This window comes from Microtetraspora sp. NBRC 16547 (assembly GCF_030268965.1).
Classification (GTDB): Bacteria; Actinomycetota; Actinomycetes; order Streptosporangiales; family Streptosporangiaceae; genus Microtetraspora.
Map to the genome: position 1 here is coordinate 370,810 of NZ_BSSE01000001.1, position 114,680 is coordinate 485,489.

General features: G+C 69.5%; 110 protein-coding genes and 1 tRNA gene (2 of these 111 only partly in view). 25 read left to right on the forward strand and 86 right to left on the reverse strand.

Annotated elements, in window-relative coordinates; genetic code table 11:
- The 3 genes in view from QSK17_RS01595 to QSK17_RS01605 are tightly spaced (at most 41 nt apart) and all read right to left on the reverse strand, a layout consistent with a single transcriptional unit that may run on beyond the window.
- Nucleotides 1-188, reverse strand: partial view of a sulfotransferase family protein gene (locus QSK17_RS01595; protein WP_285702530.1) — the start only. The gene continues 853 nt to the left of window position 1, outside the view; the window shows 188 of its 1,041 coding nt (coding positions 1-188); its start codon is at nt 186-188; its stop codon lies beyond the left edge, outside the window.
- 41 nt (nt 189-229) lie between these two features.
- Nucleotides 230-1,276 carry a sulfotransferase family protein gene (locus QSK17_RS01600; protein WP_285702531.1) on the reverse strand — a complete coding sequence of 349 codons (1,047 nt, stop codon included), beginning with the start codon at nt 1,274-1,276 and terminating at the stop codon, nt 230-232.
- On the reverse strand, nt 1,269-2,165 hold the full coding sequence (locus QSK17_RS01605; protein ID WP_285702532.1) for a CDP-alcohol phosphatidyltransferase family protein: 897 nt from the start codon (nt 2,163-2,165) through the stop codon (nt 1,269-1,271). Before QSK17_RS01605 ends, QSK17_RS01600 begins: the two co-directional genes overlap by 8 nt.
- A gap of 155 nt (nt 2,166-2,320) precedes the next feature.
- Here QSK17_RS01605 and QSK17_RS01610 point away from each other — a divergent pair, with 155 nt between their 5' ends.
- On the forward strand, nt 2,321-3,874 hold the full coding sequence (locus QSK17_RS01610; RefSeq protein WP_285702533.1) for a stealth family protein: 1,554 nt from the start codon (nt 2,321-2,323) through the stop codon (nt 3,872-3,874).
- On the opposite strand, the gene QSK17_RS01615 is transcribed toward QSK17_RS01610, so the two are convergent.
- The 6 genes from QSK17_RS01615 to QSK17_RS01640 all read right to left on the reverse strand — a co-directional run bounded on the left by QSK17_RS01615 (nt 3,841) and on the right by QSK17_RS01640 (nt 17,334).
- Nucleotides 3,841-5,361: a glycosyltransferase family 39 protein gene (locus QSK17_RS01615; RefSeq protein ID WP_285702534.1), complete on the reverse strand. Its 1,521-nt coding sequence runs from the start codon at nt 5,359-5,361 to the stop codon at nt 3,841-3,843. The genes QSK17_RS01610 and QSK17_RS01615 overlap by 34 nt on opposite strands.
- Nucleotides 5,362-5,446: 85 nt before the next feature.
- A complete protein-coding gene (locus tag QSK17_RS01620) occupies nt 5,447-8,641 on the reverse strand; it encodes a bifunctional glycosyltransferase/CDP-glycerol:glycerophosphate glycerophosphotransferase (protein ID WP_285702535.1) in 3,195 nt (1,064 codons plus the stop codon).
- Between the two features lie 67 nt (nt 8,642-8,708).
- Nucleotides 8,709-12,173 carry a bifunctional glycosyltransferase/CDP-glycerol:glycerophosphate glycerophosphotransferase gene (locus QSK17_RS01625; protein ID WP_285702536.1) on the reverse strand — a complete coding sequence of 1,155 codons (3,465 nt, stop codon included), beginning with the start codon at nt 12,171-12,173 and terminating at the stop codon, nt 8,709-8,711.
- Nucleotides 12,174-12,263: 90 nt separating this feature from the next.
- Nucleotides 12,264-13,820 (reverse strand): glycosyltransferase, encoded by a 1,557-nt coding sequence (locus tag QSK17_RS01630; protein WP_285702537.1) that lies wholly within the window; start codon nt 13,818-13,820, stop codon nt 12,264-12,266.
- Nucleotides 13,790-15,466: a glycosyltransferase gene (locus tag QSK17_RS01635; RefSeq protein WP_285702538.1), complete on the reverse strand. Its 1,677-nt coding sequence runs from the start codon at nt 15,464-15,466 to the stop codon at nt 13,790-13,792. The genes QSK17_RS01630 and QSK17_RS01635 overlap by 31 nt, the downstream gene beginning before the upstream one ends.
- On the reverse strand, nt 15,463-17,334 hold the full coding sequence (locus QSK17_RS01640; RefSeq protein WP_285702539.1) for a glycosyltransferase family protein: 1,872 nt from the start codon (nt 17,332-17,334) through the stop codon (nt 15,463-15,465). Before QSK17_RS01640 ends, QSK17_RS01635 begins: the two co-directional genes overlap by 4 nt.
- An 816-nt stretch (nt 17,335-18,150) precedes the next feature.
- Between QSK17_RS01640 and QSK17_RS01645 the strand changes: the two genes are divergently transcribed.
- Complete coding sequence (locus tag QSK17_RS01645; protein WP_285702540.1) at nt 18,151-18,927, forward strand: polysaccharide deacetylase family protein; 777 nt, start codon at nt 18,151-18,153, stop codon at nt 18,925-18,927.
- On the opposite strand, the gene QSK17_RS01650 is transcribed toward QSK17_RS01645, so the two are convergent.
- The 3 genes from QSK17_RS01650 to QSK17_RS01660 form a co-directional block, all read right to left on the reverse strand.
- The gene (locus QSK17_RS01650) at nt 18,878-20,083 is read right to left on the reverse strand and encodes an acyltransferase family protein (protein ID WP_285702541.1); all 1,206 of its coding nucleotides are present in this window, start codon (nt 20,081-20,083) and stop codon (nt 18,878-18,880) included. The genes QSK17_RS01645 and QSK17_RS01650 overlap by 50 nt on opposite strands.
- 164 nt (nt 20,084-20,247) lie before the next feature.
- The gene (gene guaA, locus QSK17_RS01655) at nt 20,248-21,810 is read right to left on the reverse strand and encodes a glutamine-hydrolyzing GMP synthase (RefSeq protein WP_502889114.1); all 1,563 of its coding nucleotides are present in this window, start codon (nt 21,808-21,810) and stop codon (nt 20,248-20,250) included.
- 108 nt (nt 21,811-21,918) lie between these two features.
- Nucleotides 21,919-22,977 (reverse strand): alkene reductase, encoded by a 1,059-nt coding sequence (locus QSK17_RS01660; protein WP_285702543.1) that lies wholly within the window; start codon nt 22,975-22,977, stop codon nt 21,919-21,921.
- 106 nt (nt 22,978-23,083) lie between these two features.
- On the opposite strand from QSK17_RS01660, the gene QSK17_RS01665 reads away from it, so the two are divergent.
- Entirely contained in the window at nt 23,084-23,575 is a 492-nt protein-coding gene (locus QSK17_RS01665) for a MarR family winged helix-turn-helix transcriptional regulator (protein WP_285702544.1), read from the forward strand.
- A 207-nt stretch (nt 23,576-23,782) separates the two neighbouring features.
- On the forward strand, nt 23,783-24,277 hold the full coding sequence (locus QSK17_RS01670) for a hypothetical protein (protein WP_285702545.1): 495 nt from the start codon (nt 23,783-23,785) through the stop codon (nt 24,275-24,277).
- 149 nt (nt 24,278-24,426) lie between these two features.
- Here the strand turns inward: QSK17_RS01670 and QSK17_RS01675 are convergent, their stop codons facing one another.
- Nucleotides 24,427-26,121, reverse strand: coding sequence for a GMC oxidoreductase (locus QSK17_RS01675; protein WP_502889115.1), 1,695 nt, complete (start codon nt 26,119-26,121; stop codon nt 24,427-24,429).
- 16 nt (nt 26,122-26,137) lie between these two features.
- Nucleotides 26,138-27,673 carry a succinic semialdehyde dehydrogenase gene (locus QSK17_RS01680; RefSeq protein ID WP_285702546.1) on the reverse strand — a complete coding sequence of 512 codons (1,536 nt, stop codon included), beginning with the start codon at nt 27,671-27,673 and terminating at the stop codon, nt 26,138-26,140.
- A 285-nt stretch (nt 27,674-27,958) separates the two neighbouring features.
- On the opposite strand from QSK17_RS01680, the gene QSK17_RS01685 reads away from it, so the two are divergent.
- The 3 genes from QSK17_RS01685 to QSK17_RS01695 all read left to right on the forward strand — a co-directional run bounded on the left by QSK17_RS01685 (nt 27,959) and on the right by QSK17_RS01695 (nt 34,646).
- Nucleotides 27,959-30,085, forward strand: coding sequence for a serine/threonine protein kinase (locus tag QSK17_RS01685; RefSeq protein WP_285702547.1), 2,127 nt, complete (start codon nt 27,959-27,961; stop codon nt 30,083-30,085).
- Nucleotides 30,086-30,391: 306 nt separating this feature from the next.
- Nucleotides 30,392-32,578, forward strand: coding sequence for a serine/threonine protein kinase (locus QSK17_RS01690; RefSeq protein WP_285702548.1), 2,187 nt, complete (start codon nt 30,392-30,394; stop codon nt 32,576-32,578).
- 58 nt (nt 32,579-32,636) lie between these two features.
- Nucleotides 32,637-34,646 carry a beta-propeller domain-containing protein gene (locus QSK17_RS01695; protein ID WP_285702549.1) on the forward strand — a complete coding sequence of 670 codons (2,010 nt, stop codon included), beginning with the start codon at nt 32,637-32,639 and terminating at the stop codon, nt 34,644-34,646.
- An 86-nt stretch (nt 34,647-34,732) separates the two neighbouring features.
- Here the strand turns inward: QSK17_RS01695 and QSK17_RS01700 are convergent, their stop codons facing one another.
- The gene (locus tag QSK17_RS01700; RefSeq protein WP_285702550.1) at nt 34,733-36,484 is read right to left on the reverse strand and encodes a glycerol-3-phosphate dehydrogenase/oxidase; all 1,752 of its coding nucleotides are present in this window, start codon (nt 36,482-36,484) and stop codon (nt 34,733-34,735) included.
- A gap of 279 nt (nt 36,485-36,763) precedes the next feature.
- Between QSK17_RS01700 and QSK17_RS01705 the strand changes: the two genes are divergently transcribed.
- Together QSK17_RS01705 and nagA are read left to right on the forward strand one after the other, a co-directional pair.
- On the forward strand, nt 36,764-37,645 hold the full coding sequence (locus tag QSK17_RS01705) for an SIS domain-containing protein (RefSeq protein WP_285702551.1): 882 nt from the start codon (nt 36,764-36,766) through the stop codon (nt 37,643-37,645).
- An 85-nt stretch (nt 37,646-37,730) separates the two neighbouring features.
- Nucleotides 37,731-38,873 carry an N-acetylglucosamine-6-phosphate deacetylase gene (nagA, locus tag QSK17_RS01710; protein WP_285702552.1) on the forward strand — a complete coding sequence of 381 codons (1,143 nt, stop codon included), beginning with the start codon at nt 37,731-37,733 and terminating at the stop codon, nt 38,871-38,873.
- An 85-nt stretch (nt 38,874-38,958) separates the two neighbouring features.
- Here nagA and QSK17_RS01715 read toward each other — a convergent pair whose 3' ends face one another.
- Together QSK17_RS01715 and guaB are read right to left on the reverse strand one after the other, a co-directional pair.
- Entirely contained in the window at nt 38,959-40,077 is a 1,119-nt protein-coding gene (locus QSK17_RS01715; protein WP_285702553.1) for a GuaB3 family IMP dehydrogenase-related protein, read from the reverse strand.
- A 94-nt stretch (nt 40,078-40,171) separates the two neighbouring features.
- On the reverse strand, nt 40,172-41,653 hold the full coding sequence (guaB, locus tag QSK17_RS01720) for an IMP dehydrogenase (RefSeq protein ID WP_285702554.1): 1,482 nt from the start codon (nt 41,651-41,653) through the stop codon (nt 40,172-40,174).
- Nucleotides 41,654-42,063: 410 nt separating this feature from the next.
- Here guaB and QSK17_RS01725 point away from each other — a divergent pair, with 410 nt between their 5' ends.
- On the forward strand, nt 42,064-43,056 hold the full coding sequence (locus tag QSK17_RS01725; protein WP_285702555.1) for a helix-turn-helix transcriptional regulator: 993 nt from the start codon (nt 42,064-42,066) through the stop codon (nt 43,054-43,056).
- Nucleotides 43,057-43,275: 219 nt separating this feature from the next.
- Nucleotides 43,276-43,653: a DUF5319 domain-containing protein gene (locus QSK17_RS01730; RefSeq protein ID WP_285702735.1), complete on the forward strand. Its 378-nt coding sequence runs from the start codon at nt 43,276-43,278 to the stop codon at nt 43,651-43,653.
- Here the strand turns inward: QSK17_RS01730 and QSK17_RS01735 are convergent.
- The 4 genes from QSK17_RS01735 to groES form a co-directional block, all read right to left on the reverse strand.
- Nucleotides 43,614-43,772 carry a hypothetical protein gene (locus QSK17_RS01735; protein ID WP_285702556.1) on the reverse strand — a complete coding sequence of 53 codons (159 nt, stop codon included), beginning with the start codon at nt 43,770-43,772 and terminating at the stop codon, nt 43,614-43,616. The genes QSK17_RS01730 and QSK17_RS01735 overlap by 40 nt on opposite strands.
- A gap of 64 nt (nt 43,773-43,836) precedes the next feature.
- A complete protein-coding gene (locus tag QSK17_RS01740; protein ID WP_285702736.1) occupies nt 43,837-44,463 on the reverse strand; it encodes a sigma-70 family RNA polymerase sigma factor in 627 nt (208 codons plus the stop codon).
- A gap of 395 nt (nt 44,464-44,858) precedes the next feature.
- Nucleotides 44,859-46,484, reverse strand: a complete 1,626-nt coding sequence (groL, locus tag QSK17_RS01745) for a chaperonin GroEL (protein ID WP_285702557.1) — start codon at nt 46,482-46,484, stop codon at nt 44,859-44,861.
- Nucleotides 46,485-46,554: 70 nt separating this feature from the next.
- On the reverse strand, nt 46,555-46,866 hold the full coding sequence (gene groES / locus QSK17_RS01750; protein WP_067129946.1) for a co-chaperone GroES: 312 nt from the start codon (nt 46,864-46,866) through the stop codon (nt 46,555-46,557).
- Between the two features lie 306 nt (nt 46,867-47,172).
- Between groES and QSK17_RS01755 the strand changes: the two genes are divergently transcribed.
- Nucleotides 47,173-48,441, forward strand: a complete 1,269-nt coding sequence (locus tag QSK17_RS01755; protein WP_285702558.1) for a class I SAM-dependent methyltransferase — start codon at nt 47,173-47,175, stop codon at nt 48,439-48,441.
- 43 nt (nt 48,442-48,484) lie between these two features.
- On the opposite strand, the gene QSK17_RS01760 is transcribed toward QSK17_RS01755, so the two are convergent.
- Nucleotides 48,485-49,636 (reverse strand): RNA-guided endonuclease InsQ/TnpB family protein, encoded by a 1,152-nt coding sequence (locus QSK17_RS01760; protein ID WP_285702559.1) that lies wholly within the window; start codon nt 49,634-49,636, stop codon nt 48,485-48,487.
- Between the two features lie 67 nt (nt 49,637-49,703).
- Here QSK17_RS01760 and QSK17_RS36020 point away from each other — a divergent pair, with 67 nt between their 5' ends.
- Nucleotides 49,704-49,928, forward strand: a complete 225-nt coding sequence (locus QSK17_RS36020) for a transposase (RefSeq protein ID WP_352231753.1) — start codon at nt 49,704-49,706, stop codon at nt 49,926-49,928.
- A 176-nt stretch (nt 49,929-50,104) separates the two neighbouring features.
- On the forward strand, nt 50,105-50,911 hold the full coding sequence (locus QSK17_RS01765) for a hypothetical protein (protein ID WP_285702560.1): 807 nt from the start codon (nt 50,105-50,107) through the stop codon (nt 50,909-50,911).
- Here QSK17_RS01765 and tsaD read toward each other — a convergent pair.
- From tsaD to QSK17_RS01815, 10 genes are all read right to left on the reverse strand, one after another.
- Entirely contained in the window at nt 50,855-51,892 is a 1,038-nt protein-coding gene (gene tsaD / locus QSK17_RS01770) for a tRNA (adenosine(37)-N6)-threonylcarbamoyltransferase complex transferase subunit TsaD (RefSeq protein ID WP_285702561.1), read from the reverse strand. The genes QSK17_RS01765 and tsaD overlap by 57 nt on opposite strands.
- Entirely contained in the window at nt 51,879-52,349 is a 471-nt protein-coding gene (rimI, locus tag QSK17_RS01775; protein ID WP_502889116.1) for a ribosomal protein S18-alanine N-acetyltransferase, read from the reverse strand. The genes tsaD and rimI overlap by 14 nt, the downstream gene beginning before the upstream one ends.
- A complete protein-coding gene (tsaB, locus tag QSK17_RS01780) occupies nt 52,346-53,071 on the reverse strand; it encodes a tRNA (adenosine(37)-N6)-threonylcarbamoyltransferase complex dimerization subunit type 1 TsaB (protein ID WP_285702562.1) in 726 nt (241 codons plus the stop codon). The genes rimI and tsaB overlap by 4 nt, the downstream gene beginning before the upstream one ends.
- A 60-nt stretch (nt 53,072-53,131) precedes the next feature.
- Nucleotides 53,132-53,695: a class F sortase gene (locus tag QSK17_RS01785; protein ID WP_285702563.1), complete on the reverse strand. Its 564-nt coding sequence runs from the start codon at nt 53,693-53,695 to the stop codon at nt 53,132-53,134.
- Nucleotides 53,696-53,697: 2 nt separating this feature from the next.
- Entirely contained in the window at nt 53,698-54,336 is a 639-nt protein-coding gene (locus QSK17_RS01790; protein WP_285702564.1) for a hypothetical protein, read from the reverse strand.
- 279 nt (nt 54,337-54,615) lie between these two features.
- The gene (tsaE, locus tag QSK17_RS01795) at nt 54,616-55,125 is read right to left on the reverse strand and encodes a tRNA (adenosine(37)-N6)-threonylcarbamoyltransferase complex ATPase subunit type 1 TsaE (protein ID WP_502889117.1); all 510 of its coding nucleotides are present in this window, start codon (nt 55,123-55,125) and stop codon (nt 54,616-54,618) included.
- 37 nt (nt 55,126-55,162) lie between these two features.
- The gene (locus QSK17_RS01800; RefSeq protein WP_285702566.1) at nt 55,163-56,215 is read right to left on the reverse strand and encodes an alpha/beta fold hydrolase; all 1,053 of its coding nucleotides are present in this window, start codon (nt 56,213-56,215) and stop codon (nt 55,163-55,165) included.
- A gap of 40 nt (nt 56,216-56,255) precedes the next feature.
- Nucleotides 56,256-57,425, reverse strand: coding sequence for an alanine racemase (gene alr / locus QSK17_RS01805; protein ID WP_285702567.1), 1,170 nt, complete (start codon nt 57,423-57,425; stop codon nt 56,256-56,258).
- A 52-nt stretch (nt 57,426-57,477) separates the two neighbouring features.
- A complete protein-coding gene (locus tag QSK17_RS01810) occupies nt 57,478-58,989 on the reverse strand; it encodes an NAD(P)H-hydrate dehydratase (RefSeq protein ID WP_285702568.1) in 1,512 nt (503 codons plus the stop codon).
- A 91-nt stretch (nt 58,990-59,080) separates the two neighbouring features.
- Nucleotides 59,081-59,431, reverse strand: coding sequence for a holo-ACP synthase (locus QSK17_RS01815; RefSeq protein WP_285702569.1), 351 nt, complete (start codon nt 59,429-59,431; stop codon nt 59,081-59,083).
- 154 nt (nt 59,432-59,585) lie between these two features.
- On the opposite strand from QSK17_RS01815, the gene coaA reads away from it, so the two are divergent.
- The 6 genes from coaA to QSK17_RS01845 all read left to right on the forward strand — a co-directional run bounded on the left by coaA (nt 59,586) and on the right by QSK17_RS01845 (nt 65,153).
- On the forward strand, nt 59,586-60,509 hold the full coding sequence (coaA, locus tag QSK17_RS01820) for a type I pantothenate kinase (protein WP_285702570.1): 924 nt from the start codon (nt 59,586-59,588) through the stop codon (nt 60,507-60,509).
- Between the two features lie 8 nt (nt 60,510-60,517).
- Nucleotides 60,518-61,510 carry a DUF389 domain-containing protein gene (locus QSK17_RS01825; protein ID WP_285702571.1) on the forward strand — a complete coding sequence of 331 codons (993 nt, stop codon included), beginning with the start codon at nt 60,518-60,520 and terminating at the stop codon, nt 61,508-61,510.
- Nucleotides 61,511-61,591: 81 nt separating this feature from the next.
- A complete protein-coding gene (locus QSK17_RS01830; RefSeq protein WP_285702572.1) occupies nt 61,592-62,494 on the forward strand; it encodes an ABC transporter ATP-binding protein in 903 nt (300 codons plus the stop codon).
- On the forward strand, nt 62,491-63,357 hold the full coding sequence (locus tag QSK17_RS01835; RefSeq protein ID WP_285702573.1) for an ABC transporter permease: 867 nt from the start codon (nt 62,491-62,493) through the stop codon (nt 63,355-63,357). The genes QSK17_RS01830 and QSK17_RS01835 overlap by 4 nt, the downstream gene beginning before the upstream one ends.
- The gene (locus QSK17_RS01840; RefSeq protein ID WP_285702574.1) at nt 63,354-64,307 is read left to right on the forward strand and encodes an ABC transporter ATP-binding protein; all 954 of its coding nucleotides are present in this window, start codon (nt 63,354-63,356) and stop codon (nt 64,305-64,307) included. The genes QSK17_RS01835 and QSK17_RS01840 overlap by 4 nt, the downstream gene beginning before the upstream one ends.
- Nucleotides 64,308-64,436: 129 nt before the next feature.
- Nucleotides 64,437-65,153, forward strand: coding sequence for an ABC transporter permease subunit (locus tag QSK17_RS01845; protein WP_285702575.1), 717 nt, complete (start codon nt 64,437-64,439; stop codon nt 65,151-65,153).
- Nucleotides 65,154-65,257: 104 nt separating this feature from the next.
- Here QSK17_RS01845 and glmM read toward each other — a convergent pair whose 3' ends face one another.
- Genes glmM through rplM form a run of 3 tightly spaced genes read right to left on the reverse strand, consistent with a single transcriptional unit; the run spans nt 65,258 to nt 67,616 of the window.
- Entirely contained in the window at nt 65,258-66,616 is a 1,359-nt protein-coding gene (gene glmM, locus QSK17_RS01850) for a phosphoglucosamine mutase (RefSeq protein ID WP_285702576.1), read from the reverse strand.
- Nucleotide 66,617: 1 nt separating this feature from the next.
- Entirely contained in the window at nt 66,618-67,142 is a 525-nt protein-coding gene (gene rpsI, locus QSK17_RS01855; RefSeq protein WP_285702577.1) for a 30S ribosomal protein S9, read from the reverse strand.
- A 30-nt stretch (nt 67,143-67,172) separates the two neighbouring features.
- Nucleotides 67,173-67,616, reverse strand: coding sequence for a 50S ribosomal protein L13 (gene rplM / locus QSK17_RS01860; RefSeq protein WP_285702578.1), 444 nt, complete (start codon nt 67,614-67,616; stop codon nt 67,173-67,175).
- A 272-nt stretch (nt 67,617-67,888) separates the two neighbouring features.
- Here rplM and QSK17_RS01865 point away from each other — a divergent pair, with 272 nt between their 5' ends.
- The 3 genes from QSK17_RS01865 to QSK17_RS01875 all read left to right on the forward strand — a co-directional run bounded on the left by QSK17_RS01865 (nt 67,889) and on the right by QSK17_RS01875 (nt 73,244).
- Entirely contained in the window at nt 67,889-68,686 is a 798-nt protein-coding gene (locus QSK17_RS01865) for a CAP domain-containing protein (protein WP_285702579.1), read from the forward strand.
- A 39-nt stretch (nt 68,687-68,725) separates the two neighbouring features.
- The gene (locus tag QSK17_RS01870) at nt 68,726-70,237 is read left to right on the forward strand and encodes a hypothetical protein (protein ID WP_285702580.1); all 1,512 of its coding nucleotides are present in this window, start codon (nt 68,726-68,728) and stop codon (nt 70,235-70,237) included.
- A gap of 109 nt (nt 70,238-70,346) precedes the next feature.
- Complete coding sequence (locus QSK17_RS01875; protein WP_285702581.1) at nt 70,347-73,244, forward strand: hypothetical protein; 2,898 nt, start codon at nt 70,347-70,349, stop codon at nt 73,242-73,244.
- Here the strand turns inward: QSK17_RS01875 and truA are convergent.
- From truA to QSK17_RS02120, 49 genes are all read right to left on the reverse strand, one after another.
- The gene (gene truA, locus QSK17_RS01880; RefSeq protein ID WP_285702582.1) at nt 73,234-74,139 is read right to left on the reverse strand and encodes a tRNA pseudouridine(38-40) synthase TruA; all 906 of its coding nucleotides are present in this window, start codon (nt 74,137-74,139) and stop codon (nt 73,234-73,236) included. The two genes, QSK17_RS01875 and truA, sit on opposite strands and share 11 nt — an antisense overlap.
- 125 nt (nt 74,140-74,264) lie before the next feature.
- Complete coding sequence (rplQ, locus tag QSK17_RS01885) at nt 74,265-74,777, reverse strand: 50S ribosomal protein L17 (RefSeq protein WP_285702583.1); 513 nt, start codon at nt 74,775-74,777, stop codon at nt 74,265-74,267.
- Nucleotides 74,778-74,964: 187 nt separating this feature from the next.
- Complete coding sequence (locus QSK17_RS01890) at nt 74,965-75,981, reverse strand: DNA-directed RNA polymerase subunit alpha (RefSeq protein ID WP_061253237.1); 1,017 nt, start codon at nt 75,979-75,981, stop codon at nt 74,965-74,967.
- A gap of 198 nt (nt 75,982-76,179) precedes the next feature.
- On the reverse strand, nt 76,180-76,806 hold the full coding sequence (gene rpsD, locus QSK17_RS01895; RefSeq protein WP_285702584.1) for a 30S ribosomal protein S4: 627 nt from the start codon (nt 76,804-76,806) through the stop codon (nt 76,180-76,182).
- Between the two features lie 20 nt (nt 76,807-76,826).
- Nucleotides 76,827-77,231, reverse strand: coding sequence for a 30S ribosomal protein S11 (gene rpsK, locus QSK17_RS01900; RefSeq protein WP_020542285.1), 405 nt, complete (start codon nt 77,229-77,231; stop codon nt 76,827-76,829).
- A gap of 34 nt (nt 77,232-77,265) precedes the next feature.
- Nucleotides 77,266-77,646, reverse strand: coding sequence for a 30S ribosomal protein S13 (rpsM, locus tag QSK17_RS01905; RefSeq protein WP_285702585.1), 381 nt, complete (start codon nt 77,644-77,646; stop codon nt 77,266-77,268).
- A gap of 385 nt (nt 77,647-78,031) precedes the next feature.
- Nucleotides 78,032-78,145 (reverse strand): 50S ribosomal protein L36, encoded by a 114-nt coding sequence (gene rpmJ / locus QSK17_RS01910; protein WP_003956441.1) that lies wholly within the window; start codon nt 78,143-78,145, stop codon nt 78,032-78,034.
- Nucleotides 78,146-78,192: 47 nt separating this feature from the next.
- Nucleotides 78,193-78,414: a translation initiation factor IF-1 gene (gene infA / locus QSK17_RS01915; protein WP_012887858.1), complete on the reverse strand. Its 222-nt coding sequence runs from the start codon at nt 78,412-78,414 to the stop codon at nt 78,193-78,195.
- 424 nt (nt 78,415-78,838) lie between these two features.
- Nucleotides 78,839-79,270, reverse strand: coding sequence for a DUF1707 SHOCT-like domain-containing protein (locus QSK17_RS01920; RefSeq protein WP_285702586.1), 432 nt, complete (start codon nt 79,268-79,270; stop codon nt 78,839-78,841).
- 73 nt (nt 79,271-79,343) lie between these two features.
- Entirely contained in the window at nt 79,344-80,171 is an 828-nt protein-coding gene (gene map / locus QSK17_RS01925; protein ID WP_285702587.1) for a type I methionyl aminopeptidase, read from the reverse strand.
- A gap of 115 nt (nt 80,172-80,286) precedes the next feature.
- Nucleotides 80,287-80,940, reverse strand: a complete 654-nt coding sequence (locus tag QSK17_RS01930) for an adenylate kinase (RefSeq protein ID WP_285702588.1) — start codon at nt 80,938-80,940, stop codon at nt 80,287-80,289.
- Nucleotides 80,940-82,247 (reverse strand): preprotein translocase subunit SecY, encoded by a 1,308-nt coding sequence (secY, locus tag QSK17_RS01935; RefSeq protein WP_285702589.1) that lies wholly within the window; start codon nt 82,245-82,247, stop codon nt 80,940-80,942. The genes QSK17_RS01930 and secY overlap by 1 nt, the downstream gene beginning before the upstream one ends.
- A gap of 168 nt (nt 82,248-82,415) precedes the next feature.
- Complete coding sequence (gene rplO / locus QSK17_RS01940) at nt 82,416-82,871, reverse strand: 50S ribosomal protein L15 (RefSeq protein ID WP_285702590.1); 456 nt, start codon at nt 82,869-82,871, stop codon at nt 82,416-82,418.
- Nucleotides 82,872-82,873: 2 nt separating this feature from the next.
- Complete coding sequence (rpmD, locus tag QSK17_RS01945) at nt 82,874-83,056, reverse strand: 50S ribosomal protein L30 (protein ID WP_020542293.1); 183 nt, start codon at nt 83,054-83,056, stop codon at nt 82,874-82,876.
- Nucleotides 83,057-83,059: 3 nt separating this feature from the next.
- Nucleotides 83,060-83,692 (reverse strand): 30S ribosomal protein S5, encoded by a 633-nt coding sequence (gene rpsE, locus QSK17_RS01950; RefSeq protein ID WP_285702591.1) that lies wholly within the window; start codon nt 83,690-83,692, stop codon nt 83,060-83,062.
- A gap of 70 nt (nt 83,693-83,762) precedes the next feature.
- Entirely contained in the window at nt 83,763-84,140 is a 378-nt protein-coding gene (rplR, locus tag QSK17_RS01955) for a 50S ribosomal protein L18 (RefSeq protein WP_285702592.1), read from the reverse strand.
- A gap of 2 nt (nt 84,141-84,142) precedes the next feature.
- Nucleotides 84,143-84,685, reverse strand: coding sequence for a 50S ribosomal protein L6 (rplF, locus tag QSK17_RS01960; RefSeq protein ID WP_067130042.1), 543 nt, complete (start codon nt 84,683-84,685; stop codon nt 84,143-84,145).
- 18 nt (nt 84,686-84,703) lie between these two features.
- Nucleotides 84,704-85,102 carry a 30S ribosomal protein S8 gene (gene rpsH, locus QSK17_RS01965; protein WP_066933619.1) on the reverse strand — a complete coding sequence of 133 codons (399 nt, stop codon included), beginning with the start codon at nt 85,100-85,102 and terminating at the stop codon, nt 84,704-84,706.
- Nucleotides 85,103-85,262: 160 nt separating this feature from the next.
- Nucleotides 85,263-85,448 (reverse strand): type Z 30S ribosomal protein S14, encoded by a 186-nt coding sequence (locus tag QSK17_RS01970; RefSeq protein ID WP_061253226.1) that lies wholly within the window; start codon nt 85,446-85,448, stop codon nt 85,263-85,265.
- A gap of 2 nt (nt 85,449-85,450) precedes the next feature.
- Nucleotides 85,451-86,020: a 50S ribosomal protein L5 gene (gene rplE, locus QSK17_RS01975; RefSeq protein WP_066933621.1), complete on the reverse strand. Its 570-nt coding sequence runs from the start codon at nt 86,018-86,020 to the stop codon at nt 85,451-85,453.
- Nucleotides 86,020-86,310: a 50S ribosomal protein L24 gene (gene rplX / locus QSK17_RS01980; RefSeq protein ID WP_285702740.1), complete on the reverse strand. Its 291-nt coding sequence runs from the start codon at nt 86,308-86,310 to the stop codon at nt 86,020-86,022. The genes rplE and rplX overlap by 1 nt, the downstream gene beginning before the upstream one ends.
- A 9-nt stretch (nt 86,311-86,319) precedes the next feature.
- Nucleotides 86,320-86,688, reverse strand: a complete 369-nt coding sequence (rplN, locus tag QSK17_RS01985; protein ID WP_055482781.1) for a 50S ribosomal protein L14 — start codon at nt 86,686-86,688, stop codon at nt 86,320-86,322.
- A gap of 344 nt (nt 86,689-87,032) precedes the next feature.
- A complete protein-coding gene (gene rpsQ, locus QSK17_RS01990; protein WP_285702593.1) occupies nt 87,033-87,317 on the reverse strand; it encodes a 30S ribosomal protein S17 in 285 nt (94 codons plus the stop codon).
- Entirely contained in the window at nt 87,310-87,546 is a 237-nt protein-coding gene (gene rpmC / locus QSK17_RS01995) for a 50S ribosomal protein L29 (protein ID WP_285702594.1), read from the reverse strand. Before rpmC ends, rpsQ begins: the two co-directional genes overlap by 8 nt.
- The gene (gene rplP / locus QSK17_RS02000; RefSeq protein WP_067130055.1) at nt 87,546-87,965 is read right to left on the reverse strand and encodes a 50S ribosomal protein L16; all 420 of its coding nucleotides are present in this window, start codon (nt 87,963-87,965) and stop codon (nt 87,546-87,548) included. Before rplP ends, rpmC begins: the two co-directional genes overlap by 1 nt.
- Nucleotides 87,966-87,967: 2 nt before the next feature.
- Entirely contained in the window at nt 87,968-88,816 is an 849-nt protein-coding gene (rpsC, locus tag QSK17_RS02005) for a 30S ribosomal protein S3 (protein WP_285702595.1), read from the reverse strand.
- A complete protein-coding gene (gene rplV / locus QSK17_RS02010) occupies nt 88,816-89,169 on the reverse strand; it encodes a 50S ribosomal protein L22 (RefSeq protein ID WP_285702596.1) in 354 nt (117 codons plus the stop codon). The genes rpsC and rplV overlap by 1 nt, the downstream gene beginning before the upstream one ends.
- A gap of 32 nt (nt 89,170-89,201) precedes the next feature.
- A complete protein-coding gene (rpsS, locus tag QSK17_RS02015) occupies nt 89,202-89,480 on the reverse strand; it encodes a 30S ribosomal protein S19 (RefSeq protein ID WP_030451498.1) in 279 nt (92 codons plus the stop codon).
- Nucleotides 89,481-89,491: 11 nt separating this feature from the next.
- On the reverse strand, nt 89,492-90,328 hold the full coding sequence (gene rplB / locus QSK17_RS02020) for a 50S ribosomal protein L2 (RefSeq protein ID WP_067174801.1): 837 nt from the start codon (nt 90,326-90,328) through the stop codon (nt 89,492-89,494).
- A 142-nt stretch (nt 90,329-90,470) separates the two neighbouring features.
- Complete coding sequence (rplW, locus tag QSK17_RS02025; RefSeq protein WP_285702597.1) at nt 90,471-90,773, reverse strand: 50S ribosomal protein L23; 303 nt, start codon at nt 90,771-90,773, stop codon at nt 90,471-90,473.
- Nucleotides 90,773-91,420 carry a 50S ribosomal protein L4 gene (rplD, locus tag QSK17_RS02030; RefSeq protein ID WP_285702598.1) on the reverse strand — a complete coding sequence of 216 codons (648 nt, stop codon included), beginning with the start codon at nt 91,418-91,420 and terminating at the stop codon, nt 90,773-90,775. The genes rplW and rplD overlap by 1 nt, the downstream gene beginning before the upstream one ends.
- The gene (rplC, locus tag QSK17_RS02035) at nt 91,417-92,070 is read right to left on the reverse strand and encodes a 50S ribosomal protein L3 (protein ID WP_285702599.1); all 654 of its coding nucleotides are present in this window, start codon (nt 92,068-92,070) and stop codon (nt 91,417-91,419) included. The genes rplD and rplC overlap by 4 nt, the downstream gene beginning before the upstream one ends.
- Nucleotides 92,071-92,084: 14 nt before the next feature.
- Nucleotides 92,085-92,393 (reverse strand): 30S ribosomal protein S10, encoded by a 309-nt coding sequence (gene rpsJ / locus QSK17_RS02040; RefSeq protein ID WP_012887830.1) that lies wholly within the window; start codon nt 92,391-92,393, stop codon nt 92,085-92,087.
- 251 nt (nt 92,394-92,644) lie between these two features.
- A complete protein-coding gene (gene tuf, locus QSK17_RS02045) occupies nt 92,645-93,838 on the reverse strand; it encodes an elongation factor Tu (protein WP_285702600.1) in 1,194 nt (397 codons plus the stop codon).
- A gap of 108 nt (nt 93,839-93,946) precedes the next feature.
- Complete coding sequence (gene fusA, locus QSK17_RS02050) at nt 93,947-95,995, reverse strand: elongation factor G (RefSeq protein WP_502889120.1); 2,049 nt, start codon at nt 95,993-95,995, stop codon at nt 93,947-93,949.
- A gap of 84 nt (nt 95,996-96,079) precedes the next feature.
- On the reverse strand, nt 96,080-96,550 hold the full coding sequence (rpsG, locus tag QSK17_RS02055; protein ID WP_061253214.1) for a 30S ribosomal protein S7: 471 nt from the start codon (nt 96,548-96,550) through the stop codon (nt 96,080-96,082).
- A 1-nt stretch (nt 96,551) separates the two neighbouring features.
- Entirely contained in the window at nt 96,552-96,926 is a 375-nt protein-coding gene (rpsL, locus tag QSK17_RS02060; RefSeq protein ID WP_061253213.1) for a 30S ribosomal protein S12, read from the reverse strand.
- 543 nt (nt 96,927-97,469) lie between these two features.
- Entirely contained in the window at nt 97,470-101,345 is a 3,876-nt protein-coding gene (locus QSK17_RS02065; protein ID WP_285702602.1) for a DNA-directed RNA polymerase subunit beta', read from the reverse strand.
- A 23-nt stretch (nt 101,346-101,368) separates the two neighbouring features.
- A complete protein-coding gene (gene rpoB, locus QSK17_RS02070) occupies nt 101,369-104,833 on the reverse strand; it encodes a DNA-directed RNA polymerase subunit beta (protein ID WP_285702603.1) in 3,465 nt (1,154 codons plus the stop codon).
- A gap of 422 nt (nt 104,834-105,255) precedes the next feature.
- Nucleotides 105,256-105,762 (reverse strand): Rv1363c family protein, encoded by a 507-nt coding sequence (locus QSK17_RS02075; RefSeq protein ID WP_285702604.1) that lies wholly within the window; start codon nt 105,760-105,762, stop codon nt 105,256-105,258.
- A complete protein-coding gene (locus QSK17_RS02080; protein WP_285702605.1) occupies nt 105,759-106,259 on the reverse strand; it encodes an Rv1363c family protein in 501 nt (166 codons plus the stop codon). The genes QSK17_RS02075 and QSK17_RS02080 overlap by 4 nt, the downstream gene beginning before the upstream one ends.
- A gap of 141 nt (nt 106,260-106,400) precedes the next feature.
- On the reverse strand, nt 106,401-106,790 hold the full coding sequence (rplL, locus tag QSK17_RS02085) for a 50S ribosomal protein L7/L12 (protein WP_285702606.1): 390 nt from the start codon (nt 106,788-106,790) through the stop codon (nt 106,401-106,403).
- A gap of 81 nt (nt 106,791-106,871) precedes the next feature.
- Entirely contained in the window at nt 106,872-107,396 is a 525-nt protein-coding gene (gene rplJ, locus QSK17_RS02090; protein ID WP_285702607.1) for a 50S ribosomal protein L10, read from the reverse strand.
- A gap of 224 nt (nt 107,397-107,620) precedes the next feature.
- Nucleotides 107,621-108,442 carry an SCO4651 family lipoprotein gene (locus tag QSK17_RS02095; protein ID WP_285702608.1) on the reverse strand — a complete coding sequence of 274 codons (822 nt, stop codon included), beginning with the start codon at nt 108,440-108,442 and terminating at the stop codon, nt 107,621-107,623.
- 148 nt (nt 108,443-108,590) lie between these two features.
- A complete protein-coding gene (rplA, locus tag QSK17_RS02100; protein ID WP_285702609.1) occupies nt 108,591-109,304 on the reverse strand; it encodes a 50S ribosomal protein L1 in 714 nt (237 codons plus the stop codon).
- 74 nt (nt 109,305-109,378) lie between these two features.
- Nucleotides 109,379-109,810, reverse strand: a complete 432-nt coding sequence (gene rplK / locus QSK17_RS02105) for a 50S ribosomal protein L11 (RefSeq protein WP_285702610.1) — start codon at nt 109,808-109,810, stop codon at nt 109,379-109,381.
- 140 nt (nt 109,811-109,950) lie between these two features.
- Nucleotides 109,951-110,721, reverse strand: coding sequence for a transcription termination/antitermination protein NusG (gene nusG, locus QSK17_RS02110; RefSeq protein WP_285702611.1), 771 nt, complete (start codon nt 110,719-110,721; stop codon nt 109,951-109,953).
- A gap of 52 nt (nt 110,722-110,773) precedes the next feature.
- Nucleotides 110,774-111,031 (reverse strand): preprotein translocase subunit SecE, encoded by a 258-nt coding sequence (gene secE, locus QSK17_RS02115; protein WP_285702612.1) that lies wholly within the window; start codon nt 111,029-111,031, stop codon nt 110,774-110,776.
- Between the two features lie 76 nt (nt 111,032-111,107).
- A tRNA-Trp gene (locus QSK17_RS02120) sits at nt 111,108-111,180 on the reverse strand.
- Between the two features lie 198 nt (nt 111,181-111,378).
- Here QSK17_RS02120 and QSK17_RS02125 point away from each other — a divergent pair.
- On the forward strand, nt 111,379-112,584 hold the full coding sequence (locus QSK17_RS02125) for a pyridoxal phosphate-dependent aminotransferase (protein ID WP_285702613.1): 1,206 nt from the start codon (nt 111,379-111,381) through the stop codon (nt 112,582-112,584).
- A 149-nt stretch (nt 112,585-112,733) separates the two neighbouring features.
- Here QSK17_RS02125 and QSK17_RS02130 read toward each other — a convergent pair whose 3' ends face one another.
- Nucleotides 112,734-113,708, reverse strand: coding sequence for a PASTA domain-containing protein (locus tag QSK17_RS02130; protein ID WP_285702614.1), 975 nt, complete (start codon nt 113,706-113,708; stop codon nt 112,734-112,736).
- Nucleotides 113,705-114,205, reverse strand: coding sequence for a SigE family RNA polymerase sigma factor (locus QSK17_RS02135; protein ID WP_285702615.1), 501 nt, complete (start codon nt 114,203-114,205; stop codon nt 113,705-113,707). Before QSK17_RS02135 ends, QSK17_RS02130 begins: the two co-directional genes overlap by 4 nt.
- Before the next feature lie 67 nt (nt 114,206-114,272).
- On the opposite strand from QSK17_RS02135, the gene QSK17_RS02140 reads away from it, so the two are divergent.
- On the forward strand, nt 114,273-114,680 hold the beginning of the coding sequence (locus tag QSK17_RS02140; RefSeq protein WP_285702616.1) for an adenosine deaminase. Its footprint extends 618 nt past the window's final position; only the first 408 of its 1,026 coding nucleotides appear in the window; its start codon is at nt 114,273-114,275; its stop codon lies off the right edge, out of view.

The following is a 114,680-nucleotide window of genomic DNA, read 5'->3' on the forward strand; positions in this document are numbered from 1 at the left end:
TCCGCGAGCCTGCGGCGGTTCTCCGCCTGCCGCATGTCTCCGTACGACTTGCGCGAGAAGTAGGCCGGGACCAGGAACCGTGTCTCCGGCGGAACCGCGATGCGCGGGTGGGAATGCAGCATGAGCTGCAGCATCGTCGTGCCCGAGCGCGGGCAGCCGACGACGAAGATCGGCCTGTCCGACTGCATGGAAATCAATCCCCCTGTGTTGGAAACTCAGCGTGCGGCGACTAACGTGCGCCGACGCGGTGCGGCGGCCGATGGCTTGTCCGCTCCGGAAGTCCCGCGAGCGCGCGCTGTCCCTCGGTCAGCAGCGCCGCCACCGGGCCGGGCTCACGTAGCCGGTCGATCCGCTCGGTGATGCCCTTCCGCCAGTTCCTCCAGCGAAAGCGCGACTCCACCTTCCGGTAGGCCGCCAGGTGCTCCCGGGCCGGCTGCGGCGCTCCGCTGAGCGTGTAGCCCTGGTCGAGCAGGCGCTCCCCCAGCACCGACTCGCACAGCCCGATCTCCCACGGCTCCAGCCGCTCGGCCCAGGTGCCCGACCGTTCCGTGGTCACCTCCGAGCGGGTGTTGACATGCCAGGTCTTGCGATCCGGCACGACGTCCGCGACCCGGTACGGCTCTCGCATCGCGGGGTGGTACTCCTCGCCGATGAAGGCGCACAGCCGGGTCAGCGCGTGCTCCGGATCGGCGGTCAGCTCCTCGTACCGCAGCTCGTGGTAGCTGTCGGGTGCGAACTTCCGCGCCGCCCGCCGCCCGAGGTCGATCGCCTCGGCCCAGCGGTGCGCCGCGTGGTAGACGTCCTCGCCGAACCACGGCATCTCCTTGAGCGAGGCCACGCAGTCCCGGCCGTCCCTGATCAGGTGGATGATCTGGGCGTCGGGGAACATGGCCAGGATCTCGTCGAGATGGCGGATGTACGGCGGCCGCTTGTCGCCCCAGCGGGGCTTGTCGAACCGCTCGGCGAACATTTGGTAGACAAGGCCGACGACCGAGCCGAGGCTGCCCGGCCCCTCAATGGCCCGTGTGATGTACGTGTCGCGGTCGACGCCCAGGTCTTCGAACTGGGTGCGGTTCCCGTCGACGATCCACTCGGCGAGCTTGCGCCTGTTGGCGGCCTGCCGCATGTCGCCGTACTTGTGGCGCCTGTTGTAGGCGTGGACGACGATGCGGGTCTCCGGCGGCACGGCCAGCCGCGGATGGGCGTGCAACATCAGTTGGAGGAGGGTGGTACCCGAGCGCGGGCACCCTACAACGAAGATCGGCCGTTCAGACAAGAACCTTCTCCCTTTCCCTTACCGACACAGCGCGGGGCACCTCTCTGCTCGCCAGCCAGGCTCGGTAGATGAGGATGCACTCGAACGCCAGCAGCAACGCGCCGACCAGCGCGGACGTCCACAGCCAGGCCACGGCGCCGAGGACCGGACCGATCACGAAGACCGCGGCGTGGAACTCGATGCCGCTGATCAGGTGCGAGCGGACGCGATGCGCCACGAGGAACCTGCGGACGCGGTCGTACCAGGGGAACTGCGCGCGGAAACCTCTCTGCAGGTCGACCAGCTCCCGGCCGTCCTCGTCGCCGGTCCGCTCGAAGTCGCGCCGCACCTGCTCGGTGCTGCTTCCGGGGGCGGCGCCGAGCAGCTCGTCCATGAAGACGCACTCGGCGCCCGCGCTCTCTCTGGCGGCCGCCCGCGTGCTGTCCCGGACCCGCTTGAGCTGCGGGCCGTTGATGTAGCGGAACAGGTCGAGAACGACCACCGCGGCGCCGGCCAGTACGTAGACAATGTCACCGGTCCGCGCGTACAGGGCGGACGCGATGCCGAACGAGCAGCAGAGGACTCTGATGCGGTCGCCTACGTAGTCCAGCCAGAGCCCGAACGGTGTCCCGGTGCCCTTCAGCCGAGCGATCTTGCCGTCCATGCAGTCGACGGTGAAGCTCACGAAGAACAGAACCGCACCCGCGATCAGCAACTCCTGCGCGAAGCAGACGGCCGAGGTGAGGCCGAGCACCATGGACAGGCGGGTCAGCCCGTTCGGCGTGATCGAGGTGTGATTGGCCACCAGCAGCGCGAGCCGGCAGGCGATCGGATCGACCAGGAAGACGGTCCACCACGAGTCCCTGGGCTTACGCACTGCCAGCACATCGTCCAGCGTGAAGCGTCCCATGCACGCAAGCATGACTACGGGGAGTAGCCAGGCACATGCGACTCGGTGCTAGGGAGGTCAACTCGTTGCCAGTTCTTGACTCTCCCACCGACCTCGTCAAAGCGTCCGGCGAGCGCGAGTGACATCGGTTACAGTCCTGTATCCGGGGGGAGATCATGCCGGTTGGAACGCTGTATCAACGGCTACGAAAGCGCCTGGTCGCCGGGGGAACCACACCGGACACCGCGCTGATCAGGGAGGACGCGAGCCCGCTACAGGCTCAGCGGGAGACCTTCGGGCTGGTGTGCTCGGCGCTCGCGGGCGCCGGCGTGCCGTACTTCTGCGTGCGCCCGCCGCGGGGAAGGCCGCCCGCGGTGGCGGTCCCCGAGACCCACCGGTCAGAGGCGCTGTCAGCTCTGGCCCGCTGCGGCCGGCCGCTCCTCGCCGGGCGGCAGCCGTACGGCAGGCGGGGCGAGCGGTCGGCGGAGGTGGGCGAGATGCGCCCGCTCCGCCGCGCCGGGACGCTGGAGAACGCCCGGGTCGTGCGGCTCGCGCTCTACTTCACCAGCCCGTCGCACACCCTCACGCTGGGCGCCGAGTACGGCTGCGACCTGGAGTTCTGGTCGCCCGAGGGCGACACGCTGGTGGCGCCGCGTCCCAATCGGTCGTGCGACGTCGTGCCCCTGCACGGGGAGACGGTCCAGGGCGGCGAGGAGCTGTTCAACAACCTCGTCTCGCCGTCACGGAGCATCGGCGGCTATCCCACGCGGCCGGAGTTCACCCGCCGTCTGGTCGACGACATCGACTTCCCGATCGACGCGGTCTACACGTGGGTGGACGGTTCCGATCCGGCCTGGCGCGCCCGCAGGGACCTGGCGCTGACCGGCGGGCTCAGCGAGCTCGCCACGACCGACGCCCGTTTCGTCAGCAGGGACGAGCTGCGCTACTCGCTGCGCTCGCTCCTGACGTACGCGCCCTGGGTGAACCGGGTGTGGGTGGTCACCGACGGGCAGCGGCCTCCCTGGCTGAACACCTCGGACCCGCTCATCTCGGTCGTGGACCACAAGGAGATCTTCAGCGACCCGTCCGTGCTGCCGGTGTTCAACTCGCACGCGATCGAGACGCAGCTGCACCACATCGACGGGCTGTCCGAGCAGTTCCTTTACCTGAACGACGACTTCTTCCTTGGGCGGCCGCTGCCGGCGCACACGTTCTTCGAGGGGAACGGGATGCCGCACTTCTTCCCGAGCATCGTGCACGTGCCGTTCGGCTCTCCGGCGGACGAGGAATCCCCGGTCCACGCGGCCGGCATGAACAACCGGCGGATCCTGGAAGACCTGTCCGGACGGACGCTCACCCAGAAGATGAAGCACGTCCCCTACGCCCTGCGCCGCTCCCTCATGTACGAGGTCGAGGAACGCTTCGCCGAGGACTTCACGGCGACGGCGCGCGGCGCGTTCCGCAAGTCCAGTGATATCTCGGTCGTGTCGTCACTCATTCATTACTACGGCTACCTGACCGGGCGGGCGGCGCCCGGCATGATCGAGTACACCTACGTCGATCTGGCGCTGGAGGAGACCCCGGCCAAGCTGCGCCGCATGCTGGCCAAGCGCAAGCACGACGCCTTCTGCCTCAACGACACCGCGCCGACCACCGAGGAGCAGGACGCGCTGCTGATGCGCTTCCTGGAGGCGTACTACCCGACGCCGAACTCGTTCGAGCTGTCCTGATTCCGGAAGCGGGCCACCGCGAGTCCGCCGGAGACCCAGTGTCCGGTGCATTCGAAGGACGCGGGGAACAGGTCGTCCCCCCAGCCGGTGGCCTGCATCTTCGTGGCGTAGCCGACCACCCATAGCGTCCCTACGCCGTCCAGGCGCGCGGCCTGGGCGCGGCGGCCCACATCCTGTCCGGAGAAGCTGCCGTCATGCTCGGGTGACCTGCGCAGCAGCACGTCGTCCAGGCGGTCGAAGATCCCGGGATAGACGAGGGTGTATTTGCGCGCCAGGCCGGGGGCGAAGGCGACCGCGTCGCCGGGCCGCGCCGCGCTTTTCAGCACCGCCATGAGGGGGTCGGGGTTGTCCTGCCGCCCGTCCGGCCCCCGGGTCGTGAGGTGACCGGGGACCGCCAGCGCGATCCCGGCCGCGAGCAGCGGCACCGCGAACCGGCGCGGCAGCGCGGCGAGCCCGGCTCCGGCCAGCAGGGCGGCGGCGGGGACGCAGCACAGCACATAGCGGAAGACGAAGAGCGGGTGGACCGCCCACGACACGGCCAGCAGCGTGAGCGGGGCCACCAGCAGCCAGGGCAGCGCCAGCCGGGCGATCGCGCCGCACCGGGTGAGCCCGTACAGCGCGAGCAGGAGGACCAGCGGCGCGATCCCCGGCCATGCCGAGTCCGTGACGCCCACGTCACCGAAGATCCCGATGGCGAGCAGCCGCAGGTCCTCCGGGGCGGGAGGCCGGATCCAGCCGACCTGTGCGCTCTGCTCCGAGGAGAACCACGCCAGCGGCAGGACGGCCGCCAGCGCCAGTGCCGCCGCCCCGAGCCAGCGCCCGATCACTCCCCGCGCGTCCGGCAGCGCGGACCGGCGGCGTCCCCGCCACGCCTCCGCGAGGACGTACACGCCGTGCCCGCCGGCGACCAGGAAGGCGAACAGGTTCAGGTAGGCCAGCCCGGCCAGGGCCGTGCCGTACAGGAGGAAGCAGCGCCAGGAGGGCGCGCGGACCGCGCGCACGAGCAGCAGGGTCACCCCGACGGTCCCGGCCATCGTGATCCCGTACGGCCGGCCTTCCTGGACGTAGCGGGAGAAGATCGGCATCACCGCCAGAAGCAGCCCGCCGTACAGGCCGGCGCGGGGGTTGCCCAGGGAGCGGCCGAGGACGGCGAGCCCGCTCGCGGCCAGCACGCCGCCGAGGACCGAGGGCAGGCGCAGGGCGACATCGCCGGTGCCGAAGAGCCCGACCACGACGTGCATGAGCGCGTAGTAGGCGCTGTGGACCGCGTCCACCCTGGCCAGCAGGTCCAGCATCTCGGACGGCGTACGGGTGACCGCGCTGATGGTGGCCGCCTCGTCCCGCCAGATCGGCGGGCCGTCCAGGCGCCACAGCCCCACGGCCAGGGCCACCAGGCCGGGCAGGCCGGGGAGCAGGCGGCCGGCGCCGCCGCGGAGGCGCGGAAGCGGGAGGGGGCGCGCGAGCGCGCCGGTCGGTGACAGGCTCATCACGACTCCTTAAGCAGGAAGACCCGGAACCTCGGCCGGCGGGGAGCCGTCGTTCGGCCCCCGGCCTTGGGACCGTGGGAGGACATCAGGACAGCATCCGGTCGACGACGCGTTCCGAGGCGTGTCCGTCGTCGTAGGGGCAGAACCGCACCGCGAAGTCCCGGTAGGCCGCCGCCGCGAGGCCGTGGCGACCTCCGCGCTGCCCGTGCTGCCCGTGCTGCCCGTACTGCGCGTACTGCGCGTACTGCGCGTACTGCGCGTACTCCGCAGGTTCCACGGGCTCTGCGGGCTGCACGTGCCGCAGCGCCTCGCCGACCACGTCGGCGACCTCGTCCGACGTGCGGACGATCGGGCCGGGGGCCTCCTGCTCGAAGTCGAGGTAGAAACCCCGGACCTGGTCGCGGTATCGCTCCAGGTCGTAGGCGAAGAAGACCATCGGCCTTCCGGTGCAGGCGAAATCGAACATCGCCGACGAGTAGTCGGTGACGAGCACGTCCGTGGCGGCCAGCAGGTCCGCCATGTCGGGAAATCTGGAGACATCGACAGCGCGCCCGCCGAGCGCTTCTCCGGCGGCCTCCGGGCTCGCCGGGCCTCCGAGCGGTCCCCTGCCGGCATCCAGGAGCGGCGTGGGCATCGCCATCCGCCCGGCCATCAGGTAGTGGGACCGGACCAGCAGGACGCTGTCCTCGCCGAGCGCCTCGGCGACCCGCCCGGCGTCCAGCGTCAGGCGGGCGCGCCCCCGGCGCGCGTGCTCGTCGTCGCGCCAGGTCGGCGCGTAGAGGACCACGCGCGTGCCGTCGGGGATACCGAGGTCCCGGCGCACCCGGCGGCCGTGGCTCGGCCGCAGCAGCACGTCGTTGCGCGGGTAACCCGACTCCAGGACCTCGCCCTCGTACCCGAAGGCCTGGCGCAGGATCGGCGTGGAGAACGGGTTCGGCGACACGAGCAGGTCCCACATCGCGGCGTAGCGGTCGAGCCCCTCGTAGATGTCGCGGCTGGCCAGCGGCTTTCCCTTGACGTCGCGGCCCAGGCGCTTGAGCGGGGTGCCGTGCCAGGTCTGCACGAACATCTGGTCCGGCCGGGCGGCGTACCAGGACGGCTGCGTCCGCCGGTTGGCGACGACGAAGCGGCTGGTCCCGAGCGCCTCCTCGTGCTCGCGGGAGCCGTACAGGACCGTACGGACCCCCTCGGGGACGGCGAACTGACCGTCCCTGGTGACCCAGATCAGGTCCAGGCCGAGGTCGCGCCGCTGGAACTCCTCCGAGATCGCCCGGGGGTTGCAGGAGTACTGGCCGCCGCCGTAGCTGTCGAACAGCACCACGTCCCTGATCCGGGCGCGATGGTGGCGCCGCGTGCCGCGGAGCCTCCGCAGGGCGTACCTGCCGCGCTCGTCCGGGCGCAGCGCCGGCCGGACCAGCAGTCTCAGCTCCCCGCCGAGACCGGGCAGGAAGGAGATCCGGTGCACCGGCGTCGTATGCGGCTCCGGCGGCGCGGCGAGCAGCTCCGGGCCGAGCACGAGCGGCTCGTCGCCGAGGAGGACGCGCCATCGCCCGCTGCGCACGGGAAGGCCGTCCGCGGTTGCTCCGATCGTCGCGGCGAAGCGCCGGCCCGACCACGCGACGTGCCACGCGTGCCGCTCGCCCGAGCCCCAGTCCGCGAGCAGGAGGGCGGCCGGGTTCGTACGGCCGTCGCCCTCCCCGGTCAGGACCAGCTCGTGCGCGTCCGTCCACCGGACGCTGGTGATCATGGGACCGTCAGCGCCGCCGGACGCGGAACCGGCCGAGCCGGTGGTGAGGACGAGGCCGCCCTCCCGGGTGAGGGACACCTGGAGGTGCCCCACCCGGAAGGCGCGCTCCCCCGCGTCCTGGTGCACGGCCGCGCGCTCGGCGCGCGTGACGCCGCGCGTGGACACGCGGGCGTGCAGCGTCCACGACCCCTCGGTGATCCAGGCCGGATCGACCTCGGCGACGAACCCGGACCTGTCGTGGGAGACGGCGGACTGGCGGGAGTCGGCGGTCACGTCGGGCCGCTCGGCGCGGTGCGCCTTGAGCGGGACCCGCCGGTCGTCGGATCCGAGCCAGACCTCGGTTTCGCAGAGACCGCTGTCCACGCGGGAGAGGTACGCGTGCCCGGTGATCCGCAGGAGCCCGCCGGTCGGGCGTACGTCGTCGACCATGGCGTGGACCCGCAGCTCCCGCCCGGCCTCGTAGATCTCGTCGGGGACGCGGGGATCGCCGCGGAAGGGGTAGTCGAAGTACCAGCGCGGGTCGCGCAGGCCGCGCCGTACGACGCCGTGATCGTCGATCTCCGTGCGCGCGAACCGCTGGACGACCGCCAGCTCCTTGGCCATGCCGCCGCGTACGAGGTGGATCTGGAGCCGCTGGATCGCGGGCAGCTCGTCGGCCACGGCGGGGTGAAGCGCGTCGATGGACGTCCGCGCGCTCTCGAACAGCCTCCTCGCGACCCCCGCCCGCGCCGTGGCGAGCATGTCGAGGAGGAGCGGGAACTCCGTCTCGGCGATGTGCTGGTCGTGCCGCCGCCGCAGCTTGCGCGCGCGTGTGGCCAGGAACGCCGACACCGTCGCGGCCGACGCGAGCGACCGGGCGACGCGCTCGGGGTCACCCCGGCGGTCGCGCGCCGAACCCGGCCGCGAGCGCCACAGGTAGACGACGTCGCTGAGCACGTCGGTCGCGGCCGACAGGACGTGCGCGAGGATCGCTACCGGCGCGTCCTGGTACAGCCCCACGGGGAAGGTGAAGCCGTGCGCGTCCCAGAACGACCGGCGGAACACCTTGTTCGTGACGTGCCGGTCCCGGAGCAGGTCGCGGTTGGCCCTGACGTGGGTGCGCGGCACGGTCGTGCGGAACCCGGGGGCGACGACGCGCGACTTGACCGTCCCGTCCCGCCGCACCCGGGTCACCGCTCCGCAGGCCAGGTCGGATCCGGTCTCGTCGAGCGTCTCCACCATGGTCCGGTACGCGTCCGCGGGGACCATGTCGTCGCCGTCCGCGAACGCGAGGTAGGCGCCGGCGGCGCGGGCGATCCCGGCGTCGCGGGCCGGCCCGGCTCCCCTCTTCGGCCCGCTGATCAGCGTGAACCTGGGGTCGGCGGCGGCGACCGCCCTGGCGATGGACGGCCCGCCGTCCGTGGATCCGTCGTCCACGAGGATGTACTCGACGTCCGTGAGCGTCTGCGCGCGCAGCGAGGCGAGGCACTGCTCGAAGTGCTCCTCCACGTCGTGGAACGGAACGATCACCGAGAGTCTGGGAGCCGTACGCACGCGGCCAGAATGCCCGTGACCATCCGGCGGGGCCGCGCAGACGTCGTCCGCCTTACCGTGGCTTGGGTCATCCTTGACCTGACTGTGCGGGCTCCTGTGCTCGTTCTTGTTCCTGCTCCTGTGCCCGCTCCGCCGTCGCCCCGAAGATCTGGTCGACCACCCGGCGGGCGGCCAGGCCGTCGTCCAGCGGGCAGAACTTCGCCACGAAGTCGTGGTACAGCCCGGCGTACTTCGCGGAGACCTCGCCGACGTGCTCGATCGCCTCGACGACCTCGTCCGTGGTGGTCAGCAGCGGGCCGGGCACCTCCGCCTCGTAGTCGAAGGGGAACCGGTCCGCCCACTCCTCGACGTCGTACGCGAAGAACAGCATGGGACGGCCGGTCGACGCGAAGTCGAACATGGCCGAGGAGTAGTCCGTGACGAGGACGTCCGCGAGCGGATAGAGCTCCCGCACGTCGGGATGGGCGGACACGTCGTAGGCGAAGTCGCCGACGGGGTCCCCGGGGGCGACCACCGGAGCCTGGGCGGCGAGCGAGGGATGCCTGCGCACGAGCACGACGTGGTCGTCCCCCAGGGCCGCCCGCATCCGTTCCAGGTCGAGTCGCGGCTTCTCCCGAGCGGTTCGCCGGGCCGGGGCGTAAAGGATCACCTTCCGTCCCTCGGGCAGGCCGAGCCTGCGGGCGGCCTCGGCGGCGGCCACGTCCCGGCCGGGGCTCCTGAGGAAGTCGCCGCGCGGCAGGCCGGTCTCCAGGATCTCCCCGCCGAAGCCGAGGGCGGCCCGCAGCAGGGGCGTACAGCTCGGGCCGGGCGAGAGCAGGTGGCTCCACCGGCCCGCCTCGTGCTCGCCGCGGACGGGGACGCAGCCGTGCCGGGTCTGCAGCACCGTCTGACCGGGACGCCGTTCGAACCACGAGGGCAGGTGGTCGTCCACGACGATGTACCGGCAGCGCGCCAGCGCCTCGTAGTACTCCCGCCCGGCCGTCCGGACCGGCTCGACACCGGCGGGCAGCGCGACCTGTCCGTCCCGGACGTTCCAGAGGAACCCGAGGTCCGCGCCCCGGTCCCTGAGCTCCTCGTAGACGGCCCGAGGGCTGCCGGAGAACCGCCTCCCGCCGTGGCTGCTGAAGAACACCTCGGGGCGCAGCGGGCGGTCCCGCATCGCGGGATACACCTCCTGGCGCAGGGTGCGCTGCGCCTTCTTGCCCCGCTCGCTCGCCGCCAGGTCGGCGCCCACCGTCAGCACCGCGCGTCCTGTGCCGTCGGCGGCGAGCTCGAACCTGCGCCGCGCGGTCTCCAGCACCATCGGGAAGTCCGGTTCGAACTCCACCGGTAGGTCGCGCCCTCCTGCTCGTACGGCCAGGCCGTACCGGCCCTTGGGCAGGGGCAGCGGGCCGGCCGGGGTGTCCACGCCCTCGGGCGCGAGCAGGCCGCCGAACCGGGTGCCCGCCCCGTCCATCGGGACCAGCCGCTCGACGGACCGGTCCGAAGAGGTGATCACGAGGGTTCGCGCCCCGTCGTACGGCTCGGCGAACTCGCCCTCGACCAGGAGTTCGCCCCCGGCCAGCCACTCGGCGTACTCGGCGAAGGCGGCGGCGGCCTGGTCCCTGAGCACGAGCTCGCCGGAAGGTTCGCGCAGCACGACGATCTCCCGGTCGGCGCAGCCGAACCGCTGCGGGGCCAGACCGTCGGCGACGGTCACCGGCGTCACCGCCCCGCCCGCCCGGTCCATCGTGGCCCGCCACTCCACGGGCTGGTCCAGCAGCCCGGCCTCGGGGCCGTCGAAGCGGAGCCGGCGCGCCGGGCGAAGGTCGGCCAGGTCCACCTCGACCTCGAAGGTCCGGCCGTCCGTGGTGACGGGCCGGGCCAGCGGGACCCCGCCGGGCTCGCGCGTCAGGCGCAGCACCGGCTGCGGGCCCAGCTCCCCCACCACCTCGCCGTGCAGGAGGAGGCGACCGTCGCGTACGGCCTGGCCGGTCACGCGGGCCACCTCGGTCTCCACCCGCAGGGCGAGCACGCCCCCCTCGGTCAGCGACGGCGTGACGTATCCGCGAGATCCCAGGCTCCGGGCCCCCGCCTGCTCGACGAAGGCGGCGTCGGGGTCGGCCAGCGGCCCGCGCCGCATGAGGCCACGGTGGATCAGATGCAGCTCGATCCGCCACCGCGTGCCGCCGTCGCTCGCGTCGCCGAGACGCCGGGGGTCGATGACGAGCCGGAACCCGCCCCAGTCGCGCCGCCCGCGCGGCCTGCCCTGCTTCGTGGAGACGGCCGTACGGATGACGGTGGCGGGGACGCGGACCCGGCGGCCGGTCCGCTCCTGGACGAGGGTCGCGAAGACCTGCTGGTGGAAGCGCCTGGTCGGCCGGAGGTGGCGGAGCGTCGCCCGCCCCTCGACGGCCAGCCTGCCGTCCTCCCACCGGACCTGGTCGATCCTGGTCACCGGCGACAGCTCGCCGCGCAGCCGCGAGATCTCGGCCGGGATGTCACGCCGGTTCAGGAGCGGAGTGTCGAGGTAGTGGCCGCGCAGCCGCCGCACCACCTGATCGCCGGGCCGTACCCGCTTCTCCCAGGCCATGACCTCCAGCAGGTCGGCGAGCCGCCGTTCGCCGACCAGGTGCCACTTGAGCCGCCGGGCGGTGGGCAGTCCGGCGACGACGGACGGCGCGACGCCCTCCAGGTACGCCCCGGCGAGATCGAGGAACCGGTCCCGGAAGGTGTCCGGCGCCGTGTCCATGATGTCCAGGAAGTTGACCAGGTCGTGGTCGAGCACCACGTGGTCCCAGGCGGGGATGTGCTCCTCAAGGCCGTGCTCCGCCAGGAAGCGGCGGACCGACGCCACCGCGCTGAACCGGTCCTCGACGCCCTTGACGTGGGTCTTCTCCTGGGTGATCGAGGGCCGGTCGCCGTCACGCTCGCGCCACAGGTAGACCGGCGCGGGCAGCACGTCCACCGAGCGGGCCAGGAAGTGGCCGGTCAGCGCCACCGAGGTGTCCTCGTACAGCACGCCCTCGGGGAAGCCGAAGCCGTGCGCGTCCCAGAACGAGCGGCGCCACAGCTTGTTGGTGACCAGCCGGTCCTTCAGGAGCGCGGGCCGCGCGCTGACGTGGGTCGCGGACGCGGGCTCGGCGAAGACCTCCCGGTGCATCGCGGACGGCCGGGCCCCGCGCGCGTTGAACCGCCGGACGTTTCCGGTGGCCAGGTCGGAGCCGGTCCTCCGGAGCCCGGCCAGCAGGTACTCCACGGCGTGGAGCGGCAGCAGGTCGTCGCCATCCAAGAAGCAGACGAACTCGCCGGTCGCGTGCCGCAGTCCGGTGTTGCGCGCCGCGCCCAGCCCCGCGTTGGCCTGCCGTACCAGCCGGAACCGGGGGTCGCGCTCGGCGAAGCGCCGGGCGACGCCGAGGCCGCCGTCGGTCGAGCCGTCGTCCACCATGACGGCCTCCAGGTCGTGCCACGTCTGCGCGGCGACCGACTCCAGGCAGGCCGCGAGGTACTGTTCCACGTCGTAGATCGGGATGATGACGCTCACGCGAGGCACGGGCGGATCCTTCGAGGTCGTCGGGAATCGCCGGACGATGACCGGAAATATCGGGATAGGTGTCGGCGGGTGGCTGCCTTCGGCGGCCGCTCAGCCGATGCGCGCCCTCCTGCGCACGACGCTGCCGAGCCGCCGCAAGACGGTCCCCCGGCCGGTCGTCACCGAGAGCCGCACGGCGGCCGTCGCGTTCTCCGCCACCGTCAGCGGGAGCGCCGTCTCGGAGCCGAACCGGTCGCGGGCGATCAGGCGCAGGACGCTGTCTCCCGGCGGCAGGTCGTCGCCCACGAAGTCGCACGACCAGGCGAAGCGCCCGGGCTTGGCCCTGGTGACCCGGATCCGCCGCCGCAGGACCGTGTCGCCGAGCTGGAGCAGCAGGTCGGGCCGCTCCTCTCCGGGTACGGCGAGCAGGCCCGGGGCGTTGACGTGCCCGTCCACCCTGATCAGTGCGCCTTCCCCCGCCACCCCGATCCTGGAGATCACCGCGGAGAGCGGCCGGACCATGAGCAGGTCGCCGAACCGGTCCAGCTCCGGGACGTCGAGGTAGACGCGCCCGGAAAGGACGCGCAGCGCGGCGGACGACACCGGCCTCCTGATCAGTTCCGGGTCGCCGCGGTAGGCGCCGACCGCGCGCAGCCCGCCACCGAGGCTGGTCACGAACTCGGCCACCACCTCGGGCGCGATCTCCTTGAGCAGGACCGACATCCGGTGGGCGAACCCGGCCAGCTCCTCGTCACCGAGCGCGGAGGCCGCCCTCCGCGTGTAATGGAGCTGCATGTAGCCCGTCCAGCGCACGACGGCCCGGCGCACGGCGGGCGGCTGATCGGCCAGACCGCCGACGAGCCGCTCGATGACCGCGAGATGCTGCTCGATCCGTTCGGGACGGCCCCGCGAGTCCATGCTCGAGGAACCGTCGTCCCTGCTGCGGTAGCGGTAACAGAGCCGATCGGTCAGGACCAGGCGCCGTGCCCCGAGCAGCAGCGAGAGCGTGAACAGCACGTCCTCGAACGCCGTTCCCTCGGAGAACCTCGCCCCCTTGGCGGTCACCAGCTCCCGGCGGAAGATCTTGTTGCACGCGGACGGGTTCCCGACGATGTCCGGGGCCTCGGCCACCGAGCCGACGACCCGCTCGCCGGCGACCAGCTCGCGCCGCCACGCCGGGCTCGGCCCGGGCGGCATGCCCCGCATGTCGCCGATCACCACGTCCGCGTCGTGCCGTACGGCCAAGGCGAGCAACGCGTCCAGGCCGCCTTCGGCGTACAGGTCGTCGGAGTCGAGGAAGGCGAGGTAGCGGCCGGAGGCCAGTGCCATCCCGCGGTTGCGCGCCGCGCCGAGCCCCGCGTTCTCCTGCCGGACGAGGCGGACGGAGGGACGGCTCCCTGCGTACGCCTCGGCGATCGCGCCCGAGCCGTCGGCCGACCCGTCGTCGACGATGACGACCTCGATCCGGCCGCGGCATTCCTGGGCGTCGAGTGAGGCGAGGGCGTCCGGCAGCCATCTGGCGGTGTCGTGTACCGGCACGATGACACTGATCTCGGGAACACCGACCGCGGGGAGGCCTACCTCGCGGGCACCGATCCGGGAGTCGCTCATCGGGGAGGCGGTGATCTCGGGGGCGGTCACGACCGCCCCCGCCCCGACGCGGCCCACGGCATCCGAAGCTCGACCGGGCGGGCGACCCGGCGCATCACCGGCCGCGCCACGCGTCGCATCAGGATCCGCGTGACGCGGCGGCTCGCGTGCCGCCATCTCCTGCGCGTCGCCTGGCCGCGCGTCGCCTGCCTGCGCCACCGGTTCGCGCGGTCCTGCAGCACCAGCGACCTCGCCCGGCACTTCTCCAGCTCGGCCTGGAGCCGCTCGGGGCTGACCGTCGTGGCGGACTCGGACCGCACGATGCCCCACTTCTCGCCGACGTCCCAGAGCGTGCCGAACACTTCATGGATCACGTCGTCGAGGTCCTCGCCGGGCTCGGCCACCAGGCGCGCCCGGCTCAGCGCCGCCGTGCGCTCCAGCCGCGCGTGAACGACCTCGTCCCGCTCGTCGAGGGCGAGCGAGAGCACGCCCAGGGTGTTCCTGTCGGCGAACGCGACCAGGCGGCCCAGCGCAGCCTGCCCGGGCACCCACCCCGCCGGGCAGTGAAACCGGAACGGGGTCGGGAAGCAGGACTCGGGCAGGTCCTCGGTGAGCGTGACCCTGGGATCTCCCTCGTACCCCGCGCCGATCAGCCGCAGATCCAGGTCGGAGTCGTCGAGCGGCGCGCGGCGGCCGTCGCCGAGCCGACTCCACGGCCCGGTTATCCGTACGGACACGTCGGGGGTCCAGCTCGCCAGCAGGCCGTCGACCGTCGCCCTGACCTCTTCGAGGGACGCGTCCCGCGCGTCCACGACGGCCTCGACGTACGGCACTCGGTAGCCGCGGCCGGGACTCCTGCGCAGCCAGCGGAAGCTCGGCACGCGCTCGCCGAGGTAGGGCCAGTTGTGCCGCTTCACCTCCGGCTCGCGGCGCATGACGGTGGAGCCGCCGAGATGCCAGGCGCGCGCGGCGCGGTCCGGGACGAAGACGGCGCCTGCCTGGGCGAGCCGGTAGCCCAGCTCGGTGTCCTCACCCAGCGGCAGCGACTCGTCCATGCCGCCGACCGCCCGGAGCAGCTCGGCCGGGAGCGACGAGGTGGCGCCGACGTGGACCGAGAAGGCGTCCACCCCGGCGGTCCGCAGATCGGAGGTCCGGCTCCAGCGTTTCTCCGTCCACTGCGGCGTGCTGTCCTCCTCGTGGACCAGCTTGGCCACCGCCCCCGCCTCGGCGGCGACCAGGACCTCGCTGGCCGACAGCTCGGACGGGTCGGTCTCGACGGACCTCGGGTGGCCGAGCACCACGAGGTATCCGGCGAGATGGTGCCAGCGCATGTGCGCCTCGATGTGCTCGTGGAAGAGCACCAGGTCGTCGTCGAGCCAGTGGACAACGTCGCCCTCGGCCGCGGCCGCGCCCAGGTTGCAGGCGTACGCCTTGCCCCAGCGCCCCGCCTCCGGGCGGATCAGCCGGGTGCGCTCGGGCCGGATCACGGGGAGCCAGGCCATCGGCCGCTCGCCGTCGTCCACGACGATCACTTCGAGCAGGTGGCGGGGGTAGGTCTGGGCGGCCAGGCTGGCCAGTGTCAGGGGAAGGGTCTCGCCGGAGCCGCTGGTCGGGATCACCACGCTCACCGAGAGGCGGGGCGTCCACTCGCCCAGCTCGGGAACGTCCTCGATGACTCCGTGGTCGTTGGCCGGGATGCGCGGCTGCCGGGTCGGGGATGTCACGGTTCCTGCCTCCAGTAGCCCACATGGGGCGTCGAAGCGCTTTCCATCAGGTGGTTGAAATGGAGCCCGCGCCACTGCTCCTGGTACGACTTCAGAAACGCCTGGACGGGGTGTCTCCAGGTGTGCGCCCGGGAGTGGCGCCGGCGCAGTACATAGTTGAGGCCGTGGGTCCGGTAGATCCGCCCTCCGGCGGCCTCCACCGACTCCAGGAGCTGCCCGTCCTCCGTGGTCGCGATGGGGCGGAAGCCGCCGACGGTCTCGAACATCTCGCGGGTGACCAGGATGGTCCCGCCCGCGACCAGCGACGTGAACCGTTCGGTGCCGAGACGGCGGCGGACGGTGGTGTTGATCGGCTCCAGGTAGACGAACTCCGCGGCGGCTCCGACCAGCTCGGCTCCCGAGTACAACTGGGCGAGCAGGAGATCGGCGAGATGGTCCGGGCCGTACCAGTCGTCGTCGTCCACCTTGGCGAGGAAGGACCCGGAGGCGACGGCGGCCATGCGGTTCAGCAGCTCTCCGAACGGCACCCCGGCCGCCGCCTCGACGAGGGTGATCCGCAGCGACGAGTCGGCGATGGCCCCCTGGACGCCCGCCTCCCTGGCGGAGAACCCGTGCAGCCCCAGGATGACCTCGGCGCGTACCCCGCGCTGCCGTTCCATCTGCTCCAGGGCGAAGGGGACCATGTCCTTGCGGCGAGTGCACAGCAGGACGGAGACGGGCGGCTCGTGGGGCAGGGACAGGCCGGCGGAGACGGCGATGTTCCGCCAGCGGGGGATCGCGCCGTGCGTCCTCAGCGCGGCCCGGCGCAGGCGCACACTGATCTCCTCGCGCCGCAGCTCGGACGTCAGCTCGTCCTCGCCCACGGTCGCGAGTACGTCGGAGAGCTCCGCGCCGAGGGCCGGGTCACCGATCCCGTCGCCTCCCATGATCACGGGGATGCCGGCGGCGGCGAGCCCCGCCACGATCCTCGCCCGGACCAGGCCGGCCGCCTCCACGCCCTGGACCGCCACGCCGACGACGTCGCGGAGCCGGGCGACGTCGACGTCCGTCAGCTCGCCGGAAGCGGGCAGCCGGACGAGTTCGTCGAGCCCGCTGGTGATCGAGAAGCCGCCCGCCCGGCCGGCCAGCGTTGCGACCGGTCCCCTGGCGTTCTGCCGGAAGCCGATGGGGTTGACGACGGTCTCGTCCACCGGCGGGAGCAGGTCGGGGTGGGCGGGACCGTCCAGCGCGGACGTCAGCGGCGTCCGGTCCGCCACCGGAATACGCCCGTCGGGCCACGGCCGAGCCGGGTGTTCGGTGACGCGAAGCACGAGATCACAGCCCGGCGCGTCCCGCCGGTCGGCCACCGGCCCTCCGACGCCGGTCAGGACCACGTTCGGGTCGCCGGGCCGCCAGCCGAAGGCGCCCTCGCCCGCCAGTCCGACCACCGGCTGCGCCATGTGCCGCCGCCCCCCGAGCATGCCGTACAGGATGTGGGCGAGGACCTCACCTCCGGGAACCGGCCCGGAGAACGCCGCCTCGATGTGCCAGCCGCGCCTCCGCCGCACGATCCGCAGGTCGGCCAGGAGGTGCCAGGCGGCGCTCTGCCCCGCGACAGGGAGCGGCTGGGCGGCCCACGGCGGCGCCTCCGCGATGAGGACGCACACCCGCGTGGCGTCCGGGACCAGCGCGCCGAACGGCATCGCCCGGCGCAGGTCCGCCGGAGTCCTGGCCGCGATGACGGCGCGCTCGACAGCCTCCTGGGGCGGAGACTCGCCGGGGTCGGCGCCGTCCAGGACGGTCCAGGGACCGTCGAAGTCCTCGCACACGCGGCCGAGCAGGGCCGGGTGGGATCCGAACCCGACACAGCCTCCCCAGGTCGCGCTCACCCGGCTCTCCAGAGCGGGGTGACGCCGTTCCGCGCCCTCAGGCGGGTGGGGGCGAGCTCGACCACCGTGCACCGTCGATTCAGGACCACGGGTGTCCACCACCTCCAGGAGTGCCGCTTTTCGTCGTCGTGACACCCGAGCCAGCATCGCGAAGCGAACTCCGGGATCGACTGTTTACCTCCCAACCTTGGGGCAACATTTACCGCTGCTGGAGGTGGCGAATAACCGAGTGATTACGCGCGCCTCCCGGCGGGCGCGGGAAATACCCGGATATTCGCGAGTGAGAAACGGCGCGTCACGGCCTAATGCGGCGGGCGGCACGGATGAATGCGAGGCGCCGCACCTACGGCGAATGCGATCAGGATGTGCGGCGTTCAGGCGGCGGCGTTCAGGGGGCGGCGAAAACGGGCACACGGCGGCGTTTCCGCCCACGGCGACAAAGCTGGACGCGACCGCGACAGCGGGACCGGGCGATGCGACGGCGGGGCCGGGCGTCCCGGGTTCCGCGGGTCGCCGGGCCTTGCCCGGGAGCGCCGGTAGGGCCGTAAGCATCACCGAGGATGTCGTCGATGGGCGCTGTCGACGGATGCTGTCGACGGATACAGCCATGCTCGCGGCATAGCTGCCTAATGGTCGCGTTCCGGCCGGCCCGCGATGGAATCTCACCACTCGGATTCGCCCTGGATCAGGGGGAGATTTCGCATGTGAACCGGGGTTGTACGGGGTTCCCGTCCTTCGCGCGCTTGGTGCCCTTCAAGGGAATTCTCAGCTGGACACGTTACGATGCCGCCTTACAAACCCCCGAGGAGCACCACCATGGCATCGCATCGATTTGGCATCCCTCTTGCCGCCATATGTGCGCTGACGCTGTCCGCGTCCCTCGCCTCCCCCGCCCAGGCCCAGGTTCAGACCCAGAGCCGGGCACAGGCGCAGGCGCAGGCGCAGCGGGCCGCGGATCCGTACTGCGTGACGCACAAATGCATCGCGCTCACCTTCGACGACGGTCCGGCCGAGTACACGAACGACCTGTTGAAGGTACTCAAGAAATACAAGGCGAAGGCGACGTTCTTCCTGATCGGCAATCGGGTGAAGAAGCACCCCAAGCTGACCAAGAACATCGCCAAGGACGGCCACGAGCTGGGCAACCACACCTGGGACCACAAGTATCTGACTGACCTCGAGTACAAGGCCATTTACGACGAGGTGAAGAAGACCCAGGACATCATCAAGAAGACGACCGGCAAGGCGCCGGTTCTCTTCCGCGCCCCCGGCGGACTGATCAACGAGGGCGCGCGCACGATCATCGCGAAGTTCGGCATGATCCAGATCCCGGGCACGGTATCCACGCAGGACTACATCAAGGACTACCGCGACGTCGAGTTCTTGACCGGGCGGGCGCTCGACATCGCGAACCAGGACGAGGTCGTGCTGATGCACGAGACCGTCAAGCAGACCATCGAGTCCATGTCCGCGGTGCTGGAGGACCTGACCAGCCAGGGCTACTCGTTCGTGACGGTCTCCAAGCTGCTCGAAGGCCAGGAGCTCACCCCGGGAGGGAGCTACCCTGAACAGCTTCCGCTGAGCGGCGACTGATCCTTCTGCCGAGGCGCTGCGTCGGGGACTCCACGAAACGGTGCGTCAGCCAGCTCAGGCCGAGCACCGCCCCGACGTAGCCCACGGCCAGCGCCACCTGCTCTCCGATCCGTAGCCGGGTCAGGTCGTGCACGGCGGCGTTGAGCCACCGCAGCAGCGGATGGTGCAGGAGATAGACCGGGTAGCTGACCAGGCCCAGCCAGGTCAGCGCCCGCGGCAGGGAGCGGCCGCGCAGCGCCATCCCCGCCGCGAACGTCGCGCCGGCGAGTGCCATCGTGGTGATCCACACGTCCGGCTGGACCCACCACCAGCCCGCCTGGATCGACCACACCGGGGCGACCGCCACCAGCACCGTCGCTGTGATCACCGGCGCGAGGCCGCCCGACCCGTTCTCCCAGCGATGGAGCGCCGTCCCGGTGAACATGACGGCAAGGATCGCCAGACCGAACCACGGAACGTAGCTGCCGAAGACCAGCAGGACAAGCGCCATCGCCCCCAGCGCGTACGCCGCGGTGGTTCGGAACCGGCCCGAGATCAGGCAGACCAGGCCCACGACGAAGGCGACGCCCGAGACGAGTGCGGGCCAGGGACCGGGCAGCAGCGGCGCGGACAGCATGAGGCCGGCGCCGACGGCCACGAGACCGAACGCGACGGCCACGACACCGCTGCGCCGGTGCGCTCCGCGCACGAAGAGCGCGGTGACGATCAGGTAGAACACCATCTCGTACGACAGGGTCCACATGGGGTCGGCCAGGCCGCCGGTGTGGACGACGTCGAGCAGCATCGAGACGTGCGCCGCCACCGCCGAGGCATGGCGCGGCACCTGCTCGCGGACCGGCACCCAGATCGCGGCCACCAGGACCAGCGCGATCACCAGCAGGTAGAGCGGGTACAGCCGGAACAGCCTGCTGATCCAGAAGGCGCGCACGTCGCCCCTGCGCTCCAGCGACGCCGGGATGATGTATCCGCTGACGAGGAAGAACACCAGCACGCCGTACATGCCGAGGTTGAACCAGTACGGCCGGAGAGCGGGCAGCAGCCACGGCAGCATGTGCTCCGCCACCACCGCCATCGCGCCGAGACCGCGCAGGGCGTCCAACCACGCCATGCGGTTGGAGACGGCCTGCGGGACGACGAGAGACGGGGTGACGGTCACCCGCGCCAAAATACCGCCCGAATCGCCGCGAAATAGCCCGATTTCTACTTCGAGGACGAATCCGGACTACTGCCGCAACAGGTCAATATCCTGCGGTCGGGGAGATCTGCGCGACAGCGCGCCCACCGTGAGTTTCACATTGCGCCCGCACGGTGAGCCCGGGATCACTCCCACTCGATGGTGCCGGGCGGCTTGCTGGTGACGTCGACGACGACGCGGTTGATCTCGCGGACCTCGTTGGTGATGCGGGTGGAGATCCGCCCGAGCACGTCGTACGGCACGCGTGCCCAGTCGGCGGTCATCGCGTCCTCGGAGGTGACCGGCCGGAGGACGACCGGGTGGCCGTAGGTGCGGCCGTCGCCCTGGACGCCGACCGACCGGACGTCGGCGAGCAGCACCACCGGGCACTGCCAGATCTCGCGGTCGAGACCGGCGCGGGACATCTCCTCGCGGGCGATCGCGTCGGCCTCGCGCAGGATGTCGAGCCGCTCGCGGGTGACCTCGCCGATGATCCGGATGCCAAGGCCGGGGCCGGGGAACGGCTGCCGCCACACCATCGCGGCGGGCAGGCCGAGCTCCTCGCCGGCCCGCCTGACCTCGTCCTTGAACAGGGTGCGCAACGGCTCGACCAGGTCGAACCGCAGGTCGTCGGGCAGGCCGCCGACGTTGTGGTGGGACTTGATGTTGGCCGTGCCCGTGCCGCCGCCGGACTCGACGACGTCGGGGTAGAGCGTGCCCTGGACGAGGAAGTCGACCGGGCCGTCGGCGAGGATCGCGCGCTGCTCGTCCTCGAAGACCCGGATGAACTCGCGGCCGATGATCTTGCGCTTCTCCTCGGGGTCGACGACCCCGGACAGCGCCTTGAGGAACCGCTCCTCGGCGTCCACGACGCGAAGCTTCACGCCGGTCGCGGCGACGAAGTCACGCTCGACCTGCTCGGCCTCCCCCTTGCGCAGCAGGCCGTGGTCGACGAACACGCAGGTCAGCCGGTCGCCGATGGCCCGCTGGACGATCGCGGCGGCGACCGCGGAGTCCACCCCGCCGGACAGCGCGCAGATGGCCCGGCCGTCGCCGACCTGCTCACGGACGGCGGCGATGGCGTCGTCGACGATGTTGAGCATGGTCCACGAGGGGCGGCAGCCCGCCGCGTCCAGGAAGTGCTGAAGGACGACCTGGCCGTGCTGGGAGTGGAGCACCTCGGGGTGGAACTGCACGCCGTAGAAACCGCGCTCGGCGTGCTCGAAGCCCGCGACCGGGGTGTCGGCGGTCGAGGCGGTCACCATGAACCCCTCGGGCGCGGCCACGACCGAGTCGCCGTGCGACATCCAGACCTGCTGGACCGGCGGGAGGCCGGCGAAGAGCGCGCCCTCCTTGAGGACGTTGAGCTCGGTGCCGCCGAACTCGGCCGAGCCGGTCTTGGCGACCTCGCCGCCCAGCGCCCGCGCCATCGCCTGGAAGCCGTAGCAGATGCCGAAGGTCGGCACCCCGGTCTCGAACAGCCCGTCCGGGACCGCCGGGGCGCCCTCGGCGTACACCGACGAGGGGCCGCCGGACAGGATGATCGCCTTCGGCTTCTTGGCCATCATCTCCGAGACCGGCATCGTGCACGGCACGATCTCGGAGTAGACATGGCACTCACGCACCCGCCGTGCGATCAGCTGCGCGTACTGCGCGCCGAAGTCGACGACAAGCACCGTGTCGAACTCAGACACCGGAAGGACCCCCAAAGGCTGCGAGCGGTATGCCCAGTCTATCGGCGGCCTTCCGGAGCACCGCCCATCCGCCGTTCGCCGCCAGCGGAGGATCGTCCCTGCTGGATACGGGTGTCCAGCGTTCTACGCGGGGTGTACGGCCAGGGCCGGGTAGTCGGTGTAACCCCGGTGGTCGCCGCCGAAGGCCGTGGTGAAGTCGGGCTCGTTGAGCGGTGCGCCGAGCCGGAGGCGGAGCGGGAGGTCGGGGTTGGCCAGGAACGCCGAGCCGATCGCGACCAGGTCGGCGCCCCACTCCAGCCAGCGGGCGGCGGTGGCGGCGGGGTCACCGGCCCCCGGGTCGTTGACGATGAGGGTGTTCGGCCACAGCTCGCGGATCCGCCGGGTGAGGTCGTCGCCGCCGGTCGCCATCACGTGCAGGTAGGCCAGATCCAGCTCGGCGAGCGCGGAGACCAGCGCCGGGTACACCTCGTTCGCGTCCTCCTCGACCAGGTCCTGGGCACCGTTGGCGGGCGAGAGCCGGATGCCGACCCGGGACGCGCCGATCGCCTCCACGGCCGCCTGGGCGGTCTCCACGGCGAGCCGGATCCGGCCGTCCACGGACTTGCCGAAACGGTCGTCGCGCAGGTTGGCGTTCTGGGACAGGAACTGGTGGATGAGATAGCCGTTGGCACCGTGCAGCTCGACCCCGTCGAACCCGGCGTCCACGGCCCTGCGCGCGGCGTCCGCGAAGTCCTGGACGGTCGCCTCCACCTCGGCGGTGGACAGCTCCACGGGGAGCGGATAGTCCTGCATGCCGTTGGGCGTGAAGATCTGCCCGGCGGGCCGTACGGCGGAGGGGGCGACGGGCAGCGCGCCGGTGTTGTCGGGGTGGCCGACCCGGCCGGCGTGCATGAGCTGGGCGAAGATCCGGCCGCCCGCCGCGTGGACGGCGCCGGTCACCTCGCGCCATCCGGCCACCTGTTCGTCGGTGTGCAGTCCAGGGGTGTTCACGTACCCCTTGCCGGCCTGGCTCGGCTGGACACCCTCGGTGATGATCAGCCCAGCCGAGGCGCGCTGGGCGTAGTAGAGCGCGTTCAGGGAGGAGGGGATCCCGTCCACGTCGGAGCGTGAGCGCGTCATGGGCGCCATGGCGAGACGGTTCGGCAGCGGCAGGCCGGCGAGTTCGTACGACGAGAACAGCATGGGCGGCATTCCTTTCTTGGCTGACCAACTTGTGCAACCAAGAAATACTTCTACATCTTGGCCGACCAATATGCAAGATGTAGGCTGATCACCAGAGGAGGCCGACATGGCGGAGCCGGTGATTGACGACGCGACCACGTGGTCTGAGTCACACGACGAGGATCTCGACGGGCTGAGCTGCCGGATGGCCAAGGCGGCGCTGGGCCATCGGGTCCTGCTCGCCGGCCTCCTGGCCGAGATCGATCTCTACCCCGGCCAGGATCGGGCGCTGATCGCCCTCTGGGAACACGGCCCGCAGTCGCAGAACAAGCTGGCCACACTGCTCGGCATCGACGTCTCCACGATGACGAGAAGCCTGCAGCGTCTGGAACGGAGCGGGTTCGTGAGCCGAATGCCGTGCCCCTCCAACCGGCGCATCAGCATAGTGAGCACGACGCCGAAGGGCGACGCCCTGCGGCCCGACGTCTACCGCGTCATGGCGGAGGTCCACCGGCGCATGGTCCAGGGGCTGACGCCGGAGCAGGTCGCGACGCTGTGCTCGCTGCTCGACGTGGTCCGGGACAACCTTTGCGGCGAGCTCGGCTCCTGCGTCCAGTGACCCCGGAGTCGCGGAGCGGCGTCACGGGGAGAACGGCCTGTTTTGAGTTCAGATCATGTGGCGGGCGCGAGGCTGCGGACCGCCCCGTCAAATGCCCCAAAGGGCATGCCCCAGTCCGCCCGGCCGTTGTTGATCCCCCACACGGGGGAGCCGGTTTGGCGCCCCTGGGGGAGGTTCCGGGCCCGGGGCCGCGTCAGGCTCAGCAACATGACCTCGATGGAGTCCCCCAAGGCCGTGTGGTTCGGGATCGCTGCACTGGCTCCCTACATCCTGATGAAGACCTACTGGGCGTTCGGCGGGAACGCCGGCCGGCCAGCCGGTGATCTCGGCGACGGGATGCGCGCCAATGGCGCGCCCGAGGCGCTGGTGTGGATGGAGCAGCACGGGATCGACTTCACCGTGCTCGGCGCCCTCGGCGGGGTGCTGCTGCTGACGGCGCTGGCCCGGCCCTGGGGCGAGCGGCTGCCGCGCTGGGCGCTGCTCGTCCCGGGCTGGGCGGGCGCGCTGTTCCTCACGCCCTACGGTTTCGCCACCTTGATCGCCTCGGCCGTCGGCTTCACGGTCGGCGATGCCGAAGGCTGGTCTCCTTGGGTCGGCTACGTGGGCGGACTCGCCTTCGCCGGCCTCGGCCTCTCACTCGCCCTCTGCACCCGCTCCTACCAGCGCCGTACCCGCCCCACGGCTGTCCTCGCCCACTCCTGAGCATCCTCGCTCCGTCCATCCACGGAGGAAGTTCCGCGAGCCACCATCCGGCATGTTCGTGAAAGCTGGCACTGGCGCGCCGTCGCGTGAGTGCTGGGGTTGAGTTGACCCAGGAGGCGCAGCACGACCGAGCCGGCTTGCCGCTCGGCTTAGGTGATGTCCACGATGGGCAGGCGCAGCGCTCCCGGGGCGGCGACGGGGACGACCGGCCCGCGCGGCGCGACGGGCGCGATCCGCGCGTAGCCCGCCCCCAGCGCGGGACGCTGGTCGGCGTCGCCCTTGTTGGGCCAGAACGCCATGGCCCGCTCGGCCTGGGCTGTGATCGTGAGCGAGGGGTTGACGCCCGGATTGGCGGAGATCGTCGACCCGTCCACCACATGCAGGCCCTCGTATCCGTAGAGCCGGTGATAGGGGTCGATCACGCCGGTCTCCGGCGAGTCCCCGATCGCGCAGCCGCCGAGGAAGTGCGCGGTCGCGGGGATGTCGAACAGGTCCAACCAGGACCCTCCGGGCATGCCGCCGATCTCCTCGGCCGCGATCCGGGCCGCCTCGTGCCCGGCCGGGATCCACGTCGGGTTCGGCTCGCCGTGGCCGGGCCCGGCGCGCAGCCTGTTCCGCCTCATCGAGAGCGTGATCGAGTTGTCCTTCGCCTGCATCACCAGGGCGATGACCGCCCGCTCCGACCACCTGCGGCTGTTGACCAGGCGCGGCACGAGGTACGGCCGGCGCAGCACCTGGCCGAGGAACCTCAGCCAGCGGGGCGCTCCGCCGCCGTCGATCAGGAGCGTGCGCAGCAGGGCCATCGCGTTCGAGCCGTCGCCGTACCGGACCGGCTCGATGTGCGTGTGCGGGTCGGGGTGGAACGAGGACGTGATCGCCACTCCGTGATTGAGCTTGTCGCCCTTGACGGACAGCCGTTCGAAGCCGAGCAGCGCCTCGGAGTTCGTCCTGGTCAGCATGCCCAGCCGGGGTGAGATCCGGGGCAGCGGGCCCTTCCTGAGCCGGTGCAGCAGCCGCTGCGTGCCGTACGTCCCGGCGGCGAAGACGACCTGGCGCGCCGTGAGCGTGCGCCGCCCGCCCAGCGAGCCGGCCCGCTTGACGGAGACCGCGTAGCCGCCCGCCACCGGACGGACGTCGGTGACCGTGGTCTCGGCGTGGACCTCCGCGCCCGCCTTCTCGGCCAGGTAGAGATAGTTCTTGATCAGCATGTTCTTGGCGCCGTGGCGGCAGCCGGTCATGCACTCGCCGCACTCCGTGCAGCCGCTGCGGCGCGGCCCGGCGCCGCCGAAGTACGGATCGTCCACCTCCACGCCGGGCGTGCCGAAGAACACCCCCACCGGGGCGAGACGGAAGGTGTCGCCGACGCCCATCCGCCCGGCCACGGTCCGCATCACCTCGTCGGCCGGGGTGACGGTCGGGTTCCGCACCACGCCGAGCATCCGCCCGGCCTGGTCGTAGTACGGCGCGAGCTCGGCCTTCCAGTCGGTGATGTGACTCCACTGCGGGTCCTGGAAGAACGGGCCGAGCGGCTCGTACAGCGTGTTCGCGTAGACGAGCGAGCCCCCGCCCACGCCGGCCCCGGCGAGGACCATCACGCCGTTCTTTCCGCCGAGCACGTGGATGCGCTGGATGCCCTTCAGGCCGAGGGCGGGCGCCCACAGGAAGTCCCGCGCCCGCCACGAGGTCTTCGGCAGCGTGCTCTCGTCGAACCGGCGGCCCGCCTCCAGGACCGCGACCGCGTATCCCTTCTCGGTCAGCCGGAGCGCGGAGACGCTGCCGCCGAACCCTGAGCCGATGACGACGACGTCGTAGTCCATCAGTTCCCCGTTCCCTCCCGACCGCATGAGCGTGGGCCCTCCGTCACTTCAGGTGGAGCTTGCGCATCGTCTTCAACAGCCCGGCCAGGGTGTCGGCGTACTTGTCGTACGCCATGCCGAACACGGGGTCGAACCCGAGCCAGGATGCCTGGCTGGCGACGGTCTGCACCTCGGTGTATCTCAGCAGGCCCTCGGCCCCGTGCCTGCGGCCGAGGCCCGATGACTTCATGCCACCCATCGGGGCGTCGTAGGAGGCGAACGTGGCGGCGTACCCCTCGTTGATGTTGACCGTGCCCGCCTTGATCCGGGAGGCGAGGGCGCGGCCCCGGGCGAGGTCACGCGTCCAGACGGAGGCGTTGAGGCCGAACACCGTGTCGTTGGCCTTGGCCACGACCTCGTCCTCGGTGTGGAATCGGTAGAGCGCCACGACCGGGCCGAACGTCTCGTTCCTGCACAGGTCCATCTCGTCGGTGACGCCCGAGAGGACGGTCGGCTCGTAGAACAGCGGTCCGATGTCGGGCCGCGCCTTGCCGCCCGTGAGCACCGACGCGCCCTTCTCGACGGCGTCGGCGACGTGCGCCGTCACGGCGTCGAGCTGGCGCTGGAAGGTGAGCGAGCCCATCTGGACCGACCACTCGAGGCCGGAGCCGATCTTCATGTTCCTGGTCGCCCGGACGAACCGGTCGGTGAACGCGTCGTAGATCGAGTCGTGCACGTAGAGCCGCTCGATCGAGATGCAGAGCTGCCCGGCGTTGGTGAAGCAGGCCCGGAGCGCGCCGTGCGCGGCCCGATCGAGGTCGGCGTCCTCCAGCACGATCATCGGGTTCTTGCCGCCGAGTTCGAGGGAGCAGCCGATGAGCCGCTTGGCGGCCTCCTCGGCGATCTTCCGGCCGCTGCGGGTCGATCCGGTGAAGGCGACGTAGTCGGCGCCGTCGATCAGGGGGTCGCCGATCTCCGCGGGGTCGCCCGTGACGACCTGCCAGATCTCCCGGGGCATCCCGAGCTCCACGAGGAGGTCGATCGTCCACAGCGTCGAGAGCGCGGTCTGGGTGTCGGGCTTGTGCACCACGGCGTTGCCCGCGATCAGCGCCGGGACCGCGTCGGTGACCCCCATGGAGAGCGGGTAGTTCCAGGGGCTGATCAGCGCGACCGTGCCCTTCGGGTGCCGCAGCTCGACCGCCTGGGTGGCGATCGGGAAGATCCCCTTGCGCCGCTTGGGGGCGAGCAGCTTCGGCGCCTGCCGTACGTAGTGGAGCGCGCACCCGGCCACGTCGAGGACCTCCTCGAACGCGTGCCGCCTGGCCTTGCCCGTCTCCATCTGGACCACGTCGAGGATCTCCTCTCGGCGGTTGAGGATGGCGTCGTGCAGCCGGAGGAAGGGGGCGACCCGTTCCGTGACGGGCTTCGCCGCCCACGCGTCCTGGGCCGCCCTGGCCGTGGCGTACGCCCTGCGGACGTCCTCGGCGGTCGAGATGGGGAGCTCGACGAGGGTCTCACCGGTGAACGGCGCGGGGACCGTCACGGTCTTCCCTTCCGAGGTGACGTGCCGGACTATGCGCTCAAGCATCAGGGGATCCATGCCCGAAGGATATTCACGAGCCCGCCTCACGGCTACTGGCCGGTAGGCAACCATCGAGGCGCGACACCTTCACACCATGCCGTCGGCACGTGAGAACCGTCGCGAGCCAGGACAGGATGTGCGCGCGGAGCCGCCCCCTCCGCCGAGATGGCCGTCCGGCGGAACGAGCCTCGCCCTTCGCGCGAGTACTTATATCCGGTCAGACCGAAACTCAATCTGGGCATGGCTGATATAACGCGACCTCACACACTGGTTCACGGTGCAGCAATAAGTAAGAATTTGCGGATGCCGGAAATTGCACCATTGCAGCCGGGGGATCCGAAGCGAATCGGACGGTACAGGCTCAAAGGCCGTCTGGGGGTCGGTGGGCAGGGCGTCGTCTACCTTGCCACCGGCCGCTCCGGCGAACCGGTCGCCGTCAAATGGATCCACCCGGACCTCACCGGAGCCACGCTCACCCCCTCGCGTTTCCTCCGGGAGGTCGCGGCGGCCAAGCGGGTGGCGACTTTCTGTACAGCTCAGATTCTCGATACCGGCGCGGAATTGAGCCGGCCGTACATCGTGAGCGAGTACATCGACGGCCCCTCACTCCAGCAGGCCGTCGTCACTTCCGGCCCGATCCGGGGAAACCCGCTCCATCGCCTCGCCGTCGGTACCGCCACCGCCCTCGCGGCCATTCACAAAGCCGGAATCGTCCACCGCGATCTGAAGCCGCCGAACGTGCTGATGGGTTCCGACGGCCCCAGACTCATCGACTTCGGCATCTCCCGAACTCTGGACGCCACCATGTCCCTGACCTCGGCGCCCATCGGGACCCCGGCCTATATGGCGCCGGAGCAGTTCCTCACCCGGGACATCGGGCCGGAGGCCGACATGTTCTCGTGGGCGGGCACGATGGTCTTCGCGGCGACGGGCGACTCTCCGTTCGGCAACGACTCCCTGCCCGTCATGATCAACCGGATCCTGAACGCCTCGCCCGAAGTGGGGGACATCGAGGGCGTGCTACGTGACCTGGTGACGTCGTGCCTTTCCAAGGATCCGGCCACCCGGCCGACGGCACAGGAGGTCATCGACGCGCTGCTGGAGCGGCCGGCCTTCGAACCGGCGACCCTGCCCGGCCCGGGCCAGGAGGGCGAGGCGCCACAGCCTCCGGGCGAGGTGGAGGACAAAGCGGCCGACGTGTCGCCGCTGCGGGAGTCTCCGGCACCGCCGTCCCCCACTCTCCTGTGGCCACCCCCCGACCTGGTGCCGCCGAGCCACCTGATCTCACCTCCTGACACCGGCCCGCCCCGCGCGCCGGAAGCCGGACGGTCTGCCGAGTCCGGAACCCGGGCACGCCGGCCCTACGTCAAGACTGCTTCCGCGGTCTCCGTCGCCGCCCTGACCATCGGTGCGAGCGTGTTCATGCTCGTCTCCGGTGAGCGCCCGGACGCGAACACCGGTACCACCAAGGCGGTCGCCTCGGCTTCACCGTCGCCCTCGACGCAGGGGCCGAGCCCGATCCCCACCCACACCGTGCCCACGACAGGTCTGAAGGAGACGAAACTCCCTGGGTTCGCCGCCACCCTGCGCGAGCACCCCGACGACCCGGTCACGGTCGCGTCGTACTGGGAGGTCGGCGCGGAATACGCCTACGCGAGGAAGTCACGCTCCGGCCGCTTCAAGAAATGGCCCGGATACCTTCGCGTCGACGTGTCACCCAACGGAAAGCACGCGCTGGGGGTACCGGCCTTCTACGAGGGAGATTTCGGCAGTATCGACATCGTCGATCTCAAGACCGGCGCCGTGCACAAGATGAGGACGACACGTATTCCGAAACATGGAACCGACCCCCAATGGTCCCGGGACGGCAGGCGCGCCCTGCTGACCATCACCGATTTCACCGGAAAGCCCCTGAGCACGGGATTCATCATCGTCGACGCGATCAAGCGCACGGTGAAGGTCGTCGAAGTCGACGATCCGACGATCAAAACCAGCACGTTCGGGTGGGACGGAACGGAGAAGGGAGTGGTCGCGCTCTTCAGAACCGGGAAGACCAAGGGAATTCGGTTCTTCGATCTGAAGGGGAAAGTGCTCCGCGACATCACCGATATAGCCGACCAGTGGGACGACGCCCAGTTCCGGTTCGCACCTTCGGGGAAGTCGTTCATCACCATGTGCGTGGACGAGAAGCAGAAGCGGTGCGTCTGGGACACCGAGACGGGGAAGGAGAGGCTGCGGTTCGAGCCGGACTGCTCGCAGTTTCTCGGCTGGTACGACGAGGAGCACATCCTCTGCTGGCAGCTGGGTGGCGGCCACCAGAGCGGGATCATGATCATCAATTTCAACGGCGACGTGGTGCGCACATTTCTTCGCTCCACCGACGAGGTGGCGGAAAAGCTGATGGTCTCGCTGAGATTCCGGTTCTCGTGAGCCGAGTGTCCGCCTACCCCTGCCACCTGGAGGGCGTCACCGGCTGAGACGTCGGCGGCACAACCATGATCCTGGTGCCCGTGAACCGCCACGGCCCTTCCCGCCGACGCGGCATACCGGACGACACACTCAAGCTCCGGGGGTGACGCTCCGAAGGATGGGCCCGAGCCCTCACGGCTACTGGCCGGTAGGCAACCATCGGGACACGAGAGTTCCGGCGGTCCCGATCAGACGCCACAATCCATATATGCCAGGAAATGCCGAGCTTCACGGGAATCTCGCGCCGTCACCGAAGCCCGCCGGCTGATGGCGGGTCCCGACGTCGCCCCGTTAGGGCCGGCCGATCCGGCCCGCCTGGGCTCCTACGACCTCACCGGACGGCTGGGGGAAGGCGGCCAGGGAGTCGTCTACCTCGGCACCGGACCCTCCGGCGAGCAGGTCGCGATCAAGTGGCTCCGATCCGACCTCGCGGGTGACCCGACCATGCGGGAGCGCTTCCTGCGCGAGGCGATCTCCGCGAAGCGCGTGGCGCCGTTCTGCACCGCCCAGGTCATGGACACCGGCGTCGAGCAGGAACGTCCGTACATCGTCAGCGAGTACATCGAGGGCCCCTCCCTCCAGCAGCGCGTGCAGTCCTCCGGCCCCATCACGGGTCCCGCCCTGCACCGCCTCGCGGTGGGCACGGCCACCGCCCTCGCGGCCATCCACCAGGCCGGGGTCGTCCACCGCGACCTGAAACCGGCCAACGTCATCATGGGTCCCGACGGCCCGCGGGTGATCGACTTCGGCATCGCGCGGGCGGTGGACTCCTCGCACACGCTCACCTCCGAGCCGGTCGGCACGCCGTCGTACATGTCGCCCGAGCAGATCATGGGCCACCCCGCCGGGCCGCCCGCCGACCTGTTCGCGTGGGGCTGCACGATCGTCAGCGCGGCCACCGGGCGGGCGCCGTTCGGCAACGACACGATGCCCGCCGTGATCAACCGGATCCTCAACGCGCCGCCCGACCTGGGGAACCTCGGGGCGCCACTGCGCGACACGGTGACCGCGTGCCTGGCCAAGGATGCGCGGGCCCGGCCGACCGCCGAGCAGGTGCTGCTCGGCCTGCTGCAGCACTCCGCTCCCGGCAACCCGGCCATCCTGAGCGAGGCCGCGGCGGCCACCGCTCCCGCCGGACCGGTGCCGGCGGCCCCAGACGGATCGATGCCAGGCGGAGCGACTCCCCCACCGGCCGTGAGCGGGCCGATGACACCGCCCGGCGTTCCCGCGCAGCCGCCCCAGGCCCCGCAGCCGTACGCCGCTTCGCCCTACCCTCCACCGCCGCCGTCGCCCTATCCCTCGCCGTCCCGCCCGGCGGTGTCGTACCCCACGGCGCCCGGCGGGCAGGGCCGTACGCGGTCCGGCGGCAGGGCGGGGCTCGCGGCGGTCGCCGTGGTGGCGGCGCTGGCCGTCGTCGCCGTGGCGACGTGGCTCGTGGTGCGGACCAGCGACACGACCCTCCCGCCCGTGGCGACGGGAAGCGCGAGCACGCCGGCTCCCACACCGCCGCCGTCGCCGAGCCCGACGCCGTCCGCCGTGCCCACCACCGGGCTGACCAGCACGAAGCTGCCGGGCGTACGGGCCACGATCTACGAGCACCCCAACGACCCGATAACGCTGACCTACTACGAGATCGAGGACACCGCCAAGAACTCCTGGATCAACTACCCCAGAACCTCCACGAACGGGTCGTTCACCAAGAGCACGAAGTACTGGCAGCAGTCGATCTCCCCCGACGGGACGCTCGTCGCCGGGCGGAACAAGAACTACACCGAGGACGACTTCCACGGCGTCGACATCATCACCAGGGCTACCGGGAAGGTCCGCACGATCAAGACCGTGCGGCGCCCGCTGACCTACGAGTACGCCGAATGGAGCCGGGAGGGCGACCGCCTGCTGCTCAGCATCAGGAACCCGGGCGGCAGCACCTGGACCACCAAGGGGTTCATCGTCATCGACGTCGCCACGGGAAAGGCGCGGGTGAAGCAGATCAACGATCCGGCGATCAAGGAGGGCCGGTTCTACTGGAGCGGCGACGAGACCGGCGACGAGACCATGGTCGCGACGTACTTCCGGAGCGGCAAGACCGCCGGGATCCGCTTCTACGACCTCGACGGACAGATCGTCAGGACCCTCGACGGCGTCGGCACGCCGTACAACACGTCCTCCGGGCTGTTCTCGCCGTCGGGCGAATCGATGGTCACGGACTGCCCGGACGCGCGCGGCAAGGTGTGCGTCTGGGACTCCACCTCGGGGACCGAGACGACCAGGTTCGGCTCCGACTGCTCCAAGGTGCTCGGCTGGTGGGACCAGGCGCACATGTTCTGCTGGACCACCCCGCAGGCCGGCAAGGCGAGCGTGATCGTCGTCGACCTCGACGGAACCACCGCGCGGACCCTCCTGGAGACCACCCAGTCGGACGTTCTCGGTCCTTTCTACGCGCGCACAGGCTGACCGTCGGCCCGGTGCGAGCAGCGCTGAACCACGGCGAAGGGTGATCCGTACTACGGGCATGAGGACATCGATTCGTACGGCGGGTGCCGTCGCGCTCGCCGGGCTGCTGGCCACGGCGTGTTCCGGGAGCCGTGCGGCGTCCGCCCCCACCCCCGTCGACCTGAGCGGCAAGGTCCGCCTGGTCTCCTATACGAGTTGCGACGACATGCTGGCCGGGCTGCGTCAGGCGACCCTGAAGAACGTGAGCGAGTGGGGCTTCGGCAACGTCATGGCGTTCATGGCCAGGGACGCCATGATGAGCAAGCAGGCCACCGTGGAGCAGGCCGATCAGGCCACCCCGGAGCAGGCACACTCCACCACGAACGTGCAGGAGGCCGGGGTCGATGAGCCCGACCTGGTCAAGACCGACGGCAAGCGCGTGGTCACCGTCAACCGGGGCGTGCTGCGGGTGGTCGACGCCGCGACCCGAGAGGTCACCGGGACGCTCCGGCTCCTCCCGGAGGATGACGCCTGGGCGCCGGCCGACCTGCTGGTCTCCGGCGACCGCGCGCTGGTGCTGGTGCAGAGTGGGGGGATCATCCCGTTCGGCGCGATGGCCAAGATCAGGCCGGGGGCCGACGGCCCGAGGTACATGCTCGTCGACCTGTCCGGCCCGCCGAAGCTTCTCGGCACGCTCAGCGCCCACGGCTCGCACATCGACGCCCGCCAGGTCGGCTCGACCGTACGGATCGTCGTCAGGTCCCAGCCGGAGATCGCATTCCCGCAGCAGAAGCCCGACGCGACCCCCCAGCAGATGCTCCAGGCCAACCGCGAGGCCGTGCGCACCGCGTCCATCGACGCCTGGCTGCCGCGGTTCGAGATCACCTCGGGGGGCGAGAGCCGTACGGACCGGGTGAAGTGCGAGCAGGTCAGCCACCCGGAGGAGTTCACCGGCACGTCGATGCTGACCGTTTTCACCGTGGACCTCGGCGGCACGCTCAGCTCGGTCCCGCCGATCAGCGTGGCAGCCGACGGCGACACGGTGTACGGCACGGGCGACAGCCTCTACGTGACCAGCAACCCCAACTGGTGGTTCCGTCCCATGCCGCTCGACGACATCGCCCCGCCGCCGGAGCCGACGCCCGAGACGGTCAGCCCGTCGTCGCTCCCGACCGCCTCACCCGCCGAGGAGCCGACCGCCTCACCCACGCCGACGAGCCCGCCGGAGCAGACCGAGATGCACCGGTTCGACATCACCGGTACGGGAATGCCGCGCTATGTCAGCTCCGGGGTCGTGCCCGGACGGCTGCTGAACCAGTACTCGCTGTCGGAGCACGCGGGCCACCTGCGGGTGGCGACCACGTCCAACGCCGAGGTCTTCGGCGGTCCGGCGGACAGGAGTTCGAGCGGGGTCTACATACTCAAGGCCGACACGCTGGCCCAGGTCGGCGCGGTGACCGGCCTCGGGAAGAGCGAGCGCATCTACTCCGTCCGCTTCATCGGCGACGTCGGCTACGTCGTCACCTTCCGCCAGGTGGACCCGCTCTACACGCTCGACCTGCGCGACCCGGCGGCCCCCAAGGTCACCGGCGAGCTGAAAATCTCGGGGTACTCGTCGTACCTGCACCCGGCGGGCGACGGGCGGCTGCTCGGCGTCGGCCAGGAGGCGAGCGCGCAGGGCCGGGTCCTCGGCACCCAGATCTCGCTGTTCGACGTCGCCGACCCCGCGAACCCGCGGCTGCTCTCCCGGTTCCACCAGCGGAACTCCGGCTCCGACGCCGAGTGGGATCCCCACGCGTTCCTCTACTGGCCGCAGAGCGGGCTGGCGATGCTGCCCCTGCAGAACTACAACGCAGACTGGAGGAAGGGCAGCTCCGCGCTCGTTCTCAAGGTCGGCGACGGCGAGATCACGAAGACCGGCACGATCAGGCACCCGGGCATCGCGGGCAAGGACGGCGCCACGGTGGCCGATCCCGGCATCCGCCGCTGCGTCATCATCGGTGACGCGGTCTGGACGGTGTCCGAGCTCGGTCTCAAGGTGAACGACGCCGCCACCCTCGCCGACCGTGCCTGGATCCCGTTCACCTGAGGACACCGGCCATCCCGTCCATCCCGGCCGCCATGAGCGTCACGAGCGTCACGAGCGTCACGACCCGGTCGTCGTCGTCACGACGGTCACCACGGCTCAGGCCGGATGGCCTCCGGGACGGCGACCGGCACGATCTCGGGAGCGCCGAGCCTGATGGCATCGGCCTCCCGGTCGTTGTCCTGCTCCTGGGAGGCCCGCTCGGCCTCGACCCGCTTGGTGTAGTACTCGACCTCGCGCCTTACCTGGTCGGCGTCCCAGCCGAGCGGGCCGGCCATGAGCTCGGCCGCCTCCTGGGCGCTCGCGACGCCCCGGTGGAAGGTCTCGATCGAGATGCGCGTACGGCGGGTCAGCACATCGTTGAGGTGTCGCGCGCCCTCGTGGGTGGCCGCGTAGACGACCTCGGCGCGGAGGTAGTCGTCCGCACCGGCCAGCGGCCGGGCGAGCGACGGGTCGCCCTCGATGAGCACCAGCAGCTCGTCGATCAGCGAGCCGTACCGCTGGAGCAGGTGCTCGATCCGCGCCACGTGCAGGCCGGAGGACTGGGCCAGCCGGTACCGGGAGTTCCACAGCGCCTGGTAGCCCTCGGCGCCGACGAGCGGCACCTGGTCCGTGCAGGACGGCGGCACCCGCTGGTCCAGGCCGTGGGCGACGGCGTCCACCGCGTCGCTCGCCATGACGCGGTACGTCGTGAACTTCCCCCCGGCGATCATGACGAGTCCGGGCACCGGATGGGTGACGACGTGCTCGCGCGACAGCTGCGAGGTCTGTTCGGACTCCCCCGCCAGCAGCGGCCGCAGTCCCGCGTAGACGCCCTCGACGTCGTCCCGGGACAGCGGGACCGACAGCACCTCGTTGACGTGGTCGAGCACGTAGTCGATGTCCGTGCGCGAGGCGGCCGGGTGCGCCTTGTCCAGCGTCCAGTCGGTGTCCGTGGTCCCGATGATCCAGTGCCGGCCCCACGGGATCACGAACAGCACCGACTTCTCGGTGCGCAGGATGATCCCGGTGAGCGAGTGGATCCGGTCCCGGGGCACCAGGAGGTGCACGCCCTTGGACGACCTGACGTGGATCTGGCCGCGTCCCCCGACGAGTTCCTGGATGTCGTCGGTCCACACGCCGGTGGCGTTGACCACCTGCCGGGCGCGCACGTCGAACTCAGCCCCGGTCTCCAGGTCGCGGACCCGCACCCCGGTGACGCGCTCCCCCTCGCGCAGGAAGCCGACGACCTGGCTGCGCGAGGCCACGTGCGCCCCGTAGGTCGCGGCCGTACGCAGCAGGGTCATCACATAGCGGGCGTCGTCCACCTGGGCGTCCCAGTACTGCACCGCGCCGGTGAAGGCCGACCTGCGCAACGACGGCGCGATCCGCAGCGCCCGCCGCCGGGACAGGTGGCGGTGGCCGGGCACGCCGCGGGTGATGCCGAACGAGAGGCCGAGCGTGTCGTACAGCACCAGGCCCGCCCCGATGTACGGACGTTCCCAGCCCGCGTGGGTCAGCGGGAACAGGAAGGGGATCGGCCTGACCAGGTGCGGGGCGATCCGCTGGAGCAGCAGGCTCCGCTCACGCAATGCCTCCCTGACCAGGTCGAAGTTGAGCTGTTCGAGATATCGCAGGCCGCCGTGGATGAGCTTGGACGAGCGCGAGGAGGTACCGGAGGCGAAGTCCCGCGCCTCCACCAGCCCCACCGACAGCCCGCGGGTCGCGGCGTCCAGCGCGACGCCCGCGCCCACCACTCCGCCTCCGACCACGACGACGTCGAGTTCCTGTGCCGCCATCTGGGCCAGTGCGCCCGCGCGCTCGGCCGGGCCGAGGCGTGCCGCGCCTGTTCGCGCCGTCATAGGGCTCCTTTTGAGGTACAGCTGTCGCCTTACGTTACGGGTGTCCTACCCCGTTTTGTCCGGGGACACTGCCCGCCGGCAGCCCCGCCCCCGCGACGCTGGTCACATTCTCACGCCTCCGACATGACGGGCACGTGGCGCCGACATGACGGGCACATGCTTATTCGCCGCGCCTACGGCACGGCGGGCTCGGGGCGCCCCTCACATGCCTCGCGGCTATGCACAATCGTGCGCGTTTCTGCTATAGATGATGCAGAAAAACACAAAGAGGAGCATATTTTGACCACTCACACCGAGGCGGAGATCGCATCGCAACCGGCCTGCTGGCGCAGGGCGGTGGAGCTCGCCCGCGAGGCCGGCGGAGCGCTGCCGCGCGAGGGCGAGCGGGTGGCCGTCGTCGGGTGCGGCACCTCGTGGTTCGTCGCCCAGGCGTACGCCGTACTGCGGGAGCGGGCCGGCCACGGCGAGACCGACGCCTTCGCCGCCTCGGAGATGCCCTCCGGCCGGAGGTACGACCGGATCCTCGCGCTGACCCGCTCCGGGACCACCACCGAGGTGCTCGACCTGCTCCGCGACGCCACGACGGCGACCAGTGCCATCACCGCGGACCCCGGCACACCCGTCATGTCGCTGGCCGGGGAGGTGACCGTGCTGGACTTCGCCGACGAGCGGTCGGTCGTCCAGACCCGGTTCGCCACCACGCAGCTCGCCCTGCTCCGCGCCCACCTCGGCGAGGACCTCACCCGGGCCATCGCCGACGCGGAGGAGGCCGTGGCCGAGCCGGTGGCCGCCGAGCTGATCGACGCCGAGCAGTTCACGTTCCTGGGCCGGGGCTGGACCTGCGGCCTGGCCACCGAGGCCGCGCTGAAGATGCGCGAGGCCGCCCGCTCCTGGACCGAGAGCTACCCGGCGATGGAGTACCGCCACGGCCCGATCAGCATCGCGGGCCCGGGCCGGATCACCTGGATGCTGGGACAGGACGTCCCCGTGGGATTGGCGGACCAGGTCACGACCACCGGCGGCACCTTCCTGGCCAGCGGCAGGGACGCCATGGCCGAACTGGTGAAGATCCAGCGTGTCGCGGTCGAGAGGGCCAGGGCCCGCGGCCTCGACCCGGACGAGCCGATGCACCTCACCCGCTCGGTGATCCTCGACTCGTGACCCGCGTCCGGTCGCGGCAGGATGGACCTATGAACGAGGACTCCGGGAACCGATCACCGCGGCCGCCGCGAGCGAGGAGTGCGGCATGAGCATCACTCTTTCCGACGCCCGCGTCGTCACCCTCGACGGCGAGCACCACGGCTGGCTCACCATCGAGGACGGCCGTATCACCCACATCGGGCACGGCCCCGCGCCGGGGAACGGCCACAGCCTGGGCGGCCGCCTGGTCGTCCCCGGCTTCGTCGATGTCCACAGCCACGGTGGTGCCGGCGGCTCGTTCCCCGACGGCGACCCCGGCACCGCCGCCGACGTCGCGGCGTTCCACCTGGGCAAGGGGACGACCACCATGGTCGCCAGCCTCGTCACCGCCCCGCCGGACCGGCTCGCGCGCGCCGCGTCCGCCCTGGCCGACCTCTGCGAGCAGGGTCTCCTCGCGGGCATTCACTTCGAAGGCCCGTACATCTCCAGGAGCAGGTGCGGCGCGCACGACCCGGCACTCCTGCGCGAGCCGTCGCGCGAGGAGTTCCGCCACCTGCTGAAGGCGGGCCGGGGGCACGTCCGGATGCTGACGATCGCCGCCGAGTTGCCGAACGCGCTCGACGTCATCAGGGACGCCGCCGCCGAGGGCGTGATCGCCGCCCTCGGGCACAGCGAGGCCGACTACGACCAGACGATCGCGGGCATCGAGGCGGGCTGCAGTGTGGCGACCCACCTCTACAACGCGATGCCGCAGCTGGGCCATCGCACCCCCGGCCCGATCGCCGCCCTGCTGCAGGACGACCGGGTCACGGTGGAGCTGATCAACGACGGCGTCCACGTCCATCCGGCGATGCTCGGGCTGGCCATGCGGGTCGCCGGGGCCGGCCGTACGGCACTGATCACCGACGCGATGGCGGCGGCCGGGATGGGCGACGGGCGCTACCCACTCGGCCCGATGACCGTGGACGTGACGAACGGTGTGGCCCGCATCGCCGACGGCGGCTCCATCGCGGGCAGCACGCTCACCATGGACGTCGCGTTCAAGCGGACGGTCGAGCAGGTCGGGGTGGCCCCCGCCGAGGTGGCCAGGATGGCGTCACTCACCCCCGCACGCGTGCTCGGCCTCGACCACGAGATCGGTTCGATCACCGTCGGGAAGTACGCCGACCTGGTGGTCCTCGGCGACACCCTGGAGGTCGAGGGCGTCATGCGCCGCGGCACCTGGGTGCGCCGCCCGGCCGAAGCGTGATCTGGGGCCCGCCTGGAGCGTCGGCCCGGAAAACGGCGCGGGCCCCTCGGCAGAGGGGCCCGCGGATCGTCAACGCGTGTGCGCGTCAGCGCTGGGGCGGGGCGACGACGACCTCCACCCGCTGGAACTCCTTGAGGTCGGAGTAGCCCGCGGTCGCCATGGTCCGCCGCAACGCGCCCATGAGGTTCATGGAACCGTCGGCGAGCGACGACGGCCCGTGCAGGATCTCCTGCATCGTGCCGATGGTGCCGAACTCGACGCGCTTGCCGCGCGGCAACTCGGGGTGGTGCGCCTCGGAGCCCCAGTGGAAGCCCCGGCCCGGTGCCTCCGTCGCGCGGGCGAGCGGCGAGCCCACCATGACGGCGTCGGCGCCGCAGGCGATGGCCTTGGCGATGTCACCGGAGCCGCCCATGCCGCCGTCGGCGATCACGTGAACGTAGCGCCCGCCCGACTCGTCCATGTAGTCACGGCGCGCCGCGGCCACGTCCGAGATCGCGGTGGCCATCGGCACGACCACGCCGAGCACGTTCCGCGTGGTGTGCGAGGCGCCGCCGCCGAAACCGACCAGCACGCCCGCGGCGCCGGTCCGCATGAGGTGCAGCGCGGCCGTGTAGGTGGCGCAGCCGCCCACGATCACCGGGACGTCGAGCTCGTAGATGAACTGCTTGAGGTTCAGCGGCTCGGCCCGGCCCGACACGTGCTCGGCCGAGACCGTCGTCCCGCGGATGACGAAGATGTCCACACCGGCGTCGATCACGGCCTTGTGGTGCCGCGCCGTCTTCTGGGGCGAGAGCCGTACCGCCGTGGTGACGCCCGCGGCGCGGATCTCCTCGATCCGCCGGCCGATCAGCTCGTCGTCGATCGGCGCCGTGTAGATCTCCTGCAGCCGCCGGGTCGCGGCGTCGCTGTCGAGGCTCGCCACCTCCTCCAGCAGCGGCGTCGGGTCCTCGTACCGCGTCCACAGGCCTTCGAGGTCCAGTACGGCGAGGCCGCCCAGCCGTCCGATCTGGATCGCCGTCCGCGGGGACACGACACTGTCCATGGGGCTGACCACCATGGGCAGGTCGAACCGGTAGGCGTCGATCTGCCAGGAGATCGAGACCTCCTCGGGGTCGCGGGTGCGCCGGGACGGCACGATGCCGATCTCGTCCAGCGAGTACGCGCGCCGCCCGCTCTTGCCGCGCCCGATCTCCACCTGAGTCATATCGTCCTACTCTTTCCCATCCATACGTGTACGGCTCCCGCCGAAGAGCGGCAGCCGTACCGGCGTCGCAGTGGCTCGCCGTTCGTGACAGAACTTATCGGCGGTGGTAGTTGGGCGCCTCGACGGTCATCTGGATGTCGTGCGGGTGGCTCTCCTTCAGACCCGCCGCCGTGATCGGCATGAGCTGCGCCTTCTCGTGCATCTCGGTGATCGTGCGCGAGCCGGTGTACCACATGCCCTGGCGCAGCCCGCCGACGAGCTGGTGGGCGACCGCGGCGACCTGACCGCGATAGGGGACCTGCCCCTCGATGCCCTCGGGGATGTACTTGTCCTCGCCGCTCACGTCGGCCTGGGCGTACCGGTCCTTGCTGAAGGACGTGCCGCCGCGCTCACGGTTGCGCACCGCGCCGAGCGAGCCCATCCCGCGGTACGACTTGAACTGCTTGCCGTTGATGAAGATCAGCTCACCGGGCGACTCCTCGCATCCGGCGAGCAGCGAGCCCAGCATGACCGTGTCCGCGCCGACGGCCAGCGCCTTGGCGATGTCCCCGGAGTACTGCAGGCCGCCGTCGCCGATGACCGGGATGCCGGCGGGGGCGCAGGCGAGCGACGCCTCGTAGATGGCGGTGAGCTGCGGCGCGCCCACGCCCGCGACCACGCGGGTGGTGCAGATCGAGCCGGGGCCCACACCGACCTTCACGGCGTCGGCGCCCGCGTCGATCAGCGTCTGGGCGCCGGCCCGTGTGGCGATGTTGCCGCCTATGACATCGACGGTGCTGTTGGCCTTCATCTTCGCGATCATGTCGGCCAGGCCCTTGGAGTGGCCGTGGGCGACATCCACGGTGATCACATCGACGCCCGCCTCGACCAGTGCCTTGGCGCGCCGTTCGGCCTCGTCGCCGACACCGACCGCGGCGCCGACCATGAGCCGGCCGCGCGGGTCCTTCGTGGCCAGTGGGTACTGCTCGCTCTTGGTGAAGTCCTTGACGGTCATGAGGCCCTGGAGGCGACCGGCCTCGTCGACCAGCGGCAGCTTCTCGACCTTGTTCTTACGGAGCAGCCGGAACGCCTCTTCGCGGGAGACCCCGACGGGCGCCGTGACCAGCGGCATCCGCGTCATCACTTCCCGGACCGGCCGGTTCTCGTCGGCCTCGAAGCGCATGTCGCGGTTCGTCACGATGCCCACGAGGACGCCTCTGGAGTCGGTGACCGGCACGCCGGAGATGCGATAGGTGGCGCAGAGCCGTTCGACGTCGGCGAGGGTGTCATCCGGAGAGCAGGTCACGGGGTCGGTGACCATGCCCGCTTCGGAGCGCTTCACCAGATCGACCTGGGTCGCCTGCTCCTCGATGGACAGGTTGCGGTGCAGGATGCCGATGCCACCCTGGCGGGCCATCGCCACCGCCATGCGCGCCTCGGTCACCGTGTCCATCGCGGCCGAGACCAGCGGGATGCGCAGGACCACGTTGCGCGAGAGGCGGGTCGTGGTGTCGGCCTCGCCGGGCTGTAGATCCGAATAGGCCGGAACCAGCAGCACGTCGTCGAACGTGAATCCCTGTGCGGTGAATTTGGCCATCCGTGACCCCTCCTTCGCCTCGGCGGAGCCCTTCGCCAGCCCCCGGAGCAAGTGTAGTGGCCCGGCTCAAACCTCCTTGTCAAGGCATCAGGGCGCAAAAGGAAGTGGGGGGACCGGCTGACCGGTCCCCCCACCATCGGCAACAATCGCGATCCCGCGACCCGAGCCCCCCTCCGCGCCCGGTGACGCCGGATCGCGGCGACTTGCCGACGCTGTGTTAAGACTGCGTCACATTCCGTTGATGTGCAATGTCTCACCCTGCAATTGCACAAAGCTGCACATGCGTTCCGCGGAATGCCGGAACTTCCGGACAGGCCAGGACCACGGGGATATCCTCGCGAGGCGGCGCACTCGGGAGCCGATCCCGCGCGACCCGCCGCGCCTGGCGACCCGAGCGCGCGGAGCGAGCCATGAACACGACGCGAAACGCCGATCCCCTCCAGGCCCTCGGCCTCGGCGAGGCGGAGACCGCCGTGTACACCACGGTGCTCCGGCTGCACCGCGCGACGCTCGACGAGATCGCCCAGGCCGTGGAGGAGCCCGTGGACCGGGTGGCCGCCCTCCTGTCCACGCTCATCAGGCTCGGCGCCGTCGACGAGACCTCCGGGGAGTACCTCGCCCGCCATCCCGCGGCGCCCGTCGGCCGGATGGTCGCGGAACGACTCGCCCTGCTGGCCCTGCAGAGCCGCCAGATCGACGAGATGCTCGCCGCGGTCGGCGATCTCGCCCATCACTACGACTCCGGGCGCGACTACCGCACCGGCGAGCTGCGGGTGCGGTCCGTGACCGGCGCCGACGATCTCTACGAGGCCGTGATCCTGCTGGCCGGGCGCGCCGCCAGGAAGGACCTGGTGGCCGCGCTCCCCGACCGGCGCACGGCCGCCGACTTCTGCGACAAACACGCCGACATGTGGATTCGCGCGATCAAGGAAGGAAACCTCACCTCGCGCCTGATCGTCCCGGTCTCCGCGCTCGGCGCTCCCGCCTTCCGCGAGGCCGCCGGCCTCCTCAACCGGGCCGGCACCGAGGTCCGCTCCCTCGACCAGGTGCCGAGCTGGTTCTTCGCGCTCGGCGACGACGCGGCCGGGCTGCCCGTCCAGTGGGGCGCTTCGCCCCCCGAACACGCCTACAACTGCTCCCTGGTCCAGTCGCCCGTCATCGTCGCCGCGCTGCGCGCCCTGTTCACGGAGCTGTGGGGCAGGGCCGTGCCCGTCACACGCCCCGGAGGCGCCATCCAGGTGCTCCGGCTCGCCGCCCAGGGTCTCTCCGACGAGACGATCGCCCGGCACCTCGGCCTCTCCGTCCGCACCGTACGCGCCAGGTTCGCCGAGGCCATCGCCGAACTGGGCGCCAACTCGCGGTTCCAGGCGGGCGTGGAGGCCAGCCGCCGGGCCTGGCTCTGACCGGCTGTTGATCCAGCTCTACCGATCCTGGCCCTGACCGGCCGTTGATCGCGCTCCGCCGATCCTGGCTCTGACCGGCTGCCGATCGTGGATCTGGCCGGCCGCCTACCGATGGCCGCCGAGAACCTGGTTCCCGCACGAGCCGGTCAAAACACGTGGACCGGACCCGAGTGGGCCCACTTCCACTCCTCGGGGCGGGCCGGGTCATAGGGTGGGATGGTGCTGGAAGACGTCCCCCGCGATCCTTTCGCGGACGACCCCAACGACCCGTCGACAGAGCTGGGCGAACCCGACGATCAGGAGCCGCTGACCCTCGCCGAGCGCGACGAGGCCCTGACCGACCTCGCCGACGTCGAGGTCTTCCGTTCCCTGCTGGAGCCGCAGGGCGTGCTCGGGCTGGTCCTCGACTGCCCCGAGTGCGGCGAGCAGCACTACTTCAGCTGGGACCTGCTCCGGGGCAACCTGCGGCAGATGATCGAACACGGCCGGCCGCAGGTCCACGAACCGGCCTTCCAGCCCGACCCCAGCGACTACGTCAGCTGGGAGTACGCCCGGGGCTACGTCGACGGCGTGATCGACACCGAAGAGAGCCGGTGACTGTCCACATCGGCGATCAGCGCGCCGAGCAGGCGCACGGCGACGTCGCCCGCCTCCACACCGAAGGTGACGGACTCCCGCCGTGCCAGCGCGTCCAGAACGGCGTCAGTCCGCGCCACATCCGCATCCACCGCTGAATCGTCGCACGCCCAGGGTGGGCGCGGCGCACGAGGAGCGCGATGATCAAGCAATCGACTCCAGATCGGCCATCTGCCTGAGCCTGGCCAGCGCCCGATGCTGGGCGACCCGCACGGCGCCTGGTGACATGCCGAGCACGTTACCGGTCTCCTCCGCCGACAACCCGGACACGACCCGCAGGATCAACAGCTCGCGCTGGTTGTCCGGCAGCCGCGACAGCAGCGCCCGCGCGTGCTCCGCCTCGATGTAACGCACCACCGTCTCCTCCGGCCCGGGGCCGTCGTCCGGCCCGTCCGGAAGGTCCTGGGTCGGCACCGCAGACCGCACCGAACTGCGCAGGGCGTCGGCCACCTTGTGCGAGGCGATCCCGAACACGAACGACGCGAACGGACGACCCATGTCCCGATAACGCGGCAAGGCGGACAGCACCGCGATGCACACTTCCTGAGCCACGTCGTCGGCGATGTGATAGTGGCCAGAAACCCTGCCCAGTCGCGCACGGCAATAGCGCACCACCATCGGGCGCAGATGCCCGAGAAGCGATTCGATCGCGGTGCGATCTCCTTGTACGGCAAGGCTGGTCAGTTCCCTGAGGTCGGACTCATCCGATCTCGTCGCAAGCCTTACCCCAGTTGCGGCGTCGGCGACGCGTCCCTCGGTCACGTTAGGCATGATGCCCGCCACGATCGCGCATGTCGTCATGGTTAACGGCTACGGATTGGTCACATTGACGCGTCGATAACCGTACGTAATCGATTGAACACAGGAGGGTTTGAATATTTCACATAAATAGCCCAATTGGCTATTACATGTCAGATGTTCGACCAGCTACGACGCCCGGCACCGCACTTCGGTTTACCGCAAAAAGACGTACGGCCCCCGCCTCAGCGAGAGCCGTACTGTGTCACATTGTCGCGCCTCCGGCACGACGGGCGCGGGGCGCCCTAGAGGCGATGACCTTCGGCGTCACTCGGGACTCGTTCCTCGCCCACTCGCTCCTACTCAGGTCACCGCCGCGCCCCACGCTGGTCACACTGTCGCGCCTTCGGCACGACGCGCGCGACCTGTCAGTGGCCGTGGCCGTGACCGTGGCCGTGACCGCCGGCGGCCGCCGGGGCCTCCTCCTCGGGCTTGTCGACCACGAGGGCCTCGGTCGTGAGCAGCATGCCGGCGATGGACGCGGCGTTCTGCACGGCCGAACGGGTGACCTTGACCGGGTCGATGACGCCCTGGCCGATCAGGTCGCCGTACTCGCCGGTGGCGGCGTTGAGGCCGTGGCCGACGGCCATCTCGGCGACCTTGGAGGTCACGACGTACCCCTCGAGGCCGGCGTTCTCGGCGATCCAGCGGGCCGGCTCGACGAGAGCCCTGCGGACGACCGCCACACCGGTGGCCTCGTCGCCGGACAGACCGAGGTCGTCCAGTTCCTTGGCCACGTGCACGAGCGCGGAGCCACCGCCGGAGACGATGCCCTCCTCGATCGCGGCGCGGGTCGCGGAGATCGCGTCCTCAAGGCGGTGCTTCTTCTCCTTGAGCTCGACCTCGGTGGCCGCGCCGACCTTGAGCACGCAGACACCGCCCGCGAGCTTCGCGAGACGCTCCTGGAGCTTCTCGCGGTCCCAGTCGGAGTCGGACTGCTCGATGGCGAGCTTGATCTCCTTGACGCGGTCGTCGATCGCCTTGGCGTCGCCGGCGCCGTCGACGACGGTCGTGGCGTCCTTGGTGACGACGATGCGCCGGGCGGTGCCCAGAACCTCGAGGCCGACGTTGTCGAGCTTGAGGCCGACCTCCTCGCTGACGACCTCGCCGCCGGTGAGGATGGCGATGTCCTGCAGCATGGCCTTGCGGCGGTCACCGAAGCCCGGGGCCTTGACGGCCACGGAGGTGAAGGTGCCGCGGATCTTGTTCGTCACCAGGACGGCCAGGGCCTCGCCCTCGACGTCCTCGGCGATGACCAGCAGCGGCTTCTTGGTCTGGACGACCTTCTCCAGGATCGGGAGGAAGTCCGCGATCGACGAGATCTTGCCCTGGCTGATCAGGATGTAGGCGTCCTCCAGGACCGCTTCCATCCGCTCCAGGTCGGTCGCCATGTATGGCGAGAGGTACCCCTTGTCGAACTGGAGGCCCTCGGCGAAGTCCAGCTCCAGACCCATGGAGTTGGACTCCTCGACGGTGATGACACCGTCCTTGCCCACCTTGTCGAACGCCTCGGCGATCAGCTCGCCGATCTTGGCGTCCTGGGCCGAGATCGTCGCGACGTTCGCGATCTCCTGCTTGTCGGCGACGGGACGGGCGCCGTCGAGCAGCTTCTCGCTGACGGCCTTGGCCGCGATGTCGATGCCGCGCTTGAGAGCCAGCGGCTGGGCGCCGGCGGCCACGTTGCGCAGGCCCTCGCGGACCATGGCCTGGGCCAGCACGGTGGCGGTGGTCGTACCGTCACCGGCGATGTCGTTGGTCTTGGTCGCGACTTCCTTGGCGAGCTGGGCGCCGAGGTTCTCGTACGGCTTCTCCAGCTCGACCTCGCGAGCGATGGTGACGCCGTCGTTGGTGATCGTGGGCGCACCGAACTTCTTGTCGATGACCACGTTCCGGCCGCGGGGGCCGAGCGTAACCTTCACGGCGTCCGCGAGGGCGTTCACGCCACGCTCAAGTGCGCGCCGCGCGTCCTCCTCGAACTGCAGGATCTTGGGCATTCACGTCTCCTTATGAGCGCGTCGGAGCCCCGGGCACGTACGTCCCGGGGCTCCTCATGCTTTGCGCGGCTTACTTCTCGATGATGGCGAGCACGTCGCGGGCCGAGAGCACCAGGTACTCCTCGCCGCCGTACTTGACCTCGGTGCCGCCGTACTTGCTGTAGAGGACGATGTCGCCCTCCTTGACGTCGAGCGGAATCCGCTTCTCGCCGTCCTCGTCCCAGTTGCCCGGGCCCACCGCGAGGACCTTGCCCTCCTGCGGCTTCTCCTTGGCGGTGTCCGGGATGACCAGACCGGAAGCGGTGGTCTGCTCGGCCTCAAGCGGCTGGACCACAATGCGGTCACCAAGCGGCTTAACGGGAACCTTAGTGGCGGTCGTCACGATCGGACCTCCCCTTCAGATTGCGATGAATGAGCTGAAGAGGCGACCAGCGGCCTGCCGTCGCGGGTGTCAGACCTGCCTCGTCGCTGTTGGCACTCTCGCTAGGCGAGTGCCAACACGAAACAGTATGCAAGGGGGCCGTGACAGTCAACACGAACCCCCGCCGCAGGTCAGCTACAGCTTCCCACCGGCATCGATTTCGCTCAGGGCGTCCTTCGCGGACCTCGCTGCGACCATGCAGACCGGCCCGTGCAGACCGGACCGTGCAGACCGTACGGCTCCGGCGAGGCGATAGCGTCGGGAGGCGTGGACCTTGAGGCGTTCCGTGAGCTGCTGACATCGGAGGGGCGGACGGCGCTGGCCGAGGCCGTCCGCGTGGTGGCCGAGGGGCTCGACCCCGTGGCGGCGGCGACCAGGCTGCGGCGCGCCTACGATCCGGCGCTCACGTCGGCCGCGCTGACCCAGGCCGCCCTCCGCCGCCGGGGAGAGGCCAAGTTCGGCGCGGACGCCGCGGTGATGTATTTCACGCCCCACGGCCTCGAACAGGCGACTCGGGCCGAGGTGGCCGCGCACCGCGCCCGCCGCGTCGCCGGCGCCGTACCGGCGAGAGCTGCGGGAACGGCGGAAACTGCGGGATTCGCGCGGGCCGCGGCAGCCGCGGGGCCGCGCGTGCTCGACGTGTGCTGCGGGATCGGCGGCGACCTGATCGCCCTCGCCCGCGCGGGCTGTGCCGTGGACGCGGTGGACCTCGATCCGCTCACCGCCGAGGTCGCCCGGGCCAACACCGCCGCCCTCGGCCTCGCCGATTTGGCCGAGATCCGTACGGCCGACGCCGCGGACACCGACCCTTCGGCGTACGACGTGCTGTTCGCCGACCCGGCCAGGCGTGGCGCGCGCGGGCGGGTCTTCGACCCGATGGCCTACTCACCCTCGTGGCCGGCCACGCTGGACCTCGCGTCCCGGGCTCCGGCGGCCTGCCTCAAGGTCGCGCCCGGCATCCCGTACGAGCTGATCCCCGAGGGCGCCGAGGCCGAGTGGGTCTCGTACAAGGGCGAGGTGAAGGAGGCGGCGATCTGGCTCGGCGGCCTCGCACGCTCCGCAGGCGATGAGAGTGGGGGTTTCGCCCGGCGGGCGACCCTCCTGCCGTCCGGCGAGACCCTCGTCCCGTCGGGGGCGGAGGCGGGCACCGGCCCGGTCGCGCGCTACCTGTACGAGCCCGACGGGGCGGCGGTCCGGGCCCACCTGGTCGCGGAGGTCGCGGACATGGTGAAGGGGCATCTCCTCGACCCGCGGATCGCCTACATCACGAGCGACGAGCTGGTGCGCACCCCGTGGGCCGCGGCCTACGAGGTGCACGAGGTCATGCCGTTCTCGTTGAAGGCGCTGCGCGCGGCCCTCCGGAAACGCGGTGTCGGAAACGTCACGATCAAGAAGCGCGGCTCCGCGGTCGATATCGACCAATTGTCACGCAATTTGCGACTTTCCGGCGATAATTCAGCGGTAATCGTCCTTACTCGGATCGCCGAGCGGCCGTACGCGTTGATTTGCCAGACCATGTCAGCTTCTCGGCCCTGAAGGGCCAAGCTTGCAGCTCCTCGCCGTACCTGGCGGGTACGAGTCAGGCCGCGTCGTCGGCAGCGTGACTCACTGCCCAACCCGCAGCACCGCGCGAGGCGATGTTGCGGGCTGCGTTGACGTCGGCGTGCTCAGCGAAGCCGCACGACGTACAGGAGAAAGTTGCCTGGTCGGGTCGGTTGGCCTTGTCCACGTGCCCGCAGGCCGAGCAGGTCTGAGAGGTGTAGGCCGGATCGATGTGGATCACGGCGACCCCGTGCCGGGCCGCCTTGTAGGCGATGAAGCTCCCCAACTGGTGGAAACTCCACGAGTGCAGCGTGACCCGCTGGGGCTTGCGGAGCCGTACCCGGTCACGGATACCGCCCAGGTCTTCCAGGGCGATCCCGCGTCCGGTGCGTTCTGCCTCGGCCACGATGCGTTTGGCGATGCGGTGATTGGCGTCGGCGGCGAACCGCGCCTCCTTGCGGCGGCGCTTCTTCAGCAGCCGTTTGGCGGACCTGGTGGCCTTAGCCTGCAACCGGCGGCGCAGCTCCCGGTTGCGGTGGCGGACCGCGTTCAGGCCCTTACCGCAGTGGCGAGCGCCGTCACTGGTGGTGGCAATGTTGGCAATGCCCAGATCCACCCCCACGAACCCGTCCGGTTCGGTGACCGGAACATCCGGGATCTCACAGGTCGCGTACAGAAACCACATGCCATCCCGGCAGACCAGGTCGGATTCGCCCTTCCGATACAAGGCGAGCGTCTTGAGCTGGTCGGCCGAGCCGACGAACGCGACGTTCTTCACCCTGCCGGTCGTGGTCCAGATCGACACCGTGTGGGCGGTGTGATCCCAGGACAGGCAGCGGTCATCGAACGGCTGCGCGGCATCGGCGCGGAAGACGATCGGTTTACTCTCGGCCCGCGCACGGCGCGCCGAGCCTTCCGGCCCCAGGTTCCCGGCCCGGATGTTGGCCTTCAGTGTGGTGTAGGCGTCGGCGACCTTCTTGATCACATGCTGGGCGGCCTGCGCCCCCAACCCGCGCGCTTTCACCTCGCGATAGGTGTGCTTGCGCAACGCGTACTCACGCCGGTCCCCGGTCGTGAACGCCGTCACCGAGGCGAAGTTCGCGGCATCGTTGCAGGCGCGCAAGGTCGCCTCCAACGCCGCCGCCTGCTCGGGCGTCGGCCGGAGCCTCACCTGCACCACCAGCTTCACATCGAACACATTATCGGTTGGTTCATGTCGCCGTGATGGAAACCCGAATCTATCCGCCAAGGTCGCGGTGTGGTTTACAGCCTCCACGCGCATTCGGTCTTCCCTACCAAGTACCGGAGGCTGCCATTTCTGGTCACCGTCGCCCTTCGCGGCGTCTTGCGGCGACGGTCCACTGTCGATCATCAAGGAGTACATCGAGAACCAGAAGCGCCTGGACTGGCGTCCGGGCGAGGCGAGGGAAGCGATTCCTCCCGGGCGTGAACGCCTAGGGTTCCTCGCTATATACCGCTGACCTGGCGTTACGACAAACTAGGGCAATCCAGCGATAATCGCGGTCTTTTACCGTCCAGCCGGAAAGCATCGCCGCGCGCGGCTACAGTGGGCGGTCGGGCGTGGCCCGCCCGATCACCAATCCCTCGAAACCGGATCAACCCGCCGCTTACGCATCGGCGGGCGAAGGAGCTTTCGGTGGACCACTCCAGCCACGGCCTCCTCCCGTCTGGCAGCCAGACCGCCGTCTCCGAGCGGATGCGCGAGCTGCTGGCCCGCGCGGCCCAGGACCACGTCTACGAGCAGCGGACCCAGGGCGCCGTGCTCGACGAGATCCGCCAGCGCCTCGAAGGCATGGAATGGCTGCTCCGCGAGCTTCGCGAGCGCGGTTTCGGTGGTCTGTTCGGCATGATCGAGGCGGTCGACGATCGACTCGACGGCCTCACCGCGAAGCCGCCGACCTGGGCGGAGAGCCTCGCCCGGCACGTCGAGGTGGTCCGTGACCAGATCGAGGCCGTCGGCGAGGGCGTGGACCGGCTCCAGGCGAGCATGGAGGCCGCGGCCGGCCGCTTCACCCGGATCGACACCGCCGTCGGCGAGCTGGCGCGCTCGGCCGAGCGGCTGCGCGAGCAGCTCGACGGAGTCGAGGACCGCGTCGAGGCCACCGAGGACCACCTGGCCGACCTGGGGGCCCGGATGACCGGCATGGCGGCCACGCTCGGCGTGGTCGACGCGAGGCTGGTGACGATCGACACGCATCTGAGCCGCCATGACGACCGCTTCGACGTGGTGGACGGCCGGATCGACGGCCGGTTCACCACGCTCGACGAGCGCCTGATCTCGACCGAGACCCGCCTCACCGGCCGCGTGGACGCCGTCCGCCAGCGCGTGGACGAGGTCGGGCGCCGTGTCCAGGAGGCCGGGTGCCGCCCGGAGGTCGGCGGCGCCTCAGACGTGGACGGCCGTGACGGGCAGCGACGAGTCGGCCGGGATGTCCAGCGCTGAGGGCCGGATGCCCGCCGCGACCAGCTCGGAGCCGAGCGCGGCGACCATGGCGCCGTTGTCGGTGCACAGGCCGGGCCGGGGCACGCGGAGCCGTACGCCCGCGGCGTCGCAGCGCTCCTGCGCGAGGGCGCGCAGCCGCGAGTTGGCCGCCACGCCACCGCCGATGAGCAGGTCCTTGACGTCGTAGCGGCGGCACGCCTGGAGTGCCTTGCGGGTCAGCACGTCCACGACCGCCTCCTGGAAGGACGCGGCCACGTCGGCCACCGGAACCGTCTCTCCCGACGCCGTACGCGCCTCGACCCAGCGGGCGACTGCCGTCTTCAGCCCGGAGAACGAGAAGTCCAGCGTGCCGTCGTCGTACTTGCCGCGTGGGAAGGCGATGGCCGTGCCCGAGCCGGACGTCGCGGAACGGTCGATGTGCGGACCGCCGGGGAACGGCAGGCCGAGCACCCTGGCCACCTTGTCGAACGCCTCGCCGGCGGCGTCGTCCACGGTGGAGCCGAGCGAGATCACGTCCTGCGCGACGTCGGGGACCAGCAGCAGCGACGAGTGGCCACCGGACACCAGCAGCGCGATGCACGGCTTGGGCAGCGGCCCGTGTTCGAGCTGGTCGACCGCGACGTGCGCGGCGAGGTGGTTGACCCCGTAGAGCGGCACGCCCAGCCCCAGCGCGTACGCCTTGGCCGCCGCGACGCCCACGAGCAGCGCACCGGCCAGGCCGGGACCCGCGGTGACCGCGACGGCGTCGATGTCGGAGAAGCGCAGACCGGCCTTGTCCAGCGCGCTCTCCACGGTCGGGGCCATCGCCTCCAGATGCGCGCGGGAGGCCACCTCGGGCACCACACCGCCGAAGCGGGCGTGCTCCTCCATGCTGGAGGCGATCGTGTTCGCCAGCAGCGTGTGGCCGCGGACCAGGCCGACCCCCGTCTCGTCGCAGGACGTCTCGATCCCCAGGACGATCGGTTCGTCACGCCCGCTCATGCGCCCCTCCTCTGAGATCCCGCACCATCGTGATGGCGTCGGCTCCGTCGTCGTAATAGTTGCGGCGCACGCCCAGCCGTTCGAACCCGAACCGCTCGTACATCGCCCGAGCGGGCGCGTTGTCCGAGCGGACCTCCAGGAACACCTCGTTCGCGCCGCGCCGCACCGCCTCGGCCAGTAGCTCGGTCAGCAGGGCGGCGCCGACACCGGACCTGCGGTGGTCCGCGAGGACGGCGATCGTCTGCACGTCGGCCTGGTCGGCCGCGGCCGCGAGCCCGGCGTATCCCACGATCTCGTCACCCTCCACGGCGACCACGTAGTGCCGCGTGCGGGGCTGGTCGTCGATCTCGCCACGCAGCATGGCCTCGCTCCAGGCGTCGAGCGGGAAGGTGATCCGCTCGATCTCGACCACGGCGGAAAGGTCCGCCATGGTCATCTGGCGCAGGACGGCGGTCACGCGGTGCTCACCTTCTTGGGCGCCCCCGGAATCTGGGCGTCCGGCCTGCGCAGGTAGATCGGCCGCGCCGGTCCGAGCACGGCCAGCTCCCCCGCCTGCTCGACGGAGTCGATCCGCCCGTCGGGCACCCGGGCGAGCTCGGCCGCCCGCTCGGGGGTCAGCGCGGCCAGGTGCTCGGCGGCGAGCGCGGCCAGCGCCCCCGCCGACGGGTACTCCGGGTCGGCGATCCGGTCCGGCCCGATCGTCTCGGCGTACAGCCGGGCGCCCGCGCCGATCACCGGCAGCTCTCCCGGCAGGTCGTGCGGCCGGTCCACGCGCGGCCCGTCCAGGCGGGTGCGGGCGTCGCCGTACCTCGCCCAGAAGACCTCCTTGCGCCGCGCGTCCGTCGCGACCAGGAACGGTTCGGTGCGACCGGAGGCGAAGGCGATCGCGTCCAGCGTGCAGACGCCGTACGCGTGGACGCCCACGGTCGCGGCCAGCGCGCTCGCGGTCATCAGCCCGACTCTGAGCCCGGTGTACGGCCCGGGGCCGGACCCGGCGACGATCGCGGTCACGTCACGGAGGGAGGCGTCGCACTCGCGGAGTACGCGTTCGACCGCGGGCGCGAGCAGCTCGCCATGGCGGCGGGCGTCGACCGTCGTCGACTCGGCCAGCACGCGGCTGCCGTCATGCAACGCGGCCGTGACTGCGGGGGTAGCGGTATCCAGGGCCAAGACCAGCACAAAGGCCAAGCCTAGCCGCTGTCCGGCCCCCTCAGGCCCCTCACGCCGTGCCCTGGGGCTTTACGTCCGGGGGTCGTTCCCGGCCCGGGAGGCGTAGACGATGACGTTGTCGCGGTATTCGTGGTGGGCCCAGTCGAAGCTGCCACCGCAGGTGATCAGGCGCAGGCCGTCCTCGGCGTAGACCCGCTCGGCGGGGAAGTCGGTCTTGGGCACCCGCTCGACCGAGTCGACGCGATATTCGGCGGTCTCGCCGTCGCTGCGCAGCACCTTGACGAGCTGGCCCTTGCGCAGCTCACGCAGCCGATAGAAGACGGCGGGCGCGGTCTTCGTGTCCACATGCCCGATGATCACCGAGGCTCCGTCGTCGCCGGGAACAGAGCTGCCGGTGTACCACCCGGCGGTCCCCGGCTTGTCGTACGGCGGGAGCTCGACGTCACCCTCGGCGGAGAGGCCGAGCTTCATCAGCGGGGCCGTGAGCTTCAGCGCGGGGATGTCGATGCGCCTGGGCACGACCGTGGAGGAAGGGGTGGCAGGCTGCCGCTCCTGCTCCCGCGGACTCATCGCGAACAACACCAGCCCGGTGGCGATCCCGGCTATGACCACCCACCGGGACGAACCGGCCAATCTCAGCGTCCCGCGCGCCTGCGGGCCACCCCGATGGCGACGCCGACGGCCGCCAGCAGGGCGACCGAGGTCGCGCCGACGGGCAGGCCGGAGTCCTCCTCCGGCGCGCCCGCCGCCGTGCCGCCGCCGCCGGCGTGCGGAGCGCGGGTGGGGATCTTCGTGGGCGTGTGCCTGGGCGCGGACCCGGGGGTGACCTTGAGGGAGGCGCCGCCGATGTCGTTGGTGGCCTCGCAGCGCACCTCGACCTTGTAGCCGCCCGGTTTCGCGTCGGCCCTGACGTTGGCGCCGCCGCGGACCAGGGGAACGCCCGGGGTTCCGTCGGGCGAGGGCGTGCTCGTCGGGGCGACCAGCGTCACCAGGCCGGTGAACGCCTCCGACCGGGCGGTGGCGCGATAGTCGGTGCCGCCCTGGGGCAGCGGGCAGAAGGCCGTGATGTGCACAGACCTGGTGGACCCGCCCTCGACCTTGGACGGCTCGACCGTGACCCGGATGTCCTGCCGGGGCAGGGTGACCGACGGCGAGGGTTGTCCCGGCGTGAGGGCGATCGTGGGGGTAGCTCCGGCCGTCTGTGCCTCGGCAGTGCAGCCGAGCCCGCCGACCAGGATCACTCCCGTGACGGCGAGATGCCTGACCTTGATCATCTGACCACCCCTCCGGACCCCTGTATACCCAGAAAATCTATGCCAATCCAGGGCTAAGGATCTTCCTTCTTGGAGGATTCGGAATGAATCCGTGGCACGCCGGGAACGCTCAGGCGACGCTCAGGCGACCGCGCCGACCACCACGCCGATCATCGTGCCGGTCTTCCCGCACGTCCTGATATTTCCGGCGTTTCGGGCTAAATCTGTCCGGCGTTTCGGGCCAAGGGTGCTCCGGCAAACGCCGCCCGCCGTGAACCCCAAAGATTGACGGGAGGGGCGCTAGATCAGCGAGGCGGGGATCGCGGCCCAGCGGTCGCCGGCCCCGCGCAGCCGTACGCGCCGGTCCTCGCCCTCGGGGTCGCGCTCGATGACGATCTCCAGGCGGTCGTCGGCGAGGCCCTCGACGAGTCCCTCGCCCCACTCGACGACGGTGACCGAGTCCTCCAGCGAGGCGTCCAGGTCGAGGTCGTCGACCTCCAGCGAACCGCCGATGCGGTACGCGTCGGCGTGCACCAGCGCCGGACCGCCGGACAGCGAGGGGTGGACCCGCGCGATCACGAACGTCGGCGACGTGATCGGGCCGCGCACCTTGAGCCCCTCGCCGATGCCCTGCACCAGCGTGGTCTTCCCCGCGCCGAGCGGACCGGTCAGCACCATCAGGTCACCGGGACGCAGCAGTTCCGCGATCTCCGCGCCCAGCGCCCGCATCTCCTCGGTGGTACGCACGGTTCTCACTGATCGCTCCTCCGTTCGTCCGGGCTCACCGGCCGCGCACCCGACACTTCCCATCGGTCACTGTACGGCCGCCGCGCGTGCTTCTCGCCGCTCACGCCTCGCCGCGCTCGCTGCGCTTGAGCAGCTCGCGCAGCGCGTCGTTGACGACGGCGGGGCTCTCCAACTGCACCAGGTGCGACGCGGTGGGGACGGTGGTCAGCCGCGCGGTCGGGACGGCCGCCGCGATCGCCCGGCTGTGGTCGAGCGGGGTCAGCCAGTCGCGCTCGCCGACGATGATCGAGGTGGGGATCTTGTTGAGCACGTCGAGCGCGGTCAGCTTGTCGTGAGACATGAGCGCCGGGTAGAAGTCGGCGATCACCTCGGACGGGGTCGTCCTGATCATGGACTCGACGAAGTCAACCACGGTCGGGCTGACGTTCCTGGAGTCGCCGAACCCGAGATGACGAACCGCGAGGAAGGCGACGTCGTTGCCCACCTCGCGGCCCCGGTCGACCAGCGCCCCGCGTTTGCGCATCAGCGACACCGCCGACGGGACCGCCTTGTGCACGACCTTCGACACCAGCGCGGGCAGGCCGAGCGTGAGCTCGGCCAACTTTCCCGCCGACGTGGAGATCAGCGCCACGCCTCGGATCTTCTCGCCGAACAGCTCCGGCCGCCGCTCGGCCAACGCCATGATCGTCATGCCGCCCATGGAGTGGCCGACGAGCACGCACGGGCCGGGGACCAGCTCCTCCACCACCAGTGCGAGGTCCTCGCCCAGACGGTCGATCGTGCAGTCGGCCGGTTCCGCCCGCGCGGACAACCCGTGGCAGCGCTGGTCCCACGTCACCAGCCGGTACGTCTCACGCAGGTCACGCCGCTGGTAGTGCCAGGAGTCCGAGGCGAGGCAGTAGCCGTGGCACAGCACCACGGTCAGCGGAGCGTCCTCGGGACCGTCGATCTCGGCGTGGATCATCACGCCGTCCGACGTGGTCAACACCGCCTCGCGGCCGTGCATCTCGCCGAAGGGCTCGCTCGCCTCCAGGTCGGGGCGCAGCCGAATCCGGCCGACGGCGTACCTCTTGGCCATGGCCGCCGCCGCCGCGCCCGCCGACGCGGCGCCCACCACGGCCCCGGCGATCCCGACCTTGCGGCGTGTGGTCATACGTGCTCTCCTTGTGACGGCGGCGCGATGCCGCCCGGCTCTACCCGACCCCTCGCTCGTCTGCGTAAACGCGCGGAACGCGGGATCCAATCCTGGTCACGATCTCATGAGTGATCGTGCCCAGGGAATCCGCCCATTCCTGGCAGGTGGCCTCGCCGCGCGTACCGGGGCCGAAGAGGATCACCTCGTCGCCCTCGCTGAGCCGGTCGTCGCCCGCGTCGATGACGAACTGGTCCATGCAGACCCGCCCGGCGATCCGCCGCCGCTTGCCCGCGACCAGAACCTCCGCCCGGTTCGTGGCGGTCCGCATGATGCCGTCGGCGTATCCGAGGGGGACCAGCGCCAGCGTGGTCTCGCGCTCCGTGACGTACAGGTGGCCGTAGGAGACGCCGGAACCGGCCGCGACCCGCTTGGCATGCGCGAGGCGCGCCACGAGCGTCATGGCCGGGCGCAGCCCGAAGTCCCCCATCTCCGGGATGGGGCTCAGCCCGTACGACGCGATGCCCGGCCGGACCATGTCGTACCGCGCCTTGGGCAGGGTGAAGGTGGCCGCGGAGTTGGCGATGTGGCGGATGGCGTCGCTCGGCACACCCATCCCGTCGGCGATCCGCAGCGCCTCGTCGAACACGGCGAGTTGCGCGTCGATGGACGGGTGGCCCGGGATGTCGGCGCAGGCGAAGTGCGACCACATGCCGGCGATCTCGATCGCGCCCTCGGCCCGCGCGGCCAGCGCCGCCTCGATCAGCGTGGACCAGGCGGCGAGCGACGCCCCGCCGCGGGACATCCCGGTGTCCACCTTCAGGTGCACCCGGACGGTGCGGCCGGTGCGCCCGGCGGCGGCCACGATGTCGTCCAGCAGCCAGGGGGCGTTCGCGGACAGCTCAATGCCCTGGAGCGCCGCCTCGTCCAGCGGTTCGCCCGGCGTGATGAGCCAGGACAGGATCGGCGCGGTGATTCCTCCCGCGCGCAGGGCCAGCGCCTCGCGGATGACGGCGGTGCCCAGCCGCGTCGCCCCGGCCTCCAGGGAGGCCTGCGCGCAGGGGACCAGGCCGTGGCCGTACGCGTCGGCCTTGACCGCGATCATGACCTCGGCTCCGGAGGCCTGCCCGGTGAGAAGTCCGACGTTGTGCCGGACCGCGGCGAGGTCCACTCTCGCCTCGGCAGGGGTCCGGACCTGGGCTTTCGCGTCCACGGCGATCGGGAAACTCATCGTTCCAGTTTGTCAGGTGATCCGGATTGGTCAGACCGGTCGCCTGCCCGCGTCACAGAGCGCGGACGGCCTCGGGAAGGGCCTCGGCCACGTCGAGGGCCGCGATGGGCGCCTCGCCCGCCCGGCCGCGTCCGGCGGCGCGGCCCGGTCCGGCCGCCGCGATCCGCGCGGCCAGCCCGTGCAGGTAGGCGGCGCAGGACGCGGCGTCGTAACAGCTCAGCCCACCGGCGAGCAGGGCGCCCGCGATGCCGGAGAGCACGTCTCCCGTGCCGCCCGTGGCGAGCCACGGCGTCCCCGTGGAGTTGACCCGCACCGGCCGATCCTCCTCGGCGACCAGCGTGGTGGACCCTTTCAGCAGCACGGTCGCCCCCAGCTCGGTCGCCGCGCGGCGCGCGTGCTCGATCCGGCCGGCCTCGATCCGCTCCCGCGGCACGCCGAGCAGCCGCGACAGCTCCCCGGCGTGCGGGGTGAGCAGCGTCGGCCCCGTCCGGCGCAGCAGCGACCTGTCCCCGGCGACGTGGGTCAGCCCGTCGGCGTCCACGAGGACGGGGAGGTCGGTCGCCAGGATCTCCCTGACGACCGCGTGCGCCTCCGGCCCGGTGCCGAGGCCGGGTCCGACCACCCACGCCTGCACCCGCCCGACGCCGTCGAGCACGCCCCCCGCTCCGGGGCTGAGCACCGTCGTCACGGCCTCGGGCCAGCGGGCCCTGACCTGCCGGACCGGCTCCTCGAAGCTCGCGAAGCGCACCATGCCCGCGCCCGCGCGTACGGCTCCGCCCGCGGCGAGCACGGCGGCGCCGGTGAACGTGTCGCTTCCCGCGGCGATCCCGACGACGCCCCTGCGGTACTTGTCCGACTCCGGGGCGGGCTTCGGCAGCAGGTCGGCGACGTCGTCACCGATCAGCGCGGCCACGTCCGGGTCCGGGAGGTACGGCCCGAGCCCGATGTCCACCAACTCCACCGCCCCACAGCACGACGCGCCGGGATCGACGAGCAGGCCGTTCTTGTACGCGCCGAACGTCACGGTCGCGTGCGCCCTGACCACCGGCCCGTCCACGCGGCCGCTGCTCGCGTCCACCCCGCTCGGCACGTCCACCGCGATCACCACGCCGGGGGCGTCTTCGGTGAAGGCGGCCAGCGTGCCGTACGGCTCGCGCAGCGCTCCCGAGCTCCCGATCCCGACCAGGCCGTCCATGACGAGGTCGGCGGCGTCGATCAGCTCGCGAGCCGGTTCAGGGGCGAACTCCATCGCCCTGCCGTCCGCGGCGCGCAGCGCGGCCAGTCCTCCCTGATGGGAGCGCGCCCCGGCGAGGATCGCGTCCACCCGGGCACCCCGCCTGGCCAGCCGGGCCCCGGCGTACAGCGCGTCTCCCCCGTTGTCGCCGCTTCCGACCATGAGGACGACGCGGGAGCCGTACACGCGGCCGCGCCTGGCGATGAGGACGCACGCGCAGGCGGCGGCGAGCCCGGCGGCGGCCCGGCCCATGAGGGTCCCTTCCGGCAGCCGCGCCATCAGCGCCAGCTCGGCGGCCCGGATCTGGTCAGAGGTGTACGCGGTCCGCATGCGTCCGACCGTATCCCGGAGACGATCACGGGCGCGACGACCGGCCGCGGCCCGGTGAGGTTCGCCCGTACGAAGATCGCCAGGAGGGGTGTCACGACTCCGCGAGCACGTAGGCGATGGCGACGCCTCCGTCATGGGTCAGGGAGACGTGCCATCTCTTGACGCCGAGGGCGCGGGCCACCTCCGCGGCCGCGCCGGTGACCCGGACCGACGGCCTGCCGACCTCGTTCTTGACGATCTCCGCCTCGACGTGGCTCAGGCCCGGCGGACAGCCGAGCGCCTTGGCCACCGCCTCCTTCGCGGCGAACCTGACGGCCAGCGACTCGGTCCGCAGCTCGCGCTCCGCCTCCGTGAACAGCCGCTCCCGGAGGGAGGGGGTGCGCTCCAGCGTGGCGGCGAACCTCGCCACGTCGACGACGTCCACTCCGATTCCCACGATCACAGGGCGAGGCTACCCGCCGCCCTCCCGCGGTGGTCGGCTTGGAACCCCACCTCTTTCCCCGAAATCCGTGGCCGCAATCCACCGGTTTCATCCACAGGCTGTGCACCGCTCCCGCCCGAAGACGTTTTCGCCCGGCTGAGTAGGCTTGGCCGACGTGGCAGATGGAGACGCGTACGTCGAGCTCAGCCGTGCCCAGTGGAGGGGTCTCCGCAAGAGCACGCCGCTGACCCTCACCGAGGCAGAGCTTTCGGATCTGCGCGGTGTCGACGATCCGATCGACCTCGCGGAGGTCACCGACATCTACCTGCCTCTCACCCGGCTGCTCAACCTGCACTTCACCGGGTCGCGCCAGCGCAGCGCCGCCGTCGGCGCCTTCCTGGGCGAGCGCGACGAGCGCGTGCCGTACGTGCTGGGCATCGCGGGAAGCGTGGCGGTCGGCAAATCGACCACGGCGAGGGTCCTGCACGCCCTGCTGGCCCGGTGGCCCGAACACCCACGGGTCGATCTGATCACCACCGACAGCTTCCTCTACCCCAACAAGGTTCTGGAAGAGCGCGGGATCACGCACCGCAAGGGCTTCCCAGAGAGCTACGACCGGCGGGCGCTGGTGAAGTTCGTCGCCGACGTCAAGGCGGGCAACCCGTCGGTGACCGCCCCCGTCTACAGCCACCTGGAGTACGACATCGTGCCCGGGGCGGCGCAGACGGTGCAGCGGCCCGACATCCTCATCGTCGAGGGCCTCAACGTGCTGCAGCCGGCGCCGCCCACGTCCCTGGCCGTGTGCGACTACTTCGACTTCTCCATCTATGTGGACGCCCGCGTCGAGGACATCAGGTCCTGGTACGTCGATCGCTTCCACAAGCTGCGCCGTACGGCCTTCGCCGACCCCAAGTCGTACTTCGCGCACATCGCCGAGCTGTCCTACGACGAGGCCACCGAGTTCGCCCAGAACGTGTGGCGTGACATCAACGAGCGCAACCTCATCGACAACATCGCCCCCACGCGGGGAAGGGCCGGGCTGATCCTGCGCAAGGGGCCCGAACACTCCGTCAGCCGCATCCGACTGCGCCGTACATAATCGTCGTCGTGCTGCATCTGCGCGTGATCAGCCCGGCCGATCGGACCGGCCGGGTGCTGAAGACGGTCGACCGGGCGACCGGCGTCGCCAACGTGGTCCTGATGCCGAAGGCCGCGCGCCGGCCCAAGGGTGACGTGCTGCTGCTCGACGTCGCCCGCGAGGCGGCGAACGACCTGATCGAGGAGCTGAAGAACCTCGGCCTGGAGGAAGACGGCTCGATCGCGATCGAGAACATCGAGCTGTCGATCTCACGCGCCGCCGAGCAGGCGGAGGAGCAGGCCCCCGGTGACGGCGACGACGCGGTCATCTGGGATCAGCTCGCCCACCGGGTCACCGCGGACTGCCGGATCACGTGGGCGTTCCTGGCCTTCCTCACGATCGCCACGCAGATCGCCGGCATCGGCGTGCTCATCCCCTCGCAGATCCTGATCGTCGGCGCGATGGTCCTCGGCCCCGAGTTCGGCGCGGTGGCCGCGATCTGCTTCGGACTGCTGCGCGGGAACCCGCGGCTGATCGCCGTCGCGGCCCGGACGCTGGCCGTCGGCTTCGCCGTCGCCATCGCGATCACGTTCGCCTGCGCGGTCGCGGCGCGCGGCCTCGGCTGGGTCTTCCCCGAGATGCTGCGGCACAACGACGAGGTGCGGTTCATCGTCGCGCCGGACAAGTGGTCGCTCATCGTCGCCGTGCTCGCGGGCGCGGCGGGCGTGCTCTCGATCACCGCCGGCAAGTCCTCCGCCCTGGTCGGCGTCTTCATCTCGGTCACCACGGTGCCCGCCGCCGGATACATGGCGGTCGCGATGGCCCTGGGCCGCTGGGACGAGGTCGGCCACTCGCTCACCCAGCTCGCCGTCAACATCGCGGGCATGGTGGCCGCGGGCACGGCCACCCTGTTCGTCCAGCGGTTCCTCTGGCAGCGGTACGGCCGGAGCATCCCCGCCGTCCCCGCCGTACGGACGCGGCGCGGGCAAGGCCGGGGGCTGCGCACCGGCACCTCGAGATGAGGCGGACCCGCCACGGTATGACGCGCGGTTCCTCCTCCTGATGGAGGTCGCGCCCGTCACCCCGGGGGTAGTCTCCGGATCATGACAATCCTCGCAACCGAGGGTCTGACCAAGCGGTTTCCCCGCGTGACGGCGCTCGACCGGCTCACGGTCACGGCCGGAACCGGCGTCACCGGGCTCGTCGGCGCGAACGGCGCCGGGAAGTCCACGCTGATCAAGATTCTGCTCGGCCTGCTCCCGCCGACGTCCGGCCGGGCCGAGGTGCTCGGCATGGACGCCGCCACACACGGGCCGGAGATCCGCCGCGTCGTGGGCTACATGCCCGAACACGAGTGCCTGCCGCCCGACGTGTCCGCCACCGAGTTCGTGGTACACATGGCGCAGATGTCCGGCCTGCCGCGCGCCGCCGCCCGCGAGCGCGCGGCCGACATCCTCCGGCACGTCGGCCTGCACGAGGAGCGGTACCGCCCGATCGGCGGCTACTCCACGGGCATGCGGCAGCGGGTCAAGCTGGCTCAGGCGCTCGTCCACGATCCCCGGCTGGTCTTCCTCGACGAGCCCACCAACGGCCTCGACCCTCAGGGCCGCGATGACATGCTCGCGCTGATCCGGCGGATCGGCACCGAGTTCGGCATCAGCGTCCTGGTCACCTCGCACCTGCTCGGCGAGCTGGAGCGGGTCTGCGACCACGTCATCGTGATCGACGGCGGCGCCCTACTCCGGTCGTCCGCGATCAGCGAGTTCACCCAGGCCACGCAGGCCATCGCCGTGGAGGTCGAGGAGGGTCTCGAACCCCTCGCCGCGCGGCTGGCCGAGCTGGGCGAGGCGGTGGCGGTGCAGGGACGCGTCCTGACCGTCCAGGTCCGCTCGGAGGACACCTTCGACGCCGTGCGCGACGCCGTCTGCGAACTCGACCTCAACCTCGTCCGGCTCGAACAGCGTCGCGGCCGCATCGAGGACGTCTTCAGGGAGCCGGCGGCATGACCGAGCAGACCGCGATCATCCATGACATCGGCTACCGGCACTACGAGGGTCCCCGGCTCGGCCGCGGGAGCGCCACCCGCGCCCTCGCCGTGCACAGCCTGCGCGGCGTCTTCGGCCTCGGCCGGACCACCCGCGCGAAAATCATCCCGTTCCTGCTCGTGGCGATCATGCTGCTGCCGGTGGTGGTGTCGATCGCCGTCATGGCCCTGCTGAAGCAGAGCGCCATGGGTTATCCGGCGTACGCCGTGACCATGCAGGCGGTGCTCGCCATCTTCCTCGCGTCGCAGTCGCCGTACCTGGTGGCTCCGGACCTGCGCTTCCGCGTCCTGCCGCTCTACCTGTCCCGGCCGGTGACCGTGGTCGACTACGTCGGCGCGAAGCTGGCCGCCATGACGGCCGCGCTGCTCCTGCTGCTGGCCGTGCCGCTGACGGTCCTGTACGCCGGGGAGCTGCTGGTGGACCTCCCCGGTCCTCCGCACACCCGCGACTACATCGCCTCGATGGTGTCCGCCGTCCTCCTCGCCCTGCTGCTCGCCTCGATCGGCCTGGCCCTCGCATCCTTCACGCCGAGGCGCGGGCTCGGGGTCGCGTCGGTGATCGCGTTCTACCTGTTCACCTCGGCGGTGTCCGCGGTGTTCTTCGGCGTGCTCCTGTCGGTCGGCCAGGACGCCGCCGCCAAGTGGGCGCTGCTGATCAACCCGTTCTTCCTCGTCGACTCCGTTCAGGTGGCCCTGTTCGGCACCGCGCCCTCCGACGGCGAGGGCTACCCCACGGGGCCGTGGCCCGCACTGATCCTGCTGGCTGTGATCGCTCTCGCGCTGACGGCACTTTTCACGCGCTACCGGAAGGCGGCCTCCTCATGACGGTCACCACCGTTCCCGCCGTCGCCGCCCGGCCGGGGCTCATGGAGCTGGCCCGGGTCTCCCGCTGGTACGGCAACGTCGTCGCCGTCAACGACGTCACCATGACGATCGGCCCGGGCGTCACCGGCCTGCTCGGCCCGAACGGCGCGGGCAAGTCCACGCTGCTGCACATCATGGCCGGCTTCCTCGCCCCGTCGAACGGCACCGCCACGCTGAACGGGCAGCGGATCTGGCGCAGCCACGACATCTACCGCCACATCGGCCTGGTCCCGGAGAGGGAGGGCGTCTACGGCTTCCTGACCGGATGGCAGTTCGTGCTGTCCGCCGCCCGCCTGCACCGGCTGCCGGATCCGGCGCAGGCCGCCACGCGCGCCCTCGACCTCGTCGACATGAGCCACGCCAAGGACCGCAGGATCGAGACCTACTCCAAGGGCATGCGCCAGCGGGTCAAGGTCGCCGCCGCGCTGGTCCACGATCCCCAGGTGCTGCTGCTCGACGAGCCCTTCAACGGCATGGACCCGCGCCAGCGGCTCCACCTGATGGAGCTCGTCCGGCGGATGGGCGCCGAGGGCCGGACCATCCTGTTCAGCTCGCACATCCTGGAGGAGGTCGAGCGGGTCGCCGAGCAGATCGAGGTCATGGTCGCGGGCCGGCACGCCGCCTCCGGCGACTACCGGGAGATCCGCAGGCGGATGACCGACCGCCCGCACCTGTTCCGGGTCCGCTCCAGCGACGACCGGAGGCTGGCCTCCGCGCTGATCGCCGACGCCTCGTCCGGGGCGGTCTCCCTGACGGAGAGCGGGCTGGAGGTGCAGGCGCTCGACTTCGGCCGCTTCACGCGGCTGCTGCCGAGGGTCGCCCGCGACGCCGGGGTCCGCCTCTGGCAGGTGTCCCCCACCGACGAGGACCTGGAAAGCGTCTTCTCCTACCTCATCCAGCCCCGTGCGTGACCACAGGCCGGGACCACCCGGACGATCACGCGGAACCGTATCTCACCGGACTCCGTTCGCGGCTCCATCAGTGACTCCACCGATGACCACGCGAAGGACCGCCGGAGCAGTCGAGCGGAGCGAGACCCAATGAACACCGTCGTAGCTGACATCACGTACCGGGCGATGCTCGGCCGCAAGCGGATCCTGCTGCTCGTCCTGCTGCCGCTGGCCCTGATCGCCGTGGCCGGGCTGCTCCGGCTGATCGGGGGGCCCAGCGAGGGCACGGCCGTGACACTGATGAAGACGTTCGCGATCGGCACGATCCTGCCGCTCCTCGGGCTCATCGCCGGGACCGGCGTGATCGCGCCCGAGATCGAGGACGGCACGATCATGCATCTGCTGTCCAAGCCGATCTCCCGGCCGGTGATCACCTTCACGAAGTTCGTCGTGGCCGCGTCGCTGCTGGCGCTGTTCGCCGCCGTGCCCACGTTCATCGCGGCGTACCTGCTCGTGCAGACCGAGTCCGGGGTCGCGTACGGCTTCGCCCTCGGCGCGCTCCTCGCCGGCGTCGCGTACGCGGCGGTGTTCCTGCTGCTCGGCGTGCTGACCCGGCACGCGGTGACGGTCGGGGTCATCTACGCGCTGGTGTGGGAGGGCCTCGTGGGCGGCTACGTGCCCGGGGCGCGGAAGTTCTCGATCCAGCAGTGGGCCCAGTCGATCGCCGACCAGGTGTCGACGTCCGCGTTCTTCAAGTCGGACGTGCCGATCGGCTTCGCCGTACCGGCGATCGTCATCGTGACCGTCGCCGCCCTGCTGATCGCCGGACAGCGCCTGCGCGGCCTGTCCCTGACCGGCGACGAGTGACATCGACATGAAAAGCGTGTGGCCTCCGCCGGACGGCGGAGGCCACACGCTTTCACGAACTCATCTGTAGCGGACTCACCCGTACGGACTCTCCCGTAGCGGACTCATCCACAGCAGGTGCGGACGACCTCGGCCAGGTGGTTGGCGACGGCCTCGGCCTGGTCGTGCGACGCGGCCTCGACCATGACCCGGACCATGGGTTCGGTCCCGCTCGGGCGGATCAGGACCCGGCCCCCGTCGCCCAGCGCCGCCTCCGCCTCCGCGACGGCGGCGGCCAACTCGGCCGAGGAGCGCGCCTTCGCCTTGGAGACGTCCCGCACATTGACGAGCACCTGCGGCAGCTTCGTCATGACGGAGGCGAGCTCGGCCAGCGAGGCGCCCGACTTCGCGACCGTCGCGAGCAGGTGCAGCGAGGTGAGCACGCCGTCACCGGTGGTGGCGTGGTCGAGCATGATCACATGCCCGGACTGCTCGCCGCCGAGGGTGAAACCGCCGCTCTGCATCGCCTCGAGGACGTAACGGTCGCCCACCGCGGTCTCCACCATGGTGAGCCCGGCCTCGCGCATAGCGATCTTGAAACCCAGGTTGGACATCACGGTCGCCACGATGGTGTTCTCGGCCAGTCGCCTCTCGGCGTGCATGGCCACCGCGAGGATCGCCATGATCTGGTCGCCGTCGATCTCCTCGCCCCCGGCGGTGACGGCGAGACAGCGGTCGGCGTCCCCGTCGTAGGCGATGCCGACGTCGGCCCCCCGCTCGACGACGGCCCTCTTCAGCTCGTCCGGGTGGGTCGAGCCGACGCCATCGTTGATGTTCAGCCCGTCAGGAGAGGCGCCGATGGTCTCCACCACGGCCCCCGCCCGCAGCAGCGCCTCGGGAGCGACCATGTGGGCCGCGCCGTGCGCGCAGTCGACGACGACCCGCAGGCCGTCAAGGGGATGCGGCAGGGTGTCGAGCAGGTGCGAGACGTACCGGTCGGCCTCGCCGAACGCCTCCCGAACCCGGCCGACGGACGCGCCGACGGGCCGGTCCCACTTCTCGCCCAGCCGCTCCTCGATCTCGTTCTCCACGGCGTCGGCCAGCTTGAAGCCGCCTCGCGCGAAGAACTTGATGCCGTTGTCCGGGGCGGGGTTGTGCGATGCGGAGAGCATCACCCCGAGGTCGGCCCCCAGAGCCGAAGTCAGGTACGCGACCGCCGGGGTGGGCAGCACGCCGAGCCGGAGCACATCCACGCCAGACGACGCGAGGCCGGCGACGACCGCGGCTTCCAGGAACTCTCCTGAAGCTCGCGGGTCCCGGCCTACGACGGCGATCGGGCGGCCACGCCGCCCGACGCTCGCGTGGAACGCCCCGGCATCGCCGAGGACATGAGCCGCCGCCACGGACAGATCCATGGCCAGCTCGGCCGTGAGGTCGCGACCCGCGACCCCACGTACCCCGTCGGTGCCGAAAAGGCGCCCCAACTTAACGCTTGCTGTACTGCGGAGCCTTGCGGGCCTTCTTGAGGCCGTACTTCTTCCGCTCCGTGGCCCGGGCGTCACGGGTCAGGAAGCCGGCCTTCTTCAGCGGAGGCCGGTTGGTCTCGGCGTCCAGGATGGCGAGCGCGCGGGACAGACCCATGCGCAGGGCGCCGGCCTGGCCGGTCACGCCGCCGCCGCCGATGCGGGCGATGACGTCGAACTGGTCCTCGGCGCCGAGCGTCACGAAGGGCTCGTTGACGATCTGCTGGTGGACCTTGTTCGGGAAGTAGGCGTCCAGCGAGCGGCCGTTGATGGTCCACTTGCCGGTGCCCGGCACGATGCGGACGCGGGCCACGGCCTCCTTGCGGCGGCCGGTGCCGTACGAGTTGCCCGTGGTGATGGGGCGGCGCACGGGGGCCTCAGCGCTGGGCGCGGACTCGGTGGTGTACTCGGAAGGGAACTCCTCGGACGAGAACTCGCCCTGCTGCTCGCCCTCGACGAGCGTCTCGATACCGTTGGACTCGGCCACGGTTCTCCTCTTACTTTCCTGGCTCGGCGATTACTGGGCGATCTGGCTGATCTGGAAGGGCACCGGCTGCTGCGCCTGGTGCGGGTGCTCGGAACCGGCGTAGACCTTGAGCTTCTTCGCCATCTTCCGGCCAAGGGCGTTCTTGGGGAGCATCCCCTTGACCGCCTTCTCCACGGCGCGGTCCGGGCGCTTCTCCATGAGCTCGCTGTAGGTCACGGAACGCAGACCGCCGGGGTAACCCGAGTGACGGTAGGCCTTCTTCTGCTCGAGCTTGTTGCCGGTCAGGGCCACCTTGTCGGCGTTGATGACGATGACGAAGTCGCCGGTGTCGACGTGCGGGGCGAAGATCGGCTTGTGCTTGCCGCGGAGCAGGGTCGCGACGTGGCTGGCCAGCCGGCCGAGCACGACGTCGGTGGCGTCGATGACGTACCACTGACGTTCGACGTCGTTGGGCTTGGGTGAGAACGTGCGCACGGCAGTGCCTTCTGTCGGAAATGTGAACTCACGGTAGGTTGCGCAGGCACGACGGCAACCTTCCGTCTCCACATGCATGGGAGAAGACGCCGGACGCGCCGTGCACGGGTCACGAGAGGACCAGCGCACACAACGAATCAGCAGATTACCCTTCCCTGTGTCCGGGGTCAAAACGCGCTGCCCAACGCGGGGTCGGAACGGCGGGACACGGAAATCCAATCCCGCGGTCCCCTTCATCCTCATAGCCGCACATCCCTATATTTGACTGCGGTATGTGGCAGACCCCTCACACCCGGCACCCCCAACGTACGCCCCGGCGCGGGACTCACGTGGGCCTGCTCGCGTGCGCTGTCGCGCTCCTGCTCGCCGGCGTCGTCATCGGCAGGGTCACCACCAGGAACGGTGTCGACGAGGTCTACCTCCGCAACTCCGAGCCCTCCTCTTCCCCTTCGAATTCCCCTTCGAAGACGTCGGGCCCCTCGTCGCGGCACCGGCCGCCGCTCGACCACGTGGCGCGGGCCGGTGACCCGCCCCTCAGCCAGGCCACCCCGATGGCCCGCCCACCCGTCAGGAACCCGTCCAACATGATCGACCCGTCGGACGGCGGGACCCAGTGGAACACCTTCACCCCTGGATACGGCGACGAGCCCGGCTACACGGGCGGTGGCGACACCGGTGGCGGCGCGAGCCTCAGCGCCCTGGAGTCCGAGGTCGTCCGGCTGGCGAACGCCGAACGCCTCAGGCGGGGCTGCGCCCCCATGCGGGTCGACAAGCGCCTTGTCCGCTCCGCGCGTCTCCACTCGCGGGAGATGGCCGCGAGCAACGTCTTCGAGCACGCCTCGCCCAACGGCCGTTCGCCGTGGGAACGCATGGACGCCGCCGGCTACCGGGACGGCGGCGCGGAGAACATCGCCCGGGGTTACCAGACCGCCCGCGAGGCGATTCAGGGCTGGATGGCCAGCAGCGGCCACCGGCGCAACATCCTCAACTGCAGCCTGGTCGCGACCGGTGTGGGGGTCGACATGGGGCCTGGTGGCCCGTGGTGGACCCAGGACTTCGGTTATTCCTGACTTTCCTCATCTGCTGGGATACGCGGCTAATCTCAGCGCATGGGTTATCCCGGCGACCAGCAGCAACCACACCGCCAGCCGTACCTCCCGCAGGGCGTGCCGCCGACCGCCGACCAACGGCGTCCGGAGGCGCGGCCGTACGGATCCGCGTTCGGACAGCCTGGCCAGTCTGGCCAGGCCGACCAGTCAGCGCAGTCAGGGCAGGAGGCTCCGGCGTTCGATCCGTGGCGCCGGCCGCAGCGGGACGCCGCCCAGCAGGCAGGGCCGCAGGCAGGACCGCAGACAGGGAGCTGGGAGCCGGGCGGGCGCCCGGGAAACCCGCAGGCCGGGACCTGGGCGCAGGCGGCGTCGCAACCGAGCAGTTCCTCGACCGGGAGCTGGGGTCCGGGAGGCGCCTCACCGGGGAACCTTGACGCCGGAGGCTCGCAACCGGGCGGCACGGCACCCTGGAGCATCGGAGACCCGCAACCGGGAAGCCCCTTGAGCGGGAACCGGGAGCCCGGAGGCTCCCCGTACGGAACCGCTCCCGGCGCGACCGGACAGCCGAGCGGCTACGCGTCCGGCGGTTCGCAGCCCGGCGGCTACGCATCCGGTGGTTCACAGGGGGGCGGCTACACGTCCGGCGGTTTCCCGCCGGGGGCCCAGCCGGATGGCGCGGGGAACCAGCGCCCTCCGGGCGGCCACACCGCCGAACACTCACAGCCGGGTAGCCCGGAGGCCGGAGGCTCCCTTTCCGGGGATTCGCAGGGTCGGCGGGCGTCCGCTTCCAGCGAGCCGCCACGGGCCGAACGGCGCGCAGCCGAGCCGTCGCAACCGCCGTGGGACCCCTACGGCCCGGTCCCCCTCTGGCGACACCCCATCGTGCTCGGCCTGGCCGGTCTCGCGCTGATCGGCGCGCTCTTCGCCGGTCTGTGGGTCGCGGCGAGCCGCGAGAAACCGGTCCGCGCTGTTTCGACGCCGACGCCGACGCCCGTGACCACCCCCGGCCCCGGAGGCAAGTACGGCTACGCGGGCTCGCGGACGACCGACAAGACCCCGCTCACCGCCACGGAACTCTTCGGGCAGAAGAAGGTCACCAACGGCACCCGCTCATACCTGCGGACCAAGGTGAACAAAGAGAAGACGTGCAACGACGGCGTCTCCGGCGAGAAGATCACCAAGGCTCTGAAGGCGGGCGGCTGCACACAGCTCATCCGCGCCAGTTACAAGGACTCCAAGGGCACGATCATCGGCACGATCGGCGTCGCCAACCTCAAGACCACCACCGCCGCCACGAAGGTGGCGTCCGCCGGCGGCGGCAAGGAGCGACAGGACTTCCTCAAGCCGCTGCCCGGCACCGACGACGTCAGCAAGCTCCTCGGGACGGGTGACGCGTACGCGGGTGGCTGGGTCCACGGCCACTACACCGTCCTCCTGTGGTTCCAGTTCAAGGACGGCCACAACCCGAACAAGACCGAACTCAAACAGCTCTACCGGGCGGCCATGGACATCACGGAGAAGACCGTCTTCCCTGCTCTCGACACGAGGTCCCTGACCGGAGGACACGGCTGATCCGCGAACCATCTTTCCGCCGATCTTTCTGGACAAACGCCGCTCAGGGGCTGCGCACAAACGCCCATAGCGGCACGACGATCTCGTCTGCGCCGATACGCTTCCGCATATGCGTGGCCAGGATCCCGTTTCCGATCACGAACACGGCGCCGACGGCTCGGCGGCACCGGCTGTGCCACCGCCGAGCTTCGGCCACCCCGACGAGACATCGCACGAGATTCCCGGCGAGATGTCGCCGGGCTACGACTGGTTCGCCCGCCCTCAGTACGAGGCGGGCAAGCCGCTGTCGCCCGGCGAACCACCGAACGCCGCCCCCGCGGCCGCCGGAGCCGCCCTCGCGGAGAGCGCGGCCCGAGACGACGCGGCCCAGGACGTGCCCGGGAACGGCGACGCCGGGGACAGCACGGCCGAAGGCAGCACGGCCGAAGGCAGCACGGCCGAAGAGCAGCCCTGGTCCTCTTGGCCGGCAGCGAGCCAGTCCACCAGGGAGTGGCCAGCGGAGCGGGCACCGGCCCCGACCGATCCCCCGCAGTGGGGTCCGCCGCCCGCTTTCGGCGCGGCCGACGCCACCGCTTCCACCGCTCAACCGGATGACCGCGTGTCCCCGCCCGACGACCGCACCTCCCCTGCCGAGGACCGCCCCTCCCCGGCGGGCGACCAGGCCTCTGCGCCCCGGGCGCAGGCGGCCCCGCCCGCAGGCTGGACCCGGCCCTCCCCCACACCGCCGGAGGCGCCATCGCCTCAGGAGCGCGACCGTCCCCGCAAGGCGTTCAGGGAGATCTCCGAGGGCGACCAGTTCGAGACCATCGACTTCCCCGCGATCGACGTCACCAAGCCGTGGGTTCCCCTCAGTGGCCAGGGGCGTCCCGGCGCGTGGAACGCCGAGACCGCGCAGCCGGGCACCCGCCCGGCGCCCGGCCACGCCGGGGAGAGCGCGTACGGCACGCAGGGCGACCCGCGACCGGCGGCCGGTGCCGGCGAGCCCTCCGCACCACCCACCACGTCCCATGGCACACCGCCTGCTCCAACTGAGTTCGAGGAGGTCGGCTCTCCCGGTTGGCCAGAAGAGCCCGGAGAGTCCGACGCGCCCGAGCAGGCCCCGGCCATGGCGACCTGGTCGGCCGCGGCGCTACGGGACGCCCAGTCCGGTGGCGCCCCCGCGGCGCCCGAGGCCAACCCCGCGGCGCCCCTACACGCGGAGCCCTCAGGGCCTCTACACGTGGAGTCCGAGGCCGACCCCGCGGCTGGGCCTGGCACAGCACCCGCCTCAAACCAGGAACCGTCTGCTTCCGCGGTCCCCGTTCCATCCTCGGAAGGGACTCCGGAGTCGGCCCCCGAACCCACTCCGGAGTCGGCCACAGAGTCAGCCACGGAGCCGGTTACCGAGTCGGCCCCCGAGACAGCCGCGGAGGCGAATGCCCCTGGGCACCCGCGGCCCACGGCGGACGATCAGCCGACCGCGCGGGAGGAGGCCGACTCCTCTCCGGAGCAAGATTCGCCGGTGGCCCATGAACAGGGGCCGACCGCCCCGCTCAAGCCGCCCGCGGCCCAGGAGACCCCCGTCCGTCCCAGGATCCCGGCGGAGCCCGGCGACGTCCCCGTGTGGCCGCCCAGGCTTCCCGGCGAGACTGCTCCAGCGCCTGACGCGCCCCTGCGCGACACCAGGACGGCCTGGCCCCCGACCGAGTCCTCCGCTCCGGGCACCCCCGCCGCCGCGCAGGACGCCACCGCACGCGAGGACACCACCGGACGCGAAGACACCACCGGGCACGCGGACACCACTGGGCACGCGGACACCGCCGTGCGCGGCGAAGACGCGGAGGGCTCCGCCGACACGCCGTCCGCTGATCCCCGCGGGACGGGCTCCCGGCCCGCTTCCGAGGGGGACGCCGACGCCTCCGGGCCGCCGAACCACGCACCGGCGGCCTCGGGCGGCCTTCCTTTCACGGGACGGCCTCCGGTCGCTCCTGGTGAGGGGACGGTGACCCAACCCCTGCCCAGCGCCCCCGATCGGGCACCCGGCACTCCGGCTCGCCAGGGCCGTGACGACGGGACGGCCGAGCCGCACCAGCCGACCGGCTTCCCGGGCGGAGCGGCGGGGCAGGAGCACGTTCCGGTCCGTGCGGGCACCGCGTCTGCGCAGGTCGCCTCCGCGCAGGTCACCTCCGCGCACGGCCCCGTACTGCTCGCGCCAGAACAAATCCAGCCGCCCGGCGGCCTCCCGGTCCCGCTCGCTCCCCCGGCGGCACCGCCGGCGAAGCGGGCCTCGGGCATGGGCAAGAGGGTCCTGCTCGGCGCCGGGACCGGTGTCGTGGTGGTGGCCATCGGCGCCGCCGCCTACCTGGCGTACACCGAGCAACCAGAGAACTCCGCGCTCACTGGCGGATCATCGGCGACCAGCGCCGCCCCCGCGGCAACCACGCCCGCGGCGCAGCCCAGCACGAGCGCCAGCGCGAGCACCGGCACGAACGCGAACGCGGCTCCTCTCGACGCTGAGGAGACAGACCCGCGGAAGCTCACCCTGACCGAGACGTTCCCGGACACCCGGATCACCCTCGCCGGGAAGAGCTTCAAGCGGGTCAAGGTCCACGTCACCGACAGCTGCGAGCAGGCGGCGGCGGGCGCCTTCGCCGACGCGCTCAAGCAGCAGGAGTGTCGCCGGGTCCTCAGGGCCACCTACGTGGACGCGAAGCAACGCTACGCCGTGACCACCGGCATCGCGGTGCTGCCCACCAAGGACGCGGCCCTCGCGGTCGACAAGACCAAGAACCTCAGCGGCAACCTCTGGTTCCGCGGGCTCAACGGCGACGTGGGTAGCGGAGCCGAACGGGTCGCGATCTCCGGCGGTTACGCCGCGGGCATGGTTTGGGGCCGCTACATCGTGTTCAGCTACGCGACCTACGCCGACGGCCACACGCCGAGCGCGAAGGAGCAGGATCTCGGCCCCGTCAGTGGCGCCTTCCGCGACCACACCGCCGAAGTGATCGGGAAGCGCGTCACGAACTGAGCGTGCGCACCCGGCGCGTCACCACGGCGCGCCGGGCCAGCTCATCGCCCACGGGGTAGCGGACCTCCTCCAAGGTCAGCCCGTGCGCCGGGGCCACATGCACCCCGGGCGCGCGTACGGCTCTCGACAGCACCTGCCCCGGCCACTCGACGGCCTGCCTGCCCTCGCCCACCGCGAGCAGGGACCCCACCAGGGCGCGGACCATGGAATGGCAGAACGCGTCCGCGACGACGGTCACCTGGATGATCCCGTCCTCGCCGCGCGTCCAGTCGAGCCGCTGAAGCTCGCGTATCGTCGTGGCGCCCTCGCGCTTCTTGCAGAACGCCGCGAAGTCGTGCTCACCGATCAGTCGCGCGGCGGCCGCGTTGAGCAGATCGACGTCGAGCGGCCGGTTGTGCCACAGCACCTCGCGCCGCCGCAGCGGGTCGGTCCCGCCAGGGGCGTCGCACACGCGGTAGACGTATCGCCGGAAGAGGGCCGAAAAACGCGCGTCAAACCCCTCAGGAGCCACTGAGACGGTATAAACGCGTACATCCTGCGCCAGTACACCCGCCAGCCGTCTGGTGAGCGCAGCGAGCCAATGAGCGCCTTCAGCGCGCCAGGCGTCCTCGGGGTCGGTCTCCGGGTCCCGCTGCCGGGCGCGGACGGTGTCGGCGACCGCGAGCCGCGAAAGCGCGAGATCCACGTGCGCCACCTGCCCCCGGGCATGCACCCCCGCGTCCGTACGGCCGGCCACAGTCAGTTGAGGGGCGGGGTCGAGCCGGAGGATGCGGCTCAGCGCGCCTTCCAGCTCTCCCTGGACGGTTCGCCGCCCCGGCTGTCGCGCCCAGCCGGAGAAGTCGGTGCCGTCATAGCCCAGGTCGAGCCTCAGCCGAACTTCTCGGTCCACGTCCATCCTCCCGTGCGGCAGGCGACAGCCCTGCCCAAACGAAGAGCGGGCCCAGCGATCCCGGAAGGGGACACTGGACCCGCTCAAAGGCCTTAAGTCAGCACAGGCCTTTAATCAGCACAGGCCCTTGATCAGGCCTCGTCCTTCTTGGCCTCGGCCTCCGCCTCGGCGGCGGGGGCCTCAGCAGCCGGAGCCTCGGCGGCCGGGGTCTCGGTGACCTCCTCGGCCGGAGCGGCCGGAGCGGCCGGGGCCTCGGCGGCCGGACGCGAGACGGTGACCGGGCTCAGCTGCTCGGTGACCAGCTCGATGACCGCCATGGGAGCGGCGTCGCCCTTACGCGGACCGAGCTTGGTGATACGGGTGTAGCCACCGGGACGCTCGGCGAAAGTCGGCGCGATCTCGGTGAAGAGGTGGTGGACGACGCCCTTGTCGCGGACGACGGTCAGCACCTGGCGACGGTTGTGCATGTCGCCCTTCTTCGCCTTGGTGATCAGCTTCTCCGCGAGCGGGCGAAGACGCTTGGCCTTGGCCTCGGTGGTGCGGATCCGGCCGTGCTGGAACAGCTGGGTGGCGAGGTTCGCCAGGATCAGCCGCTCGTGCGCCGGGCCGCCGCCGAGACGGGCGCCCTTGGTGGGCTTGGGCATTTCGTTTCTCCTTGAGAGACAACCCGCTCCGGCCGTATCAGGTACCGGAGTCGGGGCGGCGGGCCCGTGGAGCCCGCCTTCGGCAAATCAGTGGTTCCGCCGCTTCACCCGGTCGCCCGGGGTGCCTCCCGGCCGCTGAGACAGCGGTGCGCCCGCTGTCTCAGTGCCGGAACGGCCGAGACACGATCTAGTACTGCTCGGTCTCGATGAAGCCGCCGTCCTCGTCGTCGTACCCGCCGCCGGCGACCGCGCTGGGGTCGAATCCGGGCGGGGAGTCCTTGAGGGCGAGGCCCATCTCGTGCAGCTTCTGCTTGACCTCTTCGATCGACTTCGCGCCGAAGTTCCGGATGTCGAGCAGGTCCTGCTCGCTGCGGGCGACGAGCTCACCCACGGTGTGGATGCCCTCGCGCTTGAGGCAGTTGTAGGAGCGGACGGTGAGGTTCAGCTCCTCGATCGGCAGCGCCAGGTCCGCGGCCAGAGCGGCGTCGGTCGGCGACGGGCCGATGTCGATGCCCTCGGCCTCGACGTTCAGCTCGCGAGCCAGGCCGAACAGCTCGACCAGGGTCTTGCCCGCCGAGGCGACCGCGTCGCGCGGCTTCATCGACGGCTTGGTCTCGACGTCCAGGATCAGCCGGTCGAAGTCCGTGCGCTGCTCGACACGGGTCGCCTCGACCTTGTAGGTGACCTTGAGGACCGGGGAGTAGATGGAGTCGATCGGAATCCGGCCGATCTCCTGGCCCGGCTGCTTGTTCTGGGCTGCGGAGACGTAGCCGCGACCGCGCTCGACGGTCAGCTCCATCTCCAGCTTCGCCTTGCCGTTCAGCGTGGCGATATGCAGGTCGGGGTTGTGCACCTCGACACCGGCCGGAGGCGCGATGTCGGCGGCGGTGACCTCACCCGGACCCTGCTTGCGCAGGTACATCACAACCGGCTCGTCGTGCTCGGACGAGACGACCAGCGACTTGAGGTTCAGGATGATGTCGGTGACGTCTTCCTTGACCCCCGGCACGGTCGAGAACTCGTGCAGCACGCCCTCGATGCGGATGCTGGTGACCGCCGCCCCCGGGATCGAGGACAGCAGCGTGCGCCGCAGCGAGTTGCCGATGGTGTAACCGAAGCCCGGCTCCAGCGGCTCGATGACGAACTTGGACCGGTGCTCCTCGAGCGACTCCTCCAGGAGGCTCGGGCGCTGTGCGATGAGCATGTGGGATCTCCCCTGTTTCCGGGACGATTCCACCGCGCCCCGCACCACCGTCGGCCGCTGCTCGCGACCCGGTCGTGCCGGGACCGGCTTCCTCTCCCTGTACGGCGGCGCCCGCTATTTGACGCCACTCGCTTACAACCATGATGCCGTACGGCTCGCGCCTGGCGAGCCGTACGGCCATCGTTTGGTCGAGAACTCTTACTTGGAGTAGAGCTCGACGATGAGCTGCTCCTGGACCAGCGTGTCGATCTGCTGGCGGACCGGGAGCTGGTGCACGAGGATGCGCATGCTGTCCGGGGCGACACCCAGCCACGCCGGGACGGTCTTGTCGCCGGCGGTGGCGCGGGCCACCTCGTACGGAAGCAGGTTCCGCGACTTCTCGCGAACCTCGATGATGTCGTGCTCGCGGACGCGGTACGACGGAATGTCGACCTTCTTGCCGTTCACCAGGATGTGCCCGTGGCGCACCTGCTGGCGGGCGGCGTCGCGCGACTCGGCGAACCCGGCGCGGTAGACCACGTTGTCGAGACGGCTCTCCAGAATCTGGAGGAGGTTCTCACCAGTCTTGCCGGCCTTGCGGTTGGCTTCCTCGTAGTAGTTCCGGAACTGCTTCTCGAGGACGCCGTAGATGCGGCGGGTCTTCTGCTTCTCACGAAGCTGGAGCTGGTACTCAGACTCCTTCGGACGGCCGCGACCGTGCTCACCCGGCGGGTAAGGACGGATCTCGATGGGGCACTTCGCGGACTCGCACTTCTTGCCCTTGAGGAAGAGCTTGGTCTTCTCGCGGCGGCAGAGCTTGCAGTCCGCACCCGTGTAACGAGCCATTTCTCTCTATCTCCTGGAGCTCAGACGCGGCGGCGCTTCGGCGGGCGGCAACCGTTGTGCGGGACCGGAGTCACGTCCTGGATGGACCCGACCTCGAGCCCGGTCGCCTGCAGCGAGCGGATCGCGGTCTCACGGCCGGAGCCGGGGCCCTTGACGAAGACGTCGACCTTGCGCATGCCGTGCTCCATGGCGCGGCGGGCGGCGTTCTCAGCGGCCATCTGCGCAGCGAACGGGGTGGACTTGCGGGAGCCCTTGAACCCGACGTGGCCGGCGCTGGCCCAGGAGATCACGTTCCCGTTCGGGTCGGTGATCGAAACGATCGTGTTGTTGAACGTGCTCTTGATGTGGGCGTGCCCGTGAGCGACGTTCTTCTTTTCCTTGCGGCGCACCTTCTTCGGTGCGCCCTGGCGGCTCTTCGGCGGCATTTAAGCGCTATCTCCTGGAATGTGGCTGCTAGGACTACTTCTTGCCCGGCTTCTTCTTGCCGGCCACGGTCTTCTTCTTGCCCTTGCGGGTACGCGCGTTCGTCTGCGTCCGCTGACCGTGGACAGGCAGCCCCTTGCGGTGCCGGATGCCCTGGTAGCAGCCGATCTCGATCTTGCGGCGAATGTCGGCCTGAACCTCGCGACGGAGGTCACCCTCGATCTTGAAGTTCGCCTCGATGAAGTCACGCATCGGCACGAGCTCAGCGTCGGTGAGCTGGTGGACGCGCAGGTCCGGGCTGATGCCCGTCGCCTCCAGGATCTCCTGGGCGCGAGTACGACCGATTCCGAAAATGTAGGTGAGAGCGATCTCCAGCCGCTTGTCGCGGGGGAGGTCGACGCCAACCAGGCGAGCCATGGTCGGGCATTCTCCTTCGTGGTGGCGGAGGTCCTGCGCCTCACGTCCCCTCCCCATGCCCGGGGCGAGGGCCCCGGCCTCCGACCGGGGGTCTCCCGTGTGGTCCGGCTCCCGCAACGGGAAACCGCCTTCACAGGTGTGACGCGCGATTACTTTTCAACGGTCCCACATGGCGCGAGCCCGCTACTGGAGCGGACTCTCTCATGGGACCTTCTCTGCGACCGTCAGGGCCGGATCCGCCTCGCCTTGCACACCTTCGGCCCGTTCTCACGAACCCTCGGTGCCCGGCTCGGCTTCCTCACGTACCAACTGGTCGAGTCCGCCTCGCCTTGCACACCTTCGGCCCGTTCTCACGAACCCTCGGTGCCCGGCTCGGCTTCCTCTCCTAGCCCTGGCGCTGCTTGTGGCGCAGGTTGTCGCAGATCACCATGACGCGACCGTGCCGGCGAATCACCTTGCACTTGTCGCAGATCTTCTTGACGCTCGGCTTGACCTTCATAGTCCTTAATTCGTTCCTCAGACGGCCCGCCCTGCTTGGAGGGGGGCTTACTTGTACCGGTAGACGATCCGCCCGCGACTCAGGTCGTAGGGGCTCAGTTCCACGACCACCCGGTCGTCGGGGAGAATCCGGATGTAGTGCATCCGCATCCGTCCGCTGATGTGGGCCAGGACCTTATGGCCGTTGTCGAGTTGCACCCGGAACATCGCGTTCGGGAGCGACTCAACCACAGTGCCCTCGATCTCGATGGCGCCGTCTTTCTTGGCCATGTCCCTCGCGTTTCACTGATCGGTCGTCTGAGGCTTCGGATCACTAAGCAGCCGCGACCTTCCTGGCGCTTCCAGAGAGCGGTGACCGGCAAGGCCACCTATGCGCAAAAGGTCATAGTGAGCCGACAAAGGAGTCTACGACAACCCGCCCAGAAATGCGAAACGGGCCGCAGTCTCTCCACACAGGCAGCCAGGCTACCCCAGATCACCGTCTAGTCACACACCGCCGTACGCGATGGCGACGGGGCTGTTCCGGTCACCGGGTCCGCCGGCCGGCGCCGCCGCTGTGCCGGGAGTGGTGGACACGGCACCCCGAACCGGCCTGCCGATGGAGATCACCTACCCGGCGCCGAACGAACCGATCACACGCGGACGATAAAGAGTCCGTCCGTGCTCGCCGCGGGCAGGCGGCGGGCGGCCCAGCTCACGGCCGCCTGTGCTCCCGGCCGAACACCGTGCCGACCAGCAGGACGGCACCCCAGGGCCCCATCACCCACAGCGGCCAGGGGTAGACCCATTCGACTGAGGTGACCACGACGATCAGCCAGATGACCCAGTTGATCGCGCTCGCGGTCGCCCACGCGGCCCAGGCGGCCTTCAACCCCGGCTGGCCACCGCGCTTCGGCCGCGGCCGCGACCCTGTGGAGACGGTCGCGGGGAGCCGGTGCAGATCGATGTCCGGCAGATCCGCGGTCAGGGTGGCCAGCTCGCCGTACGTCCGGCTCTGGTAGAGCTGCGCCAGCCGCTCGTTGAACTCGTCGACGGTGAGCCTGCCCTCGGCGACATGCTCTCGCAACGCGGCGGCGACCCGATCCCGGTCGCCGTCGGAGGCTCGCATCTCCGGAGTTGCCGCCATCACCATCTACTCCCGCCGCTCCGCATGATTAGCCCCATTATGTGGCACGAGTGGGCGGGCAGGGCCGCTCGAATCAGGCTCGTTCGCCGGACCCCGCGGCGATCTCGCTGAAGCGGGACTCGCCCCCGTCGATCGCCGTGAGGACCCACGGGCCGTTCTCCGTGACCGCCACGCTGTGCTCGAAGTGTGCCGAGGCCTTCCCGTCCACCGTTACGACCGTCCAGTCGTCGGCCAGCACGCGGGTGCGGTCGGTCCCCAGGTTGACCATGGGCTCGATCGCGAAGCACATGCCGGGCTCGAAGCGGGGCCCACGGCCCGGACGGCCGTGGTTGGCCACCCACGGGTCCATGTGCATCTCGGTGCCGATGCCGTGCCCGCCGTACTCCTGAGGGATGCCGTAGCGACCCTGGGACCGGACGTACTTCTCGACCTGGAACCCGATGTCCGACAGGTGGCCGCCGACCCGGAGGGCGGCGATCCCGCGCCACATGGACTCCTCTGTCACCCGCAACAGCTCGGTCAGTGCGGGATCGACCTCGCCGACCGGGACGGTGATGGCGGAGTCGCCGTGCCATCCGTCCAGGATCGCGCCGCAGTCGATGGAGATGATGTCGCCCTCACGCAGCTTGCGCCGGTCCGTCGGGATGCCGTGCACGACCTCGTCGTTCACAGAGGCGCAGATGCTGGCGGGGAAGCCCTGGTAGCCCTTGAACGACGGAACGGCGCCCGCGTCCCTGATCGCCTTCTCCGCGATGACATCGAGATCGAGCGGAGTCAGGCCGGGCTCGACCGACGAGCGAAGCAGTTCGAGCGTCCTGCCGACGACCAGACCGGCCGCGCGCATCTTCTCCAACTGCTCAGGCGTCTTCACCTGGATTCCGTGTTTGTGCTTCTTGAACACTCTGGCACCCCCTGGGGTGTTCTAACGGCAGGACTTTCAGGCCAATTCCCCCGATTCTGCCCTAAAGCATCGAACGCCACCCCACGTATGGGATGGCGTTCGAATGGAGGAACCTTCAGTTGCCGGACGTGCGCAATGCCGCCATCGCCCGCCGGGTGACCTCGTCGACCGGTCCGGTCGCGTTCACCTGTACGAGGATGCCTTCGTCCGAATAGAAGTTGATCAGCGGGGACGTCTGCTCCTGGTAGACCTCCAGGCGCCGCCTGATGGTCTCCTCGCGGTCGTCGTCGCGCTGGAACAGCTCGCCGCCGCACGCGTCGCAGACACCCGCCACAGAAGGGGGGTCGAAGTCGACGTGCCAAACCTTGCCGCACTGACGGCAGGTCCGCCGTCCGGCGAGCCGCCGTACGACCTCCTCGTCGTCAACGACCAGTTCCAGGACGATGTCCAGCCCGGTGCCGAACTCGGCCAGCATCTTCTGCAAGATTTGCGCCTGCGGCACGTTGCGCGGGAAGCCGTCCAGCAGGAAGCCCTGCTGCGCGTCCTTCTCGCCCAGACGATCGCGGACCATGGCGACCGTCACCTCGTCGGGGACGAGGTCGCCGCGGTCCATGTACTCCTTGGCAAGCTTGCCGAGTTCCGTGCCGCCGGAGACGTTGGCGCGGAAGATGTCACCTGTCGAGATTTTCGGGATCGACAGATGTGATGCGATGAACTGGGCCTGCGTCCCCTTGCCCGCTCCGGGGGGCCCGACCAAGACGACGCGCACTATCTCAGGAAACCCTCGTAGTTGCGCTGCTGAAGCTGGCTTTCGATCTGCTTGACCGTGTCCAGGCCGACACCAACCATGATGAGAATGCTGGTCCCTCCGAACGGGAAGTTCTGGCTCGCCCCGGCCACCGCCAGTGCGAGGATCGGGATCAGCGAGATGACACCCAGATACGGAGCACCGGCGGCCGTGAGCCGCGTGAGCACGTAGTTGAGATACTCAGCGGTCGGCCGGCCCGGACGGATGCCCGGGATGAATCCACCGTACTTCTTCATGTTGTCGGCGACTTCAACGGGGTTGAAGGTAATGGACACGTAGAAGTACGTGAAGAAGAGGATCAGCGCGAAGAACGTGGCCATGTAGACCGGGTGATCGCCCCGGACCAGGTTCTGTGCCAGCCACTCGATGATCGGCCCCGGCTTCTCCCTGTTGCCGAAGATGGTGACCAGCAACTGCGGCAGGTACAGCAGCGAGGAGGCGAAGATGACCGGGATGATGCCCGCCTGGTTGACCTTCAGCGGGATGTAGGTCGAGGTCCCGCCGTACATGCGGCGGCCCACCATTCGCTTCGCGTACTGCACCGGAACGCGCCGCTGCGCCTGCTCGATGAAGACGACGACGGCGATCATGACGATGCCGACCAGCATCACCACGACGAACTTGAAGGCGCTCTGCCGGAAGATGTTCATCAGCTCGGACGGGAAGACCGCGACGACCTGGGTGAAGATCAGGATCGACATGCCGTTGCCGACACCGCGGTCGGTCACGAGCTCGCCGAGCCACATGATCACAGCGGTTCCCGCGGTCATCGTGACGACCATGGTGACGAGCGTGAAGATGTCCTCGTTCAGCAGGATGGGCAGGTTGCTGTTCGGGAAGAGCTGTCCCGAACGCGCCAGAGCGACGAAAGCGGTCGACTGGAGTACGGAGAGGCCGATCGTCAGATAACGCGTGTACTGCGTGATCTTCGCCGTGCCGGACTGGCCCTCCTTCTTCAGGGCCTCCAGGCGCGGAATGACGACGGTCAGCAGCTGCAGGATGATGCTCGCCGTGATGTACGGCATGATGCCCAGGGCGAACACTGAAAGTTTCAGCAGCGCGCCACCGCTGAACAGCTGGACCATTCCGTAGATGTTGCCGCTGTCGCCCGCCTGCGCCTGCTGCAGCGCTTTGGCGACGTTCTCGGAGTTGACACCCGGGGTCGGCAGCACCGAGCCGAGCCGGAACAGCGCGATGATGCCCAATGTGAAGAGCAGCTTCTTGCGCAGGTCCGGCGTCCGGAATGCCCGGGTAATCGCGGATAGCACGGTACCTCCTGCGCGCCTGTGACGCGGTAAAGGTCGGCGATGACGCGAAGGCGTGCATCGGCATGTCTACTTGCGAGTGATCGGCGGGACGGAGCCCGCGCTCAGCGAACTCTAACGCACTACGGGCGCGGAGGCTCATAACGAACCTCCGCGCCTCGCATTACGTGCCTAAAGCTCGGAAACCGAGCCACCGGCCGCGGCGATCTTCTCCTTGGCAGAAGCAGAGAAGGCGTGCGCCTTCACGTTCACCGCCACGGAGATCTCACCGGTTCCCAGCACCTTGACGAGCTGGTTCTTGCGGACCGCGCCCTTCGCGATCAGACCCTCGACGGTGACCTCGCCACCCTCGGGGTACAGCTCGCCGAGCTTGTCCAGGTTGACGACCTGGTAGGTCGTCTTGAACAGCGCGTTGGTGAAGCCCTTCAGCTTCGGCAGCCGCCGCTGGAGCGGGATCTGGCCACCCTCGAAGCCGAGCGGGACAGTCGTACGCGACTTGGTGCCCTTCGTACCGCGACCGGCGGTCTTTCCCTTGGACGCCTCGCCACGACCCTTGCGGGTCTTGGACTTGTTGGCGCCGGGAGCCGGACGCAGGTCGTGGAGCTTGAGCGGAGCGTTCTCAGGCATGACTAGTCGACCTCTTCCACCTCGACGAGGTGCGTCACCACGGCGACCATGCCCCGGATCTCCGGGCGGTCCTCCTTGACGACGACATCGCCGATTCGCTTCAGGCCCAGCGAGCGCAGCGAGTCACGCTGGTTCTGCTTGCCACCGATCTTGGAGCGGACCTGGGTGATCTTCAGACGCGCCATGGACTAGCTCACCGCCTTCGCCGCGGCAGCGGCTTCGGCGAGACCCTCGGCTCGCGCCTTCAGCATCGCCTTGGGAGCGACGTCCTCGATCGGCAGGCCACGGCGGGCGGCGATCTCCTCGGGCCGGCTGAGGCCCTTCAGAGCCGCCACGGTGGCGTGCACGATGTTGATCGGGTTGTCCGAGCCGAGCGACTTGGACAGCACGTCGTGGATCCCGGCGCACTCCAGGACCGCGCGCACCGGACCACCCGCGATGACACCGGTACCGGGTGAGGCCGGACGCAGGAAGACGACGCCCGCGGCCTCCTCGCCCTGCACGGTGTGCGGGATGGTGCCCAGGATGCGCGGCACCTTGAAGAAGTGCTTCTTGGCCTCCTCGACGCCCTTGGCGATCGCCGCGGGCACCTCCTTGGCCTTGCCGTATCCGACACCGACCATGCCGTTGCCGTCGCCGACGATGACCAGCGCGGTGAAGCTGAAGCGCCGACCACCCTTGACGACCTTGGCGACTCGGTTGATCTTAACTACGCGCTCGATGTACGAGACGCCCTTGTCAGCGGCGCCACCGCGGCGATCGTCACGACGGTCCCGCCGCTCGCCACCGCCGCCGGCGCCGCGACGCGGAGCTGCAGCCATCAGTGGTTCCTCTTCTCATTGCTCATCAGACGGGCCATTCGGTGCATTTCGCACCCTCGGAACGGAGTCATCAGAACTCCAGCCCGCTTTCGCGGGCGCTGTCCGCGAGGGCCGCGATGCGTCCCGCGTAACGGTTGCCACCGCGGTCGAACACGACAGCGGTGATCCCGGCGGTCTTGGCCCGCTGAGCGAGAAGCTCGCCGACCTTCTTCGCCTTGTCGGTCTTGTCACCCTCGGCGCTGCGGAGCGAGACGTCCATGGTGGACGCGCTCACCAGCGTGTGCCCCTGGGTGTCGTCGACGATCTGCACGAACAGGTGCCGCGCCGACCGGTTGACGACCAGACGCGGACGATCCTGGGTGCCGAAGACGTTCTTGCGCACACGGCCGTGCCGGCGGGCTCGCGAAAGGGCGCGAGCGGCGGTGTGCTTGCCGTACTTCGCGGCCATTACTACTTACCAGCCTTTCCGACCTTGCGGCGGATAACTTCGCCCTGGTAGCGGACGCCCTTGCCCTTGTAGGGGTCAGGCTTCCGCAACTTGCGGATGTTCGCGGCGACCTCGCCGACCTTCTGCTTGTCGATGCCGTCCACGTGGAACAGTGTCGGCTTCTCGACGCGGAAGGTGACGCCCTCGGGGGCGTCCACGATCACCGGGTGGCTGAAGCCGAGAGAGAACTCCAGCTGCGTCGGGCCCTTGGCCTGGACGCGGTAACCGACACCGACGATCTCGAGCGTCTTGCTGTAGCCCTGCGTCACACCGGACACCATGTTGGCGATCAGCGTGCGAGACAGGCCGTGCAGCGCACGAACCTTGTTCTCGTCGTTGGGGCGGGTGACGGCGATGTTGCCGTCCTCGGCCCGAGCCACCTCGATGGGCTCGGCGACCGTGTGAGAGAGCGTGCCCTTCGGGCCCTTGACCTGGACATCCCGGCCGTTGATGGTGATGTCAACACCACTCGGTACGGGGATGGGCAGCCGTCCGATTCTCGACATGCTGGATTCCTCCCCTCGTTACCAGACGTAGGCGAGGACTTCCCCGCCCACTCCACGCTTGCCGGCCTGCTTGTCGGTCATGAGGCCGCCGGACGTCGAAATGATCGCGACGCCCAGGCCGCCCAGAACGCGGGGCAGGTTGTCCTTCTTTGCATAGACCCGCAGACCGGGCTTGGATACCCGGCGCAGGCCCGCGAGCGAACGCTCACGGCTCGGCCCGAACTTGAGCTCCACCACGAGGTTCTTGCCGACCTTGGCGTCCTCGACGCTCCAGGCCTGGATGTAGCCCTCCTGCTGGAGGATCTCGGCGATGTGCGCCTTGATCTTCGAGTACGGCATGGTCACGGTGTCGTGATACGCCGAGTTCGCGTTACGCAGACGCGTCAGCATGTCTGCGATCGGGTCGGTCATCGTCATGGCCGGTGGCCTTCCTCACCGTGGTTTCCACCCTTGATCCGTGTCTCCGACACCTGGTGGACCTACGGTGCGGTCGTGGACGCCTGAAGGCGTCCGGTTGATATGACTTCTTGGTGCGGCTGGCGCCACGCGGGGCCATGGTCCCGGCCCCGCGACAGGTCTACCAGCTCGACTTGGTGATGCCGGGCAGCTCGCCCCGGTGCGCCATCTCGCGGAAGCACACGCGGCAGAGCCCGAACTTGCGGTACACAGCGCGGGGACGGCCACAGCGCGAGCACCGAGTGTACGCCCGGACCTCGAACTTCGCCTTACGCGCTGCCTTGACCTTGAGCGACGTCTTCGCCATGATCAGGCCTCCTTGAACGGGAATCCGAGGAGCTTCAGCAGCGCCCGGCCCTGGTCGTCGTTCGTTGCGGTGGTCACGACCGTGATGTCCATGCCCCGCTGCCGGTCGACCTTGTCCTGGTCGACCTCGTGGAACATGACCTGCTCGGTGAGCCCGAACGTGTAGTTGCCGTTGCCGTCGAACTGCTTCGGCGACAGGCCGCGGAAGTCCCGGATACGCGGGAGCGCCAGCGACAGCAGCCGGTCCAGGAACTCCCACATGCGGTCACCGCGCAGCGTCACGTGCGCGCCGATCGGCATGCCCTCACGCAGCTTGAACTGCGCGATGGACTTGCGGGCGCGGGCGACGGCCGGCTTCTGACCGGTGATCACGGTGAGGTCGCGGACGGCGCCCTCGATGAGCTTGGAGTCGCGAGCGGCCTCGCCGACGCCCATGTTCACCTTGATCTTGGTGATGGTGGGCACCAGCATGATGTTCTCGATGCCGAACTCCTCGCGCAGCTTCGCGATGATCTCCTCGCGGTAGCGCTGCTTGAGGCGCGGGATCGTGCGCTCTTCAGTCGTGGCGGTCATCAGTTGTCCTCACCCGTCTTGTCGGCCTTCTCGTCGGCCTTCTTCTCGGGCTTCTCGTCATCCTTGAGCTTCTTGACGTTGCTCACGTGGATGGGAGCCTCCATGGTCTGCACGCCGCCTTCCTTGGCGCCACGCGGGCCCTGGTGGGTCACCTTGGAGTGCTTCTTGACCAGGTTCACGCCCTCGACCACCACGCGATCCTCGCGCGGGAAGGCGGCGATGATGCGGCCCTTGGCACCCTTGTCCTTGCCGGCGATGACCTGGACGAGGTCACCCTTCTTCACATGCAGCTTCGACATTTACAACACCTCCGGAGCGAGCGAGATGATGCGCATGAACTTCTTGTCGCGCAGCTCACGGCCGACGGGGCCGAAGATACGCGTGCCCCGGGGGTCACCGCTGTCCTTGATGATGACGGCGGCGTTCTCGTCGAAGCGGATGTAGGAGCCATCGGGGCGGCGGCGCTCCTTGACGGTGCGCACCACGACAGCCTTGACAACGTCGCCCTTTTTCACGCCGCCACCGGGAATGGCGTCCTTCACCGTCGCAACGATGATGTCGCCGATGCCCGCGTAGCGCCGGCCCGAGCCGCCGAGCACGCGGATGCAGAGAATCTCCTTGGCACCCGTGTTGTCGGCGACCTTGAGTCGCGACTCCTGCTGGATCACGTCAACTCCTGTTTGTCGCGCCGGTTCTCACCTGGGAGGTGAGCCTGGCGGAACCTGATGTGGTCTTGTTCCCCCGGCGACAGCGCCGTCCGGTCGAGTTCCCCTCGCCGCGCACCATTCCGTACGGCTCACGCCGTCCGGCCGTGCCCGGCTCGGTCGTCTCTCCCGCGCACCGCCGCCGCAGGCGGACCGGGCCCGTGTGGGCCCGACCCCTTGGACACCGTCATGGGGGGCGGTCTCCCACCCCCCACGAGGCGCGTTCTGTGCGGGTGGTCCGGGGGCCTTCCCGGCCGGTACGGCTCTCGCCGACCGCCCGGGCGCGGGCCCGCCGTCCCCTCCCTGGCCTACTTGGCCTTCTCGAGGATCTCCACGATCCGCCAGCGCTTGCTGGCGGACAGCGGCCGGGTCTCCATCAGGAGGACGCGGTCGCCGACGCCGCAGGAGTTCTGCTCGTCGTGTGCCTTGTACTTCGTCGTACGGCGAATGATCTTGCCGTACAGCGGGTGCTTGACGCGGTCCTCGACGGCGACGACGACGGTCTTGTCCATCTTGTCGCTCACCACGAGACCCTCACGGGTCTTGCGGTAGTTCCGCACCGACTTCTCGGTTGTCTCAGTTGCCTCAGCCATCGCTCGACTCCTTCTCGACCGTGACGATGCCCAGCTCGCGCTCGCGCATCACGGTGTAGATACGGGCGATCTCGCGGCGGACGGCCCGCAGCCGCCCGTGGCTCTCCAACTGTCCGGTCGCCGCCTGGAAGCGGAGGTTGAACAGCTCCTCCTTGGCTTCCTTCAGCTTCTGGACCAGGGCGTCCTGGTCCTCCACACGCAGCTCACCGGCGGTCAGGCCCTTAGCCATCACGCCTCACCCACTTCACGCTTAACGAACCGGCACTTCATGGGGAGCTTGTGCATCGCGCGCCGCATGGCCTCACGCGCCACCGGCTCGGCGACACCCGAGAGCTCGAACATGACGCGACCGGGCTTGACATTGGCGATCCACCACTCCGGCGAACCCTTACCGGAACCCATGCGGGTCTCGGCCGGCTTCTTGGTGAGGGGACGGTCCGGGTAGATGTTGATCCACACCTTGCCGCCACGGCGGATGTGCCGGGTCATGGCGATACGAGCCGACTCGATCTGGCGGTTGGTCACATAGGAGTGCTCAAGCGCCTGAATGCCGAACTCGCCGAACACGACCCTGGTGCCGCCCTTGGCGGCGCCGCTGCGGTCGGGCCGGTGCTGCTTACGGTGCTTGACCCTGCGTGGGATCAGCATGGTCAGCTCCCTTCAGCACCCGGCTGCTCCGCCGGGCCGGTCTCAGGGGCAGCCTGTGCGGCGGCCTCGGTTCTGGGGGCGCGGTCCGAACGGCCACCGGCGCCACGACGCGGACGGTCGCCACCGCCACGACGCGGACGCTCGCCGGCGCCACCACGACGGTCGTCGCGCTCGCGACGCTGACCGGCGCGGGCACCTGCCGCGGCCGCCTCGCGCTCGGCGCGGCTGGTCGGGGCCTCACCCTTGTAGATCCACACCTTCACGCCGATGCGGCCGAAGGTGGTGCGGGCCTCGTAGAAGCCGTAGTCGATGTCGGCACGGAGCGTGTGCAGGGGCACGCGGCCCTCGCGGTAGAACTCCGAGCGCGACATCTCGGCGCCGCCCAGACGACCGGAGCACTGGACACGGATGCCCTTGGCGCCGCTCTTCATGGCGGACTGCATGGCCTTGCGCATGGCCCGGCGGAACGAGACGCGGCTGGAGAGCTGCTCGGCCACGCCCTGCGCGACGAGCTGCGCGTCGATCTCGGGGTTCTTCACCTCGAGGATGTTCAGCTGGACCTGCTTCTTGGTCAGCTTCTCCAGGTCGCCGCGGATGCGGTCGGCCTCGGCGCCGCGACGGCCGATGACGATGCCCGGCCGGGCGGTGTGGATGTCGACCTGGACGCGATCGGTGGTGCGCTCGATCTCGACCTTGGAGATACCGGCCCGCTCCATGCCCTTCTGCAGCATGCGACGGATCGACACGTCCTCGGCAACGTACGACTTGTAGAGCTTGTCGGCGTACCACCGGCTCTTGAAGTCGGTCGTGATGCCGAGGCGGAACCCGTGCGGGTTAACCTTCTGGCCCACTAGCGGGTCCTTCCCTTCGGCTCGCGGGACTCCACAATCACAGTGATGTGGCTGGTCCGCTTGTTGATCCGATAGGCACGACCCTGGGCACGCGGACGGAACCGCTTCAGCGTCGGTCCCTCGTCGACCCACGCGCGGCTCACAATGAGCGTCTCACGGTCGAGCTTGAAGTTGTGCTCAGCGTTCGCGATCGCGCTCGAGAGCACCTTGTAAACGGTCTCGCTCGCCGCCTGGGGAGCGAACTGCAGCACGGCCTGCGCCTCCGAAGCGGGCAGCCCGCGAATGAGGTCCACCACACGGCGGGCCTTCCGGGGCGTGTGGCGCGCATACCGCGCCTGTGCCCTGGCTTCCATCGCTGTCTCCTCTGATGCTTACTTGAAGGCGCTTACCGCCGGCTGCGGCGGTCTTCCTTGACGTGGCTGCGGAACGTCCGCGTGGGAGCGAACTCACCGAGCTTGTGACCGATCATCGACTCGGTGACGAACACCGGGACGTGCTTGCGGCCGTCGTGCACGGCGATCGTGTGACCCAGCATGTCGGGCACGATCATGGAGCGCCGCGACCACGTCTTGATGACGTTCTTGGTGCCCTTCTCGTTCTGGGCGTCCACCTTCTTCTGAAGGTGGTCGTCCACAAAAGGACCCTTCTTAAGGCTACGTGGCATTTCGGCTGCTCCTACCGCTTCTTCCTCTTGCTCCGACGACGGATGATCAGCCGGTCGCTGGCCTTGTTCGCCTGTCGGGTGCGGCCCTCGGGCTTGCCCTTCGGGTTCACCGGGTGACGACCGCCGGAGGTCTTGCCCTCACCACCACCGTGCGGGTGGTCGACCGGGTTCATGGCGACACCGCGGACCGTGGGGCGCTTGCCCTTCCAGCGGTTACGGCCGGCCTTGCCGATGTTGATGTTGGCCTGCTCGGCGTTGCCCACCTGGCCGACACTGGCCCGGCAGCGGACGTCGACCTGGCGCATTTCTCCGGACGGCATACGCAGCGTGGCGTACGTGCCCTCCTTCGCGAGCAGCTGGATCTGCGCGCCGGCGCTACGGCCGAGCTTCGCGCCACCGCCCGGACGGAGCTCCACCGCGTGGATGAAGGTACCGGTCGGGATGTTGCGCAGGGGCAGGCAGTTGCCCGGCTTGATGTCGGCGCCAGGGCCGTTCTCGATACGGTCACCCTGCTTGAGGCCGGTCGGCGCGAGAATGTAGCGCTTCTCGCCGTCGGCGTAGTGCAGCAGCGCGATACGGGAGGTCCGGTTCGGGTCGTACTCGATGTGAGCGACCTTGGCGGGGATCCCGTCCTTGTCGTGGCGGCGGAAGTCGATGATCCGGTAGGCGCGCTTGTGCCCGCCGCCCTGGTGTCGGGCGGTGACCCGGCCGTGGACGTTACGGCCGCCCTTGCTGTGCAGGGGAGCAAGCAGCGACTTCTCGGGCGTGCTGCGCGTGATCTCGGCAAAGTCCGAGACGCTCGCGCCGCGGCGACCCGGGGTCGTCGGCTTGTACTTACGGATGCCCATCTTTTTCGTTCATCCTTCGTCGGTTCATACCGGTCGGAGTCCGCCTCACGGCGGTCCCCCCGGTGCTAACTACGTGGGTCGGGGGCCCGGTGCCGAACCTCAATCGGTACGGCAGGGCACCCTTCCCTTACGCGGCAGACCCTCAGCCGATCTGGCCGAAGATGTCGATCCGCTCGCCCTCGGCCAGGCTCACAATCGCGCGCTTGGTGTCGGGGCGCTGACCGAATCCCGTCCGGGTCCGCTTGCGCTTGCCCTGGCGGTTGATCGTGTTCACGCTGGTGACCTTGACGCCGAAGATCTGCTCGACGGCGATCTTCACCTGCGTCTTGTTGGCACCCTTGCGCACCAGGAAGGTGTACTTGTTGTTCTCATCGATCAGGCCGTAGCTCTTCTCAGAGACGATCGGCTTGAGGATGATGTCGCGCGGGTCGGCGATCTTCTCCATCAGACCTCTTCCTTCCCGCTCTTCGCGAGCCGCGCCACGACCTGGTCGTAGGCCTCCTGAGTGAAGACCACGTCGTCGTAGCACAGAACGTCGTAGGTGTTCAGCTGCCCGGCGTCCAGCAGGTGGACCTCGGGCGCGTTGCGCAGGCTGAGCCAGGTCAGCTCGTCGTTCTCGTCGACGACGACGAGGACGCTGCGGGCCTGCGTGATCTTGCGGAGCGACTCGAGAGCGGCCTTGGTCTTGGGCGTCTCACCCGTGACCAGCGTGCTCACGACGTGCACGCGGCCGCCGCTCGCCCGGTCGGAGAGGGCACCGCGCAGCGCGGCGGCCTTCATCTTCTTGGGCGTCCGCTGCTCGTACGAGCGCGGCTGCGGACCGTGGACGACGCCACCGCCCGCGAACTGCGGAGCACGGGTCGAACCCTGGCGGGCGCGGCCGGTGCCCTTCTGGCGGTACGGCTTCTTGCCGCCACCGCGGACGTCACCACGGGTCTTGGTCGCGTGGGTGCCCTGCCGGCGAGCGGCGAGCTGCGCGACGACGACCTGGTGGATCAGCGGAATGTTGACCTTGGCGCCGAAGATGTCCTCCGGCAGGTCGACGGTGCCCGCCTTGGCACCGCTGGCGTCGAGGACGTCAATGCTCGTCACTTCGCAGCCCCCTTCTTGGCAGCGGTGCGGATGAGGACCAGGCTGCCGTTGGCGCCGGGGATCGCACCCTTGATCAGGATGAGGCCCTTCTCAGCGTCCACGGCGTGGACCTTCAGGCTCTGGATGGTGGTGCGGGCGTTACCCATACGACCGGCCATACGCAGGCCCTTGAAGACGCGGCCCGGAGTGGCGCAGCCGCCGATGGAGCCCGGCGAGCGGTGCTTGCGCTGCGTACCGTGCGAAGCGCTCAGACCACCGAAGTTGTGGCGCTTCATGACGCCCGCGAAGCCCTTGCCCTTGCTCTTGCCCGTCACGTCGACGTGCTGCCCGGCCTCGAAGGTGTCCGCGAGGACCTCCTGGCCGATGGTGTACTCGGAGGCGTCCTCGGTGCGGACCTCGGTGAAGTACCGGCGCGGCGTGATGTCGTGCTTGCGCAGGTAGTCGCCGAGCGGCTTGTTGACCTTGCGCGGGTCGACCTGCCCGTAACCGAGCTGGATGGCGGAGTAGCCGTCCTTCTCCGGCGTGCGGACCCTGGTCACCACGCACGGACCGGCCTCGACCACGGTCACCGGGACGATCCGGTTCGCCTCATCGAAGACCTGGGTCATGCCGAGCTTCTTGCCCAGGACGCCCTTGATCTGCTTAGCCATGTCAGTGCGTTCCCTCAGAGCTTGATCGAGATGTCAACGCCGGCGGGGAGGTCGAGACGCATGAGCGAGTCGACGGTCTTCGGCGTCGGGTCGATGATGTCAATCAGCCGCTTGTGCGTACGCATCTCAAAGTGCTCGCGGCTGTCCTTGTACTTGTGCGGCGACCGGATGACGCAGTACACGTTCTTCTCGGTCGGCAGCGGCACCGGGCCAGCGACCTTGGCACCGGTCCGCGTCACCGTCTCGACGATCTTCTTGGCCGAGCTGTCGATGACCTCGTGGTCATACGCCTTAAGCCGGATGCGGATCTTCTGTCCCGCCATAATGGCCTCGGTGTCCTTCGCTGTCGTCCTATTAAGCTTCGTGCGGCCTACTGCCGCTTGTGATCCCACGTAACAGACAGTCCGGACCAGGTCCGGTCTTCCGTGATCCGGCAGTCGTTTCGGTCACATTCCGGCCGAAACGGCTGCGAGATCACGGTCGGGGTCTCCCGTGGGTGCGGGGAAGCGAACGGCTTCCCTCGTGGTTCGGCGGTCAGGCCCGGTGGGGGCCCGACCGCCGCCCCGCGATCGTACTACTTGATGATCTTCGTCACGCGACCGGCGCCGACGGTGCGGCCGCCCTCGCGGATCGCGAACTTGAGGCCTTCCTCCATCGCGATCGGCTGGATCAGCTGGACGCTCATCTCGGTGTTGTCACCGGGCATGACCATCTCGGTGCCCTCCGGCAGGTTCACGACACCGGTCACGTCAGTGGTCCGGAAGTAGAACTGCGGACGGTAGTTGTTGAAGAACGGCGTGTGGCGGCCGCCCTCGTCCTTGGACAGGATGTAGACCTGGCCCTCGAACTCGGTGTGCGGGGTCGTGGTGCCCGGCTTGATGATGCACTGGCCGCGCTCGACGTCCTCGCGCTTGATGCCGCGCAGGAGCAGACCGACGTTGTCACCGGCCTGGCCCTCGTCAAGGAGCTTGCGGAACATCTCGACGCCGGTGACGGTCGTCGTGGTGCTCTTCTCCTTGATGCCGATGATGTCGACGGTCTCGTTGACCTTGACGATGCCGCGCTCGATACGGCCGGTGACGACGGTGCCACGACCGGTGATCGAGAACACGTCCTCGATCGGCATCAGGAACGGCTTGTCGGTGTCACGAACCGGCTCGGGAACGTTGTCGTCCACGGCGGTCATGAGCTCGACGATGGAGTCGCCCCACTTCTCGTCGCCCTCGAGCGCCTTCAGCGCCGAGACGCGAACGACCGGCAGGTCGTCGCCCGGGAACTCCTGGGCGGAGAGCAGCTCGCGAACCTCGAGCTCGACGAGCTCCAGGATCTCCTCGTCGTCGACCATGTCAGCCTTGTTCAGGGCGACGACGATGTAGGGTACGCCGACCTGGCGGGCCAGGAGGACGTGCTCCTTGGTCTGCGGCATCGGGCCGTCGGTGGCGGCGACCACGAGGATCGCGCCGTCCATCTGGGCCGCACCGGTGATCATGTTCTTCACGTAGTCGGCGTGACCGGGGCAGTCCACGTGGGCGTAGTGGCGCTTCTCGGTCTGGTACTCGACGTGCGAGATGGAGATGGTGATTCCGCGAGCCTTCTCCTCGGGCGCCTTGTCGATCTTGTCGAACGGGGTCGCCTCGTTGAGGTGCGGGAAACGGTCGTGAAGCACCTTGGTGATCGCCGCGGTCAGAGTGGTCTTGCCGTGGTCGATGTGCCCAATGGTGCCGATGTTCACGTGCGGCTTGCTCCGCTCGAACTTGGCCTTGGCCACTGCTCTGTCTCCTTAGAGATTCTGACTTGACTTTCGTCTTCTAATTCAGGCTCTGTACGGCGGGGCGCCACGAGTGCGCCCCTCCGTACGCGGGCGTTGAGCGTACTGCTACTCGCCCCGAACCTTCGCGACGATCTCCTTGGCGATGCCCGGGGGCACCTCCGCGTAGGAGTCGAACTGCATGCTGTACACGGCCCGGCCCTGGGTCTTGCTGCGCAAGTCACCCACGTAACCGAACATCTCCGACAGCGGGACGAGGGCCTTGATGACCTTGGCCCCGGTCCGGTCTTCCATCGCCTGGATCTGTCCCCGGCGACCGTTGAGGTCGCCGATGACGTCACCCATGTAGTCCTCGGGCGTGGTGACCTCAACGGCCATCATCGGCTCGAGGATTACGGCGTCAGCCTTACGAGCGGCCTCCTTGAAGGCCATCGAACCGGCAATCTTGAAAGCCATTTCGGACGAGTCGACCTCGTGGAAGGCGCCGTCCCGCAGGGTCACCTTAACGCCGACCATCGGGTAGCCGGCGAGGACGCCGAACTCCGCGGCCTCCTGGGCGCCCGCGTCGACCGAGGGGATGTACTCCCGCGGGATGCGGCCACCGGTGACCTTGTTCTCGAACTCGTAACCGTCGTTGCCGTCGCCCAGCGGCTCGAGGTCGATGATGACGCGCGCGAACTGGCCGGAACCACCGGTCTGCTTCTTGTGCGTGTACTCGACCTTCTCCACCTTGCGGCGGATGGTCTCGCGGTAGGCGACCTGCGGACGGCCGACGTTCGCCTCGACCTTGAACTCGCGCCGCATGCGGTCGACGAGGATCTCCAGGTGAAGCTCGCCCATGCCCCAGATGACCGTCTGCCCGGTCTCCTCGTCACGACGGACCTGGAAGGACGGGTCCTCCTCGGCCAGTCGCTGGATGGCGGTGCCGAGCTTCTCCTGGTCGCCCTTGGTCTTGGGCTCGATGGCCACGTTGATGACCGGCGCCGGGAAGTTCATCGACTCCAGGACGACCTGGTTCGCCACGTCACTGAGGGTGTCACCGGTGGTGGTGTCCTTCAGACCCATGACGGCGACGATCTGACCGGCGGACGCGGACGAGCGCTCCTCGCGCTTGTTCGCGTGCATCTGGTAGATCTTGCCGATCCGCTCCTTCTTGCCCTTGGTCGAGTTGATGACCCCGGTGCCAGTCTCGAGCGTGCCCGAGTAGATGCGGATGTAGGTGAGCTTACCCAGGTGCTGGTCGCTCATGATCTTGAAGGCCAGAGCGGCGAACGGCTCGTCCAGGTCCGCGTGGCGCTCGATGACCTGGTCCTCGTTGCCGACCGCGTGACCCTGGAAGGCCGGGATGTCGGTCGGCGCCGGCAGGTAGGCGACGATCGCGTCGAGCAGGGGCTGCACGCCCTTGTTCTTGAACGCGGTGCCGCACAGGACCGGGTTGACGGCGCTGCTCAGCGTGGCGCGGCGGATGGCCGCGACGAGCTGCTCCTCGGTGGGCTCGACGCCCTCGAGGAAGAGCTCCATGAGCTCGTCGTCGTTCTCGGCGACGGTCTCGACCAGCTTGTCGCGCCACTCGCGCGCCGCGTCGGCGTGGTCGGCCGGGATGTCGACGACGTCGTACATCTCGCCCTTGGCCGTCTCGGCGCTCCAGATCAGGCCCTTCATCTTCACCAGGTCGATGACGCCCTTGAAGTCGGCCTCAACACCCCAGGGAAGCTGGACGACCAGCGGAGTCGCACCGAGGCGCGACACGATCATGTCGACGCAACGGTGGAACTCGGCGCCGACCCGGTCCATCTTGTTGACAAAGCAAATACGGGGCACGCCGTACCGGTCGGCCTGACGCCACACGGTCTCGGACTGCGGCTCGACACCGGCGACGGCGTCGAAAACAGCTACGGCACCGTCAAGGACACGCAGTGAGCGCTCCACCTCGACGGTGAAGTCCACGTGACCAGGCGTGTCGATGATGTTGATCGTGTGATCAAGCCAGCTACAGGTCGTCGCGGCAGACGTGATCGTGATGCCGCGCTCCTGCTCCTGCTCCATCCAGTCCATCGTGGCGGCACCCTCGTGGGTCTCGCCAATCTTGTAGTTGATGCCGGTGTAGAACAGGATGCGCTCAGTCGTGGTGGTCTTGCCCGCATCGATGTGGGCCATGATCCCGATGTTGCGGACCTTGGCCAGTTCAAGAGCGGTCGTGGTGGCCACTGCTTTGCGTCCTTAACTCGTCGTAGGTGCCGACTACCAGCGGTAGTGGGCGAAGGCCTTGTTGGACTCGGCCATCTTGTGCGTGTCCTCACGCCGCTTGACGCTGGCTCCAAGACCGTTGCTGGCGTCGAGAAGCTCGTTCATGAGCCGCTCGGTCATGGTCTTCTCGCGGCGCGCCCGAGAGTACTGAACGAGCCAGCGGAGGGCCAGAGTAGTGCTACGCGCGGCGCGCACCTCGACCGGGACCTGGTAGGTGGCGCCACCCACCCGGCGGCTGCGCACCTCCAGAGTGGGCTTGACGTTGTCGAGCGCACGCTTGAGGGTGACGACCGGGTCGTTGCCGGTCTTGTCCTTGCAGCCCTCGAGGGCGCCGTAGACGATCGACTGCGCGATGGAACGCTTGCCGTCCAGGAGGACCTTGTTGATCAAGGCGGTCACCAGCGGCGAGTTGTGCACCGGGTCAGCGACCAGCTGGCGGCGACCAGGGGAACCCTTGCGCGGCATGTCAGCTCTTCTCCTTCTTAGCGCCGTAGCGGCTGCGGGCCTGCTTGCGGTTGCGGACACCCTGGGTGTCCAGCGAGCCGCGGATGATCTTGTAGCGAACACCCGGCAGGTCCTTCACACGACCGCCACGCACGAGCACGATCGAGTGCTCCTGAAGGTTGTGGCCCACACCCGGGATGTAAGCCGTGACCTCGATGCCGTTGGTGAGCCGAACACGCGCGACCTTGCGCAGCGCCGAGTTGGGCTTCTTGGGGGTCGTGGTGTAAACGCGGGTGCAAACGCCGCGCCGCTGCGGGCTCCCCTTGAGGGCAGGAGTCTTGGTCTTACTGACCTTGTCCTGCCGGCCCTTGCGGACCAACTGCTGAATCGTGGGCACCGCGTCTCCGTTTCGTGCCTTGCCGGTGATACGTGGACCCCGGATCGGACAACCGCCCCCGGCACGCTCGCGATCCGCTGACGCGAACCTCTCAGTGCCCGGCTCGGCAACCATTCCAGGTGATGCTTTCGCAGGTACTGCCGGTGTCATGACCTGCTGGTTTTGGAACTCCTCCGACCCCCGCGCTCGGGCGTGTCGCGCACTCGCCGCACCACACCCGGTCGAACCCGGTCGATTTGGAGGAGTCCTGCGGCGCTCGCCACCCTCCCCGAAGCCGGGAACGGCTCTCCAAGCACGCGCATGCGAGCCCATGAACCATGGGCACGAAGGAAAAGAGTACCCAGCGCATCGCAACACGTCAAAACGGATGCGGCGTGGTTCGTCGTGATCCGTGCCATGGTTCGCGTGGCCCACTCTGATGCGGACCACTACAAGCTCGGAGCGATTATACCCGGACAGCGGAACCTTCTCGGCCATTTCCGCCGACGCGCAAGGAAGCGTCCGGCACCTGAGCTTCCAGGTGCCGGACGCTTCCGTTGTGGACTAGCGGCCGTACTGGCCGAAGTCGTACTCCTCCAGCGGCACGGCCTCGCCGCTGCCGGAGCCGAAGGTGTACTCCGCGGCGGAGCCGTCGTAGCCGCCGACCGTGTACATCGCGGCCTTGGCCTCCTCGGTCGGCTCGACCCGGATGTTGCGGTACTGGGGCATGCCCGTACCGGCCGGGATGAGCTTACCGATGATGACGTTCTCCTTGAGACCGAGCAGCGAGTCCGACTTGGCGTGGATCGCCGCGTCGGTGAGCACCCGTGTCGTCTCCTGGAAGGACGCCGCCGACAGCCAGGACTCGGTCGCCAGCGAGGCCTTCGTGATGCCCATCAGGACCGGACGTCCGGAGGCCGGCTGGCCGCCCTCCGCCACGGTCTGGCGGTTCATCTGCTCGAAGCGCGGCCGCTCGACGAGCTCACCGGGCAGCAGCTCGGTGTCGCCCGACTCCAGCACGTTCACGCGCTTGAGCATCTGCCGGACGATGACCTCGATGTGCTTGTCGTGGATCGACACACCCTGCGAGCGGTACACCTGCTGGACCTCGTCCACCAGGTGGAGCTGCACCGCGCGCGGGCCGAGGATGCGCAGCACCTCGTTCGGGTTGCGCGCACCCGCGATCAGCAGCTGGCCGACGTCGACGCGCTGCCCCTCGGTGACCAGCAGCCGCGACCGCATCGACACCGGGTAGGCGATCTCCTCGGAGCCGTCGTCCGGAGTGATGACGATCTTGCGGGTCTTGTCGGTCTCGTCGATCCTGACCCGGCCGGTGACCTCGCTGATCGGGGCCACACCCTTGGGGACGCGGGCCTCGAACAGCTCCTGGACACGCGGCAGACCGTGCGTGATGTCCGCACCGGCCACACCACCGGTGTGGAAGGTACGCATCGTCAGCTGGGTGCCGGGCTCACCGATCGACTGGGCCGCGATGATGCCGACGGCCTCGCCGACGTCGACCAGCTTGCCTGTGGCCAGCGAGCGGCCGTAGCAGGTGGCGCAGACACCGATCTTGGCCTCGCACACCAGGGTGCTGCGGGTCCTGACCGTCTCCACGCCCGCCGCGATGAGCGCGGTGACCACGGCGTCGTTGATGTCCGTGCCCGCCGAGGCGACGAGCTTGCCGTCCACCTCGACGTCCTCGGCCAGGATGCGGCCGTGCACGTTGCTCTCGGCGTTCTCGGCCTTGGCCAGGTTGCCCTGAGCGTCCCGCTCGCCGACGTGCAGCGGAACCGCGCGGTCGGTGCCGCAGTCGATCTCGCGGACGATGACGTCCTGGGCGACGTCGACCAGACGACGGGTCAGGTAACCCGAGTCAGCGGTCCGCAGCGCGGTGTCCGCCAGACCCTTCCGCTGGCCGTGCGTGGAGATGAAGTACTCCAGCACCGACAGGCCCTCGCGGAACGAGGACTTGATCGGCCGCGGGATGGTCTCACCCTTGGTGTTGGACACCAGACCGCGGATGCCCGCGATCTGCCGGACCTGCATCTTGTTACCGCGGGCGCCGGAGTTGACCATCATCCAGACCGGGTTCGTCGCCGGGAACGCGTTGACCATGTCGGTCTCCACGTCCGCGGTGGCGTGGGTCCAGATCTCGATGAGCTCCTGACGGCGCTCCTCGTCCGTGATCAGACCGCGGTCGTACTCGCGCTGGACCTTGTCCGCGCGCTTCTCGTACGCCTCCATGATCTCGGCCTTGTTCGGCGGGGCGACGACGTCCTCGATCGAGATCGTGACACCGGCGCGCGTGGCCCAGTAGAAGCCCGCGTCCTTCAGCGCGTCCAGCGCCTGCGCGACCTCGACCTTCGGGTACCGCTCGGCCAGCTCGTTGACGATCGCCGAGAGCTGCTTCTTGCCGACCTGGTAGTTCACGAAGGGGTAGTTGTCGGGCAGCGTCTGGTTGAACAGGCACCGGCCGAGCGTGGTCTCCAGCCGGATCGGCTGACCGGCCTCCCATCCCTCCGGAGCCTCCCAACCGCGCGGCGGCGGGACGTCCTTGAGCCGCACCTGGATCTTGGCCTGCGTGTCGAGCTCGCGGCGGTCGAACGCCATGAGCGCCTCCGCCACGGAGGCGAACACGCGACCCTCACCCGGGGCGCCCTCCTTCTGGGTGGTCAGCCAGTACAGACCGATGACCATGTCCTGGGTGGGCATCGTCACCGGCTTGCCGTCGGCCGGCTTGAGGATGTTGTTGGTCGACAACATCAGGATGCGCGCCTCGGCCTGGGCCTCGGCCGACAGCGGCAGGTGCACGGCCATCTGGTCACCGTCGAAGTCCGCGTTGAACGCGGTGCAGACGAGCGGGTGGATCTGGATGGCCTTGCCCTCGACGAGCTGCGGCTCGAAAGCCTGGATGCCCAGGCGGTGCAGCGTCGGCGCACGGTTGAGCAGCACCGGGTGCTCGGTGATGACCTCTTCGAGCACGTCCCACACGACCGGGCGGGCCCGCTCGACCATGCGCTTGGCCGACTTGATGTTCTGCGCGTGGTTCAGGTCGACCAGGCGCTTCATCACGAACGGCTTGAACAGCTCCAGCGCCATCTGCTTGGGCAGGCCGCACTGGTGCAGCTTCAGCTGCGGGCCGACGACGATGACCGAACGGCCGGAGTAGTCGACACGCTTGCCCAGCAGGTTCTGGCGGAAGCGTCCCTGCTTGCCCTTCAGCATGTCGCTGAGGGACTTCAGCGGACGGTTGCCGGGACCCGTGACCGGACGACCGCGGCGGCCGTTGTCGAACAGCGCGTCGACGGCCTCCTGGAGCATCCGCTTCTCGTTGTTCACGATGATCTCGGGCGCGCCGAGGTCGAGCAGACGCTTGAGGCGGTTGTTCCGGTTGATGACCCGGCGGTACAGGTCGTTCAGGTCCGAGGTCGCGAACCGGCCACCGTCGAGCTGCACCATGGGGCGCAGGTCCGGCGGAATGACCGGGATGCAGTCCAGGACCATGCCGCTCGGCGAGTTCCGCGTGTTGAGGAACGCCGCGACGACCTTGAGCCGCTTGAGGGCGCGGGCCTTCTTCTGGCCCTTGCCGCTGCGGATGGTCTCGCGCAGGTTCTCGGCCTCGGCCTCCAGGTCGAAGCTGTTCAGCCGCTCCTGGATCGCCTGGGCGCCCATGCCGCCGCGGAAGTACCGGCCGAACCGGTCGCGCATCTCGCGGTAGAGCAGCTCGTCGCCCTCCAGGTCCTGGACCTTGAGGCTCTTGAACCGGCTCCACACCTCGTCGAGGCGGTCCAGCTCACGCTGGGCGCGGTCGCGCAGCTGCCGCATCTCGCGGTCGGCGCCCTCACGCACCTTGCGCCGCGCGTCGCCCTTGGCACCGGCGGCCTCGAGCTCGGCCAGGTCGGCCTCGAGCTTCTTCTGCCTGGCCTCGATGTCCGCGTCACGGCGCTGCTCGATGTGCTGCCGCTCGACGGAGATCTTCGCCTCCAGCGACGGCAGGTCGCGGTCGCGCATCTCCGTGTCGACGTGCGTGATCATGTACGCCGCGAAGTAGATGACCTTCTCGAGGTCCTTCGGCGCCAGGTCGAGCAGGTAGCCCAGGCGCGAAGGAACACCCTTGAAGTACCAGATGTGCGTGACCGGAGCGGCCAGCTCGATGTGGCCCATCCGCTCACGGCGCACCTTGGCCCGGGTCACCTCGACGCCACAGCGCTCACAGATGATGCCCTTGAACCGGACTCGCTTGTACTTACCGCAGTAGCACTCCCAGTCCCGGGTCGGACCGAAGATCTTCTCGCAGAAGAGTCCGTCCTTCTCCGGCTTGAGCGTCCGGTAGTTGATCGTCTCTGGCTTCTTCACCTCGCCGTGCGACCACTGACGGATATCGTCAGCCGTCGCAAGGCCGATGCGCAGTTCGTCGAAGAAGTTGACGTCTAGCACTTTTGATCCCCTCAGCTTCTAGATCAGACCTCTTCGACACTGCTCGGCTCGCGCCGGGACAGGTCGATGCCGAGTTCTTCAGCGGCACGGAAGACGTCCTCGTCGGTGTCCCGCATCTCGATGGACATGCCATCGCTCGACAGGACCTCGACGTTGAGGCAGAGCGACTGCATTTCCTTGATGAGGACCTTGAACGACTCGGGGATGCCCGGCTCGGGGATGTTCTCGCCCTTGACGATGGCCTCGTAGACCTTCACGCGACCGAGAACGTCGTCCGACTTGATCGTCAGCAGCTCCTGCAGCGCGTACGCGGCGCCGTAGGCCTCGAGGGCCCACACCTCCATCTCACCGAAGCGCTGGCCACCGAACTGGGCCTTACCGCCGAGCGGCTGCTGGGTGATCATGGAGTACGGACCGGTCGAACGCGCGTGGATCTTGTCGTCGACCAGGTGGAGCAGCTTCAGGATGTAGATGTAGCCGACCGAGATCGGGTGCGGGAACGGCTCGCCGGAACGGCCGTCGAACAGCCGCGCCTTGCCGTTCTCGCCGACCATGCGCGAACCGTCCCTGTTGACCAGGGTGTTGTTCAGCAGGCCGACGATCTCCTCCTCGTGGGCGCCGTCGAACACCGGGGTGGCCACGTTGGTGCGCGGCTCGACCTTGGCGAGACCCTTCTCGCGCAGGCGCTCCGCCCAGGCCTCCTCGATGCCGGAGACGTCCCACCCTCGGGCCGCGATCCAGCCGAGGTGGGTCTCCAGCACCTGGCCGACGTTCATTCGTCCCGGAACGCCCAGCGGGTTCAGGACGATGTCGACCGGCGTGCCGTCCTCGAGGAACGGCATGTCCTCCACGGGGAGGATCTTGGAGATGACACCCTTGTTGCCGTGACGGCCAGCGAGCTTGTCGCCGTCGGTGATCTTACGCTTCTGGGCCACGTACACGCGGACCAGCTCGTTCACGCCGGGCGGGAGCTCGTCGCCCTCCTCGCGGCTGAACACGCGAACGCCGATGACCTTGCCGGACTCGCCGTGCGGCACCTTCAGGGAGGTGTCGCGGACCTCGCGCGCCTTCTCACCGAAGATCGCGCGCAGCAGCCGCTCCTCCGGGGTCAGCTCGGTCTCACCCTTGGGCGTGACCTTGCCGACGAGGATGTCGCCGGTCGTGACCTCGGCGCCGATGCGGATGATGCCGCGCTCGTCGAGGTCGGCGAGGACCTCCTCGGAGACGTTCGGGATGTCCCGGGTGATCTCCTCGGGGCCGAGCTTGGTGTCACGGGCGTCGACCTCGTGCTCCTCGATGTGGATCGAGGAGAGCACGTCGTCCTGCACCAGGCGCTGGGACAGGATGATCGCGTCCTCGTAGTTGTGGCCCTCCCACGGCATGAACGCGACGAGCAGGTTCTTGCCGAGCGCCATCTCGCCGGTGTCGGTGCAGGGACCGTCGGCGACGACCTGGCCGACCTCGACCCGGTCGCCCTCGTGGACGATCGGCTTCTGGTTGAAGCAGGTGCCCTGGTTGGAACGCTTGAACTTCGCGACACGGTAAGTGGTGCGCGTGCCGTCGTCGTTCATCACGGTGACGTAGTCGGCCGAGACCTCCTCGACCACACCGGCCTTCTCGGCGCTGATGACGTCGCCGGCGTCGGTGGCGGCGCGGTACTCCATGCCGGTGCCGACCAGCGGAGCCTCGCTCTTGAGCAGGGGCACCGACTGGCGCTGCATGTTCGAGCCCATGAGCGCGCGGTTGGCGTCGTCGTGCTCGAGGAACGGGATCATGGCGGTCGCGACCGACACCATCTGGCGCGGCGAGACGTCCATGTAGTCGACCTCGGACGGGTGGACGGCCTCGAACTCGCCGCCCTTCCGGCGGGCGAGCACGCGGGTGTCGGCGAAGGTGCCGTCGGGGTTCAGGGCCGTGTTGGCCTGGGCGACGACGTGCCGGTCCTCCACGTCCGCGGTCAGGTAGTCGATCTCGTCGGTGACCCGGCCGTCGACGACGCGGCGGTACGGGGTCTCCACGAAGCCGAAGGAGTTGACCCGGCCGAAGGACGACAGCGAGCCGATCAGACCGATGTTCGGGCCTTCCGGCGTCTCGATCGGGCACATCCGGCCGTAGTGGGACGGGTGGACGTCACGGACCTCGAAGCCGGCTCGCTCACGGGACAGACCACCCGGACCCAGGGCCGAGAGGCGACGCTTGTGCGTCAGGCCGGCCAGCGGGTTCGTCTGGTCCATGAACTGGGACAGCTGGGAGGTGCCGAAGAACTCCTTGATCGACGCCACGACCGGGCGGATGTTGATCAGGGTCTGCGGCGTGATCGCCTCGACGTCCTGGGTCGTCATGCGCTCGCGGACGACTCGCTCCATGCGGGCCAGGCCCAGGCGGACCTGGTTCTGGATGAGCTCGCCCACCGTGCGCAGACGGCGGTTGCCGAAGTGGTCGATGTCGTCCGTCTCGACGATCACCGAGCCGTCGGGACCCATGGTCTCCTCGCCGGCGTGCAGGCGCACGATGTACTCGATCGTGGCGACGATGTCCTCGTCGGTCAGCGTGCCCTGGGTGATGTCGGCGTCGACGCCGAGCTTCTTGTTAATCTTGTAACGCCCGACCTTCGCGAGGTCGTAACGCTTGGGGTTGAAATAGAGGTTCTCCAGCAGCGTCTGCGCGGACTCCTTGGTCGGAGGCTCGCCCGGACGCAGCTTGCGGTAGATGTCGAGCAGGGCGTCGTCCTGGCCGGAGGTGTGGTCCTTCTCCAGGGTGGCCCGCATCGACTCGTACTGGCCGAAACGCTCCAGGATCTGGTCGGTCGTCCAACCGAGCGCCTTCAGCAGCACCGTGACGGGCTGCTTGCGCTTGCGGTCGATGCGGACGCCGACGCTGTCACGCTTGTCGATCTCGAACTCGAGCCAGGCGCCGCGGGAAGGGATCACCTTGCAGCCGAACAGGTCCTTGTCGGAGGTCTTGTCGACCGACCGGTCGAAGTAGACGCCCGGGGACCGCACCAGCTGGGAGACCACGACACGCTCGGTGCCGTTGATGATGAAAGTGCCCTTCGGAGTCATGAGCGGGAAGTCGCCCATGAACACCGTCTGGCTCTTGATCTCACCGGTGGTGTTATTGATGAACTCCGCCGTGACGAACATCGGGGCGGAGAAGGTCATGTCCTTGTCTTTGCACTCATCGACTGAGTACTTGGGCGGCTCGAACCGGTGGTCCCGGAACGACAGGGACATGGTTCCGGAGAAGTCCTCGATGGGACTGATCTCCTCAAAGATCTCTTCGAGACCTGACTGGGCCGGAACGTCCTTGCGCCCGGCCTGGCGAGCCGCCTCGACCCGACCCTTCCACTTCTCGTTGCCGAGCAGCCAGTCGAAGGACTCGGTCTGCAGGGCCAGAAGGTCGGGAACTTCGAGCGGCTCCTCGATGCGTGAGAATGACACGGTACGGGGACCGGCGGGTACGGCGGAGGCGTTGCGCGAGGCTGCCAACAGATGTCCTTCCGAGGGCTCGCGGACTGACTACACGCACGCCAGACGACCATGCTACAGAGTTACTCAGAGAAGCGGGTCGTCAAAGGGCAGCGCAAAGGGGCAGTGTAGCCGATGGGCATACACCTGTCCACTTCGCTCTCGCTCTGCGCTCCACGTTGGTGGCAGCATCACCCGTCAGCGCCGAAACGTCAAGCCCGAGGGGCGACATTTCGGCCGACTGATGCCCAGCACGCTGGGTTTTCCCGCTCGCATGACCGTCGAACGTCACCGGACCCAGACGATACCCGCGAGCCCGTCCGGCTAACGCTCTGTCACACGGCGAGTCGAACGCTGACCAACGGTCGACACTGCCTGTGGTCGGTATGTCCTTGCGTAACTCTGGCCAAACATAGTCTTTGCCAACAATTGAATAATCCGGCCTACGGAACGGGCGTGTCGCCCAAGAGCGTGGAGAGATCGGAAACCAGCCAGCGACCATTCTCCCTGGTCATCACGAGGCGTAGCCGGTTCTGGCTCACCTCCTGCCGCGGCCGGTCCTGCCCCGGTTCGCGGCTGCTGGTGACCATGTTCAGGAACACCAGGATCCGGACCTCCTCTGGGGTGGCCGACTCGACCGCGGCGGCGGCCACGACCGCCTGTCGTACCTCCTGTCGCTGCCGGGCGAGCGGCGGCAGGGTCCGGGCGAGCCGGGCATAACGGCCGGCGAGCGCACCCGTGGTGTGGCTCCTGGCCCGGGCGAGGTCCTCCCCCGTCGTCCGGTAGTCGTAGGACAACATGTCGGCCGCGTACGAGCGAGCCGCGGTCATCGCCTCGCGCCCCGCCGCGACACCGCTCTGGATGCGGCTCAGGTCCGTGTACAGCCAGGCGACCGTGGCGGCGAGCCCGACCGTCAGCGCCGCGAGGACCGCGATGAGAATCCGTCTCACTGCACCAGCTCCGACCTGGAGACCAGCCATCGGCCACCGGCCTTGGTGACCTCCATCCGCCATCGGTAGAGGCGTTCCTCCGGCCGGTGCTTGTCGTCCGCCTCCCAGCGGATCAGCGCGTCGCCCACGACCAGGACCTCGGCGGTGCGCCCCTCCCCCGCCATCGACACCAGGCCTGCCGCGCGGAGCACTCCGGTTTGCGACACCTCGCGCTCCAGAGTGGCCTGCCTCAGCGCGGCCCGGGCCTTCACGTACCCGTCACGGGCCTGACCGGTCGAGGTGTCGATGAGCCGCTTCACGTCCTGGTCGACCGTACGGTGGTCGAGCGCGAGCAGGGCGGCCGCGTGCACGGTGGCGGCCTGGACGGCCGCCCGGCGGTCCCGCTCGTCCGCCTGCGCCGCGTTCCGGCTCGTCCCGGCCCACACCGCGGCCGCGGCCAGCCCGGCCACGAGCACCGCCAGCCCTGCGATCAGCGCGCGTCCCACCGGTGGGCTCACCCCCTGAACATGTCATCGGGCCCGGGAGGGTTTCCCGCTACATAGATCGACATATCAGAGTCCGCCGATACGGCGGGGCCGTACGAAAGCGGAAAGGGCGGCCACCCGAAGGTGACCGCCCTTTCGCGGGAAACGTCAGAGTTACTTGACGGTGACGCTGGCGCCGGCGCCCTCCAGGGCAGCCTTGGCCTTCTCCGCCTGCTCCTTGTTGACCTTGCCGTCGAAGACGGGCTTGGGAGCGCCGTCCACGAGGTCCTTGGCCTCCTTGAGGCCCAGGCTGGTCAGAGCGCGGATCTCCTTGATGACCTGGATCTTCTTGTCGCCGGCCGACTCGAGGATGACCTCGAACTCGTCCTGCTCCTCGGCCTCCTCGGCGGCGGGCGCGCCCGGGGCGGCAGCCGCGGCGACGGCGACCGGAGCGGCGGCCTTGACGTCGAAGGTCTCCTCGAAGAGCTTCACGAAGTCGGACAGCTCAAGGAGGGTCATCTCCTTGAAGGACTCGAGCAGCTCGTCGGTGCTGAGCTTCGCCATGGTGTGTTCCTCCGTGTGGATCTAGCAAAAACGTGCAGGGACCGCGGTGTGCGCTTCCCCCCAGGTCCGTGGTGGACGGACCTACTCGCCGGCCTCTTCGCGCTTGGCGCGCAGGGCCTCGGCCAGTCGAGCCATGTTGGTCGGCAGCGCGGCGAAGGTGGCGGCAGCCTGGGACTGCTTCGCCTTCAGCGCACCGGCCAGCTTCGCGAGGAGGATCTCGCGGGACTCAAGGTCGGCAAGCTTGGAGATCTCGGTCGGGGTCATCGACTTGCCGTCGACGACACCACCCTTGATCACCAGAAGGGGGTTGGCCTTGGCGAAATCACGCAGGCCCTTGGCCGTCTCGACCACGTCGCCCTTGACGAACGCGATCGCGGTCGGGCCCTGGAACAGGTCGTCCAGAGCGGTGATCCCGGCGTTGTTCGCCGCGATCTTAGCCAGCGTGTTCTTCGCCACGGCGAACTTCGCATTCCCACCGAGAGAAACGCGCAGCTCCTTGAGCTGAGCGACGGTGAGACCGCGGTATTCGGTCAGAACGGCGCCGCTGGAGCCTTCGAACTCATTCTCGAGTTCGGCAACCGCGGTCACCTTATCCGCCCTCGCCATGGGCCTCCTTCCAGATGTGCCACCGGCGAAGGCGTCCAGAAAAAGGAGGAGCCCCGGCGCAGGCGCACGGGGCTGACACAGGCGCGAACGCGCCCGAAGCTCACATCACACCTACGCTGGTCGCCCACTGAGCGGATCCTTCGGTCACCGGACTTGGCAGTCCGACGACGACCGGCGGTCTTTGGCAAACGCCAGAATAGAGCCCCGACCCCCTGGACGCCAAATCAGTTGCCGTGGACGCTTTGCGGCAGCTCCCCGACCTCGTCCGCGGGCGGCGTCTCGATCGCCACGGACTCGTTGAACGACGTGAAGGCGACGGTGGCGTTGAACGAGCCCCGGCCGGGGGTGCCGTTCAGCGTGATCTTCCGGGGCAGGCCGTCGGCGTCGATCCACGCGTCGAACTTCATGTCGTCGATCTTGGCCATACCGGCCTCCGCCTTGGCGCGTACCTCTGGGGCGAGCTGCTTCACGGCCTCCGCCACCGGGAAGGTGCCCGAGTAGTGCGTGGTGTCCACCCCGCCGACCTGCTCGCCGCCGACCGCCTTGACGTCCTTGGAGGCCGTCAGGAGCGCCACGCTGGTCTTGAGGTCGATCTGCTGGGCCCGGCTGAGGATCTCGTCCACGTTGACGCCTCCGGAGGCGCCGAGCTTCCGGAGATCAAGCTTGATCCACGGCTTGCTCGCGCCCACTAGGGTCTTGAGCATGTCGTACTTCACGTAAACGGTGTCGCCCTGGAGGATCAGCCGGATCCCGCCGGGAACGTTCTGGCCGTCCACGGTGATCTGGTCGAGCGTGAGGTCCGTGGCCAGCGTGGGCTTCTGTTGGAAGCGCATCTTGCCCTGGATGGTGCCGGTGCGTTCCGTGGGGGCCGAGAAGTCCACGACGAGGTCCGCGGTGTAGGAGGTGACGTTCTGAGCCTTCTCGGAGGCCTGCTGCAGCACCTCGGACGCGGACAGCCTCACGTTCCCCAGCGAGGTCGCGGCAGGGGCGCATCCCGCGACCCCGATCACGGCGACCGCCCCGGCGGCCAGCAGAAGTCGGCGCATGTCTTGAGTCCCTTCAAGTCCGGATGACTGCCCTTGACCCTATGGTGCCCGCCTCGCCGACGCGCGATCTGCGCGGCATCCCGACATTCCGTACACGAGAAAACCCCTGCCCGGACATCCGGACAGGGGTTCTCTCAGGTGTGTGAGATCAGGCGTCGATCTCGGCGGTCAGCGCCCGCGTCACGTTCGGGTCGACCGGGATGCCCGGGCCCATGGACGTGGTGAAGGTGACCTTCTTGAGGTAACGGCCCTTGGCGGCCGACGGCTTGAGACGCAGCACCTCGTCGAGGGCGGCGGCGTAGTTCTCGACGAGCTGACGCTCCTCGAAGGACGCCTTGCCGATGATGAAGTGCAGGTTCGCGTGCCGGTCGACACGGAACTCGATCTTGCCGCCCTTGATGTCGGTGACGGCCTTGCCGACGGCCGGGGTGACGGTCCCGGTCTTCGGGTTGGGCATGAGACCGCGCGGACCGAGCACGCGGCCGAGGCGGCCGACCTTGCCCATCAGGTCCGGGGTCGCGACGACGGCGTCGAAGTCGAGACGGCCCTTGGCCACTTCCTCGATCAGGTCGTCGGCGCCCACGATGTCGGCGCCCGCGGCGCGCGCCTCCTCGGCACGGTCGCCGGTCGCGAAGACCAGGACCCGGGCGGTCTTACCGGTGCCGTGCGGGAGGTTGACGGTGCCACGGACCATCTGGTCCGCCTTGCGCGGGTCGACGCCCAGACGCAGGGCGACCTCGACGGTGGCGTCGAACTTGGTGGTCGCGGTCTTCTTCGCCAGCCGGACGCCGTCCAGCGGGCTGTAGAAGTGGTCGCGGTCGACCTGGCCGGCCGCGTTCTTCCAGTTCTTGCTGCGCTTCACTTCAGGCTCCTCATGGAGTTCGTGGTCCGGGCCGGCGCTGGCCCTGCCACAGTGCTTGTCTGCGTCGGCGGGTACTACTCGGCGATCGTGATGCCCATCGACCGGGCAGTGCCGGCGATGATCTTCTCAGCGGCCTCGACGTCGTTGGCGTTGAGGTCCTGCATCTTGGTCTCGGCGATCTGACGCAGCTGGTCCTTGGTGAGCTTGCCCACCTTGTCCTTGTGCGGGTTCGCGCTGCCCTTCTGCAGACCGGCGGCCTTCTTGATCAGCTCGGGCGCCGGCGGCGTCTTCGTGACGAAGGTGAAGGTGCGGTCTTCGAAGATGGTGATCTCGACGGGGATGATGTTCCCCCGCTGGGCCTCCGTCGCAGCGTTGTACTGCTTGACGAATTCCATGATGTTGACGCCGTGCGGACCGAGCGCGGTACCGACCGGCGGCGCGGGCGTGGCCTGGCCAGCGGGAAGCTGGACCTTGACCAGTGCCGCGATCTTCTTCTTGGGAGGCATGCTCTCTCCGGGTCCTTGACTACTTGAATCTCTCAGCCCGAGCCCTCACCACGTGAGGACACGGCGACACCGTGATCGGTGCCGCCGCCCGGGCTCACCCTCACGACCGTGAGGACGACTAACGAGTCTATTCCAGGCCGTCAGATCTTCGAGACCTGGTTGAACGACAGCTCGACAGGGGTCTCGCGGCCGAAGATCGACACGAGCACCTTGAGCTTCTGCGACTCGATGCTGATCTCGCTGACCGTGGCGGGAAGCGTGGCGAACGGGCCGTCCATGACGGTGACGGACTCGCCGACCTCGAACTCGACGGTCGCGGCGGCCGCCTTGGAGGCCGCCTTCTTCACTTCCTCCGTCGGCTCGGGCGCCAGCAGCTTGGCGACCTCGTCGAGGTTCAGCGGGCTCGGCTTGTTCGAGAGGCCGACGAAGCCGGTGACGCCGGGCGTGTTGCGCACCGCGGCCCAGGACTCGTCGGTGAGGTCCATCCGAACCAGGACGTACCCCGGAAGCACACGCTCCTTGATCGGAGTCTTCTTGCCGCCCTTGAACTCCGTGATCGTGTGGGTCGGGACCTCGACCTGGAAGATGTAGTCCTCCATGTTGAGGGACCCGGTACGGCTCTCGATGTTCTGCTTCACGCGGTTCTCATAGCCGGCGTAGGAGTGGATCACGTACCACTCGCCGAACTGGCCGCGGAGCTGGCGCTTGAACTCCTCGACGGGGTCGATCTCCGGGACGACATCGCCGTCTTCGTCGACCTCTGCCACGGCCTCGCCCGAGTCGGCGTCAACATCAACGTCAGCGCCGTCCTCGCCGGCGGCAGCGGTGTCGTCGACCTTCTCTACGGCCTCGTCCGGCTCGGTCTCCCACTCATCGCGGGAGCCATCGACCGGCAGCGGGGACTCGGACACGGTGACTCTTCCTCTTTCGTCGGTGACATGACGTGCGACGACCAGGGTCGGATCAGGATCCGCCGAAGACCACCAGCACACCCTTCGTCAGCAGGAAGTCTAGCCCGGCCACGATCGCAACCATGATCACAACAAAGCCGAGGACCACAGAAGTGTAAGTGATCAGATCCTTGCGCCTCGGCCAGATGACCTTATGCAGTTCGGCGACGACCTGCCGATAGAAAAGCGCGGGAGAGGTCCGCTTGGCCTTCTTCTCACCGCTCGGCTTGCCTGGCTTTCCAGCGGTCTCGCCGCGGGTGTCGATCGCCACAATCCTCACCTGATTCGTCGTGTCCATCGCAACTTGCGGCGCGCTTTCACGCCTTTGGTGCGCGGACCGCACTCCGCAGGGCACGAGGGACTCGAACCCCCAACCGCCGGTTTTGGAGACCGGTGCGCTACCAATTGCGCTAGTGCCCTAAGCCGTGCACCACGATACCCGAGAAACGGATCGACACCGCCGAACGTTTCCGTCGTGGCCCACTAGACGCTGAAGTGTACGTGGGAATGGCGACTTCGTCGAACCAGATCGTCCGCGCTGCTCAAAGCTACCTTGAGCGACCGTCCGGATGCTGGATAAGCGGAGAAGGATTCCCGCAGGTCTGAAACGATGGAGGCATGACCCGACCCCGCATCTCCGCGCGTATCTCCGCGATCTCAGAGTCCGCGACGCTGGCCGTGGACGCCAAGGCGAAGGCGATGAAGGCGGCCGGTCGGCCGGTCATCGGCTTCGGCGCCGGCGAGCCCGACTTCCCGACGCCCGACTACATCGTCGAGGCGGCCATCGAGGCGTGCCGGAACCCCAGGTTCCACAAGTACACGCCGGCCGGGGGTCTGCCCGAGCTCAAGCAGGCGATCGCCGAGAAGACGCTGCGCGACTCCGGGTTCCAGGTCGACGCCTCGCAGGTGCTGGTGACCAACGGCGGCAAGCAGGCCGTCTACGAGGCCTTCGCGACCCTGCTCGACCCGGGTGACGAGGTCCTGGTCGTCGCGCCCTACTGGACGACCTATCCGGAGGCGATCAAGCTCGCCGGCGGCGTCCAGGTCGACGTCGTGACCGACGAGACGACGGGATACCTCGCGTCGGTCGAGCAGCTGGAGGAGAAGCTCACCGAGCGGACCAAGGTGCTGCTGTTCGTCTCACCGTCCAACCCGACCGGAGCCGTCTACTCGCCCGCGCAGGTCGAGGAGATCGGCCGCTGGGCGCTGGACAAGGGTCTCTGGGTCGTCACCGACGAGATCTACGAGCACCTCGTGTACGGCGGCGCGACGTTCTCCAGCATCGCGACGGCCGTGCCCGAGTTGCGCGAGCGCGTGGTCGTCCTCAACGGCGTGGCCAAGACGTACGCGATGACCGGCTGGCGGGTGGGCTGGCTGATCGGGCCGTCCGACGTCGTGAAGGCCGCGACGAACCTGCAGTCGCACGCCACCTCCAACGTGTCGAACGTGGCCCAGGCCGCCGCCCTCGCCGCCGTCTCCGGCGACCTGTCGGCCGTCGCGAAGATGCGTGAGGCGTTCGACCGCCGCCGGCAGACCATGGTCCGGATGCTCAACGAGATCCCGGGCGTGGCGTGCCCTGAACCGTTCGGCGCGTTCTACGCGTACCCGACCGTCAAGGCACTGCTGGGCAAGGAGATCCGCGGCCGGCGGCCGGCCTCCTCCGCCGAGCTGGCCGAGCTGATCCTCGAAGAGGCCGAGGTAGCCCTGGTGCCCGGCGAGGCGTTCGGCACCCCCGGCTACTTCCGCCTGTCGTACGCGTTGGGCGACGACGACCTCGTCGAGGGCGTCAGCCGCGTGGCCAAGCTGCTCACGGAAGCACACTGAGCCGCATAATCGCACAAACCGCACGAATCGTACGAAAGGCCCGGACCGCCATGGTCCGGGCCTTTCCGGTATCTTGCGGCACCCGCTGAGAGCGCCGTTCGCCGTCCGCGTGGCTACCGTACGCGGCGGCGCGAGACCCGTGCGGATCTTCAGCTCTCGACGACCACTCCCTCGGCGATCTTCTTGATCTCCGCGTTGGCGGCGTCGTCCCCGAGCTTCTGGACGAACGCCGGGCTGAGCATGATCTCCACCGCGAAGTCGTCACGCGGGAACCAAACCAGCGTGAGGGTGGTCTCGGGAGTGCTCGCCGCGACGTCGCCGCCCTCGGTGAGCGAGCCGATATATCCCCGCTTGCCGTGGATCTTCACTGGGGCGCCCTTGGCGTAGCCACGCCGGTCACGGGCGGCCTTCCCCTTGAAGACCACCGCCTGCACCGAGTACTGCCCGGTGCTCGCCAGGCTCGGCTCGACCCACGTGGTGGTAAAGCTGGTCTTGCCGAAGCCGTCCTTGCCCGACCACTTGCCCCATTCGAGGCCGTCGGGCAGGTAATCCAGATGAACACCGCCGAAGGTTCGGCCGTCACCCAGGTCACCGAGGTCCTGCAGCGGATTGTCCCCGGCGGGCACGGCCGACGGTGCCGACGTCGGCGCGGGGGCCGTCGCGATGGTGACCTCCACGGTGGAGCCTTCCGGGGCCACGGTCCCGCCGACCGGCTGCTGCGCGATGATCGTTCCCGGCTGCTGCCCTTCGGTGACGACCTTCTTCCAGCCCACCACGAAACCGGCGGTCTCCAGGATCTCCCTGACGCCCTCGTTGGTGACCCCGACGACGTTCGGCACGACATTTCCGGAGATGGCGCGATCGTCACCCGCGGGCTCGGACGTTCCGATCGCAGGCGTCCCCACCGGTGCCGCCGCCGGAGCCGCCGTCGAGGCCAGGTAGACCGGTATGGCTCCCGCCACCGCGGCCGTCAGCAGCGCGGCTCCCGCCGTACGAAACCGGACGACCTGGCGACGGTTGCGCCGCCGGATCCGCTGCCCCATCGACGGCGGGGCCTGGACGCCGGCCACCCGGGAGGCCATGGCCTCCTTCAGCGTGTCTTCCACGTTCACGTCCACGTTCATGCCGACGCTCCTTCCAGCGTTCCCAGGCGTGTGCGGATTCTCGCCAGACCACGCGCGGCCTGGCTCTTCACGGTCCCGACCGAGCAGCCGAGCGAGGCCGCCGTCTCGGCCTCGGACATGTCCTCCCAGTACCGCAGGACCAGTACGGCGCGCATCCGCGCCGGAAGCTTCCCCAGTTCGGCCAGCAGGAGGTCCCGCAGGCCGGGGTCGGGCGATTCCACGGGCGTGTCGGGAGGGCTCGCGAAGGTGATCTCCTGGATCACCCGCCTCCTGCGCGCTTTCGTGATCGCGGCGTTCACCACGACCCGGCGCGCGTACGCCTCGGGGTTGTCGCGTCGGATGCGCGGCCAGTGCCGGTACACCTTCTCCAGCGCGCCCTGGACCAGGTCTTCGGCGTCGTGTGGGGACGCGCCGCAGACCAGGATCGCGGTGCGGAGCAGGGCGGTGCTTCGCGCGGCCAGGAACTCGTCGAAGGCCGCCTCGTCTTCTTCCGTCATGAGCTCCCCTTTCGCCCGTCCACAACGCGTGAAGGGCGTACGAGGTTGAGACACGATGCGGCAGGATATGGAAATGCCGCGCTCACTCGACAAACTCCCCAAAGCCCACCTGCATCTGCACTTCACAGGCTCGATGCGGCATACGACGCTGATCGAGCTCGCCGGGGAGCATGGGGTCCACCTGCCTGACGCGCTGGTTCAGGACTGGCCGCCGAAGCTGCGCGCGACGGACGAGCGCGGCTGGTTCAGGTTCCAGCGGCTGTACGACATCGCGCGATCGGTGCTCAGGCGTCCCGAGGACATCTACCGCCTGCTCAGGGAAGCGGCGGAGGACGAGGCCGCCGAGGGCTCGCGCTGGCTGGAGATCCAGGTGGACCCGTCCGGGTACGCAGCCCGTTTCGGCGGACTGACCTCGATGCTGGAGTTGACGCTCGACGCCGTGGCGCGGGCCGCGAGCTCGACGGGCGTGGGCATC

What these genes read in the sequence shown, in the direction of transcription:
- QSK17_RS01605 (WP_285702532.1), bottom strand. Translation starts at nt 2,165, where the DNA reads ATGGGACGCTTCACGCTGGACGATGTGCTGGCAGTGCGTAAGCCCAGG.
- QSK17_RS01610 (WP_285702533.1), top strand. Translation starts at nt 2,321, where the DNA reads ATGCCGGTTGGAACGCTGTATCAACGGCTACGAAAGCGCCTGGTCGCC.
- QSK17_RS01615 (WP_285702534.1), bottom strand. Translation starts at nt 5,361, where the DNA reads ATGAGCCTGTCACCGACCGGCGCGCTCGCGCGCCCCCTCCCGCTTCCG.
- QSK17_RS01645 (WP_285702540.1), top strand. Translation starts at nt 18,151, where the DNA reads ATGGCATCGCATCGATTTGGCATCCCTCTTGCCGCCATATGTGCGCTG.
- QSK17_RS01660 (WP_285702543.1), bottom strand. Translation starts at nt 22,977, where the DNA reads ATGCTGTTCTCGTCGTACGAACTCGCCGGCCTGCCGCTGCCGAACCGT.
- QSK17_RS01665 (WP_285702544.1), top strand. Translation starts at nt 23,084, where the DNA reads ATGGCGGAGCCGGTGATTGACGACGCGACCACGTGGTCTGAGTCACAC.
- QSK17_RS01670 (WP_285702545.1), top strand. Translation starts at nt 23,783, where the DNA reads ATGACCTCGATGGAGTCCCCCAAGGCCGTGTGGTTCGGGATCGCTGCA.
- QSK17_RS01675 (WP_502889115.1), bottom strand. Translation starts at nt 26,121, where the DNA reads ATGCGGTCGGGAGGGAACGGGGAACTGATGGACTACGACGTCGTCGTC.
- QSK17_RS01680 (WP_285702546.1), bottom strand. Translation starts at nt 27,673, where the DNA reads ATGGATCCCCTGATGCTTGAGCGCATAGTCCGGCACGTCACCTCGGAA.
- QSK17_RS01685 (WP_285702547.1), top strand. Translation starts at nt 27,959, where the DNA reads ATGCCGGAAATTGCACCATTGCAGCCGGGGGATCCGAAGCGAATCGGA.
- QSK17_RS01690 (WP_285702548.1), top strand. Translation starts at nt 30,392, where the DNA reads ATGGCGGGTCCCGACGTCGCCCCGTTAGGGCCGGCCGATCCGGCCCGC.
- QSK17_RS01695 (WP_285702549.1), top strand. Translation starts at nt 32,637, where the DNA reads ATGAGGACATCGATTCGTACGGCGGGTGCCGTCGCGCTCGCCGGGCTG.
- QSK17_RS01700 (WP_285702550.1), bottom strand. Translation starts at nt 36,484, where the DNA reads ATGACGGCGCGAACAGGCGCGGCACGCCTCGGCCCGGCCGAGCGCGCG.
- nagA (WP_285702552.1), top strand. Translation starts at nt 37,731, where the DNA reads ATGAGCATCACTCTTTCCGACGCCCGCGTCGTCACCCTCGACGGCGAG.
- QSK17_RS01715 (WP_285702553.1), bottom strand. Translation starts at nt 40,077, where the DNA reads ATGACTCAGGTGGAGATCGGGCGCGGCAAGAGCGGGCGGCGCGCGTAC.
- guaB (WP_285702554.1), bottom strand. Translation starts at nt 41,653, where the DNA reads ATGGCCAAATTCACCGCACAGGGATTCACGTTCGACGACGTGCTGCTG.
- QSK17_RS01725 (WP_285702555.1), top strand. Translation starts at nt 42,064, where the DNA reads ATGAACACGACGCGAAACGCCGATCCCCTCCAGGCCCTCGGCCTCGGC.
- QSK17_RS01740 (WP_285702736.1), bottom strand. Translation starts at nt 44,463, where the DNA reads ATGCCTAACGTGACCGAGGGACGCGTCGCCGACGCCGCAACTGGGGTA.
- groL (WP_285702557.1), bottom strand. Translation starts at nt 46,484, where the DNA reads ATGCCCAAGATCCTGCAGTTCGAGGAGGACGCGCGGCGCGCACTTGAG.
- tsaD (WP_285702561.1), bottom strand. Translation starts at nt 51,892, where the DNA reads ATGAGCGGGCGTGACGAACCGATCGTCCTGGGGATCGAGACGTCCTGC.
- QSK17_RS01790 (WP_285702564.1), bottom strand. Translation starts at nt 54,336, where the DNA reads ATGATCAAGGTCAGGCATCTCGCCGTCACGGGAGTGATCCTGGTCGGC.
- tsaE (WP_502889117.1), bottom strand. Translation starts at nt 55,125, where the DNA reads ATGGGAAGTGTCGGGTGCGCGGCCGGTGAGCCCGGACGAACGGAGGAG.
- QSK17_RS01800 (WP_285702566.1), bottom strand. Translation starts at nt 56,215, where the DNA reads ATGACCACACGCCGCAAGGTCGGGATCGCCGGGGCCGTGGTGGGCGCC.
- alr (WP_285702567.1), bottom strand. Translation starts at nt 57,425, where the DNA reads ATGAGTTTCCCGATCGCCGTGGACGCGAAAGCCCAGGTCCGGACCCCT.
- QSK17_RS01810 (WP_285702568.1), bottom strand. Translation starts at nt 58,989, where the DNA reads ATGCGGACCGCGTACACCTCTGACCAGATCCGGGCCGCCGAGCTGGCG.
- QSK17_RS01830 (WP_285702572.1), top strand. Translation starts at nt 61,592, where the DNA reads ATGACAATCCTCGCAACCGAGGGTCTGACCAAGCGGTTTCCCCGCGTG.
- QSK17_RS01835 (WP_285702573.1), top strand. Translation starts at nt 62,491, where the DNA reads ATGACCGAGCAGACCGCGATCATCCATGACATCGGCTACCGGCACTAC.
- QSK17_RS01840 (WP_285702574.1), top strand. Translation starts at nt 63,354, where the DNA reads ATGACGGTCACCACCGTTCCCGCCGTCGCCGCCCGGCCGGGGCTCATG.
- QSK17_RS01845 (WP_285702575.1), top strand. Translation starts at nt 64,437, where the DNA reads ATGAACACCGTCGTAGCTGACATCACGTACCGGGCGATGCTCGGCCGC.
- QSK17_RS01865 (WP_285702579.1), top strand. Translation starts at nt 67,889, where the DNA reads ATGTGGCAGACCCCTCACACCCGGCACCCCCAACGTACGCCCCGGCGC.
- QSK17_RS01870 (WP_285702580.1), top strand. Translation starts at nt 68,726, where the DNA reads ATGGGTTATCCCGGCGACCAGCAGCAACCACACCGCCAGCCGTACCTC.
- QSK17_RS01875 (WP_285702581.1), top strand. Translation starts at nt 70,347, where the DNA reads ATGCGTGGCCAGGATCCCGTTTCCGATCACGAACACGGCGCCGACGGC.
- truA (WP_285702582.1), bottom strand. Translation starts at nt 74,139, where the DNA reads ATGGACGTGGACCGAGAAGTTCGGCTGAGGCTCGACCTGGGCTATGAC.
- rplQ (WP_285702583.1), bottom strand. Translation starts at nt 74,777, where the DNA reads ATGCCCAAGCCCACCAAGGGCGCCCGTCTCGGCGGCGGCCCGGCGCAC.
- QSK17_RS01890 (WP_061253237.1), bottom strand. Translation starts at nt 75,981, where the DNA reads ATGCTCATCGCACAGCGCCCGAGCCTCCTGGAGGAGTCGCTCGAGGAG.
- rpsD (WP_285702584.1), bottom strand. Translation starts at nt 76,806, where the DNA reads ATGGCTCGTTACACGGGTGCGGACTGCAAGCTCTGCCGCCGCGAGAAG.
- rpsK (WP_020542285.1), bottom strand. Translation starts at nt 77,231, where the DNA reads ATGCCGCCGAAGAGCCGCCAGGGCGCACCGAAGAAGGTGCGCCGCAAG.
- rpsM (WP_285702585.1), bottom strand. Translation starts at nt 77,646, where the DNA reads ATGGCTCGCCTGGTTGGCGTCGACCTCCCCCGCGACAAGCGGCTGGAG.
- rpmJ (WP_003956441.1), bottom strand. Translation starts at nt 78,145, where the DNA reads ATGAAGGTCAAGCCGAGCGTCAAGAAGATCTGCGACAAGTGCAAGGTG.
- infA (WP_012887858.1), bottom strand. Translation starts at nt 78,414, where the DNA reads ATGGCCAAGAAAGACGGCGCCATCGAGATCGAGGGCACTGTGGTTGAG.
- QSK17_RS01920 (WP_285702586.1), bottom strand. Translation starts at nt 79,270, where the DNA reads ATGGCGGCAACTCCGGAGATGCGAGCCTCCGACGGCGACCGGGATCGG.
- rplO (WP_285702590.1), bottom strand. Translation starts at nt 82,871, where the DNA reads ATGCCTGAGAACGCTCCGCTCAAGCTCCACGACCTGCGTCCGGCTCCC.
- rpmD (WP_020542293.1), bottom strand. Translation starts at nt 83,056, where the DNA reads ATGGCGCGTCTGAAGATCACCCAGGTCCGCTCCAAGATCGGTGGCAAG.
- rpsE (WP_285702591.1), bottom strand. Translation starts at nt 83,692, where the DNA reads ATGGCTGCAGCTCCGCGTCGCGGCGCCGGCGGCGGTGGCGAGCGGCGG.
- rplR (WP_285702592.1), bottom strand. Translation starts at nt 84,140, where the DNA reads ATGGCCGCGAAGTACGGCAAGCACACCGCCGCTCGCGCCCTTTCGCGA.
- rplF (WP_067130042.1), bottom strand. Translation starts at nt 84,685, where the DNA reads ATGTCGAGAATCGGACGGCTGCCCATCCCCGTACCGAGTGGTGTTGAC.
- rpsH (WP_066933619.1), bottom strand. Translation starts at nt 85,102, where the DNA reads ATGACGATGACCGACCCGATCGCAGACATGCTGACGCGTCTGCGTAAC.
- QSK17_RS01970 (WP_061253226.1), bottom strand. Translation starts at nt 85,448, where the DNA reads ATGGCGAAGACGTCGCTCAAGGTCAAGGCAGCGCGTAAGGCGAAGTTC.
- rplE (WP_066933621.1), bottom strand. Translation starts at nt 86,020, where the DNA reads ATGACCGCCACGACTGAAGAGCGCACGATCCCGCGCCTCAAGCAGCGC.
- rpsQ (WP_285702593.1), bottom strand. Translation starts at nt 87,317, where the DNA reads ATGGCTGAGGCAACTGAGACAACCGAGAAGTCGGTGCGGAACTACCGC.
- rpmC (WP_285702594.1), bottom strand. Translation starts at nt 87,546, where the DNA reads ATGGCTAAGGGCCTGACCGCCGGTGAGCTGCGTGTGGAGGACCAGGAC.
- rplP (WP_067130055.1), bottom strand. Translation starts at nt 87,965, where the DNA reads ATGCTGATCCCACGCAGGGTCAAGCACCGTAAGCAGCACCGGCCCGAC.
- rplV (WP_285702596.1), bottom strand. Translation starts at nt 89,169, where the DNA reads ATGGAAGCCAGGGCACAGGCGCGGTATGCGCGCCACACGCCCCGGAAG.
- rpsS (WP_030451498.1), bottom strand. Translation starts at nt 89,480, where the DNA reads ATGCCACGTAGCCTTAAGAAGGGTCCTTTTGTGGACGACCACCTTCAG.
- rplB (WP_067174801.1), bottom strand. Translation starts at nt 90,328, where the DNA reads ATGGGCATCCGTAAGTACAAGCCGACGACCCCGGGTCGCCGCGGCGCG.
- rplW (WP_285702597.1), bottom strand. Translation starts at nt 90,773, where the DNA reads ATGGAGAAGATCGCCGACCCGCGCGACATCATCCTCAAGCCGATCGTC.
- rplC (WP_285702599.1), bottom strand. Translation starts at nt 92,070, where the DNA reads ATGGCTAAGCAGATCAAGGGCGTCCTGGGCAAGAAGCTCGGCATGACC.
- rpsJ (WP_012887830.1), bottom strand. Translation starts at nt 92,393, where the DNA reads ATGGCGGGACAGAAGATCCGCATCCGGCTTAAGGCGTATGACCACGAG.
- fusA (WP_502889120.1), bottom strand. Translation starts at nt 95,995, where the DNA reads ATGGCCCACATCGATGCGGGCAAGACCACCACGACTGAGCGCATCCTG.
- rpsG (WP_061253214.1), bottom strand. Translation starts at nt 96,550, where the DNA reads ATGCCGCGCAAGGGTTCCCCTGGTCGCCGCCAGCTGGTCGCTGACCCG.
- rplL (WP_285702606.1), bottom strand. Translation starts at nt 106,790, where the DNA reads ATGGCGAAGCTCAGCACCGACGAGCTGCTCGAGTCCTTCAAGGAGATG.
- rplJ (WP_285702607.1), bottom strand. Translation starts at nt 107,396, where the DNA reads ATGGCGAGGGCGGATAAGGTGACCGCGGTTGCCGAACTCGAGAATGAG.
- QSK17_RS02095 (WP_285702608.1), bottom strand. Translation starts at nt 108,442, where the DNA reads ATGCGCCGACTTCTGCTGGCCGCCGGGGCGGTCGCCGTGATCGGGGTC.
- rplK (WP_285702610.1), bottom strand. Translation starts at nt 109,810, where the DNA reads ATGCCTCCCAAGAAGAAGATCGCGGCACTGGTCAAGGTCCAGCTTCCC.
- QSK17_RS02125 (WP_285702613.1), top strand. Translation starts at nt 111,379, where the DNA reads ATGACCCGACCCCGCATCTCCGCGCGTATCTCCGCGATCTCAGAGTCC.
- QSK17_RS02130 (WP_285702614.1), bottom strand. Translation starts at nt 113,708, where the DNA reads ATGAACGTGGACGTGAACGTGGAAGACACGCTGAAGGAGGCCATGGCC.
- QSK17_RS02135 (WP_285702615.1), bottom strand. Translation starts at nt 114,205, where the DNA reads ATGACGGAAGAAGACGAGGCGGCCTTCGACGAGTTCCTGGCCGCGCGA.